This is a genomic window from Janthinobacterium sp. 75 (assembly GCF_004365495.1).
GTDB lineage: Bacteria > Pseudomonadota > Gammaproteobacteria > Burkholderiales > Burkholderiaceae_D > Janthinobacterium.
The window spans coordinates 455,255-567,845 of the sequence record NZ_SORD01000001.1 but is presented as its reverse complement, the minus strand read 5'-3'; the positions used below and the strand labels follow the sequence as shown (position 1 = coordinate 567,845).

Here is a 112,591-nt window from a genome sequence, read left to right as displayed (position 1 = left end):
AGGCAGGCGCAGTTCGATCACGTTCAAGCGGTAGAACAGGTCTTCGCGAAACGTGCCTGCCCTGATCATCGCTGGCAGGTCGGCGTTGCTGGCGCTGATGACGCGCACTTTCACTTGCCGCTCGCGGTTCGAGCCGAGGCGCTCGAAGCGTCCCGTTTCCAGCACGCGCAGCAGTTTCATTTGCCCGGCCAGCGGCAGGTTGCCGATCTCGTCGAGGAACAGGGTGCCGCCGTCGGCCGCGTCGAACTTGCCATCGCGTGCGCGGGTGATGCCGGTGTAGGCGCCAGCCTCGGCGCCGAACAGTTCCGCTTCGATCAACTCCACCGGCACGGCGCCGCAATTGAGCACGACGAAGGGACCGCTGGCGACCTGGGAATTGGCTTGCACGATGGCGGCGATGCGTTCCTTGCCGCTGCCGTTCGGCCCCGAAATGAGCACGGGCACGTCGGCGCGCGCCACCTGGCAGGCCAGGTGCACCACTCTTTCGGTGGCCGGATCTTGCCATACCATGCCGCGCAGATCGAAGTCGTGCTCCAGGGCGTGGCGCTGGCGCTGCTCGGCCATCACACGCTGACGCAGCGCGCGGTTGGCCTGCCCCAGCTCCAGCAGGTTCTGGACGCTGGTGATCAGGCGCCTGTCATCCCATGGCTTGGCCAGATAGTCGGCCGCGCCGGACTTGATCAAGTCGACGGCCGCATCGAGCTGGGTCCATGCCGTCAGCAGAATCACGGGCAGGTCCGGGTAGCGCGCGCGGATGGCGTGGAACAGCGCGCTGCCTTCCTCGCCCGAGGTGGTGTCGGCCGTGAAGTTCATGTCCTGCACCACCAGGTCGATGGTGTGGCGCTCGAGCAGAAGCAGGCCTTCCTCGGGCGAGGAGGCGCGCACGGCGTCGATCTCGTGCAGGGAAAACAGCACGTCGAGCGCGATCGCCACGGCGGCATTGTCGTCAATAATCAGTACGGTAGGCATGCGCGCAGCATAACATTGTCAGGCCAGCCATGGCGGGGGCAAATTCATGCGCTGCGCGTGGCCGTGGCAGGCGAAATACTGGCCGCACGCCATGCCGGACCGTACACTGCGCCCAGGCCCAGAAGCCAGAACACCAGCGCGCCTCCCACCAGATAGGGCAGGGGCAGGCGGGCCATTTCCAGCTGGCTCACCAGCAGCTGGTTCAGCGCGAGGGCCAGCATTACGCCGGCCGCCACGCCCACGCTGGTAATCATGAAGTTCTCCGTCAGGAAGTAGCGCAAGATGTCGAGGCGGCGCGCACCGAGCGCGCGCCGTACGCCGATCTGCTTGCGCCGCTGCGTGACCCACAGGCTGGCAATGCCGACGATGCCGCTGGCCGTCACCAGCAGGAGCAGGGCCGAGACGGTGATCAGCATCCACGACAGGGCGCGGTCGGCGCGGTAGCGCGTGTCGCGGTCTTCGTCGAAGCTGCGGATGCGCACGATCAGTTTGTCCGGCGTGGCTGCGCGGACGGCTTGTTCCACTTCTTTCATCACGCGGTCACGCTGACCCGGTTCGGCTCGGATGGTCAGCAATGCATCGCCGTCGCCCGTCAGGCGCACGGGAAACAGGATCGAATATTCGCCGCGCTCGCCCACTTCCGCGCCCTGGGTCTGCAACCGTTCGATGACGCCGACGACCTGCAATTTCTCTGCGTCCTCGCCGGTGCCCATGAACATGGGCATGTTCAAGGCGCTGCCGCCGCCAGGGTACATTTTTTTTGCCAGCGCCCGCGTGATGATGACTTGCGGTGGTGATTCTTTTGTCACATTCTGGTCAACTTCCGTAATTTCAGCGGGCGTAAAATCGCGCCCTTCCACCAGTTTCAAGCCCCATGTCTTGATCAGCGAGTCGGGGGTGAGATACACGGCGGCATTGGCGGAGGTGTTTTCCTGTGTGCGGTTGACAGCAAAGCCGCTGCTGCTGCCGTTGCGCGACAGCGGCACCTGGCTTACCTGCGCCACTGAGACGACGCCCGGCACGGCACGCGCAGCGGCGGCCAGGCGCTTTTGCAGAGCCAGTTCTTCATTGTGGCCCTGCTGGCGCAAGTTGCGCGCCAGCAGATGGAAGACGTCGCGCTCTGCCGCCACGCCGCTGGGGCGCGCCGCCACCTCCTGGCGTACGTTGACGATATGCAGGGCATTGGCCAGGATGGCCAGACTAAGGGCTACCTGCACGGCAACCAGGATGGCGCCGGTTTTGCTGCGCATCAGCGCAGACAGGATGGGTCGGATTTCCATGGTGTCCTATTCGTGTGCGGTTATTGGGATTTGAGCTGGAGGGCCGGCGTCACCTGGCAGGCGCGCCAGGTCGGCAGCAGGCCGGCCAGGATCGCTGCGGCCACCGAGATGACGAAGGTCATGGCCAGCATCACCCAGTCCATGTGCGCGGCGACGGTCAGCTGCTTCGACTGCATGCCGATGAGTGCCAATGCGCCGAAGGACAGCAGCAGGCCAAGCACGCCGCCAGCCAGGCCGATGACGGTCGTCTCGATGAGGAACTGGCGGAAGATGTCGCTGCGCGAGGCGCCCAGTGCGCGGCGGATGCCGACTTCGGCGGCGCGCACGGAAAATTTGGCCAGCAGCAGGCCGATGGTGTTGACCAGGCACAGGGCCAGGAAGCCAAAGGCCAGCCAGGCCGACAGCTTGTTGTCGTTGCCGACCACGCGCAGGTGCGCCATCCATTCATCGATGGTAAACAGCTGGTTGGGGGCATTGCGCTTCAGGCGGCCCAGCTTGCGCTGTTCCTGCGCATAGCTGTCGAGGTAGTTCTGCAATTCGCTGCGCTGACCATCGCTGGCCATCTCGAACCAGAACTGCATCCACGTGCATTCCGAGTCGAGCGTGCCCTGGTAGCCAGGCTCGCGGTTGCCGCTGCAGCTCATGCTGCCGTTGTGGCTCATCTGATGGCGTATCGCGCTGGTGAACGGGATGAAGTAGCTGTCTTCGCTGCCGAAGGCGCCGCTGCCGATGATGCGGTGGATGCGCGGTACCGGGTCCCATTTATCGAGCACACCCGTGATCTGATACTGGAAACCCATGAGTGTCATGCGCTGGCCGACCGGATTGCTGTCGCCGTACAGCTTTTCCGCCAGCTTGCGCGACAGGACGACGACATCGGCACCGGCGGCATCGTCGGCAGCACTCCACGGCTGGCCGTATCGGAACGGCGTCTCGAACATGGGGAAGAAGTCGCGGTAGGCTGCCAGTCCCTGGGAACTGAAAGCGCCGATATCCTTGCGTGCTGGTTCGATGGCGCCGCTCACGCCATACATGACGCTACGCCGTTCGCCCAGTTTACTGTTCTGGAAATTGACGGCGTCGCGGTAGCTGAGCTGGTCGTCGCCCGACTTGTTACCCGGCGTATAGCCGGCGAGGGGACCGTTGTCGAGCAACGGCACGAACATCCGGCCATTCTTGTGCGGCAGGGGATTGCCGGACATGACGTGCAGGATGGTGAGAGTGGAAATGCTGGCAGCCACGCCGATGGCCAGGGTCAGCACCATCAGTGCCGTCAGGGCCGGATTGCGGCGCAGGCTGCGCAGGCCGAGCAGGAAGTAATACTGGAACATGAATACTCCTCAGGCGGTGGCGGCGTTGCTGCCGGCCTTTGCCTGGCTGCTTGCCAGCGATGGCCCCTTGTGCACCAGGTCCGACACCTGGCCGTCGATGATGTGCACATTGCGCTGGCTGCGCAGCGCCAGTTCCGGATCGTGCGTGACCATCAGTATGGTGGTGCCTTGCGCATTGATGTCTTCGAGCAGCTCCATCACGCCGCGCGCCATCTGCGTGTCGAGGTTGCCTGTCGGTTCATCGGCCAGCAGCAGCTTGGGCGACCCGGCCAGCGCGCGCGCGATCGCCACGCGCTGTTGCTGGCCGCCCGACAATTCGGCCGGATAGTGCTTCATGCGCGAGGCCAGTCCCACCTTTGCCAAGGCATCCTCGATGCGTTCGCGTCGTTCGGCGCTGTTATAGCCCCGGTAGCGCAGCGGCACGTCGACGTTGTCGAACAGCGACAGATCGGGGATCAGATTAAAACCCTGGAAGATGAAGCCCAGTTTTTCATTGCGCAGGCGCGAACGGGCATTGTCGTTCATGCCTTTCACGTTGACGCCGTCGAGTATGTATTCGCCATCCGTGAATTCCTCGAGCAGGCCGGCGATGTTCAGGAAGCTCGTCTTGCCGGAGCCGGACGGTCCCGTGACAGTGACGAATTCCCCCTGCTTGACGTGGATTTCAAAACCGCGCAACGCGTGCGTTTCGATCATGTGGGTGCGGTAGACTTTGTTCAGGTTTTGCATGCGCAGCATGGCGTGCCTCTTTCTAGGATGGGATGCAGCTTATTGATTGATGGAGATGCGGGCAGCGTTTTCAAACGATTCCGTGCCGGCGACGACGACCTTGTCGCCCAGCTTCAGGCCATCGAGAATTTCCACGGATGAGACGCTGGTGGCGCCCATCTTGATGGGGGTGCGGATGGCCACGCCGTCGCGCACCACATAGGCGAAACGGCCGCCTTCTGCCTCGACGAAGGGGCCGCGCGCCAGCATCAGCACATTCGGCTTTTCGTCGATCAGCAGGCGCGCCGTGATGCGCTGGTTTTGCCGCAGCCCTGCCGGTTGTTCACCATTGAAGCGCACGCGTGCCAGCACCTGGTTTTTCACTACTTCCGGCGACAGCGCCGACAGTTTCCCTGTCGCCTTGATGGCACCCGTTTCGATTTCCGCGCTCATGCCCAGGCCGATATCGGCCACATACGTTTCCGGCACTTCCAACTCGACTTCCAGCTGCGACAGGTCGACCAGGGTCATCAGCGCCGTATTGGCTTGCACCACGCTGCGGTTGGCCACCGAGAGCGTGCCGATGAAGCCGTTGACGGGGGCGCGCACGGTCAGTTCATCGACGCGGCGCTGGGCGTTGTCGCGGCTCAGGCGCTGGCGTTCCAGTTCATTGACCTTGGTCTTCAGTGCCAGGGTCACGTCCTCGCTTTCCAGGCCTGCCGCCTGCGAAGCGTGCTTGCTGCGGATGTCGGCTGAATTGAGCGCGTCCTTGGCCTTCTGGTAATCGATTTTGGCGATGATGCCCACTTGCGCCACGCTTTCGTAGCGTTCCAGGGTGCGCTGCGCTGACAGGCGTTCGATTTCCGCCGTATCGGCTTCGCGCCGCGCCAGCAGCTTCTGTTTTTTTGCCAGGATCTGCTGGCGTGCCACTTCCGCTTCCAGTTGCTGCACGCTCGACTGCTCCCGTTTCAGGGCGTCGGAGAGGTCCGGCGATTCAAGCACGGCCAGGATGTCGCCTTTTTTTACCGTGTCACCCGCCTTGGCCTTCAGGGTCACTGTGGCCACCGTGGTCGAGTACAGGGTGGGGCTGATGGCGGCCACCACGCGGCCATTCACGGCTGCGTCGCGGATCAGGGTGCCGCGCGTGACCTCGGCGATGCGCAGGCGGCTGGCATTGACGGAATGTTCGCTGTTGCGCCAGCCGGCAAATACGGCGACGGCGCCGCCGATGACGATGACGGCGCCGGCCAGCAGCAGGGCGCGTTTCTTGTGGCGCTGGCCCGGCGGGGCGGACAGTACGGCGTCTTGAGAGGAGGTATCGCGGATCATGGTCATGTCTCGTGGAGGATGACTTATCCAATGCACGATCCGTGCCACTGCATAAGCCATTGATCTGCAAAGAGAAAAACCGGAGTGTCCGGCTGTCCGCCGTGTCCGCGCCGTCCGCCAGGTGTCCGCGCGGCCATACCGGCGCGGCATGGAGCGATGGATCTTGATAATCTGGCAATCGGCCTGATCTGTGGCGTGGCAGTGATGGCGCGCGGCGCCATGCTGATCCCTGATTGGAGCCTGATGCCGTCCTCGCCCTCCCAGTTTTCTAGCCTGAACCGCTGGCTGCGCCAGTTTGCCAGCCTGCCTGAACCGGCGGAATTCGATTACCCCTTTGCCCGCAGCGACATTGCCATGCTGGAGCAGGTCGAAGCTGGCCCGGTCCAGCTCGATGAACAGACCTGGGACGAAATGCTGCTCGATGACTACCATATGCAGCTCGCCGATCAGACCAGCATTCTTGGCCAGCAGCGATTGCATCAGCGTCTGGCGAGCGGCATGGCAAGTGCCGCGTCGCGCGCGCGCATCACGGCCCTGCTGGCCGCGCCGGCACAGCAGGCAGCGCTCGAGCAAGCCATGCGGCCGCTGCGCACGGCAGACATGGAAGTGGCTGCGCTGCTGTGCGGCGCGCCCCCGTCAGCGCCGCCGTGGTGGAGCCGCTGGCTGCTGCTGCCGACCCTGGTGCTGCTGGTAGCGCTGCTGGCCGCGTGGCTGGTCGCGCCGTTGGCGTGGGCCGTCGTCGTTCCCGTCTGGCTCTTCCTGATGGCGTTGCAGATGCGTTTTTACGATCGCTGCAAACCGTGGGCGCGTAGCGTGTTTACCTTGCAGCAGATATTGCTGGTGCATGGCCGCCTGGGAGCGCTCGATTCGCCGTTCACGGCGCAGTTGCGCGAAGGCGTCCGGGCGGCAGGCGTGATCAATCGCCAGATCACGCCGCTGGGCTGGATCAAGATGATTCCCCTGTTGAGCGAATATGACGACTGGCTCATGCTGGGCAATATTCGGCGCTATTTCCATAGCCTGCGCGTGGTGCGGCGCGAACGGGCCTTCTTGCGCCAGAGTTTCCGGTTGCTGGCCGACCTCGAGGCCGACGTGGCACTGGCGCGCCACGTGCGCGGCCGCCCGCAATTTTGCTGGGTGCAGGAAGCCGATGCGCGGCAGTTGTCGCTCGATGCCATGGTGCATCCGCTGCTGGGCGGTGCCATGCCGCTGTCGCTGCGGCTCGATGGCCGGGGCGCCTTCATTTCGGGGCAGAATGCGATCGGAAAAAGTACCTTGCTGCGCGGCGTGGGACTCAATCTGATCAGCGCACGCGCCTTCGGTTTTTGCTATGCGCAGGCCGCCCACGTGCCCATGCTGCCGCTGTATTCGAGCATGCAGAATGAAGATTCCCTCGATGGCGGCGAAAGTTTATATATTGCTGAACTGCGGCGCGCGCGCGAACTGCTGGCGCTGGCCGAGAGCGGGGAACCGGCGCTGTTTCTGATCGACGAGATTTTTCGCGGCACGAACCACCTTGAATCGGTGGCGGCGGCGGCCGCCGTGCTGCATTCCCTGGCCGCGCGCCACCTGGTGATCGTCTCGTCGCACAACCTGGTGCTGGGGCCGCTGCTGGAAGACTGCCTGGCGCCCTGGTGTGTGCGCCGCGATGACGCTGGCGCGCTGCAGCTGGCGCCCGGCGTGCTGCAGGCCACGAACGGCATCGCCCTGCTGGCGCAGCGCGGTTTTGACGCCGGTATCGCTGACAAGGCCGGACGCGTCTTCGACTGGCTCAGCACGCACATGGCGCAGCCGGCCGATTGCGGCGGCGTGCTGGAGCGGGCCTGACGGCCGCCCTTAGCCCTTACTTTTCCTGTTTCTCCGGCGTGCTCTTGTCGATCACTTCGCGGCAATCGCCGCGGATGATGGCGTTGTCGTAGTTGGTCCAGCCGTAGCTGTCGACGTAGCGCTTGTGCTGCTTGAAGCGGGGGCTGGCGATGCTCCATTCGGGCTGTTCGCCGGCGAAGCGGATGTCGCCCAGGTCGAGCAGGGTATGGAACATGTTTTCCGTCGACAGGCGTGCCTTCTGATGGCGCTGCAGCTGCGTCACCTTGTCCGGATAGTGCTGCTGGAATTGCGGCGAATACCAGACGAAGGCGGGCACGTGGAACTCGAACTGCGTGTTGTGGCCATGGAAGGCCAGGCGGCAGCTGCCGTCGTACAAGGTCTGGCCGTGATCGGCCACGTAGACGAGCGAGCTGCGCAGGGCGGTGCGCTGGCCATCATCCTTCAGCATGCCGATCACGTTTGACAGGAACCAGTCCGTGTACAGGATGGAGCTGTCGTAGCTGTTGTTCAGCTGTGGCTTGATGGCCGTGTCCGTGTAGACGGGCTTGTCGACGCCGAACAGCGACGGTTGCCACTTGTCGAAGGATTTCGGATAACGCTGGCTGTAGTTCCAGTGGCTGCCCAGGGTGTGCAGCACGATGAGCTTTTTCGGCGCCGGGTCGGCCAGCGCGTTCTTGAACGGATCGAACAGGATCTGGTCGAAGTTCGAATTATTGGTGAAGCCGCCCAGGTTCAGGAATTGCACCACGTCTGCCTCCTTGGCAAACACGGATACGGGCGTATCGAATTGGCCGAACGAGATCTGGTTCGACAGCCAGTAGGTCTTGAAGCCCGCTTCCTTGTAGGCGGTGAGGAAGGATTTTTCCGAGAAGCCATCCTTGAGGCTTTGCGTGGCCGGCTTGCGCGAGATGATGACGGGCACGGACAGGCGCGTGGCGGAAACGGCCGTGATGACGTCGGCCAGCGGCACCAGGTTGCTTTCCTGTTTCAGCAGGGGATTGGTGTCGCGCTCATAGCCGTTCAGGCTCCAGCGGTCGTAGCGCGACGATTCGCCGATTACCATGACGACTACTTCCGGATGGGCGTCGGGATGTTGCTGGTGCGCGCCGAAACGGAAGCTGCTGCTCTTCTTTCCCAGTTCGGCCAGGTACCGACGTTCCTTGTAAAAATCGAAGCCGCGCGCGGCCAGGCCGAAGGGCCAGGAATTGCTGACGGTGTCGAATGCATAGGGCAGGCGCGCCCAGTGGGGCAGGCTGGGCCAGCCCAGTCCCGTTTCGTCGGCGCCGGCGATGCTGGCGTTCTCCGGCTTGCTGCTTTCCTCGTCGTCTTCGGCCGTTTCGTCGTCGGCCGAACTGGCGTCGCCGAAGCCGGAAGCGCCTGCCTTGGCGCTGGCTGGTGGCAGGCTGGCCTTGGCTGATGCGGGAGCGCTATGCAGAACCTTGGCCTCGAAACCGAATTCGTAGCCATACCACCAGAAGCCGCCCAGCAGGATCAGCAATACGAAGGCGGCCGGGCGCGTCTTGCCGCGCCAGTCGAGGTCGCGCGTGCGCGTGGCCGCCAACCAGCCGAGCGCGCACCAGGCGATCACGCCCAGCATGACGGCGCCCATCAGCCACACTTTTTGCCCCAGGAACTCCATCGCTTCCTTGGGGCTGGTTTCGAAGATGATGCCCAGGTGGTGCGTGGAAATGCCCTGGCCATAGAAGATGAACAGGTAGATTTCCGTCGGCAGGGCCAGGAAGGCGGGCACCAGCAGCCAGTGAAAGTATGCGGGGCGCTTGAACACGCTCCATACGGCCAGCCAGGCCAGCAGCTCAAGCGTGAGCATCTGCCAGGGATGTTCGAGCGCACGCCCCAGCAGCGCGGGGACGAAAGGCACGGCCGTCAGCAAGGCATACGTCAGGAGCAGGAACAGAGTGGCAGGGCGAAGCAAGGAGCGCATAAAGGGAGGCAGCGAAAAATGTCCGCTATTATCAATCCTTTTGTTGTATTGCGGTCGTACAAGAATGCGCCCTACTGATGCTTGGCCTCAGAGAAAGAATGCCAAATCATCAATCATCGCGGGATGCCGCTGCCTGCGCATTGCTGCCAAAGATTAGTCAAAATGCCACAAATGAGCCGCTTTTTTGCCTTTTTTTATAGCAAAAAGCGGTAAACTGATTGACCCCCTGTAACACAAGGTCTAAACTAGCGAGTTCTCGATTTTATTCTGCTCATCGTTTACGTATTGCCTGGCACTTTTTGGCCGCTCCTTATCGAGTGGCTGCGGGCGCCTCCGGTGCGCAGTAGATGAAAGCGGGACGAGGTTTTAGTCGCCGGGCATCTTGCCCGGGTTATTAATCGTAGTTTTTTGTTGGATTTATAACGATGCCAACCATCAATCAATTGATTCGCAATCCACGCGTCGCTTTGACCGTGAAGAGCAAATCGCCGGCGCTGGAAAACAGCCCGCAAAAACGTGGCGTCTGCACACGTGTTTACACAACGACTCCAAAGAAGCCTAACTCGGCTCTGCGTAAAGTCGCTAAAGTTCGTCTGACCAATGGTTTCGAAGTCATTTCGTACATTGGCGGTGAAGGCCATAACCTGCAAGAGCATAGTGTTGTGCTGTTGCGCGGCGGCCGCGTCAAGGATTTGCCGGGTGTGCGTTACCACATGGTTCGCGGTGCCCTGGATACCCAAGGCGTTAAAGACCGTAAGCAATCGCGTTCGAAGTACGGTACCAAGCGCGCTAAAGCAGGCAAGAAGTAATAAGTTGTACGCAGCAAACCCAAGTTTCGCTCAGTGGCAACTAGCTAAGTGAATGTAGTCGACCGCATCTGGTCGAGTAAGTGGAAGACTATGATGGTCGTCCGCGAGTGTGCGAAGAACGCGCGCTCAACTGAAGATTGAAAGGAATTGATATGCCACGTCGTCGTGAAGTACCCAAGCGCGAAATTTTGCCAGATCCAAAATTCGGCAACACTGATGTCGCTAAATTTGTAAACGTGCTGATGCTGTCCGGTAAGAAATCGGTTGCAGAAAACATCATCTACGGTGCTTTCGAGCACATCGCAGCAAAATCGGGCAAAGATCCGCTCGAAGTTTTTGCTACCGCAATCAACAACGCCAAGCCGCTGGTTGAGGTGAAATCCCGTCGCGTCGGTGGTGCAAACTACCAGGTGCCGGTCGAAGTTCGCCCAGTCCGTCGTATGGCTTTGTCCATGCGTTGGTTGCGTGAAGCTGCTAACAAGCGCAGCGAAAAATCGATGCCACAACGCCTCGGCGGTGAGCTGATGGAAGCGGCTGAAAGCCGCGGCGGCGCGATGAAAAAACGCGACGAAGTCCATCGTATGGCTGAAGCGAACAAAGCGTTCTCGCATTTCCGCTTCTAATATAAAGCCAGCTACCGCAAGGCGGCTGTCAAGCATCTGTTGTTCGAGGCCGGGCTCATTTTTGCAAAAAAATGCTGCTCGGTTTTGTCCATTCATTTAGGATTAATTATGGCCCGCAAGACCCCCATTGAGCGCTACCGCAATATCGGTATCTCCGCTCACATCGATGCAGGTAAGACGACCACCACCGAGCGCGTTCTGTTCTACACCGGCGTGAACCACAAGCTGGGCGAAGTCCATGATGGCGCAGCCACCACCGACTGGATGGCGCAGGAGCAAGAGCGCGGTATCACGATTACCTCGGCTGCTGTTACGTGCTTCTGGAAAGGCATGGCAAACAACTTCCCAGCGCATCACATCAACATCATCGACACCCCAGGCCACGTTGACTTCACCATTGAAGTTGAACGTTCGATGCGCGTGCTGGATGGCGCCTGCATGGTTTACTGTGCAGTCGGCGGCGTGCAGCCACAATCGGAAACGGTATGGCGTCAGGCTAACAAGTACAAAGTGCCACGTCTGGCCTTCGTGAACAAGATGGACCGTACCGGCGCCAACTTCTTCAAGGTCTACGATCAGATGCGTTCGCGTCTGAAAGCCAACCCAGTACCTATTCAGATGCCTATCGGTGCTGAAGACGTCTTTACCGGTGTTATCGATCTGGTCAAGATGAAAGCGGTCATCTGGGATGACGCTTCGCAAGGCATGAAGTTTGAATACGGCGAAATTCCTGCCAACCTGGCTGCTGAAGCTGCCAAGTGGCGCGAAAACATGGTTGAGGCCGCTGCTGAAGCGTCCGAAGAACTGATGAACAAGTACCTGGAAGAAGGCGACCTGTCGGAAGCCGAGATCAAGGCTGCTCTGCGTCAGCGCACCATCGCCAGCGAAATCGTTCCAATGTTGTGCGGTACCGCCTTTAAAAACAAGGGCGTACAAGCAATGTTGGACGCGGTCATCGAGTACCTGCCATCGCCAATCGACATTCCACCTGTCCCAGGTCTGGACGAGGACGAGCAGCCAGTCGAGCGCGCAGCCGACGACAATGAGAAGTTCTCGGCATTGGCGTTCAAGATCGCAACCGATCCGTTCGTGGGTCAGCTGTGCTTCATCCGCTGCTATTCGGGCACATTGAATTCGGGCGATTCGGTCCTGAACTCCGTGAAGCAGAAGAAAGAGCGTATTGGCCGTATCGTGCAGATGCAAGCCAATGAGCGCGAAGAAATCAAAGAAATGCGCGCTGGCGACATCGCCGCTGTCGTGGGTCTGAAAGACACCACCACTGGCGATACGCTTTGCGACGAAAAAGCAAGCGTCGTTCTGGAACGCATGGTCTTCCCTGAGCCGGTGATTTCGCAGGCAGTCGAGCCAAAAACCAAGGCTGACCAGGAAAAAATGGGCCTGGCGCTGAACCGTCTGGCAGCAGAAGATCCATCGTTCCGCGTGCGTACCGATGAAGAATCGGGCCAGACCATCATCGCCGGTATGGGCGAGTTGCATCTGGACATCATCGTTGACCGCATGAAGCGCGAATTCAACGTTGAAGCCACCGTCGGCAAGCCACAAGTGGCTTACCGCGAAACGATCCGTAAAGTGTGCGAAGAGTCGGAAGGCAAATTCGTCAAGCAATCGGGTGGTCGTGGTCAATACGGTCACGTGGTTCTGAAGATCGAACCGCAAGAACCGGGCAAGGGCTTCGAATTCGTTGACGCGATCAAGGGCGGTACCGTTCCTCGCGAATACATCCCTGCAGTTGAAAAAGGTGTACGCGACACGCTGACTTCGGGCGTGATGGCTGGTTACCCAGTTGTTGACGTTAAAGTCACGCTGTTCTTCGGTTCGTACCATGATGTTGACTCGAACGAAAATGCATTCCGCATGGCCGCTTCGATGGCATTCAAAGATGGCTGCCGCAAAGCATCGCCAGTCATCCTGGAGCCGATGATGGCCGTGGAAGTGGAAACGCCGGAAGACTACGCCGGTACCGTGATGGGCGATCTGTCGTCGCGTCGCGGTATGGTGCAAGGCATGGATGAAATTGCTGGTGGTGGCGGCAAGATCATCAAGGCCGAAGTACCTCTGTCGGAAATGTTCGGTTACGCCACATCGTTGCGTTCGTCGACCCAAGGTCGTGCGACTTACACGATGGAATTCAAGCACTATGCTGAAGCACCTAAGCATGTGACTGAAGCGATCGTAAGCTCGAAAGCTAAGTAATAGAAGTTCCGGGCCGGCTTTCACGAGAATGCCGGTCCCTACATTTAAATCATTGTTCTAAGGAAGAATAAAATGGCAAAAGGTAAATTCGAACGGACCAAGCCGCACGTCAACGTCGGCACCATCGGCCACGTCGACCACGGTAAAACCACGCTGACCGCTGCAATCGCAACGGTTCTGTCGAAGAAATTCGGCGGCGAAGCTAAAGCATACGACCAGATCGATGCGGCTCCAGAAGAAAAAGCGCGCGGTATCACGATTAACACCGCCCACGTTGAGTACGAAACGGCGACGCGTCACTACGCGCACGTTGACTGCCCAGGTCACGCCGATTACATCAAAAACATGATTACCGGTGCTGCGCAGATGGACGGCGCGATCCTGGTATGCTCGGCAGCTGACGGCCCAATGCCACAGACCCGCGAACACATCCTGCTGGCCCGCCAAGTTGGCGTTCCATACATCATCGTGTTCCTGAACAAGTGCGACCTGGTCGACGACGCAGAGCTGCTGGAACTGGTTGAAATGGAAGTGCGCGAGCTGTTGTCGAAGTACGAATTCCCAGGCGACGACCTGCCTATCATCAAAGGTTCGGCACGTATGGCGCTGGAAGGCAAAGAAGGCGAAATGGGCGTTGACGCAGTATTGCGTCTGGCCGATGCGCTGGATGCTTACATCCCAACGCCAGAGCGCGCTGTTGATGGTGCATTCCTGATGCCAGTGGAAGACGTGTTCTCGATCTCGGGTCGCGGTACCGTTGTGACCGGTCGTATCGAGCGCGGCATTGTTAAAGTCGGCGAAGAGATCGAAATCGTTGGTATCACCGATACCGTCAAAACGACTTGCACCGGCGTGGAAATGTTCCGCAAACTGCTGGACCAAGGTCAAGCAGGCGACAACGTTGGTCTGCTGCTGCGCGGCACCAAGCGTGAAGACGTGCAACGTGGTCAAGTTCTGGCAAAGCCAGGCTCGATCAAGCCGCATGCTCACTTCACCGGCGAGATCTATGTTCTGTCGAAAGACGAAGGCGGCCGTCATACGCCATTCTTCAACAACTACCGTCCACAGTTCTACTTCCGCACGACGGACGTGACTGGTTCGATCGAGTTGCCAGCAGACAAAGAAATGGTTATGCCAGGCGATAACGTGTCGATCACCGTCAAGCTGATCAACCCGATCGCGATGGAAGAAGGTCTGCGCTTCGCTATCCGCGAAGGCGGTCGTACCGTCGGCGCTGGTGTTGTTGCAAAAATCCTGGCTTAATTCTTAAGCCTGCATAAAAGAAGACGCGTCGTCGCCCGGCGCCCTTCTTTTTATTCAACTGCCGGGGTTGGCAAGCATTTTGGTGCTATCATGTCGACCCTGACGGTTGTTGCGTCAGAAATTCCCGTATGACCTCATTGCCGTGCAGACTGCGCGGTTCGTTCTTTTAAGGAAATATCATGTCGGCACCAAACCAAAAAATCCGTATCCGCCTGAAGGCTTTCGATTACAAACTGATCGACCAGTCCGCTCTGGAAATCGTTGAAACCGCGAAGCGCACCGGCGCTGTCGTCAAAGGCCCAGTACCACTGCCTACCCGTATTCAACGTTTCGATGTGCTGCGTTCCCCGCACGTCAACAAAACTTCGCGCGATCAGTTCGAGATCCGTACGCACCAACGCCTGATGGACATCGTTGACCCAACGGACAAAACCGTTGACGCGCTGATGAAGCTGGACCTGCCAGCTGGTGTTGATGTTGAAATCAAACTGCAATAAGAGTTTCAAGGGCAGCTGACAATACCGTAGCATCAGGTGTTGACAGTTGTTCCAGGCTGGCGGGGTGTCCCGCTGTCTGATGATGGGGCCGGGCCTGCTCACAATCGTGAGTGCGCCCGGCCCCATTGCTATTGGTGCTAGGTCGACAATGGCTGCAAGGCCGTACGCGAGCAAAATTGCTTTACAGCGTTGCGGCCGCTCGATAAAGTTCCGGCATGCTCAATGCCCTCGATACCCACCTGTTAAATGCCGCGCCCCGTAACCGCTTGCGCGGCTGGCCGCGTTTCCTGACCGAATTCCTGTATTTTGGCATCAAGGAGGCGAGGTCGTGCCTGTTCGTGGGGCTGTTTTTTACTGCCGTGTTCCTGGTGCCGCGCGCCGGCCTGTTCGGCCTACCGCGTTATGACGTGCTTCTGCTGGTCGCCCTGGCGATCCAGGGCGCGATGGTCTGGCGCGGGCTGGAAACGTGGGATGAGTTGAAAGCCATCTGCCTGTTTCACGCGGTCGGCTTCGCGTTGGAGGTGTTCAAGGTATCGGGGTCGATCCAGTCATGGAGCTATCCTGATTTCGCCTACAGCAAGGTGTTCGGCGTCCCCCTGTTCTCCGGCTTCATGTATGCGGCCGTCGGTAGCTACATCATCCAGACCTGGCGCCTGCTCGACATGCGGATACGCCACCATCCGCCGTACTGGATGGCGGTGCTGATCGCGCTGCTGATCTATGCCAACTTCTTTACCCATCACTACATCGGCGACTATCGCTGGTATCTGGCCGCCTGCGCGCTGGGCTTGTACGCGCGCACCACTGTGGTGTTTCGTCCGCTCGACCGCGACCGCAGCATGCCCTTGCTGCTCGGTTTCGTGCTGGTCGGCTTTTTTATCTGGCTGGCCGAAAACATCAGCACCTTCTGGGGCGTGTGGCGCTATCCCAACCAGCTTGGCGCCTGGTCGGTGGTGCATGTCAGCAAATGGAGCTCATGGTCGCTGCTGGTGGTGATGACGTTCACCATCGTAGCCCACCTCAAGCACATCAAGGCCAGCATCCACGTCGCCCAGTCCTAGGCCGGGCCCTGGGGCCACTTATTGCAGGCTGGCCGCGACTGCTGCAAAGCGTACGCCCAGCGCCGCTTGCGGGCCGCCTTGCAGCTGCCTGGCGTACTGGCGCAGCACTTCCGCCGAATACGTGCGCGCAGCGGGCGACAGCTTCGGCAGCAGCGGTAGCACGCTTTCCAGATAGCCCGTGCCTTCCTGCCACTTCCCTTGCGCCGCCAGCGCCGACGCCAGTTCCACCGTGCGACGGCCGACACGCGCCTCGCTGCGTGGCTGCGCCGCTTCTTCCGTGGCCAGGGCTTGCCGGTACAGTTGCTCCGCTTCGGCATTCTTGCCCTGCAAGCGCTTGATGCGGCCCAGGTTGTACTGGCGCTGGGAGAGGATGTCTGCGCTGGCACCGGCCTGCTCGGCGCTGCGCAGCGCCTGTACGCAAGCCAGTTCCGCTTCGCCAAACTGTCCCTTGAGTTCGGCCGCGTTGCAGGCGTCGTGTTGTGCGTTGGAGGTGGTGAGTGTCGCTGGCGCCGCGCAGGCGGCCAGCAGGCTGACAGCGCATAGCAGGCTGATGGTATGGTTCTTCATAGTCTCCTCGGACGGGTGTTGGACACGGTGTATCAGTGGAGTCATGCTGCAATAAATATACTATAAGTTTTTTTGGCTCGGTGGCTTTTTGCCGGGGCACCGCAAAGCGCGCGATTGACGCCGCTTGCGTGCGTCGGGGATACTCCGGGTCTGTCCACTAATGCGTGCCGCCGCCATGTCCAAGACTGTCCTGATCGTGGAAGATGAACAGGCGATTGCCGACAGCATCGCCTATGCCCTGCGCACGGACGGCTTTACGCCGCGTCATGTGATGTTGGGCGAGCAAGCCCTGGCCGCGCTGCGCCCAACGCCCGGCGAAGCGGCGCAGATGCCCGTTCTGGTGGTGCTCGACGTGGGCTTGCCTGACATGAGCGGGCTGGAAGTGTGTCGCCGCCTGCGCCAGTTTTCTGAAGTGCCAGTGATCTTCCTGACGGCCCGCAGCGACGAGATCGACCGCATCGTCGGCCTGGAAATCGGCGCCGATGATTACGTCACCAAGCCGTTTTCGCCGCGCGAACTGGTGGCGCGCATCCGCGTCATCCTGCGCCGCGCAGGTGTCGCGCCAGCGCCCCGCGAGACTGGCATGGCGATAGCCGCGCCTGTCGCCGCGACCGCTCCGGCCCGCTTCGCGTTGCGCGCGCTGGAGGCGAAAGTACTGTTTCACGGCCAGCCGCTGGACCTGACCCGCTATGAATACCTGTTGCTGAAGACCTTGCTCGAGCATCCGGGCCACGTCCTGTCGCGCGCGCAGCTGATGGAGCGTGTGTGGAGCGGGGCGCCCGACACGCTAGAGCGCACCGTCGATGCGCATGTCAAATCGCTGCGCGCCAAGCTGCGCGCCATCGATGCGCAGGTCGATCCCATTCATACCCACCGTGGCCTCGGCTACAGCCTGAGCGGCGCATGAAGATCGGCCTGCGCATCCTGCTCGGCTACTTCCTGATCGTCGGCCTTGCCGCGTGGTTCCTGTTGAACGTCTTCATGGAGCAGGTCAAGCCTGGCGTGCGCTCGACCCTGGAAGACACCCTGGTCGATACCTCGCAACTGCTGGCTAACCTGGTGGCGCCCGACGTGGCGGCGGGCACGCTGGCACAGTCGCCCATAGCCGAACGCATGCAGGACTACGCGCGCCATGGCGTCGACGTCAATATCAATGGCGTGCGCAAGCGCACGCTCGATTACCGCATTACCATCACGGACCGGCACGGCATCGTGCTGTTCGATTCCAGCGGGCGCGACGTAGGGCGCGACTATTCGCGCTGGAATGACGTGTATCTCACCTTGCAGGGCAAGTATGGCGCGCGCAGCACGCGCAGCCGGCCAGACGACGAGATGTCGACGGTGATGCACGTGGCCGCGCCGATTCGCGACGGCAATGAAGTGATCGGCGTGCTGACGGTGGCCAAGCCGAATGCCAGCGTGCAAGCGTTTGTCGAACGCAGCCAGCGCAAGATATTGCAGCGTGGCGCCATCCTGTTGCTGCTGTCGCTGCTGATCGGCCTGGCATTCGCCTGGTGGTTGCACCATGCGCTGGGCAAGCTGATGCATTACATCGGCGACGTGGAAGCAGGGCGCAAGGTGGCGCTGCCGGCGCTGGGCAAGAACGAGATTGGCACCTTGGGCCGGGCGCTGGAGGCGATGCGCACGCGCCTGGAAGGCAAGGAATATGTGGAGCAGCTGATGCACACGCTGGCGCATGAGTTGAAAAGCCCGATCGCCGCCATCCAGGCCTCGGCGGAACTGCTGCAGGAAGACATGCCGCCGGCCGAGCGGCGCCAGTTCCTGGCCAGTATCCTGGAACAGAACGCGCGTCAGCGGCAGCTGATCGACAAGCTGCTGGCCCTGGTGCGCGTGGAAAAGCAGCAGCGGCTGGAGCATCCCGAGCGCATCGCACTGAGGCCGTTGCTGGCGCAAGTGGCGCAGGACGCGGCCGCCACCCTGGCGGCACGCGGCGTGCGCCTGCAGATGCAGGCGGACGAGGCGAGCGTGGCCGGGGACGCCCTGCTGCTGCGCCAGGCCCTGGGTAACCTGCTCGACAACGCGGCCGGCTTTGCGCCGCCGGGCAGCTGCATCGATCTGACGGCGCATTGCCAGGGCAGCCAGGTGGAAATTGCCGTGCGAGACCAAGGCGCAGGCATCCCCGCGTATGCGCTCGAACGCGTCTTCGAGCGCTTTTATTCCTTGCCGCGCCCGAGCGCGGGCAAGAGTACTGGCCTGGGCCTGCCCTTCGTGCGCGAGGTCGCTTCCCTGCACGGCGGCGCGGTCGAGGTGCTCAATCATGCGGAGGGCGGCGCCTGCGCGCGCCTGTGCCTGCCGCTGGCCTAGGCTCAGCGCACTTTATTTGCCGGCTTCACACAGACTGCATCGTCAGCGCATACAACTTTTTTACACTGGCATTCTTTATTCAAGGATGCGCCATGCAAAAAACTCTATTCGTCAAAGCGTTGATGGTGTTCGGCCTGATGCTGGTGATCGGCCTGCCTTTGCTGATGATTCAGGAAACGATCAAGGAGCGGATGGAATTCCGCCAGGAAGCCGTCGACAGCATCGCCGCCGATTCGGTGCGCGAACAAACCATCATCGGCCCCATCCTGGTGATCCCCTACACGGAACAATATGAAGAGCGCGTGGAAGTGGGGAAGGGCGATGACAAGACACAGGCAGAGAGTGGGCCTGCGCGCACGGAGTTGCTGCGCCGTACGGTGCAGCGCCGCTTGCTCGTGTACCCGAACCTTTTGCTGCAGGTGGGAACCATCGAGACCGACCGCCGCTACCGTGGTATCCACCAGGTGCTGGTGTACAGCGGCCAGCATGCGTTCAAGGGCGACTTCACGGTGCCGAGTCTTGACCAACTGCCGCGCAAGACGCCGGACGCGCGTATTGCCGTCGGCCAGCCTTTCATTGCGCTATCGATCGAGGATGTGCGTGGCATTCACAATATCCCGAAAATCGATTGGGGTGGGCGCCAAATCGAGTTTGAACAGGGCACCGACCTGTTTGCCTTCCGCAGCGGGCTGCACGCGCCGCTGGGCGCCATGCCGCTGGCGCAAACGCAAGAGGTGAAATTCAGCTTTGACCTGGGACTGGACGGCATCGAACGCCAGCATTTCGTGCCGGTGGCGAAAAACAGCCAGATCAGCATCAAGTCGAATTGGCCTCATCCGCAGTTTGGCGGGCGCTTCCTGCCGTCGCCGAAATATCGCCAGATCAACGCCGATGGCTTTCAGACCGAGTGGAACATCTCGTCGCTGGCCAGCAATGCGCAAACGCAGCTGAGCACCATCGAGGGGGAATTCAAGGTGCTCGACAGTGCGCCGCTGGGCCGGGTGGATCGCTTCAGCGTCGGCTTCATCGAGCCGGTGAACGTGTACTCGCAATCGGACCGCGCCACCAAATATGGATTGCTGTTCGTGGCGCTGACCTTTGCCGCCTTCTTCATCTTTGAAATTTTGAAAAGCCTGCCGATCCATCCGGTGCAGTATTTGCTGGTGGGCCTGTCGCTGGTGATCTTCTTCCTGCTGCTGGTGGGCCTGGCCGAGCATATCGCCTTCCTCGCCGCCTATCTGATTGCCAGCGCCGCCTGTATCGTGCTGACCAGCTTTTACCTGACTTACGTACTCAGGAGCACCGGGCGCGCGATCGGCTTTGGCGTGGCCCTGATGGTGCTGTATGGCGCCTTGTACGGCTTGCTGAACTCGGAAAACAATGCGCTGGTGATGGGCAGCATTCTATTGTTTGCCGTGCTGGCGGCCATCATGGTGGTAACGCGCAAGGTGGACTGGTATCAGATTGGCAGAGGATCAGCGCAAGAGTAGGGCGGCGATATGTGCCCGGCTGCGGCATGGCATTGGCGAGTTGCAGATGATTCCGCGGCTCGCCATTTGTATGGCTGAAGGCGAGCGCGCCAAACGCATAAACTTATCTGGTTTCTACATAAATTGGTGTTTGGTTGGTATTGTTTACGGTATTCTATTGGTGTTACTTTTTTAGTAATGGCGGGCCGTCCGTAGTGTCGTGATGGCGTGGCGGTCCTGCCGGTTCTTCCATCATTTTGTAGATAACCCGAACGGAGACATACCATGATCAAGAACACCACGGCCTTCCTGTTTGCGCTCGGCCTGAGCGCTTCGTATGCGTTTGCCGGCAATGACTGCACGCTGGAGTGTGCCATCCGGGCCAATGTGTGTTCGGGCGGCATGCCCGGCTCGGCCTCCAGTCCCATCTGTGAGATGATTTACAAGCATTGCATCGAGCAGTGCAAGGTCTGAAATGAGGTGCGCCCGCGTGTGCACCATGCGTGATTGACGAGGTGAAGAGGGCGCGTATGCTGTGTACGCGCCCTCGTTGTTTCTGTCGCTGCCAGCGTGTGCCGCGCGCGCTGTTCATCGCTTCAAGGCCGCATGCGGCCGCGCTTTGGGTGCTTTGCATTGCCTTGCAGCAGCGTTTTTCAAGCCCGCCGACAACTCCCGCAGGGGCGTCGCGCAACACTTTGACATACCTCGTGTTAACTTGTTGCGTCAAGGGTTTTTGTGCTATATACTAGCCGGCTTCGGTATGGATTCGTCTTTTTTGAGTCCTACGTTACTTTGTAGTTAAACAAGCCCCGCCCAATCGCAGGTGGGAATGGAGAAAAAATGAGCCTAGGCCTTCTCGGTCGCAAGGTTGGTATGATGCGCATTTTCACGGATGAAGGGGATTCGATCCCGGTCACCGTGTTGGACGTATCGAACAACCGTGTTGCGCAAATCAAAACCCCTGAAACAGATGGTTACTCCGCTGTTCAGGTCGCATTCGGTCAACGTCGCGCTTCCCGCGTGACCAAAGCTGTTGCTGGTCATCACGCTAAAGCTGGTGTTGAAGCCGGTACTCTGTTGAAAGAGTTCCGTGTCGACGCTGCTAAAGCCGCTGAACTGAAAGCTGGCGATGTTGTCGCTGCTTCCCTGTTCGAAGTCGGTCAAAAGATCGACGTGCAAGGCGTTACCATCGGTAAAGGCTATGCAGGCGTTATCAAACGTTACCACTTCGCTTCTGGCCGTGCAACGCACGGTAACTCGCGTTCGCATAACGTTCCAGGTTCCATCGGTATGGCACAAGATCCAGGTCGCGTTTTCCCTGGTAAGCGCATGACCGGTCATCTGGGTGACGTTAACCGTACGATCCAGAACCTCGTGATCGCCCGTATCGATGCCGACCGTCAGCTGTTGCTGGTCAAAGGCGCGATTCCAGGTGCGAAAAATGGCCAGGTAGTTGTCTCGCCAGCCATCAAAACCAAAGCCAAGAAGGGAGCTTAAACGATGGAACTCAAGCTTCTGAATGCGCAAGGTCAAGCCGCCTCGAACGTTGCTGCAGCCGATACGATTTTCGGCCGTGACTACAATGAAGCGCTGATCCACCAAGTCGTCATCGCTTATCAAGCGAATGCACGTAGTGGTAACCGCAAGCAAAAAGACCGTGAAGAAGTTCACCACACGACGAAAAAGCCATGGCGCCAAAAAGGTACCGGCCGCGCTCGTGCTGGTATGTCGTCGTCGCCACTGTGGCGCGGCGGTGGTCGGATTTTCCCGAACTCGCCTGACGAAAACTTCACCCACAAAGTGAACAAAAAAATGTATCGCGCAGGTATCTGCTCGATCCTGTCGCAGCTGGCTCGCGAAGAGCGCCTGATCGTCATCGACGATCTGACGATCGACGCGCCAAAAACCAAGCTGCTGTCGCAAAAATTGAGCGGCCTGGGCTTTGATTCGGTTCTGATCATCACCGACGTTCTGAACGAAAACCTGGAACTGGCATCGCGCAACCTGCCTAACGTACTCGTCGTTGAGCCACGTCACGCAGACCCGATGTCCCTGGTGTTCTACAAGAAGATCTTGGTCACCAAAGCTGCATTGGCTAAGATTGAGGAGATGCTGGCATGAGCGCGATTTTGAAACATAGCGAAGAACGCTTGATGAAGGTGCTGTTGGCGCCGGTCATTTCCGAAAAGGCCACCATGGTCGCGGAAAAGAACGAGCAAATTGTATTCCGCGTACTGCCGGATGCAACCAAGCCTGAAATCAAGGCAGCGGTCGAACTGCTGTTCAAGGTTGAAGTTCTGTCCGTGCAAACTGCAAACCGCGAAGGTAAGCAAAAGCGCACCGGCAAGTTCAACGGTCGTCGTAACCATACCAAGCGTGCTTTCGTGTGCCTGAAGCCTGGCCAGGAAATCAACTTCTCCGAGGAGGCTGCATAATGGCACTCGTTAAGATGAAACCAACCTCGCCAGGCCGTCGCGGCATGGTAAAGGTGGTGAACCCAGATCTGTACAAAGGTCGTCCGTTCGCTGCCCTGGTTGAAAAGAAATCCAAGACCGCTGGTCGTAACAACAACGGTCACATCACCACCCGTCATATCGGTGGTGGTCATAAGCAACACTATCGCCTGATCGACTTCAAGCGCACCAAAGATGGTATTCCAGCGAAAGTGGAACGTATCGAATACGATCCAAACCGCACCGCGAATATCGCTCTGCTGTGCTACGCCGACGGCGAACGTCACTACATCATCGCAACCAAAGGCATGGCCGTTGGCGACAGCGTGATGAACGGTTCGGAAGCACCGATCAAATCGGGTAACTGCTTGCCAATCCGTAACATCCCAGTCGGCACCGTGATGCATTGCGTCGAGATGCTGCCAGGTAAAGGTGCCCAAATGGCACGTACCGCTGGTGCTGGTGTTGTGCTGATGGCGCGTGAAGGTACCTACGCTCAAGTGCGTCTGCGCTCGGGTGAAGTACGTCGCGTGCACATCGAGTGCCGTGCAACGGTTGGTGAAGTCGGCAATGCCGAGCACAGCCTGCGTAAAATCGGTAAAGCTGGCGCGATGCGCTGGCGCGGTGTTCGTCCTACCGTTCGCGGTGTGGTCATGAACCCGGTCGATCACCCGCACGGTGGTGGTGAAGGTAAAACAGCAGCTGGTCGTCATCCAGTTTCGCCATGGGGCCAACAGACCAAGGGTAAGAAAACACGCAGCAACAAGCGTACGACTTCCATGATCGTCTCGCGCCGCGGCAAGAAATAAGGGGTAGCACATGACACGTTCATTGAAAAAAGGGCCGTTCTGTGACGCCCACCTGGTGAAAAAAGTTGAAGCCGCGCAAGCAGCCAAAGACAAAAAGCCAATCAAAACCTGGTCGCGTCGTTCGACAATCATGCCTGACTTCATCGGCCTGACGATCGCGGTTCATAACGGCAAGCTGCACGTGCCGGTTTATGTTTCCGAAAACATGGTTGGTCACAAGCTCGGCGAATTCGCACTGACCCGTACGTTCAAGGGCCATGCAGCTGACAAAAAGGCTAAGAAATAATGGAAACTAAAGCTATCCTCAAAGGTGTGCGCCTGTCGGACCAAAAGGGCCGCCTGGTTGCTGACCTGATCCGTGGCAAGAAAGTTGACGCTGCACTCAACATCTTGCAATTCAGCCCGAAAAAAGGTGCTGCGATCATCAAACGCGTTCTGGAATCCGCTATTGCGAATGCCGAGCACAATGATGGCGCGGACATCGACGAATTGTTCGTGAAAACGATCTACGTCGAAAAGGGCCCCGTCCTGAAGCGCTTCACCGCGCGTGCAAAAGGCCGTGGCGACCGTATTTCGAAACAATCCTGTCACGTTTACGTGACTGTCGGTAACTAAGGAGCCACGATGGGTCAGAAAATTCATCCAACCGGTTTCCGTCTGGCGGTCACCCGTAACTGGGCTTCGCGCTGGTATGCAGGCAACGGTAATTTCGCTGCCATGCTGAACGAAGACTTGAAAGCACGTGCTTACCTGAAAAAGAAACTGAAGAACGCTTCCGTTGGCCGCATCGTTATCGAGCGCCCAGCCAAGAACGCGCGATTCACGATCTACAGCTCGCGTCCAGGCGTGGTCATTGGTAAAAAAGGCGAAGACATCGAAGTACTGAAGTCCGCGCTGACCAAGATCATGGGCGTACCTGTTCACGTGAACATCGAAGAAATTCGCAAGCCAGAAATCGACTCGCAACTGATCGCCGATTCGATCGCTCAGCAGCTGGAAAAACGGATCATGTTCCGCCGCGCCATGAAGCGTGCAATGCAAAATGCAATGCGCCTGGGTGCTCTCGGTATCAAGATCATGTCGTCCGGCCGTCTGAACGGTATCGAAATCGCGCGTAAAGAGTGGTACCGCGAAGGCCGCGTGCCTCTGCATACCCTGCGCGCCGATATCGACTACGGTACCAGCGAAGCGTCGACCACCTACGGCATCATCGGTGTCAAGGTGTGGGTATACAAAGGTGACCGCGCGCCTAACGGCGATGCACCAGTCATCGATACCCCAGCTGACGAGAAGAAAAGCCGCGGCCCACGCCGTGACGATGGCAAGCCAGCTGGCCGTCCACGTCCAGCCGGTGCCGGTGCGAAACCATCCACAGCACCAGGTGCACGTGTGCGTACCGCCGCTAAACCGGCCGCCGCAGCAGCACCAGCTGAGAAAGCAGGAGAATAATCATGCTGCAACCAGCACGCAGAAAGTATCGTAAAGAGCAGAAAGGCCGTAACACCGGTATTTCGCACAGCCGCGGCACCGCCGTGTCGTTTGGCGAATTCGGTCTGAAGGCAGTTGCGCGCGGTCGTATCACTGCGCGTCAAATTGAAGCGGCGCGTCGTGCAATGACGCGTCACATCAAGCGCGGTGGCCGTATCTGGATCCGTATTTTCCCGGACAAACCGATTTCGAACAAACCGGCTGAAGTCCGTATGGGTAACGGTAAAGGTAATCCTGAGTACTACGTCGCTGAAATTCAGCCAGGCAAAGTACTGTACGAAATGGATGGCGTTGATGAAGCGCTGGCACGGGAAGCATTCCGTCTTGCCGCCGCTAAACTGCCACTGGCGACGACGTTTGTCATCCGCCAAGTCGGCCAATAATTGGAGTTGTATATGAAAGCATCTGAACTCCGCGGCAAGGACCAGCCAGCTCTGCAAAAAGAGCTGAATGACCTGTTGAAGGCACAGTTCGGCCTGCGCATGCAAATCGCTACGCAGCAGCTGAGCAACACTTCGCAGCTCAAGAAGGTACGCCGCGATATCGCGCGTGTGAAGACGGTAATGAATCTGAAGGAAGCCAAATGAACGAACCAGTGAAACAGTCGCTCAAGCGCACGCTGATCGGTAAAGTGGTTTCGGACAAGATGGACAAGACCGTTACCGTTCTGATCGAGCGCCACGTAAAACATCCTTTGTATGGCAAGATCATCATGCGCTCGAACAAGTATCACGCGCATGACGAGACCAACCAAGTCAAGGCCGGTGATACGGTCGAGATCCAGGAAGGTCGCCCGATCTCCAAAACGAAGGCATGGACGGTGACACGTGTGGTTCAAGCCGCACCAACCGTTTAAATAAAAACCACCGTTTCGGCGGTGGGTTTTAATTAGTACTTGCAGGCCCGCAAATTGTATGTAATACTTGCGGGCTTCGTTCATGTAACGCCGCAAAGTGTCTGGCCACAGACAGTAGCATTCGCGGTCAGTTGATGTATGAAGGTCATGCACCCAAACAGTGAAGCCCAGCAGGGCGGCTCTGGCGGGACCAAGACTGACCGTGGGTCTACATTGTGTGGATTCTTCGGCTTAAGTTGGGAAAGAGAATACTATGATTCAAACTGAAAGCCGGCTCGAAGTGGCTGACAATACCGGTGCCAAAGAAGTAATGTGCATCAAGGTATTGGGCGGCTCCAAGCGCCGTTATGCTGGCATTGGCGATGTGATCAAGGTAACCGTTAAGGTTGCTGCGCCACGTGGCCGTGTCAAAAAAGGTGAAATTTATAACGCCGTGGTTGTGCGCACCGCTAAAGGTGTTCGCCGCCAAGACGGTTCCCTGGTGAAGTTCGACGGCAACGCCGCCGTTCTGTTGAACGCCAAGCTGGAACCGATCGGTACCCGTATTTTTGGACCTGTCACACGCGAACTGCGTACTGAGAAGTTCATGAAAATCGTGTCCCTGGCACCGGAAGTCCTGTAAGGAGTCGTAATGGATAAGATTCGTAAAAACGACGAAGTCATCGTTCTGACCGGGAAAGACAAGGGCAAACGTGGTGTGGTACAGCAGCGTATCGATGCTGAACATATCGTGGTTGATGGCATTAACATCGCTAAAAAAGCGACTAAGCCAAACCCGATGACTGGCGTAACTGGTGGTATCGTCGATAAGACCATGCCAATTCACGTGTCCAACGTTGCATTGTTTAATGCAGCGACTGGCAAGGCAGATCGCGTGGGTTTCAAAGAAGTGGACGGCAAGAAAGTCCGCATCTTTAAATCCTCCGGCGAAGTAGTGAAGGCTTAAGAAATCATGGCACGTCTCCAAGAATTCTATAAAGAAAAAGTCGTTGCCGACCTGACCAGCAAGTTTGGTTACAAGTCGGTAATGGAAGTTCCACGCCTGACCAAAATCACCCTGAACATGGGTGTTGGTGAGGCTATCGCGGATAAAAAAGTTCTCGAGCACGCAGTTGCTGACTTGACCAAGATCGCCGGCCAGAAGCCAGTGACCACCAAGTCCCGCAAAGCGATCGCAGGCTTCAAAATCCGTGAAGGTTACCCGATCGGTACGATGGTCACCCTGCGCGGCGCTCGCATGTACGAGTTCCTGGATCGCTTCATTACCGTGGCTCTGCCGCGCGTACGCGATTTCCGTGGTGTGAACGGCCGTGCATTTGATGGTCGTGGTAACTACAACATCGGTGTCAAGGAACAGATCATTTTCCCTGAAATCGAATACGACAAGATTGACGCGTTGCGCGGTATGAATATCAGCATCACGACAACCGCTAAGACCGATGACGAAGCCAAAGCTTTGCTCGCCGCCTTTAAATTCCCTTTCAGGAACTGATCATGGCCAAACTGTCACTGATTAATCGTGAGATCAAGCGTGCTGACCTGGTGGCGAAATTCGCCCCTAAGCGCGAAGCTCTCAAGGCCATCGTCGATGACCAATCGAAATCGGAAGAAGAGCGCTACGAAGCTCGCCTGAAATTGCAGGCGCTGCCACGTAACTCGAACCCGACGCGTCAACGTAATCGTTGCGCCATCACCGGTCGTCCGCGCGGCACATTCCGTAAATTCGGTCTGGGTCGTATCAAGCTCCGTGAATTCGCCATGCGTGGTGAAATTCCGGGTATGACAAAAGCAAGCTGGTAATAGGAGAATATGCAATGAGTATGAGCGATCCTATCGCCGATATGCTGACCCGCATTCGCAATGCACAAGGCGTGCAAAAGACGACCGTGGCCATGCCATCGTCGAAAGTCAAAATTGCGATTGCCAGCGTCCTGAAGGACGAGGGTTACATTGAAGATTTCGCTGTTGCCGAAGCTGGTGGCAAAGCGGAACTGAAAATCGGTTTGAAGTATTATGTTGGCCGTCCCGTTATTGAGCGCTTGGAGCGCGTGTCCCGTCCGGGTCTGCGCGTCTACAAGGGTAAAGACGAGATCCCTGTTGTGATGAATGGCTTGGGTGTGGCGATCGTGTCGACTCCGCAAGGCGTCATGACTGACCGCAAAGCACGCGCTACCGGTGTCGGCGGCGAAGTTATTTGCTACGTGGCTTAAGGAGTTACACATGTCTCGAGTAGCTAAAATGCCTATCGTAGTGCCAGCTGGCGCCGAAGTCGCCATCTCCGCACAAGCGATCACCGTAAAAGGCCCGCTGGGCGTACTTTCCCAGGCCCTTACCGGTCAGGTCAAAGTAGAAAACAATGCAGGAACCCTGAGTTTCGACGTGGCGAACGACAGCCGCGAAGCCAATGCCATGTCCGGCACGCTGCGCGCACTGGTCAACAACATGGTTGTTGGCGTCACCAAGGGTTTCGAGAAAAAGCTGAACCTGGTAGGCGTGGGTTACAAGGCGCAAGCTCAAGGCGACAAGTTGAATCTGTCCCTGGGTTTCTCGCACCCTGTAGTGCATGACATGCCAGCTGGCGTTACCTGCGCAACACCAACCCCGACCGAGATCCTGATTAAAGGTATCGACCGTCAACAGGTTGGTCAGGTAGCCGCTGAAGTTCGTGCTTACCGCGCTCCTGAGCCTTATAAAGGCAAGGGCGTTCGCTATGCGGACGAAGTGGTTAAGCTTAAAGAAACCAAGAAGAAGTAATTAGGGGCTGACGATGGATAAGAAAGAATCACGGCTTCGCCGCGGACGCCAAACCCGCATCAAGATTGCGGAATTGAAAGTAAATCGCTTGTCGGTGCATCGCACCAACCTGCACATTTACGCCAACCTGATCAGCCCGGATGCAAAAATCCTGGTTTCGGCCTCGACGGCTGAAGCGGAAGTTCGCGCTGAACTGGCAGGCCAATCCGGCAAAGGCGGCAATGCCGCTGCTGCAGCCTTGATCGGCAAGCGCGTCGCTGAAAAAGCGTTGAAAGCAGGGATTACCGAAGTTGCGTTTGACCGCTCCGGTTTCCGTTACCACGGCCGTGTGAAAGCGTTGGCAGAAGCCGCACGCGAAGCCGGTCTGAAGTTCTAAGGATCAATCATGGCAAAAATGCAAGCAAAAATGCAAAGCGACAAGCCGGATGATGGCATGCGCGAAAAAATGATCGCGATCAACCGCGTGACCAAAGTGGTCAAGGGTGGTCGTATCATGGGTTTCGCCGCGCTGACCGTAGTTGGTGATGGCGATGGCCGCGTCGGCATGGGCAAGGGCAAATCGAAAGAAGTGCCAGTTGGCGTGCAGAAGGCAATGGAAGAAGCCCGTCGCAACCTGATCAAAGTACCGCTCAAAAACGGTACCTTGCATCACACGGTTGTTGGTCGTCACGGCGCCTCCAAGGTCCTGATGAACCCAGCTAAGCCTGGTACTGGCGTTATCGCTGGTGGCGCAATGCGCGCTATCTTCGAAGTGATGGGCGTGACGGACGTGGTGGCGAAATCCACCGGTTCGAACAACCCATACAACCTGGTACGCGCTACGCTGGACGGCCTGTCGAAAATGAGCACTGCTTCCGATATCGCTGCCAAACGCGGCAAGTCGGTCGAAGACATTCTGGCTTAAGGTGGACAAAATGACAAACACAGTCAAAGTGCAATTGGTCAAGGGCTTGATCGGTACGCGCGAATCGCATCGCGCTACCGTGCGCGGTCTGGGTCTGCGTCGTGTAAATTCGGTTTCCGAATTGCAAGACACCCCATCCGTACGCGGCATGATCAATAAAGTATCGTATCTCGTTAAAGTTGTCGGGTAAGCCTTCGGGCTTACACGAACGGAGCAAATCATGGAATTGAATACTATTGCACCAGCCGAAGGCGCTAAGCACTACAAGCGTCGCGTCGGTCGCGGTATCGGCTCCGGCCTGGGTAAAACCTCGGGTCGTGGTCACAAAGGTCAGAAATCGCGTTCGGGCGGCTTTCATAAAGTCGGTTTCGAAGGCGGTCAGATGCCTCTGCAACGCCGTCTGCCTAAGCGCGGTTTCAAATCGATGCACGCAACCTTCAAAGCTGAAGTGCGCCTGTCCGATCTGAACAACCTGGCTGTTGGCGATGTCGACATTCTGGTCTTGAAGCAAGCTGGCGTTCTGGGCGTGTTGGCCCGTGACGTGCGCGTGATCTTGTCCGGCGAAATCACCAAAGCGGTGAATTTGAAGGGCTTGAAAGTGTCCGCTGGCGCGAAAGCAGCCATCGAAGCAGCCGGCGGCTCGGTAGCCTGAGTTGACCGCTAACAGCTTGATCGGAGCGAAAATTGGCGACTAATCCACAACTTGCTAAAAGTGCAGCGGCCGGTTTCCCTTGGGGACGGCTCTGGTTTTTGCTTGGCGCATTGGTGGTTTATCGTATCGGTGCTCACGTCCCGGTTCCCGGGATTGACCCGACACAATTAGCCTCGCTGTTCAAGGAGCACGAAGGCGGCGTCCTGGGCATGTTCAACATGTTCTCGGGCGGTGCCTTGTCTCGTTTTACAGTGTTTGCGCTGGGTATCATGCCTTATATCTCGGCCTCGATCATCATGCAGTTGCTGTCGATCGTGTCACCGCAGATGGAAGCGTTGAAAAAAGAAGGCGAAGCAGGTCGTCGCAAGATCACCCAGTACACCCGGTATTTCACGGTTGCCCTGGCACTGTTCCAAGCGTTGGGCATTGCAGTCGCACTGGAGTCGCAAGCTGGTCTCGTGTTGGAACCTGGTCTTGCATTCCGCTTCGTGACGGTCGTCACTTTGTTGACCGGTACAATGTTTTTGATGTGGTTGGGTGAGCAAATTACCGAGCGTGGTTTGGGTAATGGCATCTCGATCATCATTTTTGCCGGGATTGCAGCAGGTCTGCCGTCGGCGTTGGGTGGCTTGTTCACTCAGGTGTCGAATGGTTCGATCGGCAGCTTCAGCGCGATTTTCATCGTGATTCTGGTAGCACTGGTAACGTACTTCGTTGTATTCGTCGAACGTGGTCAGCGCAAAATATTGGTCAATTACGCGAAGCGCCAGGTAGGCAACAAGATTTATGGCGGTCAAACCAGCCATTTGCCGTTGAAGCTGAACATGGCCGGCGTGATCCCGCCGATCTTTGCTTCTTCGATCATCTTGTTTCCGGCCACTATCGTGGACTGGTTTTCAAAGGGCGCCGACAACGCTAACCCTGCGGTGCGGTTCTTGAAAGATTTGGCAGCATCGATGGGGCCTGGTGAGCCTATCCATGCGCTGTTGTACGCAGTGGCTATCGTGTTTTTCTGTTTCTTCTATACAGCGCTGGTGTTTAACAGCAAGGAAACAGCGGATAACTTGAAGAAAAGCGGTGCGTTCATTCCCGGGATCCGTCCAGGCGAGCAAACAGCCCGTTACATCGACAAGATCCTGACACGCTTGACACTTGCCGGCGCAGTCTACATCACCCTGGTGTGTTTATTGCCGGAATTTATGCAAGCCCAGTGGAAAGTACCATTCTATTTCGGCGGTACTTCTTTATTGATTATTGTAGTTGTCACCATGGATTTCATGGCGCAAGTACAGAACTACGTGATGTCGCAGCAATATGATTCGCTGCTGCGCAAAGCAAATTTCAAGGGCGGAATTCCGACGCGTTAAGCGCGGTAAACATACCGAATGGCAAAAGACGACGTCATACAGATGCAGGGCGAGATTCTTGAGAATCTCCCAAATGCAACATTTCGAGTGAAGCTGGAGAACGGACACGTGGTGCTCGGGCATATTTCAGGTAAAATGCGGATGAACTATATTCGCATTCTCCCTGGAGACAAGGTGACGGTGGAGTTAACGCCGTACGACCTGAGCCGAGCCCGCATTGTGTTCCGTACCAAGTAACACACTGAATCAAACCAAAGAAGCGAAAGAAAGAGCCCAAAAATGAAAGTTCTCGCATCAGTCAAGCGGATCTGCCGCAACTGCAAGATCATCAAGCGCAAAGGCGTAGTCCGCGTAATCTGCGTGGAACCACGTCACAAGCAGCGTCAAGGTTAATCGAGGAATAACAAATGGCACGTATTGCAGGGGTTAATATCCCAAATCATCAGCATACCGTTATCGGCCTGACGGCCATCTACGGTGTGGGCCGTCCACGCGCAGAGAAAATCTGTGCATCGACCGGTGTAGCAACCAACAAAAAGATCAAAGATCTGGATGACAGCGAACTGGAAAAACTGCGCGATGAAGTAGGTAAATTCATCGTCGAAGGCGATCTGCGTCGTGAACTGTCCATGAACATCAAGCGTTTGATGGATCTGGGTTGCTACCGCGGCATGCGTCATCGTAAGGGTCTGCCTTGCCGTGGCCAGCGTACGCGTACGAACGCACGTACCCGCAAGGGACCGCGTAAAGCCGCTCAATCGCTGAAAAAATAATCCGCTAGGGAATAATTATGGCTAAGTCGCAAAATAACGCCGCATCAGCACGCGTGCGTAAAAAAGTTAAAAAGAACGTCGCTGAAGGCATTGCACATGTCCACGCTTCGTTCAATAACACCATCATTACCATCACCGATCGTCAAGGCAATGCCTTGTCGTGGGCTACCTCCGGCGGTGCAGGCTTCAAGGGTTCGCGTAAATCGACCCCGTTCGCAGCGCAGGTCGCCGCGGAAGCCGCTGGTAAAGTGGCTGTTGAGTGTGGCGTCAAGAACCTGGAAGTACGTATCAAGGGCCCAGGTCCTGGTCGTGAGTCCGCCGTTCGCGCGCTGAACAACCTGGGCATCAAGATCACCGAGATCCAGGACGTGACGCCGGTACCGCACAACGGTTGCCGTCCACCGAAACGTCGTCGTATCTAAGATAGTGTTGCAGAGGGCGCTTCGGCGCCAGCTGCTTTGCTGTCTGTTGTAACTCAGTACAGTTGTGTGAAATCGCTGGAGCAGGGAGCCGGAAACGGTTATACTGCCCGGCTGTTCTTGCCTGTCAAATTCAATTTGACGGGTTTTTCGTTTTCAGCCACCGTCTGATTGAAACCAAATCAGACTAGCGCCTAACCGCATCAGTGTGTTTCATCATGCATGTGGCTGGGGCGTTATCATTAAAAAAAGGAAGTATCGTGGCACGTTATATCGGACCTAAAGCAAAACTCTCCCGCCGTGAAGGTACTGACCTGTTCCTGAAGAGCGCACGTCGCTCGCTGGACAGCAAGTGCAAACTGGACGTCAAACCAGGCCAGCACGGTGTCAAATCCGGCGCCCGCACCTCGGACTACGGTAACCAACTGCGCGAAAAGCAAAAAGTCAAGCGCATGTACGGCGTGCTGGAACGTCAATTCCGCCGCTACTTCGCTGAAGCAGACCGTCGTAAAGGCAACACCGGCGAAACGCTGTTGAAGTTGCTGGAAACGCGTCTGGACAACGTTTGCTACCGCATGGGCTTTGGCTCGACCCGCGCTGAAGCGCGTCAATTGGTCAGCCACAAAGCGTTCACCGTGAACGGTATCGTTGTCAACATCGCTTCGTACGCTGTCAAAGTTGGCGACATCGTTGCTGTTCGTGAAAAATCGAAAAAGCAAGTGCGTATCGTTGAAGCACTGTCGCTGGCTGAACAAGTCGGCATGCCTAGCTGGGTTTCGGTTGATGCCAAGAAAATGGAAGGTACCTTCAAGTCCCTGCCAGAGCGTAACGAAATCGCTAACGACGTCAACGAATCGCTGATCGTCGAGCTGTACTCGCGTTAATAGTAGTTAGCACCATCACCGCCCACTCGATCGAGTGGGCGTTTTACTAATGCCATCAGCCTTATCGGTGTAATGAGCCGAGGGTATTGAAAAGGACATTTCATGCAAAACAGTTTGTTGAAGCCACGTATTATCGATGTTGAAGCTCTCGGTGCCGGTCACGCCAAAGTCGTGATGGAGCCGTTCGAGCGCGGCTATGGCCACACATTGGGTAACGCGTTGCGCCGCGTTCTGCTGTCGTCGATGGTAGGCTATGCGCCAACCGAAGTGACGATCGCTGGCGTCGTCCACGAATATTCCTCCCTCGATGGCGTGCAAGAAGACGTCGTCGATCTGTTGCTGAACTTGAAGGGTGTGGTTTTCAAAGTCCACAACCGCGATTCGGTAACCCTGACCCTGAAAAAAGAAGGCGAAGGCGCGATCCTGGCCTCCGACATCGACCTGCCGCATGACGTCGAACTGATCAACCCTGACCACGTGATCGCCCACCTGACCGCCGGTGGCAAGCTGGACATGCAGATCAAGGTTGAAAAAGGCCGCGGCTACGTTCCTGGTAACGTGCGTCGCCTGTCGGAAGACACGAACAAGACCATCGGTCGCATCATCCTGGACGCGTCGTTCTCGCCAGTGCGCCGTGTATCGTACTTCGTTGAATCGGCCCGCGTTGAACAGCGTACCGACCTGGACAAGCTGATCATCAACATCGAAACCAACGGCGTGATCTCGCCGGAAGAAGCGATCCGCCAGTCGGCCCGCGTTCTGGTGGACCAGTTGAATGTGTTCGCTGCCCTGGAAGGCACGGAAGCTGCCGCCGAAGCGCCATCGCGCGCTCCGCTGGTCGATCCTATCCTGTTGCGTCCAGTCGACGATCTGGAGTTGACCGTGCGTTCGGCGAACTGCCTGAAAGCGGAAAACATCTACTACATCGGCGACCTGATCCAACGTTCGGAAAACGAACTGCTGAAAACGCCAAATCTGGGTCGCAAGTCCCTGAACGAAATCAAGGAAGTGCTGGCATCGCGCGGCTTGACCTTGGGCATGAAGCTGGAAAACTGGCCGCCTGCAGGCCTGGAAAAGTAATTCGTAGTTGTAGCAAACTGCCTGGGACAGGTGTCCCAGGCTTTTATTTTTGAAGTAACAAACCGGCCCGCGATGTTGCACTAGCTTCATCGATCGAAGAGCTGGAATTTAAACACTCACCGAAAGGATTTATCATGCGTCACGGTCACGGCCTCCGTAAACTGAATCGTACCTCGTCCCACCGTCTGGCAATGCTGCGCAACATGACAGTATCGCTGCTGCGTCACGAAGCGATCAAAACCACCCTGCCAAAAGCAAAAGAACTGCGCCGCGTTGTCGAGCCAATTCTGACCCTGGGCAAAACTGACTGCCTGGCAAACAAGCGTCTGGCTTTCAACCGCCTGCGCGATCGTGAAATGGTCTTGAAGCTGTTCGCTGAACTGGGCCCACGTTACGCCAACCGTAACGGCGGCTATGTGCGTATCCTGAAAATGGGTTTCCGCGTCGGCGATAACGCTCCTATGGCGTTCGTTGAACTGATGGATCGTCCAGATACGACCGAAGCAGTTGAAATCGCTGGCGAGTAATCCCAGTAATTGCATCTAAGAAAGCCAGGCCTAGCCTGGCTTTTTTGTTTTCTGCTGCAGCTATCCTTTCAGCGGTGTACTATTCTCCTTTCGCGCCGGCCCGGCACATGCGCTGCCTGCTCCGCGCGTCCTCTGTCGAATGGTTGAAAAGGTAGTTCATGTCCCGTTTCCCCTCCAGCGCCACTGCGGGCGCCGCGCCGCGCCATCCTTTCCTCACCTGGTTTGCGGCCTGCCTCTTCCTGTTGATCGCCGTTGTTGGCGCCGGCCATGCCCGTGCCGACGATGAGTTCCTTGATCCCGAGCTGGCTTTCAAATTTTCCGCCCGCATGCAGGACCCGGCCACCATCGCCGTCACCTATGTGATTGCCGATGGTTACTATATGTACCACGAGCGCTTCAAGTTCGACGCCGTGGGCGCCAAGCTGGGCACGCCCGTGTATCCGGCCGGCAAGGTCAAGTTTGACGACACTTTCCAGAAGAACGTGGAAACGTTCCGCAAGACCCTCACCATCACCATTCCTGTCGAGGCGGCTGGTGCGTTTACCCTGAAGGCGACGGGACAGGGCTGTTCCGACAAGGGATTGTGCTATGCGCCGCAGGATGCTACGGTCCAGCTGGTGGGTGGTGGCGGCGGCCAGAGCATGGCGCCCGGTGGCGTGGCATCGAAGTTCGCCTTGCCGGCCGCGCCGGCAGCCGACACGGCGGCCGTCAACGGCCCGCAGGCGCAAGCGTCGCCTGGCGTATCAGTGATAAGCATCGCCAATCCCGATATCACGGCCACGCCCGACCCGGTGGCGGTGGCTCCCGTGGCGGCAAACCCGGCGCCGGCGCAGAACGAGCTGGGCAAGATCGAATCGGCGCTGAAGGGAGGCAAGCTGCTGGTCATCGTGCCCCTGTTCATGTTGCTGGGCCTGGGGCTGGCGTTCACCCCGTGCGTGCTGCCGATGGTGCCGATCTTGTCGTCGATCATCATCGGCGATGGTGCCAAGGTCAGCCGCTCACGTGGCTTGCTGTTGTCGCTGACATACGCGCTGGGCATGGCCATCGTCTACACGGCGCTGGGCGTGGCAGCCGGCTTGGCGGGCGAAGGCCTCGCGGCCAAGCTGCAAAATCCGTGGGTGCTTGGCGTTTTCGCCTTGCTGATGGCGGGCCTGGCGCTGTCGATGTTCGGCTTGTATGAGTTGCAAGTGCCAGCTTTCCTGCAGGGCAAGCTGACATCCGTGTCGAACCAGCAGTCGTCGGGCCGCCTGGCGGGCGTATTTGTCATGGGCGCCATTTCCGCCCTGATCGTGGGGCCATGCGTGGCCGCGCCGCTGGCCGGCGCCTTGCTGTACATCAGCCAGACCCGCGACGTCGTCATCGGCGGCGGCGCCCTGTTTGCCATGGCCGTGGGCATGAGCGTGCCTTTGCTGTTGGTGGGTATTTCGGCCGGCACCTTGCTGCCCCGTGCCGGAGCCTGGATGGATGCCGTCAAGCGCTTCTTTGGTGTGCTGCAATTGGGCGTGGCCTGGTGGCTGGTCTCGCCCGTGCTACCGGGTGCCGTGCAGATGCTGGGCTGGACGGTGCTGTTCGTCGGTTACGGCATGTATCTGCTGGTGGGCAAGAGCGGCGCGAAGAACGCCTGGGTAGCCAAGGCCTTCGGCCTGGTGTTTGCCGTGTTGGGCGTGCTGCAACTGGTCGGCGTGGCCAGCGGTGGGCGCGACCCGCTGGCGCCGTTGGCCCACTTGGGCGGCGGACAGGTACATGCGCAGCCGTTTACGCGCGTGAAAACCGTGGCGCAGCTCGACGCGGCGCTGGCGCAGCTCAATGGCAAGCCAGCCTTGCTGGATTTTTATGCGGACTGGTGCGTGTCCTGCATTGAAATGGAAAAGCTGACCTTTGTCGACCCTGCCGTGCGCGAGAAGATGGGACAGGCCGTGCTGCTGCAAGTGGACGTGACGGCCAATGACGCCGACGACAAGGCCATGCTGAAGCGTTTCCAGTTGTTCGGCCCACCGGGGATCATCATGTTCAACCCGCAGGGTCAGGAAATCGCCCAGTCGCGCGTGATCGGTTTCCAAAATGCATCGACGTTCCTGACTTCCCTGCGCAAGCTCGAGGAGTAGGTCGGGTTAGCCCGTCAGGGCGTAACCCGACACCACCGTACACGCCAACAAAGTTGTTGGGTTACGGTCCTGCGGACCTAATCCGACTTACCCAGCTTTGGGATGCTCCTGCATGCCGTGGTGGCCACCACGATGGCCGCCATGCTTGCCGCCAGGCACGTTGTCATCAAATACTTTCTTTTGCTCCGGCGTCAGTACGGCATAGAAGGTTTTCAGCGAGGCCAAACGGCTTTCCTGGCCGGCGATGCGTTCCTTCGACATGGCAATCCATTGCTCCATACGTTCCGGCGCCGACAGCTTGGCCATCGCTTCGTGCCTGGCCTTCCAGTCGCCCATCGGCTTCTTCGGCGCGTTGGCGGCCGTGAAGGCGGTCCAGGCCGGTTCCTGTGCGGCTGTCAGTTTCAGCTTGTCGTGCAGGCGGGCCTGGTATTTGGCCATGCGTTCGGCGGGATTGCCACCACGGTGCTGGCCGCGCTGGCCGTCATGTTGCATCTTGGTACTGGCGGCAGGCGCACTGGCCGCCGCTTCCTGGGCGTGGACGGTCAGCGATGCCGCACCCATGCCGAGTACGCTCATGGCGATGATCAAGTTCTTGCGCAAGGTTGTCATTGAGGCGTTCATCTGGATTCCTTTGTAAAAGATGAGGGATGTACATGTTGCTGCACATGAATCCATGTTGGACGCGCCATGTTTCTCCGAAGTGTCCGCTGCCAGACAGTTTGTATCTATATGTTTCTTCGGGTCTCCTATATACAAGACGATACAAATGCGTTGTGCAAGGGCGGGGGAAGTGGGGATAATTCGTACCATGGAACCCACTTCTACAATTCTCATCGTCGACGATGACCGCGACATCCGCAGTTTGCTGGCGGACTACCTGGAAACGAACGCCTACCGCACCCTGGGCGCGGCAGATGGCACGGCCATGTGGAAAATCCTCGATGAAACGCGGCCCGACCTGATCGTGCTCGACTTGAACCTGCCGGGTGACGACGGCCTGACCTTGTGCCGCAAACTGCGTGCCCAATCGACGGTGCCGGTGATCATGCTGACGGCGCGCAATGAGCCGCTGGACCGCATCCTGGGCCTGGAAATGGGTGCCGACGATTATTTGCCGAAACCGTTCGAGCCGCGTGAATTGCTGGCGCGCATACGCAGCGTGCTGCGCCGCAGTCACGCCATGCCGTCGAATGCCCCGTCCGACAAGGCGCAGCAAATCCGCTTTTCCGGCTGGACCCTGGACTTGACGGCGCGCCACCTGCTCAATCCCACCGGCCTGGTGATCATGCTGTCGGGCGCCGAGTTCCGCCTGTTGCGCGTGTTCCTGGAACATCCGAACCGCGTGCTCAACCGTGACCAGCTGCTGAACTTGACGCAGGGGCGCGACGCCGACCCGTTCGACCGCTCCATCGATATCCAGATCAGCCGCTTGCGGCAAAAACTCGGTGAAGATGCCCGTTTGCCGCAAATCATCAAGACCGTACGTAACGGCGGCTATGTGCTGGCCGGGCAAGTCAACGTGGAGCCGCACGCGTGAAGGCCTTCCTGGGGTCGATGACGGGCCGTGTATTCATGTTTCTGCTGATCGGCATCGTCGCTTCGGCCGCGCTGACGCAGTGGCTGGCCGTGGGCGAACGCCAGCGTGCCATTGAGCAATACCGCGACTACCACGCCGTCGAGCGGGCCGAGCAGCTGGTGATGGCGGCCGACGTGGTGCCGCTGGCTTCGCGCGCCGCCTACCTGAAAGTGGCCAACAAGGGCAGCGTGCGCCTGGAACTGCGTCCCGACACAAAACATGTGCCCGGCGCGCCGACGGAATTTTCCAGCGCCCTGCAAGCCAAGCTGGGCGAGGGCTTCAAGGTCAGCGCGCTGGCCGAACGTCCGGCTGCCTGTATCGAGCCGCGCCAGTCGCCGGGCATGTTCGGTGCCAAACCATGGGGCGGTACCTGTGAAAACCTCGACGTGCGCATGCAGGACGGTCACGTGCTGCGTCTGATGGTCTTGCCGCCACGCCAGCAGCCACCGTTCAATGAACATAACGACTGGATGACCCTGCTGCCTTTCCTGATCAGCATCGCCATCCTCGCTTACCTGGTCACGCGCATGACCATGCGTCCGCTCAAACAACTGGCGCAGGCGGCGAAAGACCTGGGCAACGACATCAACCATCCGCCGCTGACCCTGTCGGGCGCCAGCGAGATCCGGCAGGCCAGTGCCGCCTTCAATGCCATGCAGGCGCGCATACGCCAGCATATTTCCCAGCGTACACAAATGCTGGCCGCCATCACGCATGATTTGCAAACGCCGTTGACGCGTTTGCGCCTGCGCCTGGAAAAAGTGGCCGATACAGAGTTGTATGACCGTCTGGTAGGCGACCTGTCGGCCATGCAGAGCATGGTCAAGGAAGGGCTGGACCTGGCCCGCTCGATGGATAGCACAGAAGCAATGCAGGCGCTCGATCTCGATTCCCTGCTCGACAGCGTCTGCTCCGACGCAGCCGATGCCGGCCAGAATGTGACCCTGGCCGGGCAGGCCAGCATGGCCTTGATGGCCCGTCCCATCGCCATGCGGCGCTGCCTGGTGAACTTGATCGACAATGCCGTCAAATATGGCGTGTACGCGCAGGTCACCGTCGAGCGTATCGCCGGCGCGGCGCGCATCCGCATCCGCGACGGCGGGCCGGGTATTGCGCCAGATCAACTGGCCAAGGTATTCGAACCGTTTTACCGCATCGAGACATCGCGCTCGCGCGAATCGGGCGGAACGGGCCTGGGCCTGACCATCGCGCGCAACATCGCCGAGCAGCATGGCGCCACGGTCTTGCTGGCCAATCATGGTGACGGTGGACTGGAAGTCACCCTTATCGTGCCAGAGTATTACGCAGGAAAGTGAGCATTTCCGTGCGACAATATTGTGCTTTATGCCCCCCTGGCAACTACATTCAACCTGCAGCCCTGCGCTGCAACAGCGTGACAGAACAATGAAAAAGACTAGCTTGGCAATCCTCGTGGGTGCGGCCCTGTGTATCGGTGGCGGCATCTGGTATTTCAATCATCAGTCCGGTGTGGCTGCCGGTGGGCAGGATGGCAAAGGGGGCAAGGGCGCACAGGGACCGACCACCGTGAGCGTGGTTGCGCCGCTGCGCCAGGATGTGCCGATGGTGCTGCAAGCCAATGGCAGCGTGATGTCCATCAGCAGCGTCGATCTGCATCCACAGACGACCAGTACGATTACCAAGGTGCACATCCGCGAAGGCCAGTTCGTCAAACAGGGCGAGCTGATGTTCACGCTGGACGCCCGCAGCGAGCACGCGAATGTTGACAAGGCGCAAGCGCAGGTCTTGCGCGACCGCGCCTCGGTGCTGGATCTCGAACGCCAGCTCAAGCGCAGCCAGGATTTGCTGAGCAAGAACTTCATCGCCCAGGGCGCCGTGGACACCCTGCAAAGCCAGCTGGACGCGGCACGCGGCTTGCTGGCTGCCGACCAAGCCGCCTTGCGCGCCGCCCAGGTCGATTCCAGCTACACCGTCCTGCGCGCGCCGCAGGGGGGCCGTGTGGGCGCCATCAGTGTCTACGCGGGCAGCCTGGTGCAGCCGACCACTTCGCTCACCAGCATCACCCAGCTTGACCCGATCGATGTGGTGTTCACTTTGCCGGAAAGTAGCCTGTCGGGCTTGCTGACGGCGCAGAAGGCGGGCGAGGTAGCGGTCAAGGCGCTGCTGTCGGACGCGGGTGGCAAGCAGCTGGAAGGCAAACTGAACTTTATCGATAATGCCGTCGATCCCGCCACGGGCGTGATCAAGGTCAAGGCCCGCTTCAATAATGGCGGTACCGACTTGTGGCCCGGCCAGTATGTGAATACACAGCTGACGGTGCGCACGCTCAAGGATGCGCTGGTCATCCCGCAAAACGCCATCATCACCAATACCACGGGCGTCTTCGTGTATTCGATGGAGCCAGATAACACCGCCAAGGTGCGCAAGATTGCGCGCGTGTATGCGTTTGGCCCGAATGCCGTCGTGACCGGATTGACCGGCGATGAAAAAATCATCGTCGATGGTAAGCAGAACCTGCGTCCGGGCGGCAAGGTGCGCCTGGCGGAAAAACACAAGGCAGCCGATGGCGCCGCCGCACCGCAAGGCAAGCCAGCATGAATCTGTCCGAACTGAGCATCCGCCGCCCCGTCATGGTGGTGCTGCTATCCCTCTCCATCATCCTGGCCGGCGTGCTGGCGTATGGCCACATTCCCGTGGCGGCCTTGCCGAGCTACAACACGCCTGTCATCAACGTCAGCGCCGACCTGGCAGGCGCCAGCCCCGATACCATGGCGTCGTCCGTGGCCTTGCCGTTGGAAAAGCAATTTTCCACCATTGCCGGCCTGAGCCTGATCACCTCCACGAGTACCCTGGGCAATACATCGCTGACCCTGGAGTTTGACGCCAGCATCAATGTCAACGAGGCCGCCGTCGACGTGCAGGCGGCCCTGCTGCGCGCTCAGCGCCAGTTGCCGACGGAAATGACGGACTTGCCGTCCTACCGCAAAGTCAATCCGGCCGATGCGCCCGTGCTGTTCATCCAGATGACGTCGCCATCGCTGAACTTGTCGGATCTGAATGATTATGCGGAAAACCTGATCGCGCCCAGCCTGTCGACCTTGCCTGGCGTGGCCCAGGTCAGCGTGAATGGCCAGAAACGCTTTGCCGTGCGCGTGCGCGCCCGTGCCGACCTGATGAACGCGCGCAACCTGACCATGGACGAGCTGGCCACAGCGCTGCGCGCCTCGAACACGAATTCGCCGCTGGGCATCCTCGACGGCCCCAGCCAGACCTTGACCATCCAGGGCAACCCGCAGATGATGAAGGCGGCCGATTTTGCCGAACTCATCGTCGCCACGCGCAACGGCCAGCCTGTGCGCCTGAAGGAAGTGGCCGAGGTGGAAGACAGTTTCCAATCGACCAAGACGGCCGGCAGTTTCAATGGCGAGCGCTCGATCACCTTGCTGGTGCAGCGCCAACCGGATGCGAACACCGTGCAAGTGGTCGATGCCGTGCGCAAGCTCTTGCCGGGTTTCAAGGCACAATTGCCTGCTTCCATCCAGATCAGCCTGGTCAATGACCGTTCCGTCTCGATCCGTGAAGCCATTCACGACGTCAACCTGACCCTGGCCTTGACGGTGATCCTGGTGGTGCTGGTGATCTTTTTGTTCCTGCACCGTGCGGCGGCCACCTTCATTCCGGCCGTCACCATGCCCATTTCCCTGCTCGGTGCGCTGGCCCTGCTGTACTGGCTTGGCTACAGCCTCGACAACGTTTCCCTGCTGGGCATTACCCTGGCCGTGGGCCTGGTGGTCGACGATGCCATCGTGGTGCTCGAAAACATCGTGCGCCATATCGAGATGGGCAAGAAGCCGATCCAGGCGGCCCTCGTGGGCGCCAAGGAAATGGGGTTCACCATCATCTCGATTTCCGTCTCGCTGGTGGCCGTGTTCATCCCCATTTTCTTCATGCCGGGCGTGATCGGCTTGCTGTTCCACGAGTTTGCCGTCGTCGTCTCGCTGTCCATCCTCGTGTCGGCCATCGTGTCGCTGACCCTGGTGCCGATGCTGGCCAGCCGCTTCCTGCCGGCCGATACACGCGAACACAATGACAGCGATCCCACGCATGGCGAGAAGTCCTTCATCGGCCGCCATTTCGAAGCGGGTTTCACGAAATTGCGCAACGGCTATGTCCATTTGCTCGACAAGGCCCTGGCGCATCGTAACGTGGTGCTGTTCATCGCCGTGTGCACGTTTGCGCTGACGGTGCTGCTGTACGCGACCATTCCGAAAGGTTTCTTCCCCGAGGAAGACCTGGGCCAGATCCAGGTGAATACGGAAGCGTCGGAGGATATTTCCTCGGCGGCATTGCAGGACTTGCAAGCCCGCGTGGCGGCCGTGCTCAAGGCGGACCCCAGCGTGCAGGATGTGACCTCGTTCGTCGGCGGCGGCAACACGGGCCGCATGTTCATGGTATTAAAACCGCGCAGCGAGCGGCCGAAAATGCCCGTGGTGCTGGAAAACCTGCGCCGCGCGACGAGCACCGTGCCCGGCATGGCCGTGTATTTCCGCCCCGTGCAAAACTTGCAGTTGGGTGGGCGCCAGAGCAAGAGCCGCTACCAGTACACCTTGCAAAGCGTCAGTCCCGATGCCTTGAATGACTGGGCGGAAAAGTTCATTGCCGGCATGCGCGCCGATCCCGCCTTCCGCGACGTCACCAGCGATTCGCAGATCAAGGGCTTGCAGGCATCCCTCAGGATCGACCGCGACAAGGCCAATCTGCTGGGCGTGCAAATGTCCGATATCCGCACGGCCCTGTACAGCGCCTTTGGCGAGCGGCAAGTGTCGACCATCTATTCCTCGGCAGCGAGCTACTACGTGATCCTGGAAGCGGCCACGCAGGACCGTCAGTATGACGATGCGCTCACGCGCGTGTCCGTGCGCAGCAAGTCGGGCGAGCTGGTGAAACTGTCGAGTATTGCCTACGTGGAACGCACCATCGGTCCCACGGCCGTGAATCACCAGGGGCAACTGCAGGCCGTCACGATCGCCTTCAACCTGGCGCCGGACGTGCCGCTGGGCATCGCCACGGGCAAGATCGATGTGATGGGCAAGGAAATGAGCTTGCCGGCCTCCATCATCACGCGTTACGGCGGCGATGCGGCCGTGTTCCAGGATTCGCAGTCCAGCCAGATCATCCTCATCATTGCCGCGCTGGCCGTCATCTATGTGCTGCTCGGCGTGCTGTATGAAAGTTATATCCACCCGCTGACCATCCTGGCCGGCTTGCCGTCGGCGGCCGTGGGCGCCTTGCTGACCCTGCGCCTGTTCGGCATGGATCTGACCATGATCGCCATTATCGGCATCTTGATGCTGATCGGTATCGTCAAGAAAAACGCCATCATGATGATCGACTTTGCCCTGCATGCGCAGCGCAACGAAGGCATGAGCCCGCCTGAAGCCATCCGCCAGGCTTGCATCTTGCGTTTCCGCCCCATCATGATGACGTCGGCGGCCGCCCTGATGGGCGCCTTGCCCATCGCCCTGGGCCTGGGCGCCGGCGCCGAACTGCGCCAGCCGCTGGGCTTGGCGGTGGTCGGTGGATTGTTGTTTTCACAAGTGATTACCCTGTTCATCACCCCCGTCATCTATTTGTTCCTGGACAAGTACAGCGGCACGGGGCCGATGACGGACGAGCAACTGGTGCTACTCGACAACAAGGCTTGAGCGCGTGCGTGCCCCGCGGGCGCTTGACCGGCGCCCCATTCCTGCGTGAATGGGGCGCCGGTTTTGTATGGGCAGTGATACATACGGTAACAACCGTCAAGAGACGGCTCGGGTACTCTGTTTAGCGCTGCAAGGAATGTCGCTATCCTGTACGCTTCGGGTTGGAAAGGCCGAGGAAGTGTTCCCAAAAGCAAGGGACTCTGGCACTATGGCTGCCCTGTAATGTTATTTCTTCGCTACACAGAAAGCACGATTCATTTTGCATGACACGACCCATTTGTTGGCTGCCGATTCCGATGTTTGCCCCACTTGCGGGCAAGTAATCCAGCCACCACCGGCCTACGGGTCCAAGACCAGCACCACGCGCAAGGTTGCGCTCGGGGTGTCCGTCTTGCTGCACGTGCTGCTGGCGGCGTATGTCCTGTTGCGCAGCGACAAGATCGAAAAGATTCCGCCGCCGAAGAAGGAAAGCGCGATGGTCTACATCGCGCCGCTGAAGGACAAGCCGCAACCGAAGCCGCAACCGAAGCCGCAGCCCAAGCCCACGCCGAAACCCAAAGACACGAAAGTGGCCAAGGTGAAACCGCCGCCGGCCCCGAGCAAGCGCGTGGTCACAAAAGACGTGCCGCGCGACAAGCCGAAACTGGAAACCTACACGCCGCCGCTGGTGTCGAAAGTGCCGTTGCCGCCGCCGCCGGCTGAAGACATGAGCTCGATGATCGAGCAGCGCCGCAAGCAGCGCGAGGCGCAGAACCCCACGCCACCGGCCGAGGAAAGCGAAAACGACCGCGCCATGCGCGTGGCCAAGGCGAATATCGCTGGCGCCCAGGGGCGTAATTCCGGTAGCGACCGCGAGGATTCGGGCGGCGTGTTTTCCATCGTCAACCAGACTTCGTTCAGCGCGGAAGTCAAGTTCAAGGGCTGGAATGGCAACTTCAAACGCAACTGGCTGAAGCAGGAAAAAGTCGAACTGGGCAATGAGCCCGATATCGAAACGGCCATCATCAAGAAGATGATCCAGCTGATCCGCGCCGAAAAACCTGGTGACTTCGTCTGGGAATCGCGGCGCCTGGGGCGCAACGTCAACCTCAGCGCCAGAGTGGAAGACACGGCCGAGCTGAGCGCTTTCCTGCGCCAGGAATTCTTTTCGGAGAAGCGGCCAGGGCCGGGACGGCGCTAGGAACTCGCTGTAATAAAAAAGGCTGCACCGTGTGAACGGGCAGCCTTTTTTTACGTCGCGTTGATGTCGATCAAGCCGGTTTGTCCGACTCCGGCTCGACGTCGTCTTCCATGTCGATCAGTTCGACCATCTGGGCCGCACCGTCTTCGCTGATGCCAGCCAGTTCCATGATCTTGTCATTGGCTTCGTCGATGCCGACGCGTTTCAAGGCCGAGAACAGTTGCACGGTGAACGGGAAGCCGACACCGTCTTCATCCACATAGCTGTCGAGCTTGGCTTTCGCCTGGCGCAGCGCGTTGACAGACTCATTGCGGTTGAGCTTATCGACCTTCGTCAGGATGCAGTGGATCGGCTTGCCCGTCGGGGCGAACCATTCCAGCATCTGGATGTCCAGGTCGGTGAACGGACGGCGCGAATCCATGATCAGGATCAAGCCGGCCAATTGTTCGCGGCGTTGCACGTAGTCGCCCAGCAGGCGCTGCCAGTGCAATTTGGCCGAGCCCGAAACTTCCGCGTAGCCGTAGCCAGGCAAGTCGACCAGCAGGCATTCGATCTCTTCGACGATGGTGGCATCCTTGCGGTGCTGCGCCACGTGGGCGCCGCCGATGGAGAAGTAGTTGATGTGCTGGGTACGGCCAGGTGTCTTGGAGGCGAACGCCAAGCCTTTCTGATTACACAAGATGTTGATGGCGGTCGATTTACCGGCATTGGAGCGGCCGGCAAAGGCGATTTCCGGCACCGTGGTATCGGGCAGGTCACGCAATTGGTTGACGGTCGTAAAGAAGCGGGCTTGCCAGAGTTTTGACATGGGAGTAGTAAAGCAACAAAAGGGAGCGATAAGGGAGCGATAACGCCAAGAAGCTATTGTACAATAAGGGGTTGTTTATTGTTGCCGGCGTAGCAGCGATGCGGCTTGCGGCCCTGAAAATAAAGCAAAAATCCACAGGGCGCGGCAATGTCCACCACTAATTTCTCACTGTCTCAGGGTGCCTGAATGAATCGTGCGTTTTCACCGTTGTTCAAATCCATGTTGCTCGCTTTGCTGGCTGTATCGGCAACTGCTTCCGCTGTCGAACCACCGAAACCGGCCGTCAAGGCCGACGCTGCCAAGGGTGCTACCCTGTACGCCGATGGAGATGCGGCGCGCGGCTTGCCTGCCTGCGTATCCTGCCATGGTGCTGCCGGCAACTCGACCATCACGGTCAACCCGAAGCTGGCCGGCCAGCATGAAAGCTATATCTACAAGCAACTGGTCGATTTCACCACGCCGGAGCGCAACCAGCCCGTCATGACGACCTATGCCAAGATGCTCAGCGACGCCGACAAGAAGAATATCGCCGCTTACCTGGGCGCGCAGCTGTCCAAGCCGGGTGCCGCGAAAAACAAGGATACTATCGATTTGGGCAAGAAAATTTACCGTGGTGGCATTGCTTCCAAGCAAGTTGCTGCCTGCGCCAGCTGTCATGGCGCGACGGGCAATGGTCTTCCCGTTCAGTATCCACGCATCGCCGGCCAGCACCAGGACTACACAGTGGCCCAGCTGAGCATGTTCCGCAGCACCAAGGCTGATGCCCGCAAGAACAGCGCGCAAATGCACACCATTGCCGCCCGCATGTCGGATGACGAGATTGCCGCCGTAGCCGACTATATCGCCGGCCTGAAGTAAGTTTTCATATTGGCAAGAGATTGCCAGGCGCACCAGCGCGCATGAAGAGGGCGGCCGTCTCAACGGGCTGCCCTTTTTTATGGCAGGGGGCAAACAGGAGTATGCTGCCGCCTTGCGCGGAGAAACTATCTGCTCCATGCCACATTTTCTTGAAGATTGCATATCCCGTATGAGTATCCACGTATGAGCACAGGCACGACCGGAATCGAGTTAAAGACACAACGCCGCAGCTTGGCTGAATTCGTCGAGCTGGTCTCGTCGATGCGCTTTGCCATCAGCTTGCTGACCCTGATCGCTGTCGCCTCCATTATTGGCACCGTGCTCAAGCAGAACGAGCCCATGCCCAATTATGTGAACCAGTTCGGTCCGTTCTGGTTCGCCGTCTTTGACAAGCTGAGCCTGTATTCAGTGTATTCGGCCTGGTGGTTCCTGGTGATCATGGGTTTCCTCGTCGCCTCGACCTCGCTGTGCATCGTGCGCAATGCGCCGAAGATGCTCAAGGATATGCGCAGCTGGCGCGACAATGTGCGCGAGCAATCCTTGCGCAATTTCCATCACAAGATGGAATGGCAGGCGCCGCTGCCGCGTGCCGTGCTGGCGCAGCAAATGGTGATGCGCCTGAAAGACAGCGGCTATGCGGCCAAGGTGGTCGAGAAGGACAATGCCACCCTGGTGGCGGCCAAGCGGGGCGCCGCCAATAAATGGGGCTATATCTTTGCCCACGGCGCCATCGTCATTATCTGCGTGGGCGGCTTGCTCGATTCGGAAATGCCGATCCGCGTACAGCAATGGTTCTTTGGCAAGACGCCTTTTTCCGGCAGCGGCGTGATCGCCGACATTCCCGCCCAGCACCGTTTGAGCCTGTCAAACCCCACTTTCCGCGGCAACACCATGATCCCGGAAGGCTCGTCGAGCAACACGGCCATCATTCCCCAGGCCGATGGCGTGCTGATCCAGGATCTGCCGATCACGATTTTGCTGAAGAAATTCCATATCGATTTCTACAGCACGGGCATGCCCAAGCTGTTTGCCAGCGATGTCGTCATCACCGATCATGTAACGGGAGAAAGTTTTCCTGCCACCATCAAAGTCAACCAACCCTTGCTGTACAAGGGCCTGGCCCTGTACCAGTCCAGCTTTGAGGATGGCGGCAGCAAGCTCAAGTTGACGGGTTTTCCCATGACGGGCAAGACGACGAAACGCTTCGATATCGGCGGCGAAGTGGGCGGCAGTACGCCGCTCGAACGCAGCGATGGCAATTCCTACACAGTGGAATGGTCGGGTTTCCGTCCGTTTAACGTGGAAAATCTCAGCGCCGGCCAGGATGTGCGCGCCGTCAGCAAGGCGGAGAGTTTCAACGATAAATTTGCCGTCGGCCTGGACAAGCGCCTCGGTTCGGCCGCGAAGAATGCCCACAACAAGGATCTCAAGAATGTGGGCCCCTCGGTGCAATACAAATTGCGCGACAAGACGGGTCAGGCACGCGAATACCAGAATTACATGCAGCCCGTCACCGTGGATGGCACGACGGTGTTCCTGGCCGGCATGCGCGTCAACCCCAGCGACCCGTTCAGCTATCTGCGCATTCCCGCCGATGACAATTACAGCGTAAGCGAGTGGATGCGTTTGCGTGCCGCACTGCAAGATCCCGCGCTGCGCCAGCAGGCTGCCACGCGCTATGCGGCGCGCGCCATGCCGCAAGCGGGGGCGGAAGCCTTGCGCGGCCAGTTGCAGGAATCGGCGGCGAAGAGCCTGGGTATTTTTGCCGGCAATGGGCAAGAGGGCGGTTTCCTGGCCATTTCGCGTTTCCTGGAGAAAATTCCCGCCGCCGAGCAGGAAAAAGCGGCCGATATCTTCATGAAGATCTTGAATGGCAGCCTGTGGGACTTGTGGCAGGCGGCGCGCGCCCAGGATGGCTTGAAAGCCATCGAGGCCGATGACAAGCACGGCCGCTTCCTGCAACTGGCAACGAATGCGCTGTCCGACAGCTTCTTCTATGGCGCACCCGTGTATTTGCAGCTGGACGACTTCACGGAAATCAAGGCGTCCGTGCTGCAGGTGACGCGTTCGCCGGGCAAGAGCGTGGTGTACCTCGGTTGTCTGTTCCTCGTGATCGGCGTGTTTTCCATGTTTTATATCCGCGAGCGCCGCCTGTGGGTGTGGATCAAGGATGGCGAAGGCGGCAGCGAAGCCCTGATGGCCATGAGCACGCAACGCAAGACGCTGGATTTTGAAAAAGAATTTGAGACTTTGAAGGCAAAGCTGCCGCAATCGGCGTAAGCTGCGCTGTGTCCGGGACGCTTGCGCGTCGCCGGGAATGGAGAAAATGATGGAATTGGCAAACAAGCAAATATATACGCAGGAACCAGGATTTTTCAAGCGCCTGAGCCTGATCGATTGGCTGTATGGCGCCGGCTTGCTGGCGGCCTCCCTGTTCGGCCTGATGCGCTTTGGCGCCTTCATGGATATCTATGAAAAGGCCATCTTGCTGGCAGCGGCGCCCACGTTCGCGTGGCTAGGCTGGCACTGGAAGCCCGTGCGCTGGCTGATCCCCCTGGCGGCCGTGCTGTCGCTGTTCGCCATCGAGCTGTACTCGGGCCATCTGGAGATGGCGAATCAGAAATTTTTCCTGAAATATATCTTGTCGAGCCAGTCCGCCATCCTGTGGATGGGCACCCTGTTCGTGCTGTCGACGCTGTTCTACTGGATCGGCCTGGTAGCGCGCTCGGAATTCGGCTCGTCCGTCGGCTCCCTGCTGTGCTGGGCCGGCGTGGTGCTGGGCCTGACAGGCATGCTGGTGCGCTGGTACGAGTCTTACCTGATCGGCGCCGACGTGGGCCACATTCCCGTGTCGAACCTTTATGAAGTGTTCATCCTGTTCTCGCTGATCACGGCCATGTTCTACCTGTATTACGAGCAGCATTATGCGACGCGCCAACTGGGCGCCTTCGTCATGCTGGTCATTTCGGCGGCCGTGGTGTTCCTGATGTGGTACACGGTCACGCGCGACGCGGCGGAAATCCAGCCGCTGGTGCCGGCCCTGCAAAGCTGGTGGATGAAGATCCACGTGCCGGCCAACTTCATCGGCTACGGCACCTTTGCCCTGTCGGCCATGGTGGCGGCGGCGTATCTGCTCAAATCGAGCGGCTACCTGGTTGACCGCCTGCCGTCGCTGGAAGTGCTCGACGACGTCATGTACAAGGCCATTTCCGTGGGCTTCGCTTTCTTCACGGTAGCGACCATCCTGGGTGCGCTGTGGGCGGCCGAAGCATGGGGCGGCTACTGGTCGTGGGACCCGAAAGAAACCTGGGCGCTGATCGTCTGGCTCAACTATGCAGCCTGGCTGCACATGCGCCTGATGACGGGCTTGCGCGGCCGCGTCGCTTCGTGGTGGGCGCTGGTGGGCTTGCTGGTGACGACGTTTGCCTTCCTGGGCGTGAATATGTTCCTGTCCGGCCTGCATTCTTACGGGAAATTGTAAAAGCGCCCGAGAAAAAGCCCATGGCAGCCTTGCCTTGCCCTGAACTTTTTAGGACACTTTGCTAACGATTTTTTTCATGACAGAAGCGTCATGAACGGCCCGGGAAAACTGGTGTAAGGTATAAACAATCACCTTTTCCCGGAGCCGCCATGTTGATCAAGCGCTGTCCCAACGGCATCGAATTGCCGTATTCTTCCGAAATTACGCCGCGCGCCGTGTTTGAATCGCGCCGCAGCTTCATCAAGCAAGTAGCGCTGGGTTCGATATCCAGCGCGGCCTTGCTGGAAATGGCCAGCCGCGAAGCGTTCGCGCAAGGCACGAATCCCAAGCTGGCTGCCAAGCTCAATCCCGCCTATTCAGCGCTGGAAAAGCAGACGGCCTATAAAGACGCCACCAGCTACAACAATTTCTACGAATTCGGCACGGACAAGAGCGACCCTGCGCAAAACGCTGGCACCCTGCGCACGCGGCCGTGGACAGTCAGTATCGAAGGCGAAGTGAAAAAGCCGATGACCCTGGATCTCGATGCCTTGCTGAAGCTGGCACCGCTGGAAGAGCGCGTGTACCGGCTGCGCTGCGTGGAAGGCTGGTCGATGGTCATCCCGTGGGTCGGTTATTCCTTCTCGGAAATTATCAAGAAGGTCGAGCCGACGGGCAATGCCAAGTACGTGGAATTCATCACCCTGGCCGACAAGAAGCAAATGCCGGGCGTGGGCAGCCGCGTGCTGCAGTGGCCCTATACGGAAGGCTTGCGCATCGATGAAGCGAACCATCCGCTGGCGCTGCTGACCCTGGGCATGTATGGCGAAACCTTGCCGAACCAGAACGGCGCGCCCGTGCGCATGGTCTTGCCGTGGAAATATGGTTTCAAGTCAGCAAAATCCATCGTCAAGATCCGTTTCGTCAAGGAACAGCCGCGCACCTCGTGGAACCTGTCGGCGCCGTCCGAATACGGTTTTTACTCGAATGTGAACCCGAACGTCGATCATCCGCGCTGGTCGCAAGCTTCCGAGCGGCGCATTGGCGAAGACGGTTTTCTCGCGCGCAAGCGCAAGACCCTGATGTTCAACGGCTACAACGATGTCGCTTCCTTGTATGCGGGCATGGATCTGAAGAAGTTTTTTTAAGGAAAGACCATGGCCATCAATCCCACGACCAGGCAGCTGTCGCTGCTGAAAAGCCTGATTTTCTTGCTGGCGCTGCTGCCGTTTGCACGCATGGTCTGGCTGACGTACACGGGGCAACTGGTGGAACCGCTGGAATTCATCACGCGCGGCACGGGCGACTGGACCCTGTATTTCCTGTGTATCAGCCTGGCGGTCACGCCCTTGCGGCGCCTCACCCAATGGAATTGGCTGATCAAGCTGCGGCGCATGCTGGGCCTGTTCGCGTTTTTCTACGCGGCGCTGCATTTCACTACCTTCCTGTGGTTCGATCACTTTTTTGATGTGCAGGAAATGTGGAAGGATGTGCTCAAGCGTCCGTTCATCACGGTGGGCTTTATCGCCTTCGTCTTGCTCATCCCGCTGGCCGTGACGAGCACGAACGGCATGGTGAAACGCCTGGGCGGCAAGCGCTGGCAGTGGCTGCACCGCCTGATCTATGTCATCGCGCCCCTGGGCATCCTGCATTTCTGGTGGATGAAGGCGGGCAAGAATAATTTCGCGCAACCCATTCTTTTTGGCAGCATCGTCGCGCTACTTCTGCTAATTCGCGTTTATTTCGCCTGGAGTAAACGAGAGAAAAGCGCCAGGACGGCCAAAGCAGCCACCCCGGTGCGTTCCGTTTAAGTGGCTGGTACGATCACGGGCGGCGGCGGCACGGGTGCCGGTTCGACCGGCCCTTTGGCTGGTGCGCCCTTGGCCGCTGGCGGCTTGGGCAGGTACAGGGGGCCGGGCTGGCCGCAGCCGGCCAGGACGCTAGAGACCACAATGGCGATGCCGATATAAAACGCTGAGGATGACTTCACGATTAGAATCACGGTTTGATTAAGATCTTTGGAGTGTAGCATGAGCGAATCGGAATTCCTGGCCCTGGCCGAAGCCACCCTGACCCAGATCGAGGCGGCGCTGGACCGGCTGAACGATGAAGACGTGCTCGACGTCGAATGCAGCCGCAGCGGCAATGTGCTGGAAATCGAGTTCATCGACAACGGCACGAAAATCATCGTCAACAGCCAGGCCCCCATGCGCGAAATGTGGGTGGCTGCCCGCTCCGGCGGTTTCCACTACAAGCGCGTAGGCGACGAGTGGATCAACACGCGCGACAGCTCGGAACTGTTTGCGGCCCTGTCGGCCATGGCCAGCGAGCAGGCCGGTGCGCCCGTGGTCCTGAAATAAGCTTTTCGCCGCGGCAATCAAAAAGGGCAGACTTTGCAGTCTGCCCTTTTTGCATCAAACGATCTTAGAACAGTTCGTTCTTGACGGCTTCCTTGGCTTTTTCTTCCTCCGGCGTGCCGCGCGCCGCGCCTTCCAGGCTGCCTACGCCCGTGCCCGGTGGATTTTCCGCATAGTAATACTCGTCGCCCACGTGGATCAGGCCTTCCGGTACCGCGCGTTCCTCGACGGGAATGCTTTTCAGGGCTTTTGCCATGTAGCTGATCCAGATCGGCAAGGCCAGGCCGCCGCCCGTTTCCCGGTTGCCCAGGTTGCGCGGCTGGTCGTAACCGATCCAGGCGATACCTACCAGCTTGGCCTGGTAACCGGCGAACCAGGCGTCGATGGAATCGTTGGTGGTGCCCGTCTTGCCTGCCAGGTCAGGGCGCTTCAAGGCCATGGCCTTGTTCGCCGTGCCGAAGCGCACGACGTCGTTGAGCATGCTATTCATCATGAAGGCATTGCGCTCGTCGATGACGCGGTTGGCTTCTTCGCCCGCCAGGTCCGGCTTGGCTTGCGACAGGATATTGCCATCGCTATCGGTCACCTTGGCGATCAGATACGGATTGATCTTGTAGCCACCGTTGGCAAACACGGCGTAGGCGCCCGCCATCTGCAGCGGCGTCACGTTGCCGGCGCCCAGGGCCAGGGTCAGGTACGGCGGGTTCTTGTCCGCGTCAAAGCCGAAGCGCGTCGCGTATTCCTGGCCATACTTGGCGCCGATCTTGTGCAGGATGCGGATGGAAATCATGTTCTTCGATTTCATCAAGCCCTTGCGCATGGTCATCGGACCATCGTATTTGCTGTCGTAGTTCTTCGGTTCCCACGCCTGGCCGCCCGTCTGGCCCGCGTCGAACGAGATCGGCGCATCGTTGATGATGGTGGCTGGCGACAGGCCGCGTTCCAGCGAAGCGGAATAGATGAAGGGCTTGAAGGCCGAACCTGGCTGGCGCCACGCCTGCGTGACATGGTTGAACTTGTTGCGGTTGTAGTCGAAGCCGCCCACCATGGCGCGGATGGCACCGTCGGTGGTGCTGGCCGAAACGAAGGCCGATTGGACTTCCGGCATCTGCGTCAAGACCCAGGTGTTGCCTTCCTGCATGACGCGGATCACGGCGCCGCGCTTGATACGGCGGTTCGGTGCCGCTTTTTCCGACAGCCAGGCCGCGCCGAATGTCAGGCCGGGGCCCGTAATGGTGATTTCTTCGCCGGCCGAAGTGACTGCCTGCAGCGATTTGGGCGAGGCTTGCAGCACCATGGCGGCGATGATGTCGTCGCTGTCCGGGTGGTCGGCCAGTTCTGTCTCGATGGCGTCATCCGCTTCTGCCTTGGTTTTCGGAATCTCGATGTAGGCTTCCGGACCGCGGTAGCCGTGGCGTTTCTCGTAATCCATCACGCCCTTGCGCAAGGCAATGTAGGCAGCGTCCTGATCGGCTTTGGTGATGGTGGTGTAGACGTTCAGGCCGCGCGTATACGTGTCTTCCTTGAATTGCTCGTAGACCAGCTGGCGCGCCATTTCCGACACGTATTCCGCGTGCACGCCGAAGGCGCTGCTGTCGGTTTTTACTTTCAGCTCTTCATTCTTGGCTTCCGTGTACTGCTCTGGCGTAATGTAGCCCAGCTGCGCCATGCGCTGCAGAATGTATTGCTGGCGCATGCGCGCGCGTTTCGGGTTGACGACTGGATTGTAGGCCGACGGCGCTTTCGGCAAGCCGGCCAGCATGGCCGCTTCGGCCACGGTGAGATCCTGGATATTCTTGCCGAAATAGATTTGTGCGGCCGAGGCGAAACCGTAGGCGCGCTGACCCAGATAAATCTGGTTCATATACACTTCGAGGATCTGGTCCTTGCTAAGGTTTTTCTCGATCTTCCACGCCAGCAAGACTTCATACGCCTTGCGCTTCAAGGTCTGTTCACTGGACAGGAAGAAATTGCGCGCCACCTGCTGCGTGATGGTCGAGGCGCCTTGCTTGGCGCCGCCCGTCAGGTTGTGCAGGGCCGCGCGGGTGATGCCCAGATAGTCGACACCGCCATGTTCATAGAAGCGGTCATCTTCGATGGCCAGCACGGCTTTCTTCATGACATCGGGAATATCCTTGATATGCACCATGTTGCGCCGTTCTTCACCGAACTCGCCGATCAGCACACTGTCGGACGTGAACACGCGCAGCGGCATTTTCGGCTTGTAATCGGTCAAGGTATCGAGCGCAGGCAGGTTCGGATAGGCCATGGCCAGGCCAAAAACCACCAGCAAGACGCCGACGATGCCCAGGCCCAGCAGCGATACCAGCGCCATCAGCAGAAAACGTTTGGGTTTGCTGCCCTTGGTGGGCGGCTTCGAGCCAGCGGAGCCAGCGGTGTTTGAAGATGTCATGCGTCGTATGTCTTTCGGTTAATTATGCCGGTCAATTATAAGCGAGCTTGCCGGGGTGGCAGCGCGCCGTGGCGCTTGCCGGGGGAAGTGTCGACACTTGTCGATACTCTATATAAGCGTGTATTGGCCCGCTGGCAACCAGGATTTGGTAACAATTATTCTGCGCCAGATCATAGCCGGGCCAGATAGGCGCCGCGCGCCGCAGACACCAGCGTGAAATCCATTTACAAGCCAGCGCTGCCAGGACTAGGCTTTCGGATGGCAGGATCCCCTCCCACGCTGACGTTTCTCTATGAAAAACATGTCCATCCGCAGTTTTATTGGCATCGGTTTGCTGGGCGTCGACATGGCGGACGATGCCGTGCGCGTGGTCGAGTTAACACGCAGGCGGGGTAAATTGTCATGCGGGCATTGCGGCAGCGCCGCGCTGGCGGCAGGGGTGATGCTTGAGGGCAATGTCGAAGATGTGCAGGGCCTGGCCACCACCGTGCGTCTGGCTTGGCGCAACAGTGGCAGCGGCTGCACCCGCGTGGCGCTGGCCATGCCGGCCACGGCCTTGATCACGCATGTGATACGCCTGCAGGCGGGCTTGCCGGAGGAGCAGCTCGAAATCCTGGTGGAACTGGAGGCGGCGCAATACATGCCGTTTGCGCTGGAAGACGCCAGCCTGGATTTTTACCAGCTCGGGCCGGCGCCGCCGCTTGCCGGCCATACGGAGCGGGAGATCGAAGTGCTGCTGGTGGCTGCACGACGCGCCAGCGTGCAGCGCCGCCTCGATGCGGCTACGGCGGCCGGCTTGACGCCCGTCGTCATGGATAGCGAAGCGCTGGCGCGCCAGGCGGCCGTTGCACAAGGGGGATGGCAAGCTTTGCCGGACAGCGGCCTGGCATTTCAGCTGGCCTGGGGGCTGGCTTTGCACCGGTACGCCCGATGAAGGCCGTGGCGCAAGTGCCATGTATCAACCTTTTGCCGCATCGGCAGGCGACACGGCGCCGGCGTATGCAGGTGCTGCTGTGGCAGCTGGCCGGCGGGGCGCTGCTGGGATTGCTGCTGGCCCTGGCTGCAGGCGCCTGGCTGCAGCAGCGGCTCGACGCGCAGCTGCACCGTCAGGAGGGCTGGCGCAATGCCATGCAGCAAGTCAATGCCATCCTTGTCGCCGGCAAGCTGGTGCAGGGCGAGATGGCGGCGCTGTTGCTGCGCCAACAGGCCATTGCCAGTTTGCAGGAACAACGCAATGCCTGGGTGCGCATGCTGGACGTGCTGGCCCAGGCGATGCCGGCCGGCGTGGCCTTGCACAGTGTGCGCCAGGAAACGGCGATGGTGCGCTTGCAAGGGCGTGCAGTCTCGCAGGACAAGGTCGCGGCAATGCTGTTGGCGCTGGAACAGGCAGCGCCCTGGTCCCGCCCGGAATTGTTGGAAGTGCGGCTGGAAGTGCGCGGTGCGGCAGATGGTGCGGTGGAATGGACGATACGGCTGGCGTTGGCTAGCGCTGGGCAATCTTAGTCGTGGAGGTTGATGATGCTGAGCTTGAAGACCGCATCGCTGTGGCCGCTACCCGTGCGTCTCGCTTGCGCTGCCCTGTCTGGCATGCTGGTGGCCGCCCTGCTGCACGCCGCATGGCTGGATGACATGATGGCTGCCGTGCAGGCGGCGCAAAGGGAAGAAGGCCGCTTGCGCGCCGAGTATGTGTCGGCGCAGGCCCGGGCGAAGCACTTGCCGCAGTGGCGTGCGCAGCTGCGCCAGGCTGGCGCCGAGCTGGCCCTCCTGGAACAGCAGCTGCCCGACCAGCAAGCGATGGCGGTGCTGTTGACGGACATCAACGCCGCAGGCCAGTCGCGCGGTCTGCAATTTTCACTGTTCAAGCCGGGTGCGCGCCGGCCGCGAGCGCCATATGTCGCCTTGCCGATCACCATACAGTTGCGCGGCAGCTATCACGCCATGGGGGCGCTGCTGGCAGACCTGGCGCGTCTGCCGCGCATCGTCACGGTGCATGAGCTCGCCTTGACTCTCGGCAAGGATCGCTTGCTGACGCTCGATGCCGTACTGCAGGCGTATCGCTTGCCCGAAGCGGGAGAACGGGCGGCGCAAGCTGCCTTGTCGTCCAAGCCGGGCGGCTCCGCAGCCGCGCCTGCATGGCATCCGCTTGCCACGGTCGCGCCATATCCCTACGAGGCCGCCACCTTGGCCGACCCTTTTGGCGCATTGCCTACAGCGCCCGCGCCCGGCCAGCGGGGCAGCGTGGCGGGGCCCGACCCGCGCCGTGTGCGCGAACCGCTGGAAAGCGTGGCATTGCCGGCCATCAGCATGGTGGGCAGCGTGCAACAGGCCGGGCGCCTGAACGCGCTGCTGCTGGCGGGCCAGCGCGTGTACCGGGTGGCGGCAGGGCAGTATCTGGGGCCAGACCATGGCCTGGTCACGCAAATCAGCGAACAGGCGCTGCAGTACCGGGAGTTGCTGCAGGATGCGGGGGGCGGGTGGCGCGAACGGCATGGCAGCCTGTCCCTGCAAAAGCCGGGTGACGCCAAGGCCAGCGTACCGGAGGCCACGCCATGAAGCCGTTTATGTGGATGTGCTCGATGTGTTGGGCACTGCTGCATGGCGTCGTTCTGGCCGGGGACGAGGCGGTGGTGCTGGTGACTGCGCCGCGCCTGTATGCCGGCGAGAAAATCTCCGTCGATTTCCAGAACGTGGGTGTGCGCGCGGCCCTGCACATCCTGGCCGACGCGTCGGGGCAAAACATCATCGCCAGCGACAGCGTGACGGGCAACCTGACCCTGCGCCTGCGTGACTTGCCGTGGGACCAGGCGCTCGACGTACTGCTGCAGGCGAAGGGCCTGGACATGCGGCGCAATGGCAACGTGCTGTGGATCGCGCCGCGCGAGGAAATGCTGGCGCGCGAAAAACTGGAACTGGAGCAGCGCGCGCAGATCGCGGAACTCGAACCCTTGCAGTCGGCCATCTTCCCGCTCAATTACCAGAAAGCGGAAGCGTTCCGCACGGTGTTCGGCCTGGACGCGGGGGAAGGGCGCAGCCGGCTGTTGTCGCGCCGTGGCAGCGTGCTGATCGAGCCGCGCACGAATCAGCTGTTCGTGACCGACGTGCCGGCGCGCCTGGAGCAGATCCGTCAACTGATTGCCAAGACTGATATTGCTACGCGGCAAGTGATGATCGAGGCACGCATCGTCGAAGCGAACGACAGTTTCAGCCGCAACCTGGGCGCGCGCCTGGGTTTTACGGACCAGCGCCTGGCACAGGGCCAGCAGCCCGGTTTTTCTTTGGGCGGCAGTGGACGCCGCGCGGCCATCGGCGGCAGCTACCAGGGTGTGGGCGAGGCGACGGGGCAAACGGTGGCCGGCGCCGGCGCTTTTGTGCCGAACACGCAATTCGTCAACTTGCCGGCCGCCAGCATCAATGGCCTGCCGCCGGCCAGCTTCGCCCTGAGCCTGTTTTCGGCGGCCGCCAACCGCTTTTTGAACCTGGAACTGTCCGCGCTGGAAGCGGACGGCAGGGGCAAGATCATTTCCAGCCCCCGCGTGGTGACGGCCGACAAAGTGCTGGCGCTGATCGAACAGGGCATCGAATTGCCCTACCAGGTGGCCACCAGCAGCGGCGCCACGTCGATCACGTTCCGCAAGGCGAACCTGCGCCTGGAGGTAACGCCGCAGATCACGCCGGACGGCAACGTGGTGCTGGAAGTGGACGTCAACAAGGACAGTGTGGGCCAGGAAACCCGTTCCGGCTTCGCCATCGACACCAAGCACGTGCGCACGCAGGTGATGGTGGAAGACGGCGGCACGGTGGTGCTGGGCGGTATTTATCAGCAGTCCGAACGGGGCACGGACAGCAAGGTGCCGATTCTTGGCGACATCCCCGTGTTGGGTGTTTTTTTCCGCAGTACGGGCCGCAGTCAAGAAAAAACGGAACTCATGGTGTTTATTACGCCGAAAATAGTGGCAGATCGCCCAGCAACACGTTAATGTCACATCTTTACGTTTAAGTAACAATGCAAACGAAAGCGGACTGATGACGACTATGCGGAATTTTTCTTTAGGCAATACTTCTTGGAGTGCGGTATCGAATTGGCTGACCTTGCTGTTGCTGGGTGCCTCGCTGGCCGCGTGTGGCGGTGGTGGCGGCGATCCGACCATCGATGGTGGCATCAGCGGCGGCACGACGGGTCCCGTGGCCGCGAAAGTCAGCGTGACCTTGTATAACGCGGCAGGCCAGTTCAGCATTGCATTGAGCAATACGACGCCATTGACGGTCAAGGCTTCCGTCGTAGACGCGAATGGCGCGCCTGTGAGCAATGCACTGGTGACATTTTCCACCGATAAGTCGCTCGCGACGCTTTCTACGACGAATAGCACGACGCTCACCGACGCCAAGGGGGTCGCCAGCATTACTTTGGCAGCGTTAAATTCGACGGTCACGGGGGCTGGCAAGGTGACCGCTACAGTGGCGGCAGGCCCCGCCAGCGTAAGCGGTGAGGTGAATTACGAGATAAAGACGGCCCAGGCATCGAGTGCCCAGCTGGCGCTGTCCTTGTTGCGCGGAACCAACGCCAGTCATGCACTGTCGAGTGCTACGCCGCTGACGGCAAGGGCACTGCTCAGTGACCTGAGTGGCACACCGGTCTCGGGGGACCGGCTGGTATTCTCGACTGACCATACTCTTGCGGACATATCCTCGTTGACCGGGATCGCGTTGACGGATGCCGCTGGCCAGGTCCATATGACTTTGCGGCCTTTGAGCCTGTCAGAGAGTGGCGGCGCCACCTTGATTGTGACAGCAGCGGTCAGTGCCGCTATAGCCAGTAATCAAGGCAACTATTCTGGCGGCGCGACTGAACTTGCCTTGGCAATCTGAATTTGTTGCCCGCCAGCATACCTGCCTATGGCCCTTCCGTGATCTCTGTGAGTGTGCTCGCTGGCGGTGCCCTGTACACGGGCCAGAAAGGCAATGTGCGTTTCAGCTCCAGTTGTGAACGGCTGTTCTTGCACCAGTACGCCAGCCACGCCTGCGGCCACCATCATGGCCTTCCTGGGCGACCAGGCGGGCACCCCTGTTGCTGATGCTATGCCTGTCGTTTTCCAGAGCACCTTGGGCGCGGTCGGCTCCTGCGGCATGGGCGGCTGTACGACGACGAATGCACTCGATAGCGCTGTATCCGTATCACCAAGCCTCGTACAAAATGTTTTCCCGCCCAATGCACTCGGCGTAGCTGACCGGATGGGAAGCAACATTCAGGGTAACCAGGGAAGCTGGCATACCGTTACAATTAACAGCCTGACGCCAGCAAATTATGTGGTGGGAGTAGATAGTACGTTCTATGTGGCAAACACTACGCCGTGGGGCAATGTGACCAGTTACCCGTTTACGCTGAAGTTCTCTTGTTCTTGAGGCAAGGGAAAAACGGGCGGTGTTGAGTTTGAATGCGCGCCCGTTTATTTTCTGAATGATATAAAAGTGTCCGAAATTTCCAACAGCAATATTTTTCTTGTCGGCCTCATGGGCGCAGGCAAAACGACGATCGGGCGCATCCTGGCCCGCAAGCTGGGCTTGCGCTTTGTCGATTCCGACCATGAAATCGAGGCACGCACGGGAGCGACCATCCCGTGGATCTTTGAAATCGAGGGCGAGGCCAGCTTTCGCCGGCGCGAGGCCGAAGTCATCCGCGACCTGAGCGCCCAGGAAGGCATCGTCATGGCCACCGGCGGCGGCGCCATCCTCAACGCCGACAGCCGTGCCTACCTGAAGGAACGGGGCACGGTCGTGTACCTGCGCGCCAGCGTCAGCAACATCCTGGCGCGCACCAGCCACGACAAGAACCGCCCCCTGCTGCAGACGGCAGACCCGCGCCGCAAGCTGGAAGAATTGACATCACAGCGCGAGCCCCATTACATGGAAGTGGCCGACATTGTGATCGACACGGGCCGTCCTAACGTACAATCGATGGTTCAGACCATCCTGATGCAGCTGGCCAGCCTCGAATGCGAGGCGTCGCCCAACTGCGTCATTCATGCAGAGCCTTCGATGAACGAGCAATCCAAAATGTTGTTGAGCGTAGACCTCGACGAACGCAGTTATCCGATCGCCATCGGTCCCGGCCTGCTGGCCGACGCCGATGCGCTGCTGCGTCATATCAGCGGCCACAAGGTGGCCATTGTCACCAATACCACCGTCGCTCCCCTGTACCTTGGCCGTCTGCAGGCGGCACTGGCCAGCGATGGCCGCGAAGTGATCTGCATCGTCCTGCCGGACGGCGAAGAATATAAAAACTGGGCCAGCCTGATGCAGATCTTCGACGCGCTGCTGGCCAATAAATGCGACCGCAAGACCACACTGGTGGCGCTGGGTGGCGGCGTGATCGGCGACCTGACCGGCTATGCGGCCGCCAGCTACATGCGCGGCATCGGCTTCGTGCAAGTGCCGACCACCCTGCTGGCGCAGGTTGATTCCTCCGTCGGCGGCAAGACGGGCATCAACCACCCGCTGGGCAAGAACATGATCGGCGCCTTCTACCAGCCGCGCGCCGTGATCGCCGACACCTCGACCCTGGAAACCCTGCCGGCGCGTGAGCTGTCGGCGGGTCTGGCCGAAGTGATCAAGCATGGCGCCATCATCGATGCTGCCTTCTTCGACTGGATCGAGGCGAACATGGCCAAGCTGATGGCACGCGACAAGGGGGCTTTGGCGTATGCGATTGCCCGTTCGTGCGAAATCAAGGCTGACGTGGTGCGCCAGGACGAGCGCGAAGGCGGCTTGCGCGCCATCCTGAACTTCGGCCACACTTTCGGCCACGCCATCGAGGCGGGCCTGGGCTATGGCCACTGGCTGCATGGCGAAGCCGTCGGCTGCGGCATGGTGATGGCCGCCGACCTGTCCTGCCGCATGGGCTATATCGACCAGGTAGCCGTGGAGCGCGTGCGCAAGCTCGTCGCCGCCGCCGGCTTGCCCGTCAAGGCGCCTGACCTGGGTGTCGATCGCTGGCTGGAACTGATGGAAGTGGACAAGAAGAACGAGGGCGGCGCCATCAAGTTCATCCTGTTGAAACCTCTGGGTAGCCCGTGCATCACGTCCGCGCCGCATGAACTGGTGCTGGCCACCCTGGCCGCCGGAGTACAGCAAGCATGACCCCCGAAGACTTCCTCGCCCCGTATGCGGCCCATTCGGCACAGGGGCAGGGACGTCGCTTTGCCGAAGCGGCACACGCCTCGCGCAGCCAGTTCCAGCGCGACCGCGACCGCATCATCCATTCATCGGCCTTCCGCCGCCTCGAATACAAGACCCAGGTTTTCCTCAACCACGAGGGAGACCTGTTCCGCACGCGCCTGACGCACAGCCTGGAAGTGGCGCAAGTGGGCCGCTCCATCGCGCGCAACCTGCGCCTGAACGAAGACCTGGTCGAGGCGATCGCGCTCGCGCATGACCTGGGCCACACGCCGTTCGGCCACGTGGGCCAGGACGTGCTCAATGAGTGCATGCAGGCGCACGGCGGCTTCGAGCACAACTTGCAAAGCCTGCGCGTTGTCGATACCCTGGAAGAGCACTACGGCGCCTTCGATGGCTTGAATCTGATGTTCGAGACGCGCGAAGGTATTCTGAAACACTGCTCGCTGGCGCATGCGCGTGAACTGGGTCCCGTGGCCCAGCGTTTCATCGACCGCACGCAACCGACGCTGGAAGCGCAGCTGACCAACCTGGCCGATGAAATCGCCTACAACAGCCACGATATCGACGATGGCCTGCGCTCCGGCCTGATCACCATCGCCCAGCTGGAAGAGGTGGAATTTTTCGGCCGCCTGTGGCGCGACGTGCAGCAGGCGTTTCCCGGCCTGTCGGGCCGGCGCGCCATCTACGAGACCCTGCGCCGCCTGATCACGGCGCTGGCCGACGATTTGATCGTCACATCGAATGCCTTGATCCTTGACGCGGCACCGCGCGACGTCAGCGAAGTGCGCGCCTGTGCGCCGCTGATCCGTTTTTCGGATGCCATGCGCACGGACGCGACGGAGCTGAAACGCTTCTTGCGGGTGAATCTGTACCGCCACTACCAGGTCAACCGCATGCGCGTGAAAGCGAGCCGCATCGTGCGCGAACTGTATGACAGCTTCATGGCCGAACCGGCCCTGCTGCCGCCCGACTATCAACTCAAGGATGGCGACGTCACGCAGCAGGCGCGCAAGATCGCCGACTACATCGCGGGCATGACGGACCGCTATGCGATCCGCGAGCACCGCCGCCTGTATTCTCTGGATGAATTGTAGGTCGGGTTAGCCGGAACGGCGTAACCCGACACCACCTCCATCCCTGCCAACAAGGTTGTCGGATGACGCGCTTGCACGCTAATCCGACCTACTCCGCATTATCGATCCTGTCAATTGGCATGATCATCTAGGTCCCCACCCGATCACCCCAATACCCCCGCAGCACCTTCTTTTCTATCATGGCAGCAAGTCAACAAGGGCTTGCCGCCCATAGTCAAGGAGAGTGTCATGATTGAATCGCGCCGCAGTTTTTTGCGCGCCTTGCCAGCCGTCACCATCGGGGCGGCCATCGCGCCGCTGCCCGGCAAGGCTGCCACCAAGGGTGAAGGCGGTCAGCGCTGGGCGATGGTGGTCGATGTGCAGAAATGCATCGGCTGCCAGGCGTGCACGGTCTCCTGCATCATGGAAAACGCCGTGCCGGAAAACAGCTTCCGCACCGTCGTCTCGACCTATGAAGTCAAGGAAGAGAACCGCTGCGGCACCTACATGCTGCCGCGCCTGTGCAACCACTGCGCCAATCCTCCCTGCATTCCCGTCTGCCCCGTAGGCGCCACTTTCCAGCGCAAGGATGGCGTCGTCGTCGTCGATGGTGACCGCTGCGTGGGCTGCGCCTACTGCGTGCAAGCCTGCCCGTACGACGCGCGCTTCATCAATCACGAGACGGGCAAGGCCGACAAATGCACGTTCTGTGCGCACCGCGTGGACGAAGGCTTGCTGCCGGCCTGCGTGGAAACCTGCGTGGGTGGCGCGCGCATCTTCGGCGACCTGAATGATCCGGAAAGCATGGTGCACCAGCTGCTCACCGAGAACAAGGTGAAAGTGCTGAAACCCGAACAGGGTACCCAGCCCCACGTGTTCTATCTGGGATTGGACACGCGCTTCGCCGGCCACGTCGAGGGCGAAGCGACACTTTGGCAACCGAGCAAACACGGGAAATAAACCATGGACAGCCACATCACCGAAATTCTCAACGTCACGCGCGAAGCGGCATGGCTGCCGTGGGCGGTGCAGTATTTTTTCCTTATCGGCCTCAGTTACGGCAGCTTCATGCTGACCCTGCCGTACTTCGTCTTCGGCCGCAAGGCGTATGAACGCTTGGGGCGCATCGCGCTGCTGGCATCCCTCGTCTGCGGCATGACGGCGCCCGTGGCGCTGCTGGCCGACCTGCACGGGCCGGGCCGCTTCTATCACTTCTATATTTACTTCCAGCCGCAGTCGTGGATGTCGTGGGGCTCGTTCTTCATTCCCCTCTACCTGGGCTGTCTGATGCTGTATGCATGGCTGGCGCTGCGCGTGGACTTCGCCACGCGGGGACAGGGCCAGGACCGTTTGGCCTTCCTGTACCGCCTTGCCGGGCGCGGTGGCGCCGCTTCGCGCAAAGCCATCCGTATCGCCGCCGCCTTCACCTTGCTCGCCGCCTTTGTCGTGGGTCTGTACACGGGCATGGAAGTGATGGTGGTGCGCGCCCGTCCCCTGTGGTTCACGCCCTTCCTGCCGGCGCAATTCGCCGCCACAGCCTTTGTGGGGGCCGTTGGCCTGGCGCTGCTGTTCAACCGCTTCCTGCCGGGCCGCGACAAGGCACTGGAAGTGTCGCTGAACCGCGCGCTGGCCCTGTCGCTGGCGCTGGTGCTGGCGCTGGGCGGCGGCTGGCTGTTCGTCAGCCTGTCCGGCGTGAGTGCCAGCCACAGCATGGCGTTTACCCAGGTGGCCGGCATGCCGCAATGGCAGTTCACGGCTGTCTGGGCCGTGCTGTCGTCCATCGTGCCGATGGCACTGGCCATCTGGCGCCCGGCCACGAGTGGCCTGGTCAATGGCCTGATCGCGCTGCATAGCGCCTGGATGATGCGCTGGACCATTTTCATCGGCGGCCAGACGATCCCGAAAACGGGCGCGGGCCTGTACGACTACCACCTGCCGATGGGGAACGACGGCTTGCTGGGGATCATCGGCACGGCCGGCCTGTGGATCGCGCTGCTGTTGCTGATGCTGGAATTTTTGCCATGGGCGGGACGCGCGATCGCTACCCGTAGCCGTCCTGCCATGGCCACGCACTGAGGAGTTAATGATGAACGATCAAGTACATAACAACGCAAACAACGGCGCCCCTGAAGACGAAAACGAAAAGCGCCGCAAGCTGCTGCGCTACGGCGCCATCGGCGGCGGCCTGGCCGCCTTTGCCGCCAGCTTTTCCACCACGGCAGGCCGCATGGTCGACCACGCGCTGGGCAAGGACAAGCCGGTGCAGAAACTGCACGGCAATTCCCTGCAACCCGAGTTTTCCGTCGATACCGCCACGGGGAAATTGACGCTCAATCCCGACCAGCAGGTCAGCTACACCATGTGCATGGGCTGCACCACGTTTTGCGGCGTGCGCGTGCGCCTCGACAAGAAAAGCGGCAAGGTGCTGCGCGTGGCGGGCAATCCCTACAGTCCCATGTCGGCCGACCCGGCGCTGCCATATCAAACCTCGATCCGCGACAGCTTTGTATCGCTTTCGCGTTTCCAGGAAAAGGGCCTGAAAGGCCGCTCGACCGCTTGTGGCCGGGGCAACGGCGTGCTGGAACAGATGGAGTCGCCGTTTCGCGTGCTGGCGCCCATGAAGCGCGTGGGACCGCGTGGCGGCGGCCAGTGGGAGCCGATCGCCTTCGATCAGCTGGTGAAGGAAGTGACGGAAGGCGGCGATCTGTTTGGCGAAGGTCACGTGCAGGGCTTGCGCGCCTTGCGCGAGCTGGAAAAACCCATCGATCCGGCGCAGCCGGAACTGGGCCCGCAAGTCAACCAGGTGGGCCTGATGTGCAGCACGGACGATGGCCGCCTGGCGTTTGGCACGCGCTTTTTCAAGCAGTCGTACGGCAGTCTGAACTTGGTCAACCATGGCTCGTATTGTGGCGGCGCTTACCGCAGCGGCTCCGGCGCCATGTTCGGCGACATGAAGAAAATGCCGCATGCGAAAGTGGACCTGGAAAACACGGAGTTCTGCATTTTTGTCGGCACGGCGCCGGGCAATGCGGGCAATCCATTCAAGCGCCAGGGCACGCTCATAGCGAAAGCCCGCTCGGGCAAACGTGATTTCAGCTATGTCGTCGTCGATCCGGTGCTGACGAATGCGGACAGCCTGGCAGCGGGCGACCGCAGCCGCTGGGTACCGATCAAGCCGGGTACGGATGGCGCGCTGGCCATGGCGATGATCCGCTGGATCATCGAGCAGGAGCGCTATGACCGTCATTTCCTCGCGCAGCCCAACCTGAAGGTGGCGGAAGCGGCGGGCGAGGCCGCCTGGTGCAATGCCACGCATTTGATCATCAACGAGAAAGGCCATCCGCGCGATGGACGCTACCTGCGCGCGTCCGACATCGGCGCGGTGGAGCTGGCGGAAGAGGAGCGCTACAAGGATGGCGACGCATTTTGCGTGATCGACGCTGCCACGCAAGCCATCTTGCCGCACAACGCCGCCAAGGGCGAGGGTCGCTTGTTCTTCGATGGTCCGCTGGAAGTGGCAGGCGCGCCGCTGCACCTGAAGACGGCAATGACGATGCTGAACGAGGAAGCGCAGCGCCACAGCATGGATGAATACGCAGCCGCCTGCGGCATCTCGCGCGACATCATCGAAGGGCTGGCGCAGGAACTCACCAGCCATGGCAAGCGCGCAGCCGTCAATGCGCATGGCGGCATGATGTCGGGCGCCGGTTTCTACAACGCGTATGCGCTGGTCATGCTCAATACCCTGATCGGCAATTTGAACCGCAAGGGCGGCACCCTGGTCAATGGCGGCAGCTTCAAGGATGCGGGCCCCGGTCCGCGCTATAACCTGGAGAGTTTCGACGGCGAGATCAAGGCGGCGGGCATGCCGATCGGGCGTAATGTGCCATATGAAAAAACCTCGGAATTCAAGCTGAAGAAGGAAGCCGGCAAGGCGTATCCGGCCAGGGCGCCGTGGTATCCGAACGCGCCGGCACTGGCGACCGAATGGCTCACCAGTGCCATGAATGGCTACCCGTACACCTTGAAGGCGCTGATACTGTGGAGCTGCAATCCTGTCTACGGCATCACGGGCTTGCGCGCGCAGATCGGCAAGGAGCTGGCCGATCCGAAGAAGATTCCGCTGATCGTCGCCATCGATCCCTTCATCAACGAAAGCTCGGCGTTTGCCGATTACCTGTTGCCCGATACCTTGCTGTATGAAAGCTGGGGCTGGGCCGGCGCCTGGGGCGGCATGCCCGTCAAAATGAGCACGGCGCGCTGGCCCGTGGTCGAACCGCGCGTGCAGAAAACGCCGGACGGCCAGACCATCTGCATGGAGTCGTTCTTCATTGCGCTGGCCAAAACGATGGCCTTGCCCGGCTTCGGCCCCGAGGCCTTGCAAGACATGGATGGCCAGCGCTTCCCCCTGCAGCGCGCGGAAGACTGGTATCTGCGCGGCGGTGCCAACATCGCCTGGCAGGGCAAGACAGCTGTGCCAGAGGCGAGCGACGACGATATCGAATTGTCCGGCGTGGCACGCATCCGCTCCGAACTTGAGCGCACACTGAAACCGGAAGAGTGGCGCAAGGTGGCCTTCATGCTGGCGCGGGGAGGACGCTACCAGAGCTATGGCGAGATGTTCGGCCTGCGCCTGCCGCCACCGGCGAATGCCAAGGCGCCCGTGGTTCCCGCTCCGCTGGTCGACGAGACGCCGTATCCGCAGGACTGGTCCACGCACCGCTATCTGAAGCCCATGATGCTGTACAACGAGGGCCTGGGCGTGAGCAAGAACAGCTTGAGCGGCAAACGCTTCTCCGGTACACCTGCCTGGAGAGTGGCGGCGTTTGCCGACGGCACGCCCGTGCGCAAGGCCTACCCGGCCAGCGAGTGGCCATTCGAGTTGATCAGTTTTAAATCAGCGCTGCAGAACTCCTACAGCATCGGCGCGCGGCGCTTGCGCGGCATCCATCCTGACAACCCGGTTGCCGTGCATCCCGACGATGCGGCCCGTTTGAAACTGGAAAATGGCGATGAAATTTACCTGGAAACGCCGGGCGGCAGGGCCAGGGCCACGGTGATGCTGCGCCATGGCGTGCAGCAGGGCGTGATCGCCGTCGAACACGGTTTCGGCCACAAGGAGCATGGCGCGCGGGCTCACCGCATCGGCAAGTCGCGCCAGCCAGACGAGCCGGCCATCGGCGCGGGCATCAACCTGAACGACCTGGGGTTGACGGACCCGAGCCGCGGCGACAAGAACGTGTTTGTCGATCCCGTCTCGGGCACGTCAGTGCGGCAGGGTCTTCCTGCGCGTATCGTGCGGGCTTAGATTTGCCCACCTGCCATCAGCAGCCGGGCTACCTCGGCTGCTGAATGCAGGCCCAGTTTTTCCATCGTGTTATGGCGGTGCACCTGCACCGTCTTGTCGCTGATGCCCAGCTCGCGGGCGATGACTTTCGAGGCTTTGCCTTCGGCCATCAGCAGCGCCACTTCGCGCTCGCGCGCGGTGAGCCTGGCCAGCGCCGTTTGCGCCGTATTCGCGCTGGCGGCGCTGCGGCTTTCTTCCACGCTGCGGGCCACGGCGCGCGAGACGGCGTCCAGCAGCACCTGGTCCTTGCACGGTTTTTCCAAGAAATCGCAGGCGCCGGCCTTCATCGTCTGCACGGCCATGGCCAGATCGCCGTGGCCACTGAGGAAAATCACGGGCAGCGAGATCGCATGGCGCGCCAGTTCCTGTTGCAGTTCCAGCCCGCTCATCAGGGGCATGCGCACGTCGAGCAGCAAACAGCCCGGCGCATGGCCATCATAGCGTTGAAGGAAATCGCGTGCCGATTCGAATGCCTCCACTTTCCAGCCGGCTGAATCGAACAGATAGGCCAGCGAGCGGCGCATGGCGGCGTCGTCGTCGACGACAAAAAGGATGGCATCGCTTTCATTCATGGTGTTTCCTTGTTTGCTTCCATGCCAGTATCTTCAGGCAGGCGGAACCAGACCGTCAAGCCCGGCGCATCGGCATTGGCGTGCGCCGACAGGCTGCCGCCGAACGATTCGATGATGCTTTTGCTGAGCGACATGCCCAGGCCCAGGCCTTCGGTCTTGGTCGTGAAAAAAGGCTCAAACAGGCGCGCCATCTGTGCCGCTTCCAGGCCGCAGCCGGCGTCGCGAACGGCCACCGTGCAGGCGCCGTTTTCCCGGTGCAGCAGCACGCCGATGGCGTGCCCGGGATTGTCGTTCTCCACCTGCGCATCGAGCGCATTCTTGAGCAAATTCAGGAGCACCTGCTGTACTTGCTGCGGGTCGGCCAGCACGCGAGGGTCAGGACTGGCAGCGTCGTGGCGCCAGCTGATATTGGCTTGCGGATGGGCCGCGCAAAACAGGGCGACGGCTTGCTCCACGGCGAGGGCCAGGGCGAAGGGGGTGCTGTGCGCGGGCCGCTTTTGCGCCATCGCGCGAATGTGACGGATGATGGCGCCCGCGCGTTCGCTTTGCGTGGCGATTTCCTGCGCGCCGTCGAGCAGGGGCGCCGCGTCCAGCCGACCCGCCGCGATGCGGCGCGCCATGCCGCGCGCGAAATTGCCGATGGCCGCCAGCGGCTGGTTTAATTCGTGCGCAATGGCGCTGGCCATCTCGCCCAGGATGGCCAGGCGCGCCGTGTGGTCGAGCGTGGCCTGGCGCTGGCGTGCCTGCTCCTCCAGTGCGCGCTGCTGGTGCTGGGCGGCACGTAATTGCTCCGTGCGCCGGCTGACCAGGTATTCCACGCGCACCGTGTGCACGGCCCAGGCCACCAGCAAGGCCAGCACCAGCAGCATCCAGCCCCAGTAGCGGCGCAGCGCCGTCTCGAATGTCAACTTGTTCAGGTAGGCGTAGGGGCCGATGCGCAATTCACGGAACAGCTCATCGACGATCTGGTAATCGCTTGGCACCGTCCAGCTGTAGCCCTCACTGGTGCGCGGCATGGCCAGCAAGGCCAGCGCCACTTTTTTCGCCAGCGCCGGCGGCGTCTGGCGCAGGGCCACGAAGGGCCAGTCCGGATACAGCCGCGACGAGCTGGCGCAGCGAAAACCGGGAATCGGACGCGTAGTGATCACGCGCAGTTCGTCAGCCTGCACTTCCCCGCGCGTCACCATCTGTTCCAGCAGGCAGGTGCGCACGATGCCGGCATCCATGCGTCCGGAGCGCACGGCTTCGACGATCTGCTGCGACGGGAAACCGCTGTAGCGCAGGCTGGAAAAATCGTGCGCGGGATCGATACCCGCTTCCAGCAGCTCGCGTGCGGCGATCTGGTAACCGCCAAACGCATCGGGCGCCACCGCCATCACGTTCTTGCCCGCCAGGTCGGCCAGGTCGTGCAGCGGCGACGCATTGCGCACGACGATGGCCGAGCCGATGGCCTGGCGTGGCGAGTCGGTCCATGGCGATTCGAGCGTGGCGATGCGACTCGCGCCATCGCTGTGTTCCAGTGCCACGTAATGACCGCTGCTGGTGATGGCAAAGGCGATCGATTGCGACTGCACGGCGCGCGTCAGGCCCGCCTGGTCATAGTCGGCCAGTACAAAACGGATGCCGGGGACGCTGGCTTGCAGGTGGCGCGTCACGTACGACCAGTCCTGCTGCACGGCGTCGCTGCCCTTGTAGGCCAGCACGCCAATTCTCACCTCAGGTACTTCGGAACGCTCGTCCGCCGCTTGCGCGCCGTGCAGGCACAGCGCCGCCAGTGTCAATGCGACTAGCCTGCGCACTAGAACATGCTGCGCTGTGCTGCGCGCGCATCGCCGAACAGTTCCAGCAACAGTTTCTTGATGGGGGCGGGCAGCGGCGCGTTTGCAATTTTCGCGCTGTCGTACCAGACGTGGGTCGCTTCCCCGGCCAGTGCCAGGCGGCGCGCCAGGGTGATGCGGCAGGGGACGATGTGCAATTTGTAGTGGGTAAATACATGCACGATGGGCAGCAGCCGTTCCTGCGCCTCGATCTCGCCGAATGGCGCCACGGCGCATGCCAGCGCATGCTGGTCTATCTCTCGCGGTGAGTCTTCATCTGCCAGCACGTGGCCATCGAGTTCGGGCAGCGACAGCAAGCCGCCCCAGATGCCCGAGCCGGGACGCTGTTCCAGCAGCACCTGGCCATCGTCGATGATGAGCAGCATGACGGCGTGCTTTTCCGGGCTGGTTTTTTTCGGTTTGCGTACCGGCAGATCCTTGGTGCGGCCGGTGGCGTAAGCCACGCAGCGCGGCTGCAGCGGGCAGCGGCTGCAATCGGGACTGCTGCGCGTGCACAGGGTGGCGCCGAAGTCCATCAAGCCTTGCGTGTAGGCTTCGATGCCCGTTTCCGGCAGCAGCGCTTCTGCGCGGCGCCACATGGCTTCCTCGACCCGTTTTTCACCGGGATAGGCATCGATGCCGAAGGTGCGCGCGAAGACGCGCTTGACGTTGCCATCCATGATGGCTGCGCGCGTGCCGCTGGAAAACGCGGAGATGGCGGCGGCCGTCGAGCGGCCGATGCCGGGCAGGTCGGCCAGGAGGACCGGGTCGCTGGGGAAGATGCCGCCGTATTCGGCGACCACGCGCTGCGCGCATTTGTGCAAGTTGCGCGCCCGCGTGTAGTAACCGAGACCGCTCCATTGCGCCATCACGTCTTCCACCGGTGCTTCCGCCAAATCGCGCAGGGTGGGGAAGCGTTCGAGGAAGCGCGCGTAGTAGCCCAGCACGGCCGTCACCTGCGTTTGCTGCAGCATGATTTCGGACAGCCAGATCAGGTAGGCGTCGCGCGTGTTTTGCCATGGCAGCGCGTGGCGGCCATGCTGCTTTTGCCAGGCGATGACGGTGGCGGAAAAAGTTGGGTCGACATAATTTTCAAGCGCGTTCTCAAACTGAGCTGCGCCCTGGGCGGGCGAGAGCGGATGCAGCAGACGTTTCATGCAGGGTTCCAGTGTTCGGTTGTTTTATGTTGCGCTGGCCGTGCGCAAGGCGGCAAGCAATTGTGCCAGCTGCGCCTTGTCGCGTTCGAGCGCTGCCAGGCTGGCTTCGAAGCCGGCGATCTTCTGTTCCAGGCTGCCGGTGGCGTCGTGGATGCGCTGGATCGAGGCAAAGCGCAGTTTCAGCTGTTCCTTGTACTCGACGATCTGTGCTTCGAGCGGCGCCATGATGACTTTCAGCCAGGCGCTGGCGTCGTCGTTGGCGTTGGTGAAACTGCGGCGCACGCGCGAGGCGATGGTGTCGAAGAATTTCTCCATCAGCACAACCCGGCTGGTGGTGAGCAGGGTCGCCGTGCCGAACTGCTTATGGTAGACGGCTTCGATATCGGCGATCTCCTGGCGGTAGCGGGCCAGCGAAAACGGCATCGGCAAGGCCAGCGCCAGGCCATGTTCGGTGGCGAACTTGCGGTACATTACATTCATCATTTCCGTGATCTCGGCTGTCTTGCCTTCCGAGCGGTCCAGGTTTTGGGCGATGCGTTCGAAATACTGGCGCACGGCTTCGCGCAGGCCCGTGAAAAAGCGGCTGCGCTGCATGGCGGCGCGCACGCTGTCGATATCGTCGCGCACGATGTCCATGCCCAGGCTCGTATAGAGTTCCGTCGACAGGCGGGTAAATACGGCGCGCGTCGCCTGCAGCTTGAACAGGCTGCTGTCGAATTCCTTCTTCTCGATATCGATGCGCCGCATCATGTGCGCGATCACGCTCTGGTTCTTGCCGCGCAGGCTGTGCAGCTCGTGCAGCTGCTCGGCGATGCCGCGCGCGCGGGCCGCCGCCTGCACCTGCTGCGCCGCTTCGATGGCGTCCAGATCGAACGCCAGCTGACGCCGGATGATGTCCTTGCGCGCGGGGATCAGTTCCTCGAAAAGGGCCGTCTCCAGCGGCAGCAGGCGGCTCTTTTCCAGCAGCGCCGCATCGTGGTTGATCTTGCCCACCAGGGCCTTTTGCGCCGACACGGGAAACACCTGGCCAGCGTCCAGGGCCAGGAGATGTGCCACGCTGGCCTGCTGGCGCTCGATCGCCTGCGCCACCTCCAGGTCGCCGCGCAATTCATCCCACATGCTGTCGATCTTGTTGAGCACCACCAGGCGGCCGGCGCCAGCGCCGATATGGTTGCGCCAAACCTCGATGTCGCTGCGCGTGACACCCGTGTCGGCGGCCAGGATGAACAGCACCGCGTGCGCATTCGGGATCAGGTTCAAGGTCAGTTCCGGTTCCGTGCCGATGGCGTTCAAGCCCGGCGTGTCGAGGATGACCAGGCCCTGTTTCAGCAGCGGATGGGGAAAGTTGATGATGGCGTGGCGCCACATGGAGATTTCCACATGGCCGTCCTCGTCGAGCATGGCGGGTGCATCCGCGTCGTCGGCATCGTACAGGCCGTAGCGCGCTGCTTCTTCCACGCTGACTTTTTTCGTCAGGCTGACCTGGCGGATGGCTTCCTGCATGTCGCCGCCCGCATCGATGTTCAGGGGCAGGACGGTCCAGGCGGCGGGCAGGTCGCGGTAGTCGCTGGTTGACAGGTTCTGTGCGCGCGTCTCGATGGGCAGCAGGCGGATCGATGGCTGCCATGCCGGGTCGTACAGCAGCTCGGTGGGACACATGGTGGTGCGGCCCGCGCCCGAGGGCAGGATGCGCTGGCCGTAGTCGGCAAAGAAGATGGCGTTGATCAGCTCGGATTTTCCGCGCGAGAATTCCGCCACGAAGGCCACGGACAGGCGGTCGTCAGTCAGGCGGGAAACGCAGCGGGCCAGGCGCAGCGCGGAAGCGCCGTCGACCAGGCCAGCCGCGCTGGCGGCTTGCCGGTATGCCTGCAAGGCCGCCAGCACATCCTGGCGCCATGCGCTGTATTGTTCCAAGTCCCTGACCATCTGGCTCCCTTTGCGAGTGACTTACTTTTGACAATTCACGCAGTAAAACGTGGAACGTTGTCCTTGCACGATTTGGCGGATCGGCGCGCCGCATACGCGACATGGCTTGCCCGCGCGGTTGTAGGTGAAATACGTCTGCTGGAAGTAGCCAGACTGGCCGTTTACGCCGATGAAGTCGCGCAAGGTGCTGCCGCCTTGCACGATGGCTTCGGCCAGCACGTCGCGTATCGCCTGCGCCAGTTTCTCATAGCGCGCCAGGCCGATGCGCCGGGCCGGCGTCTTCGGGTTGATCCCCGCGCGAAACAGGCTCTCGGAACAATAGATATTGCCCACGCCGACGACGATGTCGCCCGCCATCAGTACCTGCTTGATATTGGTGCCCTTGTTGCGTGTTTTTTCGAACAGCAGCTGGCCCGTGAAGCCGCCTTCCAGTGGTTCCGTACCCAGGCCGCGCAGCAGCGCGTGGCCGTCCAGCGGGCCGTCGGCCTCGTCGTGCCACAGCACGGCGCCGAAGCGGCGCGGGTCCGTCATGCGCAGCACCTGGCTGCCGCCGTCCGCATCTTCCACGACAAGGTCGAAATGATCGTGCTTTTGCGCCTCCGTCCCCGTTGGCAGCACGCGCAAATGGCCCGACATGCCCAGGTGGATAATCAGCGTGCCGTGGCGGAAGTGGATCAGCAGGTATTTGCCGCGCCGCCCCGTCAGGCCGATGGTTTGGCCCGACAATTGTTCGCCAAGGGCCGGAGGGAAGGGCCAGCGCAGGCCGTCGCGGCGGAGCACGACGGCGCGCACGGCGCGGCCCTCGATGTGGGGCGCGACACCGCGTCGTGTGACTTCGACTTCTGGCAATTCTGGCATAGGGCTCGAATGGTTGAAAAGCGGATAAAAACAGGCAGCTTGCCGGCGGATGGCTGGCCCGGGCACGCCATGCCGCCACGACGTATATATTTCGTTACATACGTGAAGTACGCGATAGCCGCGTTGGGCGTAGAATCAAACTTTGCCGTTTAGCCAGGATCAGCCTTTGAAAAACGCTTTCGCCATTGTAACCTTGTCCGCCCTGATGGCCACGCATGCCATGGCACAGACGCCTGTCGCCCCCGCTAATGCTGCGGCCGGCCCCTCTACGGCCGCGCCCGTCGCGCCACAGGAAGAGGGCGCCGAGTCCAAGGCGGGCGCCAAGGAGGACGCCAAGGCGGAGGGTTTGCCGAAGGTCGAATTGAGCAGCGACTTGCTGTACAAGCTGACCAAGGCCGAAATGGAATTCAAGAGCGGCCAGTGGCAAGGGCCGTACGTGACGATGATGGTGGCGGCGCAGCAGACGCGCGACCCGCGCCTGGCGCGCCGCGCTTCCGAAATGGCGCTGTCTGCCAAGCAGGGCGGCGAAGCGCTGGCCGCCATCCGCCTGTGGCGCGAGCTGGCGCCCGACTCGGACGAGGCGACGCAGTTCTTCCTCGGCTTCGTCGTGTTGACGGACAAAATCGAAGAAGCGGAACCGATTTTTGCCGAGCGCCTGGCCAATGCGCCGGCGGGCGCCCGCGGCGTGGCCCTGTTCCAGATGCAGCAGATCCTGTCGCGGTCGAATGACAAGCTATATGCCTACTCGATGGTGACGCGCCTGGTGCAGCCTTACCTGGACATGTTCGAGGCCCATCTGGTGCTGGCGCAGGGCGCCCTGTCGATCGGCGAGCGTGAGCGCGCCATCGGCGAAGCGAACAAGGCGCTGGCGATCAAGCCGAACTCCGAGCTGGCCGTGTTGACTCTGGCGCAGGTGACGGGCGAACCCGAGGCGGCAGGCAAGGTGCTTGCCACATTCCTGCAAAAGAATCCGGACGCCGTCGAAGTGCGCGGCGCGTATGCGCGCCTGCTGGTTGAGCAAAAACAACTGGAGCCGGCGCGCGATCAATTCCTGCTGCTGCTGAAAAGCCAGCCCGATAACGTGGGCGGCCTGTACGCGCTGGGTATCGTGGCGCTACAGCTGGAAGACACCAAGGGCGCCGAGCAGTACTTCAAGCGCTTCCTGGCCGTGCTCGAAAAGTCTCCTGGCGACACGCGCGATCCGTTCAAGGCCCTGATGATTTTGTCGCAGATCGCCGAGACGCGGGGCGACACGGCGGGCGCCATCGCCTGGCTGGACAAGGTCGACAACAGTGCATCAAGCGGCTACGTCGAGGCGCGCTTGCGCCGCGCCCAGCTGATCGCCCGTGGCGGCAATCTTGATGCGGCCCGCAAGGCGCTGACGGAAATCGAAACGGACGATCCGGCAAGCCAGGCACAGGTGCTGCTGGTCGACGCGCAATTCCTGCGCGACGCCGGCTATGTGCAAAGCGCCTATACGGTGCTGGAAAACGCCTTGCTGCGTTTCCCCGACAATCCCGAACTGCTGTACGACTACGCCTTGCTGGCCGAACGCCTGGATAAACTCGATTTGATGGAGGCCAGCCTGCGCCGCGTGATGGCGCTGGCACCCGACAACCAGCATGCGTATAACGCCCTGGGCTACTCGCTGGCCGAACGGGGCATCCGCCTGGAGGAGGCCCATGCGCTGATCGAGAAGGCGCTGCAGATGGCGCCGGGCGACCCGTTCATCATGGACAGCATGGGCTGGGTGCAGTTCCGCATGGGCAACCTGGCCGCGGCGGAAAACGCCTTGCGCCGTGCCTATGCCGTGCGCAGTGATCCGGAAATCGCCGTCCACCTGGGCGAAGTGCTGTGGCAGAAGGGTGACAAGGAAGAAGCGCAAAAACTGTGGCGCGATGCGCAAGGCAAGGACCCGAAAAACGAGGCCCTGAAAAGCACCCTGGCGCGCCTGAATGTCAGTTTGTAACGCAATGTTAACTAAAATATGGGGTCAGGCCCGACGGGTCTGACCCCAGCTTTACGCTGCTGGTTCTTTATTATTCCCATGCCAAAAAAACTCTTCCCCCTCACGCTCGTCTGCCTGGCCCTGTCGGCCTGCTCGACCCTGACCTCTCCCTTTTCGTCCGGCGCCGCGCCATCGTCGCAAGCGGTGGCGCCTTACCGCGAGCAGCTGGAGCTGACGGGCCGCTTGAACGTGGTGTATCAGAAGGATGACAGGCCCGAATCGGCCACCGTCAATTTCAACTGGCAGCAGACGGCGCAGCGCACGGACGTGACACTGTATTCGCCCGTCGGCAGTACCCTGGCCACCATCGCCGTCACGCCGCAGCAGGCCGTGTTGACGCAAAGCGGCAAGGCGCCGCGCAGCGCGCCCGATGTTGATACCTTGAGCGCGCAGATGCTGGGCTGGTCCTTGCCCGTGTCGGGCTTGCGCGACTGGCTGCAGGGCTATGCCGTGGGCGCCGATGGCAAGCGCTTTGTCGCTTCGCCGGCCAACGACAGCGTGACCACCAAGGATGGCTGGCGTTTGCGCTATGTGTCGTGGCAAGATGCTGCAGACAATACACCGGGCGCCTTGCCCCAACCGCGGCGTATCGATGCGGAACGTAATGCCAGCGCGCAGGCCGATGCCGTCTCGCTGCGCATCGTGCTCGATCCTGCCCCTTCCGCACCTGCACCATGACACTGACGACTCTGAACAATTGCCCGGCCCCGGCCAAGCTGAACTTATTTCTACACGTCAACGGCCGCCGCGCCGATGGCTACCACCTGCTGCAGACGGTGTTCCAATTGCTCGACCATGGCGACACCTTGCACTTCGCGCTGCGCGACGACACGGCGATTGTCCGCGTGACGGCCCTCGCCGGCGTGCCGGAGGAGCAGGACCTGATCATCCGTGCCGCCAGCTTGCTGCAAGCGGAAGTGCTGCGCCGCACGGGCGCCTTGCCGCGCGGCGTCGATATCGCCATCGACAAGGTGTTGCCCATGGGGGGAGGCCTCGGCGGCGGTTCGTCCGATGCGGCCACGGCCCTGATGGCATTGAACCGACTGTGGCAGGCGGGTTTGACGCGCGAGGAATTGATGGCGCTGGGCTTGCCGCTGGGTGCCGACATCCCGTTTTTCATCTTTGGTGAGAATGCCTTTGCCGAAGGCGTGGGCGAGGCACTGCAGCCCGTCACCACGCCCGAATGCTGGTATGTGGTGATCGAGCCGGGCGTGCAAGTGCCCACCGCGGCAATTTTTTGCGCGGAAGGCTTGACGAGAAATACCGAACCCGTCACAATAGCGGACTTTTCCAGGTACCTCGCAGAAGGAAACGATGCGGGCGGGTTTGGTAAGAATGATTTACAGCAAGTGGCATGCAGTCTTTTCAAGCCGGTAGCAGATGCGGTAGAATGGCTGGGTGCTTACGGTGAGGCCAGGATGACTGGTTCCGGTGCTTGTGTGTTTAGTGCGTTTGGCAGTCAGGAAGAAGCGGATGCGGTGCTCAGCAATGTGCCACCAGTCTGGATCGCCTGGAAGGCAAAAGCGCTGAGTCGCCACCCGATGCTCACGCTGTTGTAAAGCAAAGCAAGCAGCAAAAAAAGATTTTGCTTAGCGTCAAATAGTCGGTATAATACTGGCCAACATGACGGCAAGCAGTCAGTAACGTAGGGGAATCGCCAAGCTGGTTAAGGCACTGGATTTTGATTCCAGCATGCGAAGGTTCGAATCCTTCTTCCCCTGCCACCATTTCACCGTAGTCTGTCGATGCGAAGTTAGCGTCCAGTGCGGGAAAAAGCAGATATGTCGCCACGCGGCATATTCTAAACAATGACTGACCGGGCCCATGCCCGGTTAGTGCTTTTCAAGACTTCTATATCACCTCTTGGGACTCCCATGGCTTACGAAAACCTGATGGTTTTTACCGGCAACGCGAATCCAGCGTTGGCAGAGGGGGTCGCAAAAAACCTCGGCATCCCTCTCGGTAAAGCAAACGTTTCGAAATTCTCCGACGGCGAAGTAATGGTCGAGATTAACGAAAACGTGCGCGGCAAGGATGTTTTTGTTTTGCAATCCACCTGTGCTCCAACCAACGACAGTCTGATGGAAATCATGCTGATGGTTGATGCCTTGAAACGTGCTTCCGCTGGCCGCATCACTGCCGCGATTCCTTACTTCGGCTACGCCCGCCAAGACCGTCGTCCACGCTCCGCGCGTGTGGCGATTTCGGCCAAGGTGGTGGCGAACATGCTGGAAGAAGCCGGTGTCGAGCGCGTCCTGATCATGGACTTGCACGCTGACCAAATTCAAGGTTTCTTCGATATCCCAGTCGACAATATCTACGCTTCGCCAATTTTGCTGGGTGACCTGCAAAAGAAAAACTACCAGGATCTGCTGGTCGTGTCGCCGGACGTCGGTGGTGTGGTACGTGCGCGCGCCCTGGCAAAACGCCTGGGCTGCGACCTGGCCATCATCGACAAACGCCGCCCAAAGGCGAACGTGTCCGAAGTGATGAACATCATCGGTGAAGTCGAAGGCCGCAACTGCGTGATCATGGATGACATGGTCGACACGGCAGGCACCCTGACCAAGGCTGCCGAAGTGCTTAAAGAGCGCGGCGCGAAAAAAGTCGTGGCGTATTGCACGCACGCGGTGCTGTCCGGCCCGGCGATCGACCGTATCTCGGCTTCGCCACTCGATGAGCTGGTCGTGACTGACACGATCCCCCTGTCCGAAGCGGCCCTGGCCTGCGGCAAGATCCGTCAATTGACGTGCGCGCCGCTGCTGGCCGAGACGTTCAAGCGCATCATCAAGGGTGATTCGGTTATTTCCCTCTTTATCGACTAATTCGGTAAGTAGAAACAGACGTAATGCCTGCGGCGCGACCGGCTTTTTGCCTGTTGCGCCGCAGTGTTTTAGTTTTCGGGGCGCGTATGCGCCCATTTCCGAGGATTCCTGGTCGCGGGAATCTTCATAACACAAGGCATCTGCCTTGTTCTTCTTGGAGTATCACATGAAAGTTATCGCATTTAAACGCGAATTGCAAGGTTCCGGAGCGAGCCGCCGCCTGCGCATTTCCGGCCAAACCCCTGGTATCGTCTACGGTGGCGCTGAAGCCCCGGTGCTGATCTCGCTGGATCACAACGCCCTGTACCACGCGTTGAAAAAAGAAGTGTTCCACTCGTCGATCCTGGATCTGGAAATCGACGGTGTTTCCCAGCAAGTTCTGTTGCGCGACTTCCAAGTCCACGCATACAAACAACTGGTTCTGCACGCTGACTTCCAGCGCGTTGACGCTAAGCAAGCTATCCACGTGAAAGTTGCTCTGCACTTCATCAACGCTGACGTTTCCCCAGCAGTCAAACTGCATGGCGCGACCATCAGCCACGTTGCCAACGAAATCGAAGTTTCGTGCCTGCCAGGCCAACTGCCAGAATTCATCAACGTTGACCTGTCGAACATCGACGTCGGTCACTCGTTGCACATCGGCGACCTGGTCCTGCCAGCTGGCGTGACCGCTGTCACCCACGGCGCCAACCTGACCATCGCTACCGCTTCGGTACCGGCTGGCCACGTTGCTGCTGAAGCTGAAGCAGCCGCTGCTGTTGACGCCGACAAGAAGTAATTTTGCCGCCGCAGTAATGCGGTAGTTGCAAGGAAAAACCCGCCAGGTTCGCCGCGCGGGTTTTTTTCTGCCTGTTTTCACCGATAATGTTTCCTTTTTCATTGCAGACACAGCCATGCCCATACGCCTGATCGTCGGCCTCGGCAACCCGGGACCCGAATACGAACAAACCCGTCACAATGCCGGTTTCTGGCTGCTGGACAATCTTGCCAACAGCTTGCCCGGCACGCACTTGCAGCGCGATTCGCGCTATAACGCCATGCTGGCCAAGACTTCCATCGGCGGCAACGAAGTCTGGCTGCTCGAACCGCTGACCTTCATGAACCGCTCGGGCCAGTCCGTGGGCGCGCTGGCGCGCTTCTTCAAGATCGCCGCCGATGAAGTGCTGGTGGTGCACGACGAGCTCGATCTGATGCCCGGCATTGCGCGCCTGAAGAAAGGCGGCTCGGCCGGCGGCCACAATGGCTTGAAAGACATCACGGCCGCGCTGGGCACGCAGGATTACTGGCGCTTGCGCCTGGGCATCGGCCACCCGCGCACCCTGAGCCTGCAGCAGCAAGTAGCCGATTTCGTGCTGCACCGTCCGCGCCGCGAAGACCAGGAGCTGATCGAGCAAGCCATCGACAAATCCTTGCAGGTGATGCCGCAGATCGTCGAAGGTAAGTTCGAGGCAGCGACCATGAAGCTGCATACGGCATAATTATTTGGTGGCCTTGCCGAAGCTGGCCATGATTGTTTTCGCCATCTGCTGCTGGCTGGTCTGGGCGCTGCTGCCTTCGCCCGCGTTGGCGGCGATCAGCAAGCCGTCGCCGCTGCCGGGCGCCAGCGCGATCAGCGCGTGCCAGTAGCCGTTAGAACCCAGGTGGGTGAGCACGCGCTGCGGCGCCTGGGGCGGAAAGTGCATCACGCCCCAGCCCAATGCCGCATTCGTGTCGCCCTGCGCCGTGTGCAGCAACATATACGTTTCCTGCTTCAGCAGCTTGCCCTTGCCTTGCTCGCCGTGCAGTTGATCGAGCGCAAACTTGGCCCAGTCTCGCATGCTCAGGTGAATTTCTCCATCGGGTGCCATCATCAGCGGATTGCTGGCCATCAAGCCGGCAATCGGCTTGTTTTCCTTGTGCCCCAGATTTTGCCCCCGCACGGTGGGGCCGAAGGCGGCCCGCATGCCCAGCGGGCCGAACACTTCGGCCTGCATCAATTCTTCATATGTCTTGCCCGTGGCGCGCTCGGCGATGGCGGCGGCGATCATGGCGCCGCTGTTCGAGTAATGCGATTCACCGCGCGGCGTGGCCACCGGCGCGTCGGCCAGCGCGCGCTGCGCGTATTCCAGGCGCAGCAGCGGCAATGGCCGCGTATCCGTGTAGGTGGAATTGATCCATGCTTCGTCCGGATTCGGCGGCAGGCCGGCGCGGTGCGACAGCAGATCCATCAGGTTGACGTCGCGGTACTCGGCGCGCATGCCGCCTGCCAGCGCGGGCAGCATGCTTGACAGTGGCGCATCCCACGACAGCACGCCCCGTTCCACCAGACGCGCGATCAGGGTCACTGTCATGGCCTTGCCGTTGGAACCGATATTCCACACGTCATCAGCGCGCACGGCGTCATGCCCGTCATTGGCCCGCACGCCCGCTTGTGTCTGTGCCTCGATCTTGCCGTCGCGGATCACGAGTATGGCCATGGCCGGCACGCTCTTGTCTGCCAGCGCCTGCTGCAGCATGGCATGCAAGTCATGGGCGCGGGCGGCGCCGCTGAGCAAAAAGGCGGTGCTGCAAACGAGTGAGGCAAGCAGGGTTTTCATGGTGTCTCCAGTCGATAAGGGTGGGGTAACATGTTAAAATGGTCGCAAAACATGATTTAATTATTGTTTTACGATAATTTATTCTAGCAACACTTTACGCATCCGTATACTTTTGAATATGAAAAAAAATCCAACGGGACCGGCGGCACTGAGCCGGCGCGTGCGCTACGGCGTCTCGGCGTTCTTTGTGCTGTACCTGCTGCTGACGGTGCTGGGCTGGCTGGCGCCTGCGCCGGCAGCGCGCGGCAGCCTGGGCAGCGCCGGCATGTATGAATTGCTGCTGCAGTTGCAGAGCCAGCCATTCGCACGCCTGGCGGCCATGCCCTTGTGGCAGCGGGGTCTGGGCCTGGCGCTGGCCTTGCCAGCCTTGCTGGTGCTGGGCGATGCCGTGCGCCAGTTGGCCCTGGTCTTGCGCCAGTTCGAGCAGGGCGTGTTTTTTACGCCGCAGGTGGCGCAGCGCTTTCGCCGTTTTGCCGGCGGCTTGCTGCTGGGAACGGTGTTGACGTTGCTGGAGCCGACCGTGCGCGGCATGCTGTTTGGTTTGCTGGAAGAGGGAACGAGCCAGTTGCGCCTGGTCATCGACATCACGGGCGGCGACTTGTGGACCTTGCTGCTGTGCACGGTTTTCCTTGCGCTGGCGCAAATCCTCCATGAAGGCCAGCGCCTGGCCGATGAAAACAGCGGGTTCATCTGATGGGCATCGTCGTGCGCCTCGACCTGGTACTGGCCAGGAAAAAAGTGAAATCGAAGGAGCTGGCGGCCTTCATCGGCATCACGGAGCAGAACTTGTCCCTCTTAAAATCGGGCAAGGTGCGCGGTGTGCGTTTCGATACGCTGTCGAAAATTTGCGAGATGCTCGAGTGCCAGCCTGGTGACATCCTGGAATTCGATGCGTCGCAGCCGGACGACGCGGACGATGCGCCCTAACAGCAGAGGGGGCGGTTTTTTTGAAGAGTAGGGTGCATAGAGGTACAATTGACCCTTAGAGCATTAATACAGCAAGATTATCCAGAAAACGCCCGCAACGGCCGTTTTGCACCAGCCGCTTGCCGGCAATATTGATTATTTAAAGGTTTTCCATGAGTCTCCAATGCGGTATCGTCGGCTTGCCGAACGTCGGCAAGTCCACCCTGTTCAATGCACTGACGAAAGCCGGCATCCCGGCTGAAAACTATCCGTTCTGCACCATCGAGCCGAACGTCGGCGTCGTTGAAGTGCCGGATCCGCGCATGGATGCGCTGGCCGCCATCGTCAAGCCGGAACGCATGGTCAATGCCATCGTGGAATTCGTCGACATCGCCGGTCTGGTGGCTGGTGCATCGAAAGGCGAGGGCCTGGGCAACCAGTTCCTGTCCCACATCCGCGAAACGGACGCCATCGTCAACGTCGTGCGTTGCTTCGAAGATGACAACGTCATCCACGTGGCCGGCAAGATCAACCCGCTCGACGATATCGAAGTCATCCAGACCGAACTGGCGCTGGCCGACATGGGCACCGTGGAAAAAGCCATCCACCGCGAAAACAAGAAAGCCCGCTCGGGCGACAAGGACGCGGCCAAGCTGCTGGCCATCATGGAACGCATGATGCCTTACCTGAACGACGCCAAGCCGGTGCGCGCCATGGGCCTGGACGCCGACGAAATGGAACTGATCAAGCCTTTGTGCCTGATCACGGCCAAGCCAGCCATGTTCGTGGCCAATGTGTCGGACACGGGCTTTACCAACAACCCGCTGCTGGACCAGCTGACGGCCTACGCGCAATCGCAAAATGCCCCTATCGTCGCCATCTGCGCGGCGCTGGAAGCGGAAATCGCCGACCTGGACGATGCCGACAAGGGCGCTTTCCTGGCCGACATGGGCATGGAAGAGCCAGGCCTGGATCGCCTGATCCGCGGCGCCTACAAGCTGCTGGGCCTGCAAACCTACTTCACGGCGGGCGTGAAGGAAGTGCGCGCCTGGACCATCCATGTGGGCGACACGGCACCGCAAGCGGCCGGCGTGATCCATACCGACTTCGAACGCGGCTTCATCCGCGCGCAAACCATCGCCTATGACGACTTCATTGCCTACAAAGGCGAAGCCGGTGCCAAGGAAGCGGGCAAGATGCGCGCCGAGGGCAAGGAATACGTGGTCAAGGATGGCGACGTGCTGAACTTCCTGTTCAACGTCTAACTTCCTGCCCGGCCCCGGATGGGGCGACAGACAACCCTGCAAATCATTGATTTGCAGGGTTTTTTATTGCCCGGATAACCAGCATGGCTGCAATTGGACGGTTCTCTAGTCCTCGCGGCCGCGCGCCAGGCTATCCGAACGTTGCCATGTCCACATCAGACCGATGCCGGCCGAGGTGCCGCTGTTCTGGCGCAGCAGGGGGCTGGCGCGGTTGGCGGCGCCTGCGTAGTTGTCGTAGCGCAAAAATGCAAAGGCCCGCCAGTCCCGCTGCAGCCGGTACGAACCGCCCAGGCCCAGGCGTGTGAGCATCAGTCCGCTCTTCGCCGCATATGATGGGCGCTGACCGGTGGCAAACGCGGGGCTGACGCCATAAAAGTAATCGTTGATGGCGGCATTGCCCAGCACGGCGCCCAGGCTGGCATCGACATGCCACGCCTGCTGTTCGCCTTGCAGCGCATACACGAGGCGTGGCTCGAACGTGGCGCCCTGGCGGTGCAGGCCGCCGCGCGCTTCGATGACGGCGCGCAAGGGCAGCTCCAGGCCCAGACGGCTGTGTTGCGTCGGCTCGGCCAGCTTGATTTTCAGGCGCGGGCCAAATTCCACCAGGGTGCCCAGATCCGGCATGCCGCGCCGGGCCGGCACGTCGCTGGACCTGGCAGGCAAGGACAGGGCAAAGCCGATATCGACATCGAATCGCTCCGTGTCGAGCAGGCGCGCGCCCACGCCGGAGCGGTCGGCGCGTAATACTTTGCCACGGTAAATCAGATAGGGCAGGGCCAGGCTGCGCGTCGAGCGTTCGCTGGCGCCGGGATAGGCGGGCGTGACGGCTGTGCCGCCAAACACGCCCGCTTCCCATAATGGCAGCGGTGGTTCGATGGCGCGCGCCGGTGCCATGGCGGCGAAGACGGCGGAGGCGGCCAGCAAGGTGGGTGCGAGGTTCATCGAGGAACTCCGCAAGGCTTGCCCACCGGCAGCGATTCGAACTCAGCAACGAAGGCCATCAGCCCCCTCCCGTTCCAGCCCAGTTCATCGCGCACGGCTTCCGCTTCCGCCCTCTTGCCCTGGCGTTCATACTGGTCGATTAGCGCCCTGTAGCTGAGGGCGCTCGATTGTTTGCTGCGCTTTGCCAGCGCAATGGCTTCGCGGAAATGAAATTCGGCCGCGTCGTAGCGGCAGGCCGCGCTGGCGGCGCGTCCCGCCTGGTGATGCAGCCGCTCCTGCCAAGCGAGGTCGCCACGGCCCAGTTCTACATTTTCGACGGCTGCCTCGTAGCTGCGCATGGCTTGCGTCCAGTCGCCCTGGCTGGCCGCTTCCCGCGCGAACTGTTCCTGCTGCGCCGCCGTGCGCAGTTCGATCTGCGTGGAGCAGGCGTTGAGCGCCATTAAGACTAGCGGCAGGATGAGGCAAGAGCGGAGGGGGGGCAATGTGGACATGGCGCTACTGTAGCGCATGCGTAGCGCGCACGTTTGCGCGCTACGCATGAATTGGATATTTCCCCGGGCATGGATGACATATAATTTGCACACGACTTTGTTATTTTTGACAGTACACCTCACGGGAGCACCATGTTTTCACGCAAATTCCATTCTTGTGCACAGCTGATGCTGGCCACCTTGCTGATGGGCTTTATCGCCGCTTCCCCGGCGCGCGCTCAGCAAGCGGCCGTCAAATTGCCGAATGTGGTGATCCTGGCCACGGGCGGCACCATCGCCGGCAGCGGCGCCGACAGCACCACCACCGTGGGCTACACCTCGGCCACCGTGGGCGTCGAGCGCCTGATCGCGGCCGTGCCGGAACTGAAAAAAGTGGCGAATGTGAAAGGCGAGCAAGTGTTCCAGATCGCCAGCGAAAGCATGGGCAATGAACACTGGCTGACCCTTGCCAAGCGCATCAACGTGCTGCTGGCCTCGAACGATGTCGATGGCGTGGTCGTCACGCACGGCACCGACACCATCGAAGAAACGGCCTATTTCCTGAACCTGACCGTGAAAAGCCATAAACCGGTGGTGGTGGTGGGCGCCATGCGTCCGTCGACCGCCATCTCGGCTGACGGCCCCATCAACCTGTACAACGCCGTGATGCTGGCCGGCAGCAAGGAAGCCGTGGGCAAGGGCGTGCTGGTGGCATTGAATGACCAGATCAACGCCGCGCGCGAAGTCACCAAAACGAACACCTCGACGACCGACACCTTCAAGTCGCCGGAACTGGGCATGCTCGGCTACATCCAGGGCAGCAAGGCCTTTTTCTACCGCCAGTCGACGCGCAAGCACACGCTGGAATCGGAATTTGACATCAGCAAGCTCGATGCCCTGCCGCAAGTGGACATTGTCTACGGCTACGCCAACATGAACCGTGTCGGCATGGACGCCTTCATTGCCGCCGGCGCCAAGGGCATCATCCATGCGGGCGTGGGCGATGGCAGCGTGGCCGCGCAAATGAAGCCGGCCCTGGTAGAGGCGCGCCAGAAGGGCGTGCTGATCGTGCGTTCGAGCCGTGTCGGCCAGGGCATCGTGGCACGCAATGGCGAAGCCAATGACGATGAACTCGACAGTGTCGTGTCGGATACCCTGAACCCACAAAAAGCCCGCATCCTGCTGATGCTGGCCTTGACCAAAACGAATAGCACGCAAGAAATCCAGCGCATTTTCTACACGTATTGATCCTTGTCGCGCCAGGCCAGCCTCATTGGCTGAGCCTGGCCGATTTACGCTTGCCCGCTTTGCTGCCATACTTCGTTTCTGAATAACTTTCTGGAAGAAGCAGCAACACTGTTCCTTGTCCCCTGTCCATGGCTATCCTGTCCGACATCATCCTGTATCCCATCAAATCGTGCGCCGGCATCCACTTGCAGGAGGCCGTGCTCACGCATTCCGGGCTGATGAGCGAGCACGTCTTCGACCGCGAATGGATGGTGGTGGATCCGCAGGGTCGCTTCCTGACCCAGCGCGAACATCCGCGCATGGCACTGATCGTGCCGTCCATCAAGGCCACCACGCTGGAATTGCGCGCGCCGGGCATGCTGTGCCTGGAAATCGAGCTGGGCTTGCCGCACCCGGAACTGGCTCCCATGCTGGAAGTGCAGGTGTGGGACGATACCGTGCGCGCCTACGATTGCGATGACGTCACGGCTACCTGGTTTTCCAACGCCATCGGCGTGCCGTGCCGCCTGGCGCGCTTTCACCCGGACGTGGTACGCGCCACCAGCACCGCCTGGACGGACGGCGTGGCCGCCTCGACCATGTTTGCCGATGGCTATCCGGTACTGATCGCGGGCAGTGCCTCGCTCGCCGATGTGAACGACAAGCTGCGCGCCGCCGGCCGCGAGGCGCTGCCGATGAATCGTTTCCGTCCCAACCTGGTCATCGGCGATATCGGCGCCTTCGAGGAAGACTACGCCGCGTTCCTGCAATTTGGCGCCACTGTGCTCAAGCCTGTCAAACCATGCTCGCGCTGTCCGATTCCGTCGGTGGACCAGGCCACGGGCGTGCCCGGACCGGACCCGCTCGACGTCATGCATGGCTATCGCGCCAAGCCCGAGCTCGATGGCGCCATCTGCTTTGGCATGAACGCCATCGTCACCGGCGGCGGCGACGAGCGTATCGTGGTAGGGCAGGACATCGGTTTCGAACTGGCATTTTAAGCATGGCGCCCGTACAGAAGGGTTTAAGGTTTCTATGAATCAAGCAATACCGCCGGACCCGCGCATTGCCAGCCTCGAAGCCGAAAACCAGGCCTTGCGCGCGCGCATGGCTTTCCTGCTGGAGCAGGTCGAGCGCAACCACGACATCATGTGTCGCCACCAGGCGTTTGACCTGGAAATCGTCAGCGCGTCCACGTTTCCCGAATTGATTGGCACCATCTTTCGCACCTTGCCCGTGATTTCCGACCTCGACGGCGTCACCCTGAGCCTGCTCGACGAGGATGACGATATCGTGCTGGTGATGGAAAAGCTGGGCGTCGATTTCAGCGCCTTTCCGCAGTTGCTGTTCGTGCATGCCGTGGCGGAGCTGGGTTTTGCTGCACCAAAGCCCTTGGCCGAGGGAGAAGCGCCCTTGCCGGCGTCGCCGCTGCTGGGACAGTTCGATGCACGCGTGCATGGCCCGCGCTTTCCGCAGATCGACGCTCCCCTGCGCAGCGTGGCGCTGGTGCCCTTGCTGCGCAACAAGCGCCTGATCGGCAGCCTGAACCTGGCCAGCGTCGACGTGACGCGCTTTACGCCCTCGCTGGGCACGGATTTCATCAAGCACATGGCCTCCATCATCGCTATTTGCCTGGAAAACGTGATCAGCAATGAAATGCTGAAATACATCGGCTTGACCGATTCCCTGACGGGCGTCTACAACCGCCGCTATATCGACCGCCGGCTGCTGGAAGAAATCGCCCGCGCGCGGCGCCAGAATTATTGTATTTCATGCATGTATATCGACATCGACCATTTCAAGCTGGTCAATGATACCTATGGCCACCAGGGCGGCGATGAAGTGCTGCGCGAAGTGGCCACGCGCATCCGCACGGAGTTGCGCCGCTCCGATGCGCTGGGACGCTTCGGCGGCGAGGAATTCGTCGTCCTGCTGATTGACGCCGACCTCGACAGCGCGACGTTTGTTGCCGAACGCATCCGCGCCAGCATCGCCGGCACCATGTTTGACTTGCCGGGCAGCGCGCAAGCGTGGGTCAGCGTATCGATCGGCGTGGCCAGCCTTGAGGCGGGTGCGGCCCTGTTGCCGATCGAAACGGTGGCGCAGCAACTGGTGGCGCACGCCGACCAGGCCCTGTACCAGGCCAAGGCGGGTGGACGCAACATGGTCGTCAACTGGCAGCCAGAGGTCGGCTGACCAGGATCGCCTGATTATTTCAGTAGCAATGTTTCGGCTTTGGCCACGGCGTCGGCTGTGCCGCGCAGCACCACCACGTCGCCGCTGGCCAGTTGCGTTTCGGGCGTGACATCGAGACGGTCGCGGCCGCGGCGGATGGCCGTCACAAATGCACCGCAGCCGGCTATGTCGATCATGCTTAAAGGCAAGCCCACGCACTGCGCGCCCTCGTTGACGGTGACCGTATGCAGGCGTTCCAGTTCGGCATCGTCGCCCGCGTCGCTGGAACCGTGGAAATAGCCGCGCAAGGAGGCGTAGCGCTCCTCGCGTGCCGCCTGCACCCGGTGCACCACGCGGCGCAGGGGCACGCCCATCATGATCAGCGCGTGCGAAGCGAGCATCAGGCTGCCTTCCATCAATTCCGGCACCACTTCGGCCGCGCCCGCGCTTTTCAGCTGGTCGAGGTCGGTGTCGTCGTGGCTGCGCACGATGACGGGCAACGTTGGCGCCATTTCTTTGAGTAAATGCAACAACTTCAGTGCCGAGGGGGTGTTGGCGTAGGTAATCACGACGGTGCTGGCCCGGTAGATGCCGGCCGCCACCAGGCTTTCGCGCCGGCCCGCGTCGCCATACGAGACGTTGGCACCGGCCAGTTGCGCTTCCTGCACCCGTTCCGGGTCCAGGTCCAGCGCGTGGTATTCGATTTTTTCCTCTGCCAGCAGGGTGGCCAGGCTTTGCCCGCTGCGCCCGAAGCCGGCGATCAGCACGTGTTTCTGCGACGCCATGGTGCGCGTGGCGATCTTCGTGAGGGCCAGCGATTGCATCATCCAGTCGTTGGCGGCCAGTTTCATGACGATGGCATCGGACTTGGCGATGAGGAAGGGCGCCACCAGCATCGACAGCACCATCGAGGCCAGCACCACCTGCACGACGAACGGGTCCATCAACTTGATGCCGCCAGCCAGGTTCAGCAGCACGAAGCCGAACTCGCCCGCCTGCGCCAGTCCCAACCCCGTGCGCAGGGCCACGCCGTTGCTGGAACCAAACAGCCGGGCCAGGCCCGCGATCAGGGCGAATTTCAGCAGCACGGGGCCGCACAGCAGCAGCAAGACCAGCCACCAGTTGTCGAGCACCACGCGGATATTGAGCAGCATGCCGACGGTGATGAAGAACAGGCCCAGCAGCACGTCGCGGAAGGGTTTGATATCTTCTTCCACCTGATGCTTGAATTCCGTTTCGGAAATGAGCATGCCGGCAACAAACGCCCCCAGGGCCAGCGACAACCCGGCCCGTTCCGTGATCCAGGCCGCGCCCAGCGTGATCAGCAGCAGGTTGAGCATGAACAACTCCTGCGAGCGGCGCTTGGCGACGATAGTCAGCCAGCCCCGCACCAGCTTCTGGCCGATGAACAGGAGCAAAATGAGGACAAGCAGGGCCTTGCCGCCGGCCCAGGCCAGGGTTTCGGCCAGATTGTCGGAATCGCGGGTGAGGGCGGGGATCAGGATCAGCAGGGGCACCACGGCCAGGTCCTGGAACAGCAGGATGCCGATGATCTTGCGGCCGTGTTCGCTTTCCAGCTCCAGCCGTTCCGTGAGCATTTTGGAGACGATGGCCGTTGACGACATGGCCAGCGCGCCGCCCAGGGCGAAGGCGGCTTGCCAGCTCAGGTGGATGTAGGCGGACAGGTAGCGTCCGACGAACCAGCCGAAGACGACGGTGGCGATGATGGTGGTGACCACCTGCGCCATGCCAAGGCCAAAGACGATGCGCCGCATGGCGAGAAATTTGGGAAGCGAGAATTCGAGTCCGATGGAAAACATCAGGAAGACGACGCCGAATTCGGCCAGGGTGTGGCTGGCCTCGTTTTCCGCCGCCAGCCCCAGCGCGTGGGGGCCGATGACGATGCCGACAGCCAGGTAGCCCAGCATTGGCGGCAAATGCAACATTCTGAAAGCGACCACGCCCAGCACGGCGCTGCCGAGTAACATCAGGGTCAGTTCAAGCGAGGAAAACATGGGTTGCCCGGTGCGGTCAATGGAAATCGTTGTTTGTTGTGACTGGCAAGTTTTTTGCTTTCCTAATTCGTTTATACTTTGGGCATGAGTGTAACCCATGAAAAAACAATGCTGAAAGCTTTTGATCGAATTGACATGCAAGCGACGACCGAGCGCGCCGTCGCGCTGGCCCGCACCACCTTGCAGATCGAGTCCGACGCCATCGTTGCGCTGCAGGCGCGCCTGGCCACGGACGACAGCGTGGGCCGCGCCGTGGCGATGTTGCTGCAATGCAAGGGGCGTGTCGTCGTCTCCGGCATCGGCAAGTCCGGCCATATCGCACGCAAGATTGCCGCCACGCTCGCTTCCACCGGTACGCCGGCCCTGTTCGTGCATCCGGCCGAAGCGGCCCATGGCGACTTGGGCATGGTCACTTCGGAAGATGCTTTTATTGCCATATCGTACTCCGGAGAATCGTCGGAATTGATGGCCATCATGCCCGTCGTCAAGCGCATGGGCGGCGTGCTCATTTCCATGACGGGTAAACCGAACTCCAGCCTGGCTCAGCTGGCCGACGTGCACCTGGATATTTCTGTTGAGAAAGAAGCCTGTCCGCTGAACCTGGCGCCGACGGCCAGCACCACTGTGACCCTGGCCCTGGGCGATGCGATCGCCGTGGCCTTGCTGGACTTGCGCGGCTTCAAGGAAGAAGATTTTGCCCGCTCGCACCCGGGCGGCGCCCTGGGCCGTCGCCTGCTCACGCATGTGCATGACGTCATGCGCAGCGGTGAACGGGTGCCCAAGGTGGCCGTGGACGCTTCCTTGCTCCAGGCGCTGGAAGAAATGACGAAGAAGGGCATGGGCATGACGGCCGTCGTCGATGCGGATGACCGCCCCGTGGGCGTGTTCACCGATGGCGACTTGCGCCGCATGTTCGAGCGCGTGCAGGATTTCACGCAAGTGGCGATCCGCGACGTCATGCATGCGCAGCCGCGCAGCATCGCGCCCGAACGCCTGGCAGTGGACGCCGTGGCCGTGATGGAGCAGTTCCGCATCAACCAGATGCTGGTCGTCGATGCCGACGGCAAACTGGTGGGCGCCCTGCATATCCATGATCTGACGCAAGCGAAGGTGATCTGATGGACAGCGTTGCGGACAACCTGGCGCGGGCGGCCAAGGTCAAACTGATGATTTTTGACGTCGATGGCGTGCTCACCGACGGCAGCCTGCATTTCGGCCCGGATGGCGAGATGATGAAAACGTTTAATGTGTATGATGGCCTGGGCATCAAGCTGCTGCAGGAATCGGGCGTGCAGACGGCCATCATCAGTGCGCGCCGCTCGGCCATCACGGCGCGCCGCGCGCAAGACCTGGGCATTACCCATGTGCACCAGGGCGGTCATGACAAGCTGACACCGTTTCGCGAATTGCTGGCGCTGACGGGCTTGACGGAAGAACAATGCGGCTATATCGGCGACGATGTCATCGATGCGCCCATCCTGCGCCGCGTTGGCTTTGCCGTCAGCGTGCCAGGCGGGCGTCCGGAAGCGCTGGGCCTGGCGCACCATGTGACGCAAGCCGGCGGCGGCCGCGGCGCGGTGCGCGAGATCTGTGAATTCGTGCTGCGCGCCCAGAACAACTATGCGCGCGTCATGGCGCCGTTCCTGGAATGAGGCGTACCGCCTCGCCGCCAGTGATATTTGAAAGAGTGAAATCCTATGCGTAAGCCAGGAGGCGCCCATCGCTGGCGCATGATTTTTACCGTGCTGGGGGCAGTCGTCTTTGCGCTGGGCAGCTTTTGGCTGCTGGAAGTGATGAACAAGAATGGCCTGGACATCACGGCCAGCAAGCATCAGGATGAGCCAGACTATTTCATCACCAATTTCAGCCTGGTGCGCATGGACTTGACGGGTAAGCCCAGCTATATCGTGTCGGGCACCAAGCTCACCCATTATCCGCTGGACGATTCATCCGATATCGACCAGCCTTTCGTGCGCAAACTGTCGCCAGGCATGCCGCCGATGAACATGAATGCGGAACTGGCGCATATCGACCAGGACAATACCCGGCTGCAACTGCACCGCAATGTCGTGATCGACCGCGTGGCCAGTCCGAAGTCACAGAACCTGACGGTCAAGACGGAAGCGCTGACGGTGTTCCCGGATGAGGAAAGAATGGAAACGAACGTGCCTGTCGATATCCTGACGGGCGCCTCGCGCATCAATGGCGTGGGCATGAAGGCCAATAACGCCACCGGCGTGGTGGAAGTGCAGAATGCGCTGCGCATGGTCCTCCCGCCGAAACCGCGCCCGGCCGCGGCGGCAAAATGACAGAATGAAACAAGGAAACCATACTATGAAGAACATCTTGCTATTGACTCTATTCTCGACCATTTGCTCGCTGGGCATCGTGGGCGCGGCACATGCCGAGAAAGCCGATTCCGAGAAGGAGGCCATCATCACGGCTCGTAGCGGCCACGTCGATGACGTCAAGCAGGTGCGTACCTTGACGGGCGATGTGGTGCTGGTGAAAGGGACTCTGACCATGAAGGCGGGCCGGGCCCTGATCACGGAAGACCCGCAAGGCTACCAGTTCATCACTTTCTGGGCCGATCCTGGCAAGCTGGCCACCTTCCGCCAGAAGCGCGATGGCGCAGGCGACCTGTGGGTGGAGGGCGAGGCGGAGCGCGTGGAATACAACAACAAGACGGAAGTGGTGAAACTGTTTTCCAAGGCCAAGCTGACGCGCCTGGAAGGCACGAAGCCGACCGACGTGGCCAACGGCGCCTTCATCTCGTATGACAGCCGCAAGGAGGAATTTGCGATGGAAAATTCCGATAGCGGCACCAGCACCCCCGATGGCGGCAGCGTGCGCATGGTGATCCAGCCGAAGCCCAAGGCACCGGCGGCGGAGAAAGCGCCGGCCACGCCTGCGTCAGGAAATAAATAATGGACAATACTCGTTGCGGCAGCACCCTGATCGTTCGCGGGCTGCAAAAAACCTATGGCAAGCGGCAAGTCGTGCATGATGTCTCGCTGCAAGTCGAATGCGGAGAAGTGGTCGGGCTATTGGGGCCGAACGGCGCCGGCAAGACCACCTCGTTCTATATGATCGTCGGCCTGGTGCCGTCGGACGGCGGCAGCATCGATATCAGCGGCGTGGATATTTCCCGCCTGCCGATCCACCGCCGCGCGCAGATGGGCCTGTCGTATCTGCCGCAGGAAGCGTCCGTGTTCCGCAAGCTGACGGTGGAAGACAATATCCGTGCCGTGCTGGAAATCCAGACCGTCGAAGGCCGTCCCTTGAAGAAGGCCGAGATCGAGGAGCGCCTGGATAAATTGCTGGCCGACTTGCAGATTGAAAAATTGCGCGAGAATCAGGCGCTGTCCCTGTCTGGCGGCGAGCGCCGCCGCGTGGAAATCGCCCGCGCGCTGGCCACCGACCCCCGTTTCGTCCTGCTCGACGAGCCGTTCGCCGGTGTCGACCCCATCGCCGTGATCGAGATCCAGCGTATCGTGCGCTTCTTGAAGGAGCGCAATATCGGCGTCCTGATCACCGATCATAATGTGCGCGAGACGCTGGGTATCTGCGACCGTGCCTACATCATCAACCAGGGCTCGGTGCTGGCGTCGGGACGCCCCGACGACATCATCGCGAACGAGTCGGTACGCCGGGTCTATCTGGGCGAACACTTCCGTATGTGAGCCAATGAAACAATCATTGCAGCTGCGCACTTCGCAGCACCTGGCACTGACGCCGCAGTTGCAGCAATCGATACGCCTGTTGCAATTGTCTACACTGGAATTGCACCAGGAGCTGGAGCAGTTGCTGACGGACAATCCCTTGCTCGAACGCCTCGACGATCCGCTCGACCGTTCGTTGCGCCTGCTGTCCGACGGCGCATTGAGTTCCACGGCCGCGCCGGCCGAAGCACCGCCCCAGCCGCCAGGCCAGGAGGCACCCGCCGCGCCGGCCGAAGCGGAAACCTTTGATGGCGAGGCTGGCGACAGCCCTGCCGCAGCGGAGGGCGGCGACAGCGACTGGAGCGAGGCGAGCAGGGGCAAGGCGCCCGACGACGAAGATTCCCGTCCGCAACTTGAAGCCCACCACTGCACCTTGCGCGAACACCTGATGGAGCAGATGCGCGTAACGGTGCTCGAATTGCGCGACCGCGCGCTCGTCGAGCTGATCATCGACGCGCTCGACGACAATGGCTACCTGGAAGAGTCGCTCGACGACATCCTGGCGCGTTTGCCGGAAGAGCTGGAAATCGACGCTGACGAGATGCGTACGGCCTTGTCCCTGTTGCAAAGTTTCGATCCGCCCGGCGTGGGCGCGCGCAACGCGTCCGAATGCCTGGCGCTGCAAATCAAGCGCTTGCCGCACATCGCCATGGTGACGCGGCGCATGGCCCTCGTCATTGTGGAAAAACACCTGGCCTGGTTTGCCCAGCGCGATTTTAACAAGCTGAAAAAAGCCCTCGATTGCGATGATGAAGACTTGCGCGAAGCGCAGACGGTGATTCGCCAGTGCAACCCGCATCCGGGTGCCGTGTTCGCCTCGGACGTGTCCGATTACGTGGTGCCCGACGTCGTCGTCAAGCGCGCGCGCAATGGCTGGCAAGTCACTCTGAACAACGACGTCATGCCTCGCCTGCGCGTTAACGCCATGTACGCCAACTTGCTCAAGCAGGGCAAGGGCGAGGGTGCCATGGGCGCACAGTTGCAGGAAGCCAAGTGGCTGATCAAGAATATGCGCCAGCGCTTCGACACCATCCTGCGTGTAGCGCAAGCGATAGTAGAAAGACAAAAGAACTTTTTCTCGCATGGGGCCGTTGCCATGCGCCCCCTTGTGCTCCGTGAAATAGCTGATACACTGGGTTTACACGAGAGTACTATCTCGCGCGTAACAACTCAAAAGTACATGCTGACCCCGCACGGCATGTTCGAGTTGAAATATTTCTTTGGTAGCCACGTCGCCACCGAAGCGGGGGGCGAAGCGTCATCGACGGCGATACGGGCATTGATCGTGCAACTGACAGGAGCAGAAGACCCTAAAAATCCTTTATCCGACAGTAAGATTGCGGACATGCTGGGGGAACAAGGCATGGTGATTGCGCGACGTACTGTTGCCAAATACCGGGAAGCGTTGAAAATTCCGCCAGTGAGCCTGCGTAAGTGTTTGTAAGTTTTTTTCGGTTCCTCTGCGGGCCGGATACGATGGACCGCACGAACCCGATCATCTTTAGGAGTGTGTATGAATCTCACCATCAGCGGACATCATCTCGAAGTCACACCAGCCATCCGTGAATACGTACAAACGAAGCTGGAACGCGTGAAACGGCATTTCGATCAAGTCATCGATATCGCCGTGATTCTGACCGTGGATAACCTCAAAGAGAAAGAAAAACGTCAAAAGGCCGAAGTCAATTTGCGTCTGAGTGGCAAAACTGTCTATGTGGAAAGTCTGGCGCACGACCTGTATGCCGCCATCGATATCCTGATCGACAAGCTGGACAGGCAAGTGATGAAGTACAAAACCAAAGTGCAAGGGCACGGTAAAGAGGCGATCAAGCATCTGCCAGACAACTCGGAAGAAGAATTCGCCGCCGCCTAAGCGGCCTGCGACTTTCAACCGGTTGTGATCAACTAAGGGCGCACATTGCGCCCTTTTTTGCGCCCGTAGCTGTTGAGCGCTATGTTCCCCTCACAGGCGCTAGAATGTGCCCGTTCTCACTTCTTTTCACTTTGCCATGAGCGACTTCGTCCAGACCTCCATCCGCAACCGCACGGGCCACATCGTGCTCGACCGCCCCAAAGCCCTGAATTCCCTCTCACTGGAGATGGTGCGCGCCCTGAGTACCGTTTTGCTGGCCTGGCGCGACGATCCGCAGGTGGACGCCGTGGTGATCCGTTCCAGCAGTGAGAAAGCCCTGTGCGCCGGTGGCGACATCCGTTTCTTTTACGATGCGGGCCTGGCCACACCGCAGGGCGGCAGTGCGTTGCTGGAAGATTTCTTTACGGAAGAATATGCTTTAAATCATGTAATCCACTTCTATCCGAAACCGTATATCGCCGTGATGGATGGCGTGGTGATGGGCGGCGGCATGGGCGTGGCGCAGGCCGGGCCTGGCAACCGCCTGCGCATCGTGACGGGCCGCACGCGCATGGCCATGCCGGAAGTCAATATCGGCCTGTTTCCCGACGTGGGCGGCAGTTATTTCCTGTCTCGCCTGGCCGGTCAGCTGGGCTTGTACCTGGGCTTGACGGGCTTGACGATCAACGCGGCCGATGCCTTGTACACGGGCCTGGCCGATGTGTACCTGCCCGAGGCGCAGATGGGGGCGCTGCTGGCCCTGTTCGAATCGACGCCAGGCCAGGGCTTGCCGGTCGCCATCAAGGCCCTGGCAGCGCCGTTCCAGGCCCAGGCGGGCGTTTCTGCGCTGACCATGGCGCGCGCGGCGCTGGACCGCCATTTCGGCGCTGGCTCCGTCGCTGCCATCATGGCTTCGCTGGCGCAGGATGACAGCGCGTTTGCCAGCAAGGCGCTGGCGGCCATGCGCCAGCGTTCGCCGCTGATGATGTCGGTGACCCTGGAATTGTTGCAGCGGGGCGCCCAACTGGGCGTAGCCGATTGCCTGCGCATGGAGCGCACCGTGGTGCGCCACAATTTCGAGCATGGCGAAGTGCTGGAAGGCGTGCGCGCGCTGGTGGTCGACAAGGACAATGCTCCGCGTTGGAACCCTGCCAGCCTGGACGAGGTTGATGCGGCCATGGTGGCGCGCTTCTTTGCCCCCGTCTGGCCGGCGCAAGCGCATCCGCTGCGCCATCTGGATTAACAACGCCAAATAACACCGTAGCGAGCGGAAGGGAGGGGTGGTTGAGAAGCGGAACTGTGCTTTACGCACATGAGCATCGCAGACCACCTATACCGAAGCGCAGTAGATTTTAATGGCGTTCTAGCTACGTTCGCGGTGGCGTAGCACGACCCGTTCATTGGGGCCGAAATACTGCGCCAGCCGTTCTGCCATGTACACCGAGCGGTGCTGGCCGCCCGTGCAGCCCAGCGCCACCGTCAGGTAGCTGCGGTTGTCGGACTTGAATGATGGCAACCATTTCTCGATGAAGGCGCGGATGTCGGCCAGCAGTTCCAGCGCGCTGGGCTGCGCGTCGAGGAAGGCGATCACGGGTGCGTCGCGTCCGTCGAGCGGGCGCAGCGCCAAGTCGTAATAGGGATTGGGCAAGGCCCGCACGTCGAAGACGAAATCGGCGTCCAGCGGCACGCCCAGTTTAAAGGCGAAGGATTCAAAGAACAGGATCAGGGGCGCGCGTTCGGAGGCGACAATATCCTTGACCCAGGCGCGCAGCTTGTTGGCGCTCAGTTCCGAGGTATCGATTACATGACCCAGCTGTTCGATGGCCGACAGGCGTTCCCGTTCTTCCGAGATGCACTCGATCAGGGTACGGCGGCTGGCCGGATTCTGGTTCGGGCGCAATTCATGCGACAGGGGATGGCTGCGCCGCGTTTCCGAGAAGCGCGCCACCAGCGAATGCGTGGTGGCCGTGAGGAACATTACCTTGACATCGTGCCCCTGGTCGCGCAGCAGCGCCACATTGTGCGGCAGGCTGGTCAGCGACTCGGCACTGCGCGCATCGACGGCGACGGCCAGTTGCGGTGTACCTTCGTCGAGCAGCGTTTGCACCAGGCTGGGCAGGAGCGCCGGTGGCAGGTTGTCAACACAATAGTAACCGGTATCTTCCAGCACATTGAGCGCGACGGATTTACCGGAGCCGGATATTCCGGTGATAAGGACGATATGCATAGGCCGATCATACAATAAAGATCGGCACTGCGCTCCAAGGCAATGCTCTTTACAAATTATTGCAATTTTGATTGTGGTGTTGGTGAAGCAAATGCTGGAGCACAGATAGTAGGTCGGCTTAGCGCAAAGCGCGTAAGCCGACGCTGCGGCATAGGCCAACATTGTTGTCGGATTACGCGGGGCCTTGCCCCGCTAATCCGACCTACGTTGTTAATCTCCACTCATGGCGAGTCGTTGGTGAGCAGGGAATTCACGCAGCGTTGCTGCGTGCCTGCGTAACGGTTCGCCCTTGCAAGGGCGAACTCCTTGGCAACATTAATCGCCACTCATGGCGAGTCGTTGCCGTTCCATGAACTCTTGCAAGGTATCGATGCCGCGCAGCTGCAAGATGGTATTGCGCACGGCCGCTTCCAGCAGTACGGCGATGTTGCGGCCGGCAGCGACGGGGATGACGACCTTGCGCACGGGTAAGCCGAGCACGTCTTCCGTGGGGAACAGGAAGGGCAGGCGCTCGACTTCTTCTTCCAGCGCGTTGCGGCGCACCAGGTGCACGATCAGTTTCAAGCGCATCTTGCGGCGCACGGCTGTTTCGCCAAAGATGGCCTTGATGTCAAGCAAGCCCAGGCCCCGCACTTCCAGCAGATTTTGCAGCAGAGGCGGACAGCGGCCTTCGATCATGTTGGGCGCGATGCGCGAAAATTCCACGGCGTCGTCGGCCACCAGGCCGTGGCTGCGCGAAATCAGTTCCAGCCCCAGTTCGCTCTTGCCCAGGCCCGAATCGCCCGTGATCAGCACGCCGACGCCCAGCACGTCCATGAACACGCCGTGCATGATGATGCGCTGCGCCAGCTTTTTCGACAGGTAGACGCGCAGGAAGTCGATCACTTGCGCTGCCGGCAGCGGGGTGGAGAACAGGGGAATGTTTTGCTCGTCGCAGATGGCGAGGATGTCGGGCGGCGTTTCCAGCCCTTGTGCGATGATGAGCGCGGGCGGGCCGCCGGCGATCAGTTCACCGATCACATGGGTGCGCGTATTGACCTTCAGGCGCTGATAGTAATTGATTTCCTGGTGACCAAAGACCTGGATGCGGCCCGGATGGATCAGGTTCAAGTGGCCCACCTGGTCGGCGGCCGACGAGACGTCGCCCGAGATCAGGCGTTCGCCGCCGGGGAAGCCGGCGAACCAGCCCAGTTGCAGACTTTCACGATTATCGTCGTACAGGCGTTGTATCGTCAGCGGCGTTTGCAACATGGCAGTCTTCTTCAGGAGTGGAGGAATACCTGAAGTTTAACCTGCCGCTTGCAGACTGGGTTGCCAATTGACGATGCGCGAATGCACGGATTTCGGTTCCGGATCCGTGGCCAGCGCCGTGCGGAACGCGTCGTCGGAAAACATTTCGGCGATTTCCGACAGGATTTCCAGATGTTGCTGGGTGACATGATCCGGAATCAGCAGGAAAAACAGCAGATTGACGGGCTTGCCATCGGGCGACTCGAAGGGAATCGGCTCGGCCAGGCGCACGAAGGCGCCCAGCGGCGCTTTCAGGGTCTTGCTGCCCTTGACCCTGCCATGTGGCACAGCCACGCCATGGCCCAGGCCAGTCGAGCCCAGGCGTTCGCGGGCAAACAGATTGTCCGAAACGGTAGAGCGGGCGATGCCGTAATTGTTTTCGAAGATCAGGCCGGCTTGCTCGAAAGCGCGCTTTTTACTGGAGACTTCCAGGTCCAGCAGGACGTTTTCGAGAGATAATATTTTGCTAAGATTAGTCATGACACTCAATGAAATGGTGCAATGCGCAGAGGGCTTGCGAGCCGAATTATAGGCCTGTTTCCGCGGCCTGTAACGCCAATTCTCAACAGTATACGCCCGCTGCGGGCGCAGTGGGCGCTACAGCTCATGTCGCCATCATTTTAGCAAAAAACCAACGCTGGGGTGTATCGGCTATTTCTTGATTAAAAACACGTAGCGCGCCGGTTTTTCCGCCGCCGAATGCCGATTTTCCGATTTTTCAGCGTCTTTGACATGCACTGGGGCACTACCGCAACGTTGTTTTAAAACACAGCCAATATTCCTGCTGGCATGATTTCTAGGTGTTGCGCGGTGTTACTGGCGCGCATTGCGCAGATTGCCCGGCATCGCGCCCGTGCTGTAGTTGCTGCGCCACGGATTGATATCGAGGCCCCCGCGGCGCGTATAGCGCGCATACACGGACAGTTTTTGCGGCTTGCACTGGCGCAAGATATCGACAAAGATGCGTTCCACGCATTGCTCGTGAAATTCATTGTGTTCGCGGAAGCCAATCAGATAGCGCAGCAGACTTTCCTGGTCGATCTGTGGCCCTGCATACTCGATCTGCACGCTGCCCCAGTCGGGCTGGCCCGTCACCAGGCAATTCGATTTCAACAGGTGCGAGACGAGTTTTTCTTCCACCGGTGCTGCGTCCAGCGCTGCCTTCAAGAGTTGCGGCGAAGGCGAGTACTGCGTGATTTCCAGGTCCAGGCGGTCCAGCAGCACGCCATCGAATTCACCCATTTTCAGCTTGCCGAAATCTTCCTGCAAGGTCAGTTCCACTTGCACAGGCGCGCCAAAACCATTCGACAAGTCTTGCTTGAGCAAGGTCAACAGGGCTTCCGGGCTATCCAGTTTGGTCTGGTTGTAGGAGTTCAGGTAGAGCTTGAACGATTTCGATTCGATGATGTTCGGCGAATCAGCCGGCGCGCTGATCTTGGCAATGGCCACCTGCGGCTTGCCGCGCTGGTTCAGCCACGACAGTTCGTAGGCATTCCAGATGTCGAGGCCAAAGAATGGCAGTGTGCCGTGCAGTTCCAGTTCATCGCGCTTGCCCTGGCGGGGAATCGGGAACAGCAGTTCTGGCGCGTAATCGGTGCGGTAGGCCGAGCTTTTGCCCAGGGGCGACAGTTCGGCGAGGTCGTTGGTGGTGGTCATGGTGGCGTGGCTACAAATTCTGTGAAGGGTGAATGGTAGCCTATTTCAACCCAACGGCAAGGACCGGGGTCAGGCCCTGAGGGGGAATGCGCCCCAGTGGGGCGCATTCGGATTCCGAAGGAACTGACCTTCTGGCTTACCCTAAAAACAGCTTGTACACAGGATTGCTGCTTTCATCCCAGTAACGATAGCCCAAGGTATCGAGGAAGCGGGCGAATTCTCCCATTTCATCGGGCGGCACTTGCAGGCCCACCAGGATGCGGCCCACGTCGCCGCCTTGGCTGCGGTAATGACACAGGGAAATATTCCAGTTCGGCGCCATGCTGTCGAGGAAGCGCATCAGCGCGCCCGGACGTTCGGGAAATTCAAAGCGGTACAGCAGCTCGTCCTGCGCCAGGCGGCTCTTGCCGCCCACCAGGTGGCGGATGTGCGACTTGGCCAGCTCGTCGTGCGTCAAGTCCAGCGTCTTGAATTCATGCTCTTCGAATTTCTTCGCCATCGCCCCGGATTCATGCCGGTCGGCGATCTGGATGCCGACGAACACGTGCGCGGCTTTTTCATCGCTGATGCGGTAATTAAATTCCGTCACATTGCGCGCGCCGATGAGCGAGCAGAAGCGCTTGAAGCTGCCCCGCTGTTCGCGCATGGTGACGGCAAACACGGCTTCGCGGAACTCGCCCAGCTCGGCACGCTCGGCGACGAAGCGCAGGCGGTCGAAATTCATGTTGGCGCCGCAGGCAATGGTGACCAGTGTCTGGTTGACGATAGGGTGCTTGCTCAGGCTGGCCCGCTCCACATAGGCCTTGGCGCCCGCGATGGCCAGTGCGCCGGCCGGTTCCAAAATGGAGCGCGTATCCGTAAACACATCCTTGATGGCGGCGCAGATGGCGTCCGTGTCGACGATGATGATGTCATCGACATATTGCTGCGCCAGGCGGAATGTTTCCTCGCCCACCAGGCGCACGGCCGTGCCGTCCGAAAACAGGCCCACGTCGGGCAGGGTGACGCGCGCGCCCGCTTTGAGCGAGCGCGCCATGGCGTCCGAATCGACCGTTTGCACGCCGATGATCTTGATGTCGGGGCGAATCTGTTTCACGTAGGCAGCTACGCCGGCGATCAGTCCGCCGCCGCCGATGGCCACGAAGATGGCGTGGATGGGACCGGAATGCTGGCGCAGGATTTCCATGCCTATCGTGCCCTGGCCGGCGATCACGTCCGGATCGTCGAACGGATGCACAAAGGTCAGCTTCTGTTCTTTTTCCAGGGTCAGCGCGTGGTTGTAGGCATCCGTGTAGGACTCGCCGTGCAGCACGATTTCCACATGCACGCCGCCGCGTGCCTTAACGGCGTCGATCTTGACGGGGGGCGTGGTGGTGGGCATGACGATGACGGCGCGGCAACCCATGCGCGCGGCCGACAGTGCTACGCCCTGGGCATGGTTGCCGGCCGAGGCGCAAATGACGCCGCGCTTGCGTTCCGCATCGCTGAGCTGGGCCATCTTGTTGTAGGCGCCGCGAATCTTGAAGCTGAACACGCTTTGCATGTCTTCGCGCTTGAAGTAAATCTGGTTGTTCAGGCGCTGCGACAGGGCAGGGGCCAGTTCCAGCGGCGTTTCGGTGGCGACGTCGTAGACGCGGGCGGTCAGGATTTTCTTGAGGTAGTCGATGTTCATAGTCTGCTAGCAAGTGATTCTGGGCCAGAAAGGTACTGGAGCGTGTCGGTCGATAGCGGCGGCGCCGCGGCGGATAGCCTGGCGACAATATTGCTCTGTGGAACTGCGGGCGGGTATGCCTTTGCCTGCCGGCGCGGATTGTGCGGCGCCCAGGCTGCTCTTCATTATAATGGAGAGCCTTACTGCATCGTGAAGTGTTCCATGATCGAATCCGCAATCGCCTGGCTGCTGCAGCTGATCGCAGCACCGGAAGTCGGGCTGACATCGGTCTTTCTGATCAGCTTTATTTCCGCCACCTTGTTGCCGCTCGGCTCGGAGCCGGCCGTCTTTGCCGTCATCAAGGCCAATCCCGCGCTGTTCTGGGCCGCCATCGGCGTCGCCACCCTGGGCAATACCCTGGGCGGTATCGTCGATTACTGGCTCGGGTACCGGGCCAAGCAGGCGTTTGCCAAGGAGCGCGACACGCGCTGGTTCCGCTGGCTGGCCCGCTATGGCGCCAAGACCATGCTGCTGGCCTGGCTGCCCGTCGTGGGCGACCCCCTGTGCACGCTGGCGGGTTGGCTCAAGCTGCCGTTCTGGCCCAGCGTGGCCTACATGGCCATCGGCAAGTGCGCGCGCTACCTGACCATGACGGCTTTGTTGCTGTACGTGCCCGATGGCGTATGGCACTGGATCGGGCAAATGCTGGCGTGATGGCGATGGCGCATATTGCAACGCCTGTTTGCCCTATATTTGGGCAGCTTGATAGTTTGTAGCTGAGTCCGATTCTTGGCATTTTCACGTCAAAAAATCATGGAAACTAATTTTTTATTCATGCAGAAGTAGGCTTTTCCATATTTGCTATGGTGGCAGATGAGGTGCTTAAACCTTAGGCGGGCTAAGGCTGTTCCCGCATGGTGCGGCGCAATAAGATAAAATGGTCCTTTAGGGTCCAGTCCACATCGTCACCACACTCCATGAACGCTCCCGCACAACTCCAAGCTTTACTGGCAGAAACGCCAAATGGTCCCGCAGCAAGCCGCCTGCGTGAAATCCCCTATAACTACACGTCGTTTTCCGATCGCGAGATCGTCATACGCCTGTTGGGGGAGGACTCCTGGCGCCTGCTCGACGAGCTGCGAGGCGCTCGCCAGACGGGCCGTTCGGCCCGCATGCTGTACGAGGTGCTGGGCGATATCTGGGTCGTGCGCCGCAACCCCTACCTGCAGGATGACTTGCTCGATAACCCGAAGCGCCGCCAGGGCTTGATCGATGCCCTGCATCACCGCCTGGCCGAAGTCGACAAGCGCCGCTTGTCCATCGATGCGGCCGGCGGCGACGTGGCCGCCAGTGGCGAAACGCCGGAAGTGGCGCAGGCGCGCAGCAACAATGTCGAGCTGCTGCTGAAAGCGGCCAGCAAGGCCGTGGCCGACTTCGGCGACGAATTCCGCAAGACCTACGATTTGCGCAAGCGCACGATCAAGGTGCTGGGCCGCTACACGGAAAAACACAATGTGCGCTTCGATGGCATGACGCGCGTGTCGCACGTGACGGACGCCACCGACTGGCGCGTGGAATACCCGTTCGTCGTGCTCACGCCTGACACGGAAGAGGAAATGGCCGGCCTGGTGAAAGGCTGCATCGAACTGGGGCTGACCATCATCCCGCGCGGCGGCGGCACCGGCTACACGGGCGGCGCGATTCCCCTGACGCCGATGTCGGCCGTCATCAACACGGAAAAACTCATTACCCTGGGCGCCGTCGAAATGACGGTCTTGCCGGGCCTGACGCATGAATACGCGACGATCAATTCGGGCGCGGGCGTGATCACGAACAAGGTATCGGAAGCGGCGGAAAAAGCCGGCTTCGTGTTTGCCGTCGACCCGACCTCGGCGCACGCCTCTTGCATCGGCGGCAACGTCGCCATGAATGCGGGCGGCAAGAAAGCCGTGCTGTGGGGCACGGCGCTGGACAACCTGGCTTCGTGGCGCATGGTCGACCCGAATGGCGACTGGCTCGACGTCACGCGTCTGGACCATAACCTGGGCAAGATTCACGATATCGCGCTGGCACGTTTCCAGCTGGAGTGGCGTCACCCGAGCACGCGCGACGCGACCAAGCCGAACGCGCCATTCAAGACGGAAATTCTGGAAATTCCTGGCCGCAAGTTCCGCAAGGAGGGCTTGGGCAAGGACGTGACGGACAAATTCCTCGCCGGCTTGCCGGGCATCCAGAAAGAAGGCTGTGACGGTCTCATCACGTCGGCGCGCTGGATTCTGCACAAGATGCCGAAATTCGCCCGCACCGTCTGCCTGGAATTCTTTGGCCAGGCGCGCGACGCGATCCCGTCGATCGTGGAAATCAAGGATTACCTCGATGGCTTGCCAGCCAAGGGCGAGCAATACACGAGCATCCGCCTGGCGGGCCTGGAACACCTGGACGAGCGCTACCTGCGCGCCGTCGGCTACGCCACCAAGTCGAAGCGGGGCGTGTTGCCGAAGATGGCCCTGTTTGGCGACATCGTCGGCGACGATGAAAATGCCGTCGCCCAGGCGGCGTCGGAAGTTGTGCGCATCGCCAACACCCGCGTGGGTGAAGGTTTTGTGGCCGTCAGCCCCGAAGCGCGCAAGAAATTCTGGTTGGATCGCGCCCGCACGGCAGCGATCGCCAAGCACACCAATGCGTTCAAGATTAACGAAGACGTCGTGATCCCGCTCAACCGCATGGGCGAATACACGGATGGCATCGAACGCATCAATATCGAGCTGTCGATCAAGAACAAGCTGCAACTGGCCGACGCCTTGAGCGAATTCTTTGCCAAGGGTAATTTGCCAATTGGCAAGAGTGACGATGCGTCGGACGACCGGGTCGACGATGCGGAAATGCTGGGCGACCGCGCCGAGCAGGCACAGCAGTTGCTGGCGCAAGTCACGGCACGCTGGACGTATCTGCTGGCCCAGCTGGACCGTCCGCTGGCGGACGTGAAGGGTGAGCTGGCCGAGCTGGGCATGGAGCGCTTGCTGCCCGTGTTCGATGTACGCCTGGAAACGCAGCCGACCGCCACCCTGTTCGATGTGGTGCAGGACCGCACCGTGCGCATTACCTGGAAGCAAGAGATCCGCGCGCAGCTGCGCCAGATCTTCAATGGCGCTGCGTTCAAGCTGATCCTTGACGAGGCGACAGCCATCCACGCGCGCATCTTGCGTAGCCGCGTATTTGTCGCGCTGCACATGCATGCGGGCGATGGCAATGTGCATACAAACTTGCCCGTCAACTCGGACAATTACGAAATGCTGCAGGACGCCCACCAAGCCGTGGGGCGCATCATGATACTGGCCCGCTCACTGAATGGCGTCATTTCCGGTGAACACGGTATCGGCATCACCAAGCTGGAGTTTTTGACGGAAGAAGAGATCGGTGAATTCCGCAGCTACAAGCAGCGCATCGATCCGGAAGGCCGTTTCAACAAGGGCAAATTGCTGAACCTGCCGGGCATGGGCGCCGACTTGCGCAATGCCTACACGCCATCGTTCGGCCTGATGGGCCACGAATCGCTGATCATGCAGCAAAGCGATATCGGCGCCATCGCTGACAGCGTCAAGGATTGCTTGCGCTGTGGCAAGTGCAAGCCCGTCTGCTCGACCCACGTGCCGCGCGCCAATTTGCTGTACTCGCCGCGCGATAAAATCCTGGCGACCTCGTCCCTGATCGAAGCCTTCCTTTACGAAGAGCAGACGCGGCGCGGTATTTCCATCAAGCATTGGGAAGAGTTTGAAGACGTGGCTGACCACTGCACGGTGTGCCATAAATGCGTCACGCCTTGCCCGGTCAACATCGACTTCGGCGACGTGTCGATGAATATGCGCAATTTGCTGCGCAAGATGGACAAGAAGAGCTTCAATCCGGGCACCAAGGCGACGATGCTGTTCCTCAACGCCACCGATCCCGTGACCATCAACGCCACGCGCAAGGTCATGATCGGCTGGGGTTACAAGGCGCAGCGCCTGGGCCACGATCTGTTGAAGAAGTTTGCCAAGAAGCAAACCAAGGCGCCGCCGCCATCGACGGGCAAGCCGCCCGTCAAGGCGCAGGTGATTCACTTCATTAACAAGAAGATGCCGGGTAACCTGCCGAAGAAAACGGCGCGCGCGCTGCTCGACATTGAGGACGATAAAGTCATTCCGATCATCCGCAATCCGAAGACGACCACGGCCGATACGGAAGCCGTGTTTTACTTCCCCGGTTGCGGTTCGGAGCGCTTGTTCTCGCAAGTGGGCCTGGCGACGCAAGCGATGCTGTGGGAAGTGGGCGTGCAGACGGTCTTGCCGCCTGGCTACCTGTGCTGCGGTTATCCGCAGCGGGGCGCGGGCGAGTTCGACAAGGCCGAGAAGATGATGACGGATAACCGCGTCCTGTTCCACCGCATGGCCAACACGCTCAATTACCTGGACATCAAGACGGTGCTCGTGTCGTGCGGCACTTGCTATGACCAACTGGCAACGTATCAGTTTGAAAAGATTTTCCCAGGCTGCCGCATCATGGATATCCATGAGTATTTGCTGGAGAAAAACGTCAAGCTGGAAGGCGTCAACGGCACGCGCTATATGTACCACGAACCTTGCCACAATCCGATGAAGTTGCAGGAATCGGGCAAGACCATCAATTCCTTGATCAGCACGGTAGACAACGTGAAGATCGAGAAAAATGATCGTTGCTGCGGCGAATCGGGTTCCTTGGCTGTCACGCGTCCCGACATTTCCACGCAAGTGCGTTTCCGCAAGGAAGAAGAAATGGTCAAAGGCGCCGACAAGCTGCGCGGCGACGGGTTTACCGGCGACGTGAAAATCCTCACCAGCTGCCCGTCGTGCCTGCAAGGCCTGTCGCGCTACAATGACGATTCGGGCACGACGGCCGACTACATCGTCGTCGAGATCGCCAAACACTTGCTGGGAGAGAACTGGATGCCGGATTACGTAAAACGCGCCAATGACGGCGGCATTGAACGGGTGCTGGTGTGACCTGCGATTTATGTCAGTTGCTCGATAGCTTCGCCAACAAGCACGGTTGTGCAACCTTGCTGTGGCGTAGCGAGCGCCTGTCCGTGGTGGCCGTCGATGATCCGGCCTATCCCGGCTTTTGCCGCGTGATCTGGAACAAACACGTGAAGGAAATGACGGATTTGACGCCGGGCGAGCGCAATTACGTCATGGAAGTCGTGTGGCAAGTCGAGCTGGCCGTGCGTGAAGTGATGCAGCCGGAAAAGGTCAATGTGGCCAGTTTCGGCAACATGACGCCGCATGTGCACTGGCACGTGATTCCCCGCTACCGCGACGACGCGCATTTCCCCAATCCAAGCTGGGCCGTGGTGCAGCGCGAGACGGCGCCCGAGGTGCTGGCGGCACGCCGCGCCCTGTTGCCGGCACTGCGCGCCGCCATCATTCAACGTTTATCCGCATAAAGTATTGTCATGACTGAAAAAGCAGCAACACCCCAACCGACCGGTTTGACCGTGCACAACCAGTCGCGCGTGCTCGACGTGGCTTTCGACGATGGCAGCGAATTTGCGCTGCCGTTCGAATACCTGCGCGTGTACTCGCCTTCGGCCGAAGTGCAGGGCCATGGCAAGGGCCAGGAAACCTTGCAGTTAGGAAAGCGCCTGGTGGGCATCACCAGCCTGGAACCCGTCGGCAACTACGCCGTGCAACCGACCTTCAGCGATGGCCACAATTCCGGTCTGTACACTTGGGCCTACCTGTACAAGCTGGGCGCGGAGCAAGCTACCTTGTGGCAAGCCTACCTGGACCAACTGACGGCAGCCGGCTACCCCGGTGACAGCGGCCGCGACGCCAAGGCCGACATGACGGTCAAGCAATCTTCCGGTCACGTTCACGGCCCGAGCTGCGGGCATAAACACTAAGGTGAAAAAATAGTGCGGTAATCTTGTCGGATTGCTGCTGGTTCGTTCGTCGTATGGATGCCCGCGCTTGCGGGCATTTTTCTTTTGGAGAAGAGACTATGGAATACCTGATCCTGATCTACGCCGACGAGGCGCGCTATGCCGCAATGCCAGAAGGGCAGATGGCCAGCCTGATGGCGGACTTTGCCAGTTACACGCAGGACCTGGAAGCAGCCGGCGTGCTGCGCGGCGGGGCCGAGCTGGCGCCTGTGGACAACGCCACCAGCGTACGTGTGCGCAATGGCAAGCCTGTCATCACGGATGGGCCGTTTGCGGAAACCAAGGAGCAGCTGGGCGGCTACTATCTGCTCGCCTGCGCCAACTTGGACGAGGCGCTGGCCTGGGCTGCGCGTTGCCCGGTAGCTTCCCTGGGCACCATCGAAGTGCGGCCGGTGACGGCCTGAGCATGGTTGGCGACGCCATCGCGGCCGTCGAGCACGTCTTTCGCCAGGAGAGGGGCAGGGTATTGGCCGGCCTGATGCGGCGTTTCGGCGACCTGGGCCTGGCGGAAGATATGTTGCAGGAAGCATGCCGCAAGGCGCTGGAACTGTGGCCGCGCACGGGCATTCCCGATAGTCCCGCCGCCTGGCTCAGTGCCGTGGCGCGCAATGCCGGCCTCGATCAGGTGCGCCGCGCGGGCAAGAGCGTCGTCGATGCCGAGGCCGTGCTGTCGAGCCTGCCGGCATCTGCGATGGAAGAAATGCACGCCATCGACGATGACCGGCTGCGCCTGCTGTTCATCTGCTGTCATCCCGCGCTGGCGCCCGAGGCGCAGGTAGCGCTGGCCCTGCGTACCCTGTGTGGCTTGTCCACGGGTGAAATCGCGCGCGCCTTCGGCCTGGCAGAAGCGGCCCTGTCGCAGCGGCTATTGCGCGCCAGGCGCAAGATCGCCGAAGCGCGCATTCCTTTCGAGTTGCCGCGGACGCAAGACTGGCCACACCGGCTGGCGCAAGTACAGCATGTCGTCTATCTGGTATTCAGTGAAGGCTATTGTGCCAGCGGGGGCGATAGCCTGGTGCGCGCGGACTTGTGCGCGGAGGCGCTGCGCCTGGGGCGGCTGCTCGACAGCCTGCTGCCCTGCCAGCCGGAAGTGCAGGGTTTATTGGCCCTGATGCTGCTGCAGGCATCGCGCGGCCCGGCCCGTCTCTCGCCCGGCGGTGAACTGCTGACCCTGGAAGAGCAGGACCGGCGCCTGTGGCAGCGTGACTTGATCGCCGAGGGACAGGCCATGCTGGCACTGGCTTTGCCGGCGCGTTCGCCGGGACCGTATCAGTTGCAGGCCGCCATTGCCGCCTTGCACGCCACGGCGGCTGCGGCCAGCCAGACGGATTGGCGCCAGATCAGCGTCCTGTATGGCGTCTTGCTGCGGCACAAGCCGGAACCCTTGATTTTGCTCAATGCGGTGATTGCCTGTGCGATGGCGCATGGCGCCGAGCACGGCCTGGCGTGGCTGGCGCGGCTGGAAACCGTGCCCAGCCTGGCGCAATCGCATTATCTGCATGCGGCCAGGGCCGACTTGCTGCGCCGCCAGGGCGACCGGCGGGGGGCACTGGCGGCGTATGCGCAGGCGGCAAAGCTGGCGTCGAATGCAGTGGAAAGGCAATACCTTCTCCGGCGTCAGGGGGAAATGCGCCTGCCGCTTGTATAATGCGTGCAAGTTCAAACAGACTGCCTACCATGACCAATACGACCCATTTCGGATACAAAACAGTTGCAGAAGACGACAAAGTGCGCGAAGTCGCCAAGGTGTTCCATTCCGTCGCTGCCAAATACGACGTGATGAACGACTTGATGTCGGGCGGGCTGCACCGTCTGTGGAAGACGTTCACCATTGCCAACGCGGGCGTGCGTCCCGGCTTCAAGGTGCTCGACATCGCCGGCGGCACGGGCGACCTGTCGAAGGCGTTTGCCAAGCAGGCGGGTCCTACCGGCGAAGTCTGGTTGACCGATATCAATGAATCGATGTTGCGCGTGGGCCGCGACCGCCTCTTGAATCGCGGCTTGCTCACCCCCACCTTGTTGTGTGACGCGGAAAAACTGCCGTTCCCCGATAACTATTTTGACCGTGTCAGCGTGGCCTTCGGCCTGCGCAACATGACGCACAAGGATGTGGCGCTGGCGGAAATGCGCCGCGTGCTGAAGCCGGGCGGCAAGCTGCTGGTGCTGGAATTTTCCAAGGTGGCCGCACCGCTGCAAAAGCCGTATGACCTGTATTCGTTCTCGGTCTTGCCATGGTTCGGACAGAAAATCGCCGGCGACGCGGAAAGTTATCGCTACCTGGCAG

The 112,591-nt window shown here is 60.4% G+C and carries 113 protein-coding genes, 1 tRNA gene and 1 pseudogene (2 of these 115 cut by a window edge); 90 read left to right on the top strand and 25 right to left on the bottom strand.

All coding sequences use genetic code 11. From position 1 onward, the window contains the following. The 5 genes in view from C8C89_RS02715 to C8C89_RS02695 are tightly spaced (at most 44 nt apart) and all read right to left on the bottom strand, a layout consistent with a single transcriptional unit that may run on beyond the window. A protein-coding gene (locus C8C89_RS02715) for a sigma-54 dependent transcriptional regulator (protein ID WP_133988823.1) crosses the window boundary here: on the bottom strand, nt 1-969 show its 5' portion. Its footprint begins 384 nt before the window's first position; only the first 969 of its 1,353 coding nucleotides appear in the window; its start codon is at nt 967-969; its stop codon lies beyond the left edge, outside the window. 44 nt (nt 970-1,013) lie between these two features. After that, nucleotides 1,014-2,249 carry an FtsX-like permease family protein gene (locus C8C89_RS02710; RefSeq protein ID WP_133988822.1) on the bottom strand — a complete coding sequence of 412 codons (1,236 nt, stop codon included), beginning with the start codon at nt 2,247-2,249 and terminating at the stop codon, nt 1,014-1,016. 20 nt (nt 2,250-2,269) lie between these two features. After that, on the bottom strand, nt 2,270-3,580 hold the full coding sequence (locus tag C8C89_RS02705; RefSeq protein WP_101483575.1) for an ABC transporter permease: 1,311 nt from the start codon (nt 3,578-3,580) through the stop codon (nt 2,270-2,272). 9 nt (nt 3,581-3,589) lie between these two features. Beyond that, nucleotides 3,590-4,318, bottom strand: a complete 729-nt coding sequence (locus tag C8C89_RS02700) for an ABC transporter ATP-binding protein (RefSeq protein WP_101483576.1) — start codon at nt 4,316-4,318, stop codon at nt 3,590-3,592. A 30-nt stretch (nt 4,319-4,348) separates the two neighbouring features. Next, entirely contained in the window at nt 4,349-5,617 is a 1,269-nt protein-coding gene (locus C8C89_RS02695) for an efflux RND transporter periplasmic adaptor subunit (RefSeq protein WP_101484822.1), read from the bottom strand. A 156-nt stretch (nt 5,618-5,773) separates the two neighbouring features. On the opposite strand from C8C89_RS02695, the gene C8C89_RS02690 reads away from it, so the two are divergent. Then, nucleotides 5,774-7,444 carry a DNA mismatch repair protein MutS gene (locus tag C8C89_RS02690; protein ID WP_243857876.1) on the top strand — a complete coding sequence of 557 codons (1,671 nt, stop codon included), beginning with the start codon at nt 5,774-5,776 and terminating at the stop codon, nt 7,442-7,444. Nucleotides 7,445-7,460: 16 nt separating this feature from the next. Here the strand turns inward: C8C89_RS02690 and C8C89_RS02685 are convergent, their stop codons facing one another. Beyond that, nucleotides 7,461-9,386 carry a phosphoethanolamine transferase gene (locus tag C8C89_RS02685; protein ID WP_133988821.1) on the bottom strand — a complete coding sequence of 642 codons (1,926 nt, stop codon included), beginning with the start codon at nt 9,384-9,386 and terminating at the stop codon, nt 7,461-7,463. A 425-nt stretch (nt 9,387-9,811) separates the two neighbouring features. On the opposite strand from C8C89_RS02685, the gene rpsL reads away from it, so the two are divergent. From rpsL to C8C89_RS02655, 6 genes are all read left to right on the top strand, one after another. Further along, on the top strand, nt 9,812-10,195 hold the full coding sequence (gene rpsL / locus C8C89_RS02680) for a 30S ribosomal protein S12 (protein ID WP_010394376.1): 384 nt from the start codon (nt 9,812-9,814) through the stop codon (nt 10,193-10,195). 152 nt (nt 10,196-10,347) lie between these two features. Next, complete coding sequence (gene rpsG / locus C8C89_RS02675) at nt 10,348-10,818, top strand: 30S ribosomal protein S7 (protein WP_010394377.1); 471 nt, start codon at nt 10,348-10,350, stop codon at nt 10,816-10,818. A gap of 108 nt (nt 10,819-10,926) precedes the next feature. Then, nucleotides 10,927-13,032, top strand: coding sequence for an elongation factor G (fusA, locus tag C8C89_RS02670; protein ID WP_101483577.1), 2,106 nt, complete (start codon nt 10,927-10,929; stop codon nt 13,030-13,032). A gap of 72 nt (nt 13,033-13,104) precedes the next feature. Further along, nucleotides 13,105-14,295, top strand: coding sequence for an elongation factor Tu (tuf, locus tag C8C89_RS02665; RefSeq protein WP_101483553.1), 1,191 nt, complete (start codon nt 13,105-13,107; stop codon nt 14,293-14,295). Nucleotides 14,296-14,474: 179 nt separating this feature from the next. Then, complete coding sequence (gene rpsJ / locus C8C89_RS02660; RefSeq protein WP_010394389.1) at nt 14,475-14,792, top strand: 30S ribosomal protein S10; 318 nt, start codon at nt 14,475-14,477, stop codon at nt 14,790-14,792. Nucleotides 14,793-15,007: 215 nt separating this feature from the next. Continuing rightward, nucleotides 15,008-15,853: a DUF817 domain-containing protein gene (locus tag C8C89_RS02655; protein ID WP_101483578.1), complete on the top strand. Its 846-nt coding sequence runs from the start codon at nt 15,008-15,010 to the stop codon at nt 15,851-15,853. Between the two features lie 18 nt (nt 15,854-15,871). On the opposite strand, the gene C8C89_RS02650 is transcribed toward C8C89_RS02655, so the two are convergent. Further along, on the bottom strand, nt 15,872-16,420 hold the full coding sequence (locus C8C89_RS02650) for a tetratricopeptide repeat protein (RefSeq protein ID WP_166674661.1): 549 nt from the start codon (nt 16,418-16,420) through the stop codon (nt 15,872-15,874). A 175-nt stretch (nt 16,421-16,595) separates the two neighbouring features. Between C8C89_RS02650 and creB the strand changes: the two genes are divergently transcribed. From creB to dsbD, 33 genes are all read left to right on the top strand, one after another. Beyond that, nucleotides 16,596-17,327 carry a two-component system response regulator CreB gene (creB, locus tag C8C89_RS02645; protein WP_101484825.1) on the top strand — a complete coding sequence of 244 codons (732 nt, stop codon included), beginning with the start codon at nt 16,596-16,598 and terminating at the stop codon, nt 17,325-17,327. Then, on the top strand, nt 17,324-18,745 hold the full coding sequence (gene creC, locus C8C89_RS02640; protein WP_101483580.1) for a two-component system sensor histidine kinase CreC: 1,422 nt from the start codon (nt 17,324-17,326) through the stop codon (nt 18,743-18,745). Before creB ends, creC begins: the two co-directional genes overlap by 4 nt. A 92-nt stretch (nt 18,746-18,837) precedes the next feature. Further along, complete coding sequence (gene creD, locus C8C89_RS02635) at nt 18,838-20,235, top strand: cell envelope integrity protein CreD (protein WP_101483581.1); 1,398 nt, start codon at nt 18,838-18,840, stop codon at nt 20,233-20,235. A 264-nt stretch (nt 20,236-20,499) separates the two neighbouring features. Beyond that, nucleotides 20,500-20,688 (top strand): hypothetical protein, encoded by a 189-nt coding sequence (locus tag C8C89_RS02630; protein WP_133988819.1) that lies wholly within the window; start codon nt 20,500-20,502, stop codon nt 20,686-20,688. 366 nt (nt 20,689-21,054) lie between these two features. Beyond that, nucleotides 21,055-21,711 (top strand): 50S ribosomal protein L3, encoded by a 657-nt coding sequence (gene rplC, locus C8C89_RS02625; RefSeq protein ID WP_010394393.1) that lies wholly within the window; start codon nt 21,055-21,057, stop codon nt 21,709-21,711. Between the two features lie 3 nt (nt 21,712-21,714). Then, nucleotides 21,715-22,335 carry a 50S ribosomal protein L4 gene (gene rplD / locus C8C89_RS02620; RefSeq protein WP_101483583.1) on the top strand — a complete coding sequence of 207 codons (621 nt, stop codon included), beginning with the start codon at nt 21,715-21,717 and terminating at the stop codon, nt 22,333-22,335. Further along, a complete protein-coding gene (gene rplW / locus C8C89_RS02615; protein ID WP_010394398.1) occupies nt 22,332-22,649 on the top strand; it encodes a 50S ribosomal protein L23 in 318 nt (105 codons plus the stop codon). The genes rplD and rplW overlap by 4 nt, the downstream gene beginning before the upstream one ends. Beyond that, nucleotides 22,649-23,476 carry a 50S ribosomal protein L2 gene (gene rplB / locus C8C89_RS02610; protein ID WP_010394400.1) on the top strand — a complete coding sequence of 276 codons (828 nt, stop codon included), beginning with the start codon at nt 22,649-22,651 and terminating at the stop codon, nt 23,474-23,476. Before rplW ends, rplB begins: the two co-directional genes overlap by 1 nt. A 10-nt stretch (nt 23,477-23,486) precedes the next feature. Continuing rightward, nucleotides 23,487-23,762 (top strand): 30S ribosomal protein S19, encoded by a 276-nt coding sequence (gene rpsS, locus C8C89_RS02605; RefSeq protein WP_008444295.1) that lies wholly within the window; start codon nt 23,487-23,489, stop codon nt 23,760-23,762. Further along, complete coding sequence (gene rplV, locus C8C89_RS02600; protein WP_170840583.1) at nt 23,759-24,091, top strand: 50S ribosomal protein L22; 333 nt, start codon at nt 23,759-23,761, stop codon at nt 24,089-24,091. The genes rpsS and rplV overlap by 4 nt, the downstream gene beginning before the upstream one ends. A gap of 9 nt (nt 24,092-24,100) precedes the next feature. Continuing rightward, nucleotides 24,101-24,925: a 30S ribosomal protein S3 gene (gene rpsC, locus C8C89_RS02595; RefSeq protein WP_034753199.1), complete on the top strand. Its 825-nt coding sequence runs from the start codon at nt 24,101-24,103 to the stop codon at nt 24,923-24,925. A gap of 2 nt (nt 24,926-24,927) precedes the next feature. Beyond that, nucleotides 24,928-25,347 (top strand): 50S ribosomal protein L16, encoded by a 420-nt coding sequence (gene rplP, locus C8C89_RS02590; protein WP_034753201.1) that lies wholly within the window; start codon nt 24,928-24,930, stop codon nt 25,345-25,347. A gap of 12 nt (nt 25,348-25,359) precedes the next feature. Continuing rightward, nucleotides 25,360-25,551 (top strand): 50S ribosomal protein L29, encoded by a 192-nt coding sequence (rpmC, locus tag C8C89_RS02585; RefSeq protein WP_010394412.1) that lies wholly within the window; start codon nt 25,360-25,362, stop codon nt 25,549-25,551. Beyond that, nucleotides 25,548-25,820, top strand: coding sequence for a 30S ribosomal protein S17 (gene rpsQ / locus C8C89_RS02580; RefSeq protein WP_010394415.1), 273 nt, complete (start codon nt 25,548-25,550; stop codon nt 25,818-25,820). Before rpmC ends, rpsQ begins: the two co-directional genes overlap by 4 nt. Before the next feature lie 253 nt (nt 25,821-26,073). Further along, a complete protein-coding gene (gene rplN / locus C8C89_RS02575; RefSeq protein ID WP_008444317.1) occupies nt 26,074-26,442 on the top strand; it encodes a 50S ribosomal protein L14 in 369 nt (122 codons plus the stop codon). A 9-nt stretch (nt 26,443-26,451) separates the two neighbouring features. Then, the gene (rplX, locus tag C8C89_RS02570) at nt 26,452-26,766 is read left to right on the top strand and encodes a 50S ribosomal protein L24 (protein WP_034753204.1); all 315 of its coding nucleotides are present in this window, start codon (nt 26,452-26,454) and stop codon (nt 26,764-26,766) included. Between the two features lie 6 nt (nt 26,767-26,772). Then, nucleotides 26,773-27,312: a 50S ribosomal protein L5 gene (gene rplE / locus C8C89_RS02565; RefSeq protein ID WP_010394421.1), complete on the top strand. Its 540-nt coding sequence runs from the start codon at nt 26,773-26,775 to the stop codon at nt 27,310-27,312. Between the two features lie 2 nt (nt 27,313-27,314). Next, complete coding sequence (gene rpsN, locus C8C89_RS02560; protein ID WP_010394423.1) at nt 27,315-27,620, top strand: 30S ribosomal protein S14; 306 nt, start codon at nt 27,315-27,317, stop codon at nt 27,618-27,620. 14 nt (nt 27,621-27,634) lie between these two features. Beyond that, nucleotides 27,635-28,030, top strand: coding sequence for a 30S ribosomal protein S8 (gene rpsH, locus C8C89_RS02555; protein ID WP_034753208.1), 396 nt, complete (start codon nt 27,635-27,637; stop codon nt 28,028-28,030). A 10-nt stretch (nt 28,031-28,040) separates the two neighbouring features. Further along, a complete protein-coding gene (rplF, locus tag C8C89_RS02550; protein WP_034778281.1) occupies nt 28,041-28,574 on the top strand; it encodes a 50S ribosomal protein L6 in 534 nt (177 codons plus the stop codon). A 13-nt stretch (nt 28,575-28,587) separates the two neighbouring features. Beyond that, a complete protein-coding gene (rplR, locus tag C8C89_RS02545; protein WP_071079767.1) occupies nt 28,588-28,950 on the top strand; it encodes a 50S ribosomal protein L18 in 363 nt (120 codons plus the stop codon). 9 nt (nt 28,951-28,959) lie between these two features. Beyond that, nucleotides 28,960-29,478 (top strand): 30S ribosomal protein S5, encoded by a 519-nt coding sequence (rpsE, locus tag C8C89_RS02540; RefSeq protein ID WP_010394433.1) that lies wholly within the window; start codon nt 28,960-28,962, stop codon nt 29,476-29,478. Nucleotides 29,479-29,488: 10 nt separating this feature from the next. Beyond that, on the top strand, nt 29,489-29,668 hold the full coding sequence (rpmD, locus tag C8C89_RS02535; RefSeq protein WP_010394435.1) for a 50S ribosomal protein L30: 180 nt from the start codon (nt 29,489-29,491) through the stop codon (nt 29,666-29,668). Nucleotides 29,669-29,698: 30 nt separating this feature from the next. Continuing rightward, a complete protein-coding gene (gene rplO, locus C8C89_RS02530; protein ID WP_034753211.1) occupies nt 29,699-30,130 on the top strand; it encodes a 50S ribosomal protein L15 in 432 nt (143 codons plus the stop codon). A 32-nt stretch (nt 30,131-30,162) separates the two neighbouring features. Further along, nucleotides 30,163-31,497, top strand: coding sequence for a preprotein translocase subunit SecY (secY, locus tag C8C89_RS02525; protein WP_010394438.1), 1,335 nt, complete (start codon nt 30,163-30,165; stop codon nt 31,495-31,497). A gap of 18 nt (nt 31,498-31,515) precedes the next feature. Then, nucleotides 31,516-31,734 carry a translation initiation factor IF-1 gene (gene infA / locus C8C89_RS02520; protein ID WP_005663428.1) on the top strand — a complete coding sequence of 73 codons (219 nt, stop codon included), beginning with the start codon at nt 31,516-31,518 and terminating at the stop codon, nt 31,732-31,734. A gap of 42 nt (nt 31,735-31,776) precedes the next feature. Next, nucleotides 31,777-31,890, top strand: coding sequence for a 50S ribosomal protein L36 (rpmJ, locus tag C8C89_RS02515; protein ID WP_010394471.1), 114 nt, complete (start codon nt 31,777-31,779; stop codon nt 31,888-31,890). Between the two features lie 14 nt (nt 31,891-31,904). Then, a complete protein-coding gene (gene rpsM / locus C8C89_RS02510) occupies nt 31,905-32,270 on the top strand; it encodes a 30S ribosomal protein S13 (protein ID WP_046681666.1) in 366 nt (121 codons plus the stop codon). A gap of 17 nt (nt 32,271-32,287) precedes the next feature. Further along, the gene (gene rpsK, locus C8C89_RS02505) at nt 32,288-32,692 is read left to right on the top strand and encodes a 30S ribosomal protein S11 (RefSeq protein ID WP_010394475.1); all 405 of its coding nucleotides are present in this window, start codon (nt 32,288-32,290) and stop codon (nt 32,690-32,692) included. Nucleotides 32,693-32,949: 257 nt separating this feature from the next. After that, the gene (gene rpsD, locus C8C89_RS02500; protein ID WP_010394478.1) at nt 32,950-33,573 is read left to right on the top strand and encodes a 30S ribosomal protein S4; all 624 of its coding nucleotides are present in this window, start codon (nt 32,950-32,952) and stop codon (nt 33,571-33,573) included. A gap of 102 nt (nt 33,574-33,675) precedes the next feature. Beyond that, on the top strand, nt 33,676-34,653 hold the full coding sequence (gene rpoA, locus C8C89_RS02495; RefSeq protein WP_008444343.1) for a DNA-directed RNA polymerase subunit alpha: 978 nt from the start codon (nt 33,676-33,678) through the stop codon (nt 34,651-34,653). A gap of 134 nt (nt 34,654-34,787) precedes the next feature. Then, a complete protein-coding gene (rplQ, locus tag C8C89_RS02490) occupies nt 34,788-35,180 on the top strand; it encodes a 50S ribosomal protein L17 (RefSeq protein WP_010394482.1) in 393 nt (130 codons plus the stop codon). 158 nt (nt 35,181-35,338) lie between these two features. Continuing rightward, on the top strand, nt 35,339-37,285 hold the full coding sequence (gene dsbD, locus C8C89_RS02485; protein WP_133988818.1) for a protein-disulfide reductase DsbD: 1,947 nt from the start codon (nt 35,339-35,341) through the stop codon (nt 37,283-37,285). A gap of 87 nt (nt 37,286-37,372) precedes the next feature. Here the strand turns inward: dsbD and C8C89_RS02480 are convergent, their stop codons facing one another. Further along, nucleotides 37,373-37,906, bottom strand: coding sequence for a Spy/CpxP family protein refolding chaperone (locus C8C89_RS02480; RefSeq protein WP_166674660.1), 534 nt, complete (start codon nt 37,904-37,906; stop codon nt 37,373-37,375). Nucleotides 37,907-38,093: 187 nt separating this feature from the next. Between C8C89_RS02480 and C8C89_RS02475 the strand changes: the two genes are divergently transcribed. The 5 genes from C8C89_RS02475 (at nt 38,094) to C8C89_RS02455 (ending at nt 45,725) form a co-directional block, all read left to right on the top strand. Then, a complete protein-coding gene (locus C8C89_RS02475) occupies nt 38,094-38,822 on the top strand; it encodes a response regulator (RefSeq protein WP_101483586.1) in 729 nt (242 codons plus the stop codon). Further along, nucleotides 38,819-40,177 carry an ATP-binding protein gene (locus tag C8C89_RS02470; protein ID WP_101483587.1) on the top strand — a complete coding sequence of 453 codons (1,359 nt, stop codon included), beginning with the start codon at nt 38,819-38,821 and terminating at the stop codon, nt 40,175-40,177. The genes C8C89_RS02475 and C8C89_RS02470 overlap by 4 nt, the downstream gene beginning before the upstream one ends. 88 nt (nt 40,178-40,265) lie before the next feature. Next, nucleotides 40,266-41,438: an efflux RND transporter periplasmic adaptor subunit gene (locus C8C89_RS02465; RefSeq protein WP_101483588.1), complete on the top strand. Its 1,173-nt coding sequence runs from the start codon at nt 40,266-40,268 to the stop codon at nt 41,436-41,438. Continuing rightward, nucleotides 41,435-44,545: an efflux RND transporter permease subunit gene (locus C8C89_RS02460; protein ID WP_133988816.1), complete on the top strand. Its 3,111-nt coding sequence runs from the start codon at nt 41,435-41,437 to the stop codon at nt 44,543-44,545. Before C8C89_RS02465 ends, C8C89_RS02460 begins: the two co-directional genes overlap by 4 nt. A gap of 259 nt (nt 44,546-44,804) precedes the next feature. Beyond that, complete coding sequence (locus C8C89_RS02455; protein WP_166674659.1) at nt 44,805-45,725, top strand: hypothetical protein; 921 nt, start codon at nt 44,805-44,807, stop codon at nt 45,723-45,725. Between the two features lie 70 nt (nt 45,726-45,795). Here C8C89_RS02455 and yihA read toward each other — a convergent pair whose 3' ends face one another. Continuing rightward, nucleotides 45,796-46,533, bottom strand: coding sequence for a ribosome biogenesis GTP-binding protein YihA/YsxC (gene yihA / locus C8C89_RS02450; RefSeq protein WP_077398853.1), 738 nt, complete (start codon nt 46,531-46,533; stop codon nt 45,796-45,798). 186 nt (nt 46,534-46,719) lie between these two features. Here yihA and C8C89_RS02445 point away from each other — a divergent pair, with 186 nt between their 5' ends. The 5 genes from C8C89_RS02445 (at nt 46,720) to C8C89_RS02425 (ending at nt 52,662) form a co-directional block, all read left to right on the top strand. Continuing rightward, nucleotides 46,720-47,391 (top strand): c-type cytochrome, encoded by a 672-nt coding sequence (locus C8C89_RS02445; RefSeq protein WP_133988815.1) that lies wholly within the window; start codon nt 46,720-46,722, stop codon nt 47,389-47,391. A 183-nt stretch (nt 47,392-47,574) separates the two neighbouring features. Continuing rightward, complete coding sequence (locus C8C89_RS02440) at nt 47,575-49,671, top strand: cytochrome c biogenesis protein ResB (RefSeq protein ID WP_101483591.1); 2,097 nt, start codon at nt 47,575-47,577, stop codon at nt 49,669-49,671. A gap of 49 nt (nt 49,672-49,720) precedes the next feature. Beyond that, on the top strand, nt 49,721-50,872 hold the full coding sequence (gene ccsB / locus C8C89_RS02435; RefSeq protein WP_101483592.1) for a c-type cytochrome biogenesis protein CcsB: 1,152 nt from the start codon (nt 49,721-49,723) through the stop codon (nt 50,870-50,872). A gap of 149 nt (nt 50,873-51,021) precedes the next feature. Then, nucleotides 51,022-51,999 (top strand): protein-methionine-sulfoxide reductase catalytic subunit MsrP, encoded by a 978-nt coding sequence (gene msrP, locus C8C89_RS02430; RefSeq protein WP_133988814.1) that lies wholly within the window; start codon nt 51,022-51,024, stop codon nt 51,997-51,999. A gap of 9 nt (nt 52,000-52,008) precedes the next feature. Then, on the top strand, nt 52,009-52,662 hold the full coding sequence (locus C8C89_RS02425) for a protein-methionine-sulfoxide reductase heme-binding subunit MsrQ (RefSeq protein WP_101483594.1): 654 nt from the start codon (nt 52,009-52,011) through the stop codon (nt 52,660-52,662). Here the strand turns inward: C8C89_RS02425 and C8C89_RS02420 are convergent. Continuing rightward, a complete protein-coding gene (locus tag C8C89_RS02420) occupies nt 52,659-52,841 on the bottom strand; it encodes a lipoprotein (protein WP_070221692.1) in 183 nt (60 codons plus the stop codon). The two genes, C8C89_RS02425 and C8C89_RS02420, sit on opposite strands and share 4 nt — an antisense overlap. Nucleotides 52,842-52,881: 40 nt before the next feature. Between C8C89_RS02420 and cyaY the strand changes: the two genes are divergently transcribed. Continuing rightward, nucleotides 52,882-53,211 carry an iron donor protein CyaY gene (gene cyaY, locus C8C89_RS02415; protein WP_034753246.1) on the top strand — a complete coding sequence of 110 codons (330 nt, stop codon included), beginning with the start codon at nt 52,882-52,884 and terminating at the stop codon, nt 53,209-53,211. 64 nt (nt 53,212-53,275) lie between these two features. On the opposite strand, the gene C8C89_RS02410 is transcribed toward cyaY, so the two are convergent. Then, nucleotides 53,276-55,621, bottom strand: coding sequence for a penicillin-binding protein 1A (locus C8C89_RS02410; protein ID WP_101483596.1), 2,346 nt, complete (start codon nt 55,619-55,621; stop codon nt 53,276-53,278). A gap of 301 nt (nt 55,622-55,922) precedes the next feature. Here C8C89_RS02410 and pilM point away from each other — a divergent pair, with 301 nt between their 5' ends. The 11 genes and pseudogenes from pilM (at nt 55,923) to C8C89_RS02355 (ending at nt 69,175) form a co-directional block, all read left to right on the top strand. Then, nucleotides 55,923-56,555, top strand: coding sequence for a pilus assembly protein PilM (gene pilM, locus C8C89_RS02405; protein WP_166674658.1), 633 nt, complete (start codon nt 55,923-55,925; stop codon nt 56,553-56,555). Between the two features lie 65 nt (nt 56,556-56,620). Continuing rightward, nucleotides 56,621-57,124, top strand: coding sequence for a PilN domain-containing protein (locus C8C89_RS02400; protein WP_166674657.1), 504 nt, complete (start codon nt 56,621-56,623; stop codon nt 57,122-57,124). 12 nt (nt 57,125-57,136) lie between these two features. Then, nucleotides 57,137-58,174, top strand: coding sequence for a pilus assembly protein PilP (locus C8C89_RS02395; RefSeq protein WP_133988811.1), 1,038 nt, complete (start codon nt 57,137-57,139; stop codon nt 58,172-58,174). 92 nt (nt 58,175-58,266) lie between these two features. Continuing rightward, nucleotides 58,267-59,598: pseudogene (locus C8C89_RS02390) on the top strand (type IV pilus secretin PilQ family protein); the annotation flags it as partial. Nucleotides 59,599-59,644: 46 nt separating this feature from the next. Next, nucleotides 59,645-60,487: a hypothetical protein gene (locus C8C89_RS02385; RefSeq protein WP_133988809.1), complete on the top strand. Its 843-nt coding sequence runs from the start codon at nt 59,645-59,647 to the stop codon at nt 60,485-60,487. A 165-nt stretch (nt 60,488-60,652) separates the two neighbouring features. Next, a complete protein-coding gene (locus C8C89_RS02380; RefSeq protein ID WP_133988808.1) occupies nt 60,653-61,021 on the top strand; it encodes a hypothetical protein in 369 nt (122 codons plus the stop codon). A gap of 66 nt (nt 61,022-61,087) precedes the next feature. Then, entirely contained in the window at nt 61,088-62,755 is a 1,668-nt protein-coding gene (gene aroKB / locus C8C89_RS02375) for a bifunctional shikimate kinase/3-dehydroquinate synthase AroKB (RefSeq protein WP_279587374.1), read from the top strand. Beyond that, nucleotides 62,752-63,888 carry a deoxyguanosinetriphosphate triphosphohydrolase gene (locus C8C89_RS02370; RefSeq protein WP_101483602.1) on the top strand — a complete coding sequence of 379 codons (1,137 nt, stop codon included), beginning with the start codon at nt 62,752-62,754 and terminating at the stop codon, nt 63,886-63,888. The genes aroKB and C8C89_RS02370 overlap by 4 nt, the downstream gene beginning before the upstream one ends. Nucleotides 63,889-64,116: 228 nt before the next feature. Beyond that, nucleotides 64,117-64,827, top strand: coding sequence for a sulfate reduction electron transfer complex DsrMKJOP subunit DsrO (gene dsrO / locus C8C89_RS02365; protein WP_071079747.1), 711 nt, complete (start codon nt 64,117-64,119; stop codon nt 64,825-64,827). Between the two features lie 3 nt (nt 64,828-64,830). After that, nucleotides 64,831-65,943 carry an NrfD/PsrC family molybdoenzyme membrane anchor subunit gene (nrfD, locus tag C8C89_RS02360; protein ID WP_133988807.1) on the top strand — a complete coding sequence of 371 codons (1,113 nt, stop codon included), beginning with the start codon at nt 64,831-64,833 and terminating at the stop codon, nt 65,941-65,943. 7 nt (nt 65,944-65,950) lie between these two features. Next, on the top strand, nt 65,951-69,175 hold the full coding sequence (locus C8C89_RS02355) for a molybdopterin dinucleotide binding domain-containing protein (RefSeq protein ID WP_243857875.1): 3,225 nt from the start codon (nt 65,951-65,953) through the stop codon (nt 69,173-69,175). Here the strand turns inward: C8C89_RS02355 and C8C89_RS02350 are convergent. The 5 genes from C8C89_RS02350 to mutM are packed head-to-tail and all read right to left on the bottom strand — an operon-like array spanning nt 69,172 to nt 75,544. After that, entirely contained in the window at nt 69,172-69,786 is a 615-nt protein-coding gene (locus tag C8C89_RS02350) for a response regulator (RefSeq protein WP_101483605.1), read from the bottom strand. The genes C8C89_RS02355 and C8C89_RS02350 overlap by 4 nt on opposite strands. Next, complete coding sequence (locus C8C89_RS02345; protein ID WP_166674656.1) at nt 69,783-71,585, bottom strand: sensor histidine kinase; 1,803 nt, start codon at nt 71,583-71,585, stop codon at nt 69,783-69,785. Before C8C89_RS02345 ends, C8C89_RS02350 begins: the two co-directional genes overlap by 4 nt. After that, nucleotides 71,585-72,760, bottom strand: coding sequence for an A/G-specific adenine glycosylase (gene mutY, locus C8C89_RS02340; protein WP_208327664.1), 1,176 nt, complete (start codon nt 72,758-72,760; stop codon nt 71,585-71,587). The genes C8C89_RS02345 and mutY overlap by 1 nt, the downstream gene beginning before the upstream one ends. Before the next feature lie 24 nt (nt 72,761-72,784). After that, nucleotides 72,785-74,686, bottom strand: a complete 1,902-nt coding sequence (locus tag C8C89_RS02335; protein WP_133988805.1) for a dynamin family protein — start codon at nt 74,684-74,686, stop codon at nt 72,785-72,787. Nucleotides 74,687-74,707: 21 nt separating this feature from the next. Next, on the bottom strand, nt 74,708-75,544 hold the full coding sequence (mutM, locus tag C8C89_RS02330; protein WP_133988804.1) for a bifunctional DNA-formamidopyrimidine glycosylase/DNA-(apurinic or apyrimidinic site) lyase: 837 nt from the start codon (nt 75,542-75,544) through the stop codon (nt 74,708-74,710). Between the two features lie 166 nt (nt 75,545-75,710). Here mutM and C8C89_RS02325 point away from each other — a divergent pair, with 166 nt between their 5' ends. The 7 genes from C8C89_RS02325 to pth all read left to right on the top strand — a co-directional run bounded on the left by C8C89_RS02325 (nt 75,711) and on the right by pth (nt 81,855). Continuing rightward, the gene (locus C8C89_RS02325) at nt 75,711-77,513 is read left to right on the top strand and encodes a tetratricopeptide repeat protein (RefSeq protein WP_133988803.1); all 1,803 of its coding nucleotides are present in this window, start codon (nt 75,711-75,713) and stop codon (nt 77,511-77,513) included. 78 nt (nt 77,514-77,591) lie between these two features. Further along, the gene (locus C8C89_RS02320; protein WP_101483610.1) at nt 77,592-78,230 is read left to right on the top strand and encodes an outer membrane lipoprotein LolB; all 639 of its coding nucleotides are present in this window, start codon (nt 77,592-77,594) and stop codon (nt 78,228-78,230) included. After that, nucleotides 78,227-79,111, top strand: a complete 885-nt coding sequence (gene ispE, locus C8C89_RS02315; protein WP_101483611.1) for a 4-(cytidine 5'-diphospho)-2-C-methyl-D-erythritol kinase — start codon at nt 78,227-78,229, stop codon at nt 79,109-79,111. The genes C8C89_RS02320 and ispE overlap by 4 nt, the downstream gene beginning before the upstream one ends. 88 nt (nt 79,112-79,199) lie before the next feature. After that, nucleotides 79,200-79,276 (top strand) — tRNA-Gln (locus C8C89_RS02310). A 150-nt stretch (nt 79,277-79,426) separates the two neighbouring features. Then, nucleotides 79,427-80,377 (top strand): ribose-phosphate pyrophosphokinase, encoded by a 951-nt coding sequence (locus tag C8C89_RS02305; protein ID WP_034753270.1) that lies wholly within the window; start codon nt 79,427-79,429, stop codon nt 80,375-80,377. 166 nt (nt 80,378-80,543) lie between these two features. Continuing rightward, nucleotides 80,544-81,155 carry a 50S ribosomal protein L25/general stress protein Ctc gene (locus tag C8C89_RS02300; RefSeq protein WP_101483612.1) on the top strand — a complete coding sequence of 204 codons (612 nt, stop codon included), beginning with the start codon at nt 80,544-80,546 and terminating at the stop codon, nt 81,153-81,155. Between the two features lie 115 nt (nt 81,156-81,270). Continuing rightward, entirely contained in the window at nt 81,271-81,855 is a 585-nt protein-coding gene (gene pth / locus C8C89_RS02295; RefSeq protein ID WP_133988802.1) for an aminoacyl-tRNA hydrolase, read from the top strand. On the opposite strand, the gene C8C89_RS02290 is transcribed toward pth, so the two are convergent. After that, a complete protein-coding gene (locus C8C89_RS02290; RefSeq protein ID WP_101483613.1) occupies nt 81,856-82,953 on the bottom strand; it encodes a serine hydrolase domain-containing protein in 1,098 nt (365 codons plus the stop codon). Nucleotides 82,954-83,071: 118 nt separating this feature from the next. Here C8C89_RS02290 and C8C89_RS02285 point away from each other — a divergent pair, with 118 nt between their 5' ends. The 3 genes from C8C89_RS02285 (at nt 83,072) to ychF (ending at nt 85,124) form a co-directional block, all read left to right on the top strand. Further along, nucleotides 83,072-83,647, top strand: coding sequence for a hypothetical protein (locus C8C89_RS02285; protein WP_101483614.1), 576 nt, complete (start codon nt 83,072-83,074; stop codon nt 83,645-83,647). Then, a complete protein-coding gene (locus tag C8C89_RS02280; RefSeq protein WP_101483615.1) occupies nt 83,647-83,880 on the top strand; it encodes a helix-turn-helix transcriptional regulator in 234 nt (77 codons plus the stop codon). The genes C8C89_RS02285 and C8C89_RS02280 overlap by 1 nt, the downstream gene beginning before the upstream one ends. A gap of 152 nt (nt 83,881-84,032) precedes the next feature. Then, on the top strand, nt 84,033-85,124 hold the full coding sequence (gene ychF, locus C8C89_RS02275; RefSeq protein WP_034778348.1) for a redox-regulated ATPase YchF: 1,092 nt from the start codon (nt 84,033-84,035) through the stop codon (nt 85,122-85,124). A gap of 105 nt (nt 85,125-85,229) precedes the next feature. Here the strand turns inward: ychF and C8C89_RS02270 are convergent, their stop codons facing one another. Further along, nucleotides 85,230-86,066, bottom strand: a complete 837-nt coding sequence (locus tag C8C89_RS02270) for a MipA/OmpV family protein (protein ID WP_133988801.1) — start codon at nt 86,064-86,066, stop codon at nt 85,230-85,232. Then, nucleotides 86,063-86,506 (bottom strand): hypothetical protein, encoded by a 444-nt coding sequence (locus C8C89_RS02265; protein WP_101483617.1) that lies wholly within the window; start codon nt 86,504-86,506, stop codon nt 86,063-86,065. Before C8C89_RS02265 ends, C8C89_RS02270 begins: the two co-directional genes overlap by 4 nt. Before the next feature lie 237 nt (nt 86,507-86,743). Between C8C89_RS02265 and C8C89_RS02260 the strand changes: the two genes are divergently transcribed. From C8C89_RS02260 to C8C89_RS02250, 3 genes are all read left to right on the top strand, one after another. Next, nucleotides 86,744-87,784: a type II asparaginase gene (locus tag C8C89_RS02260; RefSeq protein ID WP_243858232.1), complete on the top strand. Its 1,041-nt coding sequence runs from the start codon at nt 86,744-86,746 to the stop codon at nt 87,782-87,784. Between the two features lie 128 nt (nt 87,785-87,912). Beyond that, on the top strand, nt 87,913-88,764 hold the full coding sequence (locus C8C89_RS02255; RefSeq protein ID WP_101483619.1) for an MOSC N-terminal beta barrel domain-containing protein: 852 nt from the start codon (nt 87,913-87,915) through the stop codon (nt 88,762-88,764). Between the two features lie 34 nt (nt 88,765-88,798). Then, nucleotides 88,799-89,959: a DUF484 family protein gene (locus C8C89_RS02250; protein WP_101483620.1), complete on the top strand. Its 1,161-nt coding sequence runs from the start codon at nt 88,799-88,801 to the stop codon at nt 89,957-89,959. A 14-nt stretch (nt 89,960-89,973) separates the two neighbouring features. Here C8C89_RS02250 and C8C89_RS02245 read toward each other — a convergent pair whose 3' ends face one another. Continuing rightward, on the bottom strand, nt 89,974-91,953 hold the full coding sequence (locus C8C89_RS02245; RefSeq protein WP_101483621.1) for a monovalent cation:proton antiporter family protein: 1,980 nt from the start codon (nt 91,951-91,953) through the stop codon (nt 89,974-89,976). 108 nt (nt 91,954-92,061) lie between these two features. Between C8C89_RS02245 and C8C89_RS02240 the strand changes: the two genes are divergently transcribed. From C8C89_RS02240 to C8C89_RS02205, 8 genes are all read left to right on the top strand, one after another. Then, complete coding sequence (locus C8C89_RS02240; RefSeq protein WP_133988800.1) at nt 92,062-93,072, top strand: KpsF/GutQ family sugar-phosphate isomerase; 1,011 nt, start codon at nt 92,062-92,064, stop codon at nt 93,070-93,072. Continuing rightward, the gene (locus C8C89_RS02235) at nt 93,072-93,605 is read left to right on the top strand and encodes an HAD hydrolase family protein (RefSeq protein WP_133988799.1); all 534 of its coding nucleotides are present in this window, start codon (nt 93,072-93,074) and stop codon (nt 93,603-93,605) included. The genes C8C89_RS02240 and C8C89_RS02235 overlap by 1 nt, the downstream gene beginning before the upstream one ends. Nucleotides 93,606-93,650: 45 nt before the next feature. Next, the gene (lptC, locus tag C8C89_RS02230) at nt 93,651-94,262 is read left to right on the top strand and encodes an LPS export ABC transporter periplasmic protein LptC (protein WP_243857874.1); all 612 of its coding nucleotides are present in this window, start codon (nt 93,651-93,653) and stop codon (nt 94,260-94,262) included. 25 nt (nt 94,263-94,287) lie between these two features. Continuing rightward, entirely contained in the window at nt 94,288-94,881 is a 594-nt protein-coding gene (gene lptA, locus C8C89_RS02225; protein ID WP_133988798.1) for a lipopolysaccharide transport periplasmic protein LptA, read from the top strand. Continuing rightward, the gene (lptB, locus tag C8C89_RS02220; protein ID WP_099760888.1) at nt 94,881-95,636 is read left to right on the top strand and encodes an LPS export ABC transporter ATP-binding protein; all 756 of its coding nucleotides are present in this window, start codon (nt 94,881-94,883) and stop codon (nt 95,634-95,636) included. Before lptA ends, lptB begins: the two co-directional genes overlap by 1 nt. 4 nt (nt 95,637-95,640) lie before the next feature. After that, on the top strand, nt 95,641-97,119 hold the full coding sequence (locus C8C89_RS02215; RefSeq protein ID WP_101483626.1) for an RNA polymerase factor sigma-54: 1,479 nt from the start codon (nt 95,641-95,643) through the stop codon (nt 97,117-97,119). Between the two features lie 69 nt (nt 97,120-97,188). Next, a complete protein-coding gene (raiA, locus tag C8C89_RS02210) occupies nt 97,189-97,548 on the top strand; it encodes a ribosome-associated translation inhibitor RaiA (RefSeq protein WP_101483627.1) in 360 nt (119 codons plus the stop codon). A 136-nt stretch (nt 97,549-97,684) separates the two neighbouring features. Continuing rightward, on the top strand, nt 97,685-98,770 hold the full coding sequence (locus C8C89_RS02205; RefSeq protein ID WP_101483628.1) for an enoyl-CoA hydratase/isomerase family protein: 1,086 nt from the start codon (nt 97,685-97,687) through the stop codon (nt 98,768-98,770). Between the two features lie 120 nt (nt 98,771-98,890). Here the strand turns inward: C8C89_RS02205 and rapZ are convergent, their stop codons facing one another. The 5 genes from rapZ to ilvA all read right to left on the bottom strand — a co-directional run bounded on the left by rapZ (nt 98,891) and on the right by ilvA (nt 104,372). Beyond that, nucleotides 98,891-99,754 carry an RNase adapter RapZ gene (rapZ, locus tag C8C89_RS02200; protein ID WP_101483629.1) on the bottom strand — a complete coding sequence of 288 codons (864 nt, stop codon included), beginning with the start codon at nt 99,752-99,754 and terminating at the stop codon, nt 98,891-98,893. A 315-nt stretch (nt 99,755-100,069) separates the two neighbouring features. Continuing rightward, complete coding sequence (gene hprK, locus C8C89_RS02195) at nt 100,070-101,005, bottom strand: HPr(Ser) kinase/phosphatase (protein WP_034753337.1); 936 nt, start codon at nt 101,003-101,005, stop codon at nt 100,070-100,072. Between the two features lie 36 nt (nt 101,006-101,041). Further along, nucleotides 101,042-101,524, bottom strand: a complete 483-nt coding sequence (locus C8C89_RS02190; RefSeq protein ID WP_071079718.1) for a PTS sugar transporter subunit IIA — start codon at nt 101,522-101,524, stop codon at nt 101,042-101,044. 333 nt (nt 101,525-101,857) lie between these two features. After that, on the bottom strand, nt 101,858-102,700 hold the full coding sequence (gene queF / locus C8C89_RS02185) for an NADPH-dependent 7-cyano-7-deazaguanine reductase QueF (protein WP_101483630.1): 843 nt from the start codon (nt 102,698-102,700) through the stop codon (nt 101,858-101,860). Between the two features lie 136 nt (nt 102,701-102,836). Beyond that, entirely contained in the window at nt 102,837-104,372 is a 1,536-nt protein-coding gene (ilvA, locus tag C8C89_RS02180; RefSeq protein ID WP_101483631.1) for a threonine ammonia-lyase, biosynthetic, read from the bottom strand. A 201-nt stretch (nt 104,373-104,573) separates the two neighbouring features. Here ilvA and C8C89_RS02175 point away from each other — a divergent pair, with 201 nt between their 5' ends. The 7 genes from C8C89_RS02175 to ubiE all read left to right on the top strand — a co-directional run. After that, entirely contained in the window at nt 104,574-105,065 is a 492-nt protein-coding gene (locus C8C89_RS02175) for a YqaA family protein (RefSeq protein WP_101483632.1), read from the top strand. Between the two features lie 263 nt (nt 105,066-105,328). Next, nucleotides 105,329-109,369, top strand: a complete 4,041-nt coding sequence (locus C8C89_RS02170) for a DUF3683 domain-containing protein (RefSeq protein WP_133988797.1) — start codon at nt 105,329-105,331, stop codon at nt 109,367-109,369. A 17-nt stretch (nt 109,370-109,386) separates the two neighbouring features. Continuing rightward, nucleotides 109,387-109,809, top strand: a complete 423-nt coding sequence (locus tag C8C89_RS02165) for an HIT family protein (protein WP_243857873.1) — start codon at nt 109,387-109,389, stop codon at nt 109,807-109,809. A 9-nt stretch (nt 109,810-109,818) separates the two neighbouring features. Then, complete coding sequence (locus tag C8C89_RS02160) at nt 109,819-110,268, top strand: DUF971 domain-containing protein (protein ID WP_133988795.1); 450 nt, start codon at nt 109,819-109,821, stop codon at nt 110,266-110,268. A gap of 98 nt (nt 110,269-110,366) precedes the next feature. Beyond that, a complete protein-coding gene (locus C8C89_RS02155; protein WP_133988794.1) occupies nt 110,367-110,711 on the top strand; it encodes a YciI family protein in 345 nt (114 codons plus the stop codon). 2 nt (nt 110,712-110,713) lie between these two features. Further along, entirely contained in the window at nt 110,714-111,955 is a 1,242-nt protein-coding gene (locus C8C89_RS02150; protein WP_133988793.1) for a sigma-70 family RNA polymerase sigma factor, read from the top strand. Nucleotides 111,956-111,984: 29 nt separating this feature from the next. Next, nucleotides 111,985-112,591: the 5' portion of a bifunctional demethylmenaquinone methyltransferase/2-methoxy-6-polyprenyl-1,4-benzoquinol methylase UbiE gene (gene ubiE / locus C8C89_RS02145; RefSeq protein ID WP_034753359.1), read on the top strand. 128 nt of this gene lie beyond the right edge of the window; 607 of the gene's 735 nt are visible here — the first part of the coding sequence; it begins with the start codon at nt 111,985-111,987; its stop codon lies off the right edge, out of view.

Bases quoted from the DNA above. Each gene is read 5' to 3' on its own strand.
- C8C89_RS02710 (WP_133988822.1), bottom strand. From the start codon at position 2,249: ATGGAAATCCGACCCATCCTGTCTGCGCTGATGCGCAGCAAAACCGGC.
- C8C89_RS02705 (WP_101483575.1), bottom strand. From the start codon at position 3,580: ATGTTCCAGTATTACTTCCTGCTCGGCCTGCGCAGCCTGCGCCGCAAT.
- C8C89_RS02700 (WP_101483576.1), bottom strand. From the start codon at position 4,318: ATGCTGCGCATGCAAAACCTGAACAAAGTCTACCGCACCCACATGATC.
- C8C89_RS02695 (WP_101484822.1), bottom strand. From the start codon at position 5,617: ATGATCCGCGATACCTCCTCTCAAGACGCCGTACTGTCCGCCCCGCCG.
- C8C89_RS02690 (WP_243857876.1), top strand. From the start codon at position 5,774: ATGGATCTTGATAATCTGGCAATCGGCCTGATCTGTGGCGTGGCAGTG.
- C8C89_RS02685 (WP_133988821.1), bottom strand. From the start codon at position 9,386: ATGCGCTCCTTGCTTCGCCCTGCCACTCTGTTCCTGCTCCTGACGTAT.
- rpsL (WP_010394376.1), top strand. From the start codon at position 9,812: ATGCCAACCATCAATCAATTGATTCGCAATCCACGCGTCGCTTTGACC.
- rpsG (WP_010394377.1), top strand. From the start codon at position 10,348: ATGCCACGTCGTCGTGAAGTACCCAAGCGCGAAATTTTGCCAGATCCA.
- fusA (WP_101483577.1), top strand. From the start codon at position 10,927: ATGGCCCGCAAGACCCCCATTGAGCGCTACCGCAATATCGGTATCTCC.
- tuf (WP_101483553.1), top strand. From the start codon at position 13,105: ATGGCAAAAGGTAAATTCGAACGGACCAAGCCGCACGTCAACGTCGGC.
- rpsJ (WP_010394389.1), top strand. From the start codon at position 14,475: ATGTCGGCACCAAACCAAAAAATCCGTATCCGCCTGAAGGCTTTCGAT.
- C8C89_RS02655 (WP_101483578.1), top strand. From the start codon at position 15,008: ATGCTCAATGCCCTCGATACCCACCTGTTAAATGCCGCGCCCCGTAAC.
- C8C89_RS02650 (WP_166674661.1), bottom strand. From the start codon at position 16,420: ATGAAGAACCATACCATCAGCCTGCTATGCGCTGTCAGCCTGCTGGCC.
- creB (WP_101484825.1), top strand. From the start codon at position 16,596: ATGTCCAAGACTGTCCTGATCGTGGAAGATGAACAGGCGATTGCCGAC.
- creC (WP_101483580.1), top strand. From the start codon at position 17,324: ATGAAGATCGGCCTGCGCATCCTGCTCGGCTACTTCCTGATCGTCGGC.
- creD (WP_101483581.1), top strand. From the start codon at position 18,838: ATGCAAAAAACTCTATTCGTCAAAGCGTTGATGGTGTTCGGCCTGATG.
- C8C89_RS02630 (WP_133988819.1), top strand. From the start codon at position 20,500: ATGATCAAGAACACCACGGCCTTCCTGTTTGCGCTCGGCCTGAGCGCT.
- rplC (WP_010394393.1), top strand. From the start codon at position 21,055: ATGAGCCTAGGCCTTCTCGGTCGCAAGGTTGGTATGATGCGCATTTTC.
- rplD (WP_101483583.1), top strand. From the start codon at position 21,715: ATGGAACTCAAGCTTCTGAATGCGCAAGGTCAAGCCGCCTCGAACGTT.
- rplW (WP_010394398.1), top strand. From the start codon at position 22,332: ATGAGCGCGATTTTGAAACATAGCGAAGAACGCTTGATGAAGGTGCTG.
- rplB (WP_010394400.1), top strand. From the start codon at position 22,649: ATGGCACTCGTTAAGATGAAACCAACCTCGCCAGGCCGTCGCGGCATG.
- rpsS (WP_008444295.1), top strand. From the start codon at position 23,487: ATGACACGTTCATTGAAAAAAGGGCCGTTCTGTGACGCCCACCTGGTG.
- rpsC (WP_034753199.1), top strand. From the start codon at position 24,101: ATGGGTCAGAAAATTCATCCAACCGGTTTCCGTCTGGCGGTCACCCGT.
- rplP (WP_034753201.1), top strand. From the start codon at position 24,928: ATGCTGCAACCAGCACGCAGAAAGTATCGTAAAGAGCAGAAAGGCCGT.
- rpmC (WP_010394412.1), top strand. From the start codon at position 25,360: ATGAAAGCATCTGAACTCCGCGGCAAGGACCAGCCAGCTCTGCAAAAA.
- rpsQ (WP_010394415.1), top strand. From the start codon at position 25,548: ATGAACGAACCAGTGAAACAGTCGCTCAAGCGCACGCTGATCGGTAAA.
- rplN (WP_008444317.1), top strand. From the start codon at position 26,074: ATGATTCAAACTGAAAGCCGGCTCGAAGTGGCTGACAATACCGGTGCC.
- rplX (WP_034753204.1), top strand. From the start codon at position 26,452: ATGGATAAGATTCGTAAAAACGACGAAGTCATCGTTCTGACCGGGAAA.
- rplE (WP_010394421.1), top strand. From the start codon at position 26,773: ATGGCACGTCTCCAAGAATTCTATAAAGAAAAAGTCGTTGCCGACCTG.
- rpsN (WP_010394423.1), top strand. From the start codon at position 27,315: ATGGCCAAACTGTCACTGATTAATCGTGAGATCAAGCGTGCTGACCTG.
- rpsH (WP_034753208.1), top strand. From the start codon at position 27,635: ATGAGTATGAGCGATCCTATCGCCGATATGCTGACCCGCATTCGCAAT.
- rplF (WP_034778281.1), top strand. From the start codon at position 28,041: ATGTCTCGAGTAGCTAAAATGCCTATCGTAGTGCCAGCTGGCGCCGAA.
- rplR (WP_071079767.1), top strand. From the start codon at position 28,588: ATGGATAAGAAAGAATCACGGCTTCGCCGCGGACGCCAAACCCGCATC.
- rpsE (WP_010394433.1), top strand. From the start codon at position 28,960: ATGGCAAAAATGCAAGCAAAAATGCAAAGCGACAAGCCGGATGATGGC.
- rpmD (WP_010394435.1), top strand. From the start codon at position 29,489: ATGACAAACACAGTCAAAGTGCAATTGGTCAAGGGCTTGATCGGTACG.
- rplO (WP_034753211.1), top strand. From the start codon at position 29,699: ATGGAATTGAATACTATTGCACCAGCCGAAGGCGCTAAGCACTACAAG.
- infA (WP_005663428.1), top strand. From the start codon at position 31,516: ATGGCAAAAGACGACGTCATACAGATGCAGGGCGAGATTCTTGAGAAT.
- rpmJ (WP_010394471.1), top strand. From the start codon at position 31,777: ATGAAAGTTCTCGCATCAGTCAAGCGGATCTGCCGCAACTGCAAGATC.
- rpsM (WP_046681666.1), top strand. From the start codon at position 31,905: ATGGCACGTATTGCAGGGGTTAATATCCCAAATCATCAGCATACCGTT.
- rpsK (WP_010394475.1), top strand. From the start codon at position 32,288: ATGGCTAAGTCGCAAAATAACGCCGCATCAGCACGCGTGCGTAAAAAA.
- rpoA (WP_008444343.1), top strand. From the start codon at position 33,676: ATGCAAAACAGTTTGTTGAAGCCACGTATTATCGATGTTGAAGCTCTC.
- rplQ (WP_010394482.1), top strand. From the start codon at position 34,788: ATGCGTCACGGTCACGGCCTCCGTAAACTGAATCGTACCTCGTCCCAC.
- dsbD (WP_133988818.1), top strand. From the start codon at position 35,339: ATGTCCCGTTTCCCCTCCAGCGCCACTGCGGGCGCCGCGCCGCGCCAT.
- C8C89_RS02480 (WP_166674660.1), bottom strand. From the start codon at position 37,906: ATGAACGCCTCAATGACAACCTTGCGCAAGAACTTGATCATCGCCATG.
- C8C89_RS02475 (WP_101483586.1), top strand. From the start codon at position 38,094: ATGGAACCCACTTCTACAATTCTCATCGTCGACGATGACCGCGACATC.
- C8C89_RS02465 (WP_101483588.1), top strand. From the start codon at position 40,266: ATGAAAAAGACTAGCTTGGCAATCCTCGTGGGTGCGGCCCTGTGTATC.
- C8C89_RS02460 (WP_133988816.1), top strand. From the start codon at position 41,435: ATGAATCTGTCCGAACTGAGCATCCGCCGCCCCGTCATGGTGGTGCTG.
- yihA (WP_077398853.1), bottom strand. From the start codon at position 46,533: ATGTCAAAACTCTGGCAAGCCCGCTTCTTTACGACCGTCAACCAATTG.
- C8C89_RS02445 (WP_133988815.1), top strand. From the start codon at position 46,720: ATGAATCGTGCGTTTTCACCGTTGTTCAAATCCATGTTGCTCGCTTTG.
- C8C89_RS02440 (WP_101483591.1), top strand. From the start codon at position 47,575: ATGAGCACAGGCACGACCGGAATCGAGTTAAAGACACAACGCCGCAGC.
- ccsB (WP_101483592.1), top strand. From the start codon at position 49,721: ATGGAATTGGCAAACAAGCAAATATATACGCAGGAACCAGGATTTTTC.
- msrP (WP_133988814.1), top strand. From the start codon at position 51,022: ATGTTGATCAAGCGCTGTCCCAACGGCATCGAATTGCCGTATTCTTCC.
- C8C89_RS02425 (WP_101483594.1), top strand. From the start codon at position 52,009: ATGGCCATCAATCCCACGACCAGGCAGCTGTCGCTGCTGAAAAGCCTG.
- cyaY (WP_034753246.1), top strand. From the start codon at position 52,882: ATGAGCGAATCGGAATTCCTGGCCCTGGCCGAAGCCACCCTGACCCAG.
- C8C89_RS02410 (WP_101483596.1), bottom strand. From the start codon at position 55,621: ATGACATCTTCAAACACCGCTGGCTCCGCTGGCTCGAAGCCGCCCACC.
- pilM (WP_166674658.1), top strand. From the start codon at position 55,923: ATGTCCATCCGCAGTTTTATTGGCATCGGTTTGCTGGGCGTCGACATG.
- C8C89_RS02400 (WP_166674657.1), top strand. From the start codon at position 56,621: ATGCAGGTGCTGCTGTGGCAGCTGGCCGGCGGGGCGCTGCTGGGATTG.
- C8C89_RS02395 (WP_133988811.1), top strand. From the start codon at position 57,137: ATGATGCTGAGCTTGAAGACCGCATCGCTGTGGCCGCTACCCGTGCGT.
- C8C89_RS02385 (WP_133988809.1), top strand. From the start codon at position 59,645: ATGACGACTATGCGGAATTTTTCTTTAGGCAATACTTCTTGGAGTGCG.
- C8C89_RS02380 (WP_133988808.1), top strand. From the start codon at position 60,653: ATGGCCTTCCTGGGCGACCAGGCGGGCACCCCTGTTGCTGATGCTATG.
- C8C89_RS02370 (WP_101483602.1), top strand. From the start codon at position 62,752: ATGACCCCCGAAGACTTCCTCGCCCCGTATGCGGCCCATTCGGCACAG.
- dsrO (WP_071079747.1), top strand. From the start codon at position 64,117: ATGATTGAATCGCGCCGCAGTTTTTTGCGCGCCTTGCCAGCCGTCACC.
- nrfD (WP_133988807.1), top strand. From the start codon at position 64,831: ATGGACAGCCACATCACCGAAATTCTCAACGTCACGCGCGAAGCGGCA.
- C8C89_RS02355 (WP_243857875.1), top strand. From the start codon at position 65,951: ATGATGAACGATCAAGTACATAACAACGCAAACAACGGCGCCCCTGAA.
- C8C89_RS02350 (WP_101483605.1), bottom strand. From the start codon at position 69,786: ATGAATGAAAGCGATGCCATCCTTTTTGTCGTCGACGACGACGCCGCC.
- mutY (WP_208327664.1), bottom strand. From the start codon at position 72,760: ATGAAACGTCTGCTGCATCCGCTCTCGCCCGCCCAGGGCGCAGCTCAG.
- C8C89_RS02335 (WP_133988805.1), bottom strand. From the start codon at position 74,686: ATGGTCAGGGACTTGGAACAATACAGCGCATGGCGCCAGGATGTGCTG.
- mutM (WP_133988804.1), bottom strand. From the start codon at position 75,544: ATGCCAGAATTGCCAGAAGTCGAAGTCACACGACGCGGTGTCGCGCCC.
- C8C89_RS02320 (WP_101483610.1), top strand. From the start codon at position 77,592: ATGCCAAAAAAACTCTTCCCCCTCACGCTCGTCTGCCTGGCCCTGTCG.
- ispE (WP_101483611.1), top strand. From the start codon at position 78,227: ATGACACTGACGACTCTGAACAATTGCCCGGCCCCGGCCAAGCTGAAC.
- C8C89_RS02305 (WP_034753270.1), top strand. From the start codon at position 79,427: ATGGCTTACGAAAACCTGATGGTTTTTACCGGCAACGCGAATCCAGCG.
- C8C89_RS02300 (WP_101483612.1), top strand. From the start codon at position 80,544: ATGAAAGTTATCGCATTTAAACGCGAATTGCAAGGTTCCGGAGCGAGC.
- pth (WP_133988802.1), top strand. From the start codon at position 81,271: ATGCCCATACGCCTGATCGTCGGCCTCGGCAACCCGGGACCCGAATAC.
- C8C89_RS02290 (WP_101483613.1), bottom strand. From the start codon at position 82,953: ATGAAAACCCTGCTTGCCTCACTCGTTTGCAGCACCGCCTTTTTGCTC.
- C8C89_RS02285 (WP_101483614.1), top strand. From the start codon at position 83,072: ATGAAAAAAAATCCAACGGGACCGGCGGCACTGAGCCGGCGCGTGCGC.
- C8C89_RS02280 (WP_101483615.1), top strand. From the start codon at position 83,647: ATGGGCATCGTCGTGCGCCTCGACCTGGTACTGGCCAGGAAAAAAGTG.
- ychF (WP_034778348.1), top strand. From the start codon at position 84,033: ATGAGTCTCCAATGCGGTATCGTCGGCTTGCCGAACGTCGGCAAGTCC.
- C8C89_RS02270 (WP_133988801.1), bottom strand. From the start codon at position 86,066: ATGAACCTCGCACCCACCTTGCTGGCCGCCTCCGCCGTCTTCGCCGCC.
- C8C89_RS02265 (WP_101483617.1), bottom strand. From the start codon at position 86,506: ATGGCGCTCAACGCCTGCTCCACGCAGATCGAACTGCGCACGGCGGCG.
- C8C89_RS02260 (WP_243858232.1), top strand. From the start codon at position 86,744: ATGGGCTTTATCGCCGCTTCCCCGGCGCGCGCTCAGCAAGCGGCCGTC.
- C8C89_RS02255 (WP_101483619.1), top strand. From the start codon at position 87,913: ATGGCTATCCTGTCCGACATCATCCTGTATCCCATCAAATCGTGCGCC.
- C8C89_RS02250 (WP_101483620.1), top strand. From the start codon at position 88,799: ATGAATCAAGCAATACCGCCGGACCCGCGCATTGCCAGCCTCGAAGCC.
- C8C89_RS02245 (WP_101483621.1), bottom strand. From the start codon at position 91,953: ATGTTTTCCTCGCTTGAACTGACCCTGATGTTACTCGGCAGCGCCGTG.
- C8C89_RS02240 (WP_133988800.1), top strand. From the start codon at position 92,062: ATGCTGAAAGCTTTTGATCGAATTGACATGCAAGCGACGACCGAGCGC.
- C8C89_RS02235 (WP_133988799.1), top strand. From the start codon at position 93,072: ATGGACAGCGTTGCGGACAACCTGGCGCGGGCGGCCAAGGTCAAACTG.
- lptC (WP_243857874.1), top strand. From the start codon at position 93,651: ATGCGTAAGCCAGGAGGCGCCCATCGCTGGCGCATGATTTTTACCGTG.
- lptA (WP_133988798.1), top strand. From the start codon at position 94,288: ATGAAGAACATCTTGCTATTGACTCTATTCTCGACCATTTGCTCGCTG.
- lptB (WP_099760888.1), top strand. From the start codon at position 94,881: ATGGACAATACTCGTTGCGGCAGCACCCTGATCGTTCGCGGGCTGCAA.
- C8C89_RS02215 (WP_101483626.1), top strand. From the start codon at position 95,641: ATGAAACAATCATTGCAGCTGCGCACTTCGCAGCACCTGGCACTGACG.
- raiA (WP_101483627.1), top strand. From the start codon at position 97,189: ATGAATCTCACCATCAGCGGACATCATCTCGAAGTCACACCAGCCATC.
- C8C89_RS02205 (WP_101483628.1), top strand. From the start codon at position 97,685: ATGAGCGACTTCGTCCAGACCTCCATCCGCAACCGCACGGGCCACATC.
- rapZ (WP_101483629.1), bottom strand. From the start codon at position 99,754: ATGCATATCGTCCTTATCACCGGAATATCCGGCTCCGGTAAATCCGTC.
- hprK (WP_034753337.1), bottom strand. From the start codon at position 101,005: ATGTTGCAAACGCCGCTGACGATACAACGCCTGTACGACGATAATCGT.
- C8C89_RS02190 (WP_071079718.1), bottom strand. From the start codon at position 101,524: ATGACTAATCTTAGCAAAATATTATCTCTCGAAAACGTCCTGCTGGAC.
- queF (WP_101483630.1), bottom strand. From the start codon at position 102,700: ATGACCACCACCAACGACCTCGCCGAACTGTCGCCCCTGGGCAAAAGC.
- ilvA (WP_101483631.1), bottom strand. From the start codon at position 104,372: ATGAACATCGACTACCTCAAGAAAATCCTGACCGCCCGCGTCTACGAC.
- C8C89_RS02175 (WP_101483632.1), top strand. From the start codon at position 104,574: ATGATCGAATCCGCAATCGCCTGGCTGCTGCAGCTGATCGCAGCACCG.
- C8C89_RS02170 (WP_133988797.1), top strand. From the start codon at position 105,329: ATGAACGCTCCCGCACAACTCCAAGCTTTACTGGCAGAAACGCCAAAT.
- C8C89_RS02160 (WP_133988795.1), top strand. From the start codon at position 109,819: ATGACTGAAAAAGCAGCAACACCCCAACCGACCGGTTTGACCGTGCAC.
- C8C89_RS02155 (WP_133988794.1), top strand. From the start codon at position 110,367: ATGGAATACCTGATCCTGATCTACGCCGACGAGGCGCGCTATGCCGCA.
- C8C89_RS02150 (WP_133988793.1), top strand. From the start codon at position 110,714: ATGGTTGGCGACGCCATCGCGGCCGTCGAGCACGTCTTTCGCCAGGAG.